General features: G+C 72.0%; 108 protein-coding genes and 3 pseudogenes (1 of these 111 cut by a window edge). 64 read left to right on the top strand and 47 right to left on the bottom strand.

From position 1 onward, the window contains the following. From ACIRVK_RS21670 to ACIRVK_RS21695, 6 genes and pseudogenes are all read right to left on the bottom strand, one after another. Positions 1-96: pseudogene (locus ACIRVK_RS21670) on the bottom strand (electron transfer flavoprotein subunit beta); the annotation flags it as partial. Positions 97-125: 29 nt separating this feature from the next. Next, on the bottom strand, positions 126-872 hold the full coding sequence (locus ACIRVK_RS21675; RefSeq protein WP_404249377.1) for a GntR family transcriptional regulator: 747 nt from the start codon (positions 870-872) through the stop codon (positions 126-128). Further along, on the bottom strand, positions 865-2,031 hold the full coding sequence (locus ACIRVK_RS21680) for an acyl-CoA dehydrogenase family protein (RefSeq protein ID WP_404249379.1): 1,167 nt from the start codon (positions 2,029-2,031) through the stop codon (positions 865-867). Before ACIRVK_RS21680 ends, ACIRVK_RS21675 begins: the two co-directional genes overlap by 8 nt. Positions 2,032-2,051: 20 nt before the next feature. Continuing rightward, on the bottom strand, positions 2,052-3,242 hold the full coding sequence (locus ACIRVK_RS21685; protein ID WP_404249381.1) for a CaiB/BaiF CoA transferase family protein: 1,191 nt from the start codon (positions 3,240-3,242) through the stop codon (positions 2,052-2,054). Further along, positions 3,239-4,438, bottom strand: a complete 1,200-nt coding sequence (locus ACIRVK_RS21690; protein WP_404249383.1) for an MmgE/PrpD family protein — start codon at positions 4,436-4,438, stop codon at positions 3,239-3,241. Before ACIRVK_RS21690 ends, ACIRVK_RS21685 begins: the two co-directional genes overlap by 4 nt. 231 nt (positions 4,439-4,669) lie before the next feature. Next, positions 4,670-5,911, bottom strand: coding sequence for an MFS transporter (locus tag ACIRVK_RS21695; protein WP_404249385.1), 1,242 nt, complete (start codon positions 5,909-5,911; stop codon positions 4,670-4,672). A 153-nt stretch (positions 5,912-6,064) separates the two neighbouring features. Between ACIRVK_RS21695 and ACIRVK_RS21700 the strand changes: the two genes are divergently transcribed. From ACIRVK_RS21700 to ACIRVK_RS21710, 3 genes are all read left to right on the top strand, one after another. Beyond that, positions 6,065-6,985, top strand: a complete 921-nt coding sequence (locus ACIRVK_RS21700; protein ID WP_404249387.1) for a LysR family transcriptional regulator — start codon at positions 6,065-6,067, stop codon at positions 6,983-6,985. A 355-nt stretch (positions 6,986-7,340) separates the two neighbouring features. Next, the gene (locus ACIRVK_RS21705) at positions 7,341-7,880 is read left to right on the top strand and encodes a DoxX family protein (protein WP_404249389.1); all 540 of its coding nucleotides are present in this window, start codon (positions 7,341-7,343) and stop codon (positions 7,878-7,880) included. 291 nt (positions 7,881-8,171) lie between these two features. Continuing rightward, positions 8,172-8,723 (top strand): 2'-5' RNA ligase family protein, encoded by a 552-nt coding sequence (locus ACIRVK_RS21710; protein ID WP_404249391.1) that lies wholly within the window; start codon positions 8,172-8,174, stop codon positions 8,721-8,723. A gap of 169 nt (positions 8,724-8,892) precedes the next feature. Here ACIRVK_RS21710 and ACIRVK_RS21715 read toward each other — a convergent pair whose 3' ends face one another. The 3 genes from ACIRVK_RS21715 to ACIRVK_RS21725 form a co-directional block, all read right to left on the bottom strand. Then, positions 8,893-9,915: a helix-turn-helix domain-containing protein gene (locus tag ACIRVK_RS21715; RefSeq protein ID WP_404249393.1), complete on the bottom strand. Its 1,023-nt coding sequence runs from the start codon at positions 9,913-9,915 to the stop codon at positions 8,893-8,895. A gap of 328 nt (positions 9,916-10,243) precedes the next feature. Continuing rightward, positions 10,244-11,215: an alpha/beta hydrolase gene (locus tag ACIRVK_RS21720; RefSeq protein WP_404249395.1), complete on the bottom strand. Its 972-nt coding sequence runs from the start codon at positions 11,213-11,215 to the stop codon at positions 10,244-10,246. A 115-nt stretch (positions 11,216-11,330) separates the two neighbouring features. Next, entirely contained in the window at positions 11,331-12,992 is a 1,662-nt protein-coding gene (locus ACIRVK_RS21725) for an LCP family protein (protein ID WP_404249397.1), read from the bottom strand. A gap of 279 nt (positions 12,993-13,271) precedes the next feature. Between ACIRVK_RS21725 and ACIRVK_RS21730 the strand changes: the two genes are divergently transcribed. Further along, entirely contained in the window at positions 13,272-14,135 is an 864-nt protein-coding gene (locus ACIRVK_RS21730; RefSeq protein WP_404249399.1) for a polysaccharide deacetylase family protein, read from the top strand. Positions 14,136-14,150: 15 nt separating this feature from the next. Here ACIRVK_RS21730 and ACIRVK_RS21735 read toward each other — a convergent pair whose 3' ends face one another. Together ACIRVK_RS21735 and ACIRVK_RS21740 are read right to left on the bottom strand one after the other, a co-directional pair. Further along, on the bottom strand, positions 14,151-14,915 hold the full coding sequence (locus tag ACIRVK_RS21735) for an FkbM family methyltransferase (RefSeq protein WP_404249401.1): 765 nt from the start codon (positions 14,913-14,915) through the stop codon (positions 14,151-14,153). A 52-nt stretch (positions 14,916-14,967) separates the two neighbouring features. Next, positions 14,968-15,159 carry a hypothetical protein gene (locus ACIRVK_RS21740; RefSeq protein ID WP_404249403.1) on the bottom strand — a complete coding sequence of 64 codons (192 nt, stop codon included), beginning with the start codon at positions 15,157-15,159 and terminating at the stop codon, positions 14,968-14,970. 118 nt (positions 15,160-15,277) lie between these two features. Between ACIRVK_RS21740 and ACIRVK_RS21745 the strand changes: the two genes are divergently transcribed. After that, a complete protein-coding gene (locus ACIRVK_RS21745) occupies positions 15,278-16,192 on the top strand; it encodes a LysR family transcriptional regulator (protein WP_404249405.1) in 915 nt (304 codons plus the stop codon). A 57-nt stretch (positions 16,193-16,249) separates the two neighbouring features. Here ACIRVK_RS21745 and ACIRVK_RS21750 read toward each other — a convergent pair whose 3' ends face one another. Next, positions 16,250-16,813 carry an NAD(P)H-dependent oxidoreductase gene (locus ACIRVK_RS21750; protein WP_404249407.1) on the bottom strand — a complete coding sequence of 188 codons (564 nt, stop codon included), beginning with the start codon at positions 16,811-16,813 and terminating at the stop codon, positions 16,250-16,252. 99 nt (positions 16,814-16,912) lie between these two features. Here ACIRVK_RS21750 and ACIRVK_RS21755 point away from each other — a divergent pair, with 99 nt between their 5' ends. The 4 genes from ACIRVK_RS21755 to ACIRVK_RS21770 all read left to right on the top strand — a co-directional run bounded on the left by ACIRVK_RS21755 (position 16,913) and on the right by ACIRVK_RS21770 (position 21,373). Next, entirely contained in the window at positions 16,913-17,593 is a 681-nt protein-coding gene (locus ACIRVK_RS21755) for a TetR/AcrR family transcriptional regulator (protein ID WP_404249409.1), read from the top strand. 71 nt (positions 17,594-17,664) lie between these two features. Beyond that, positions 17,665-18,711 (top strand): LacI family DNA-binding transcriptional regulator, encoded by a 1,047-nt coding sequence (locus ACIRVK_RS21760; RefSeq protein WP_404249411.1) that lies wholly within the window; start codon positions 17,665-17,667, stop codon positions 18,709-18,711. A 17-nt stretch (positions 18,712-18,728) separates the two neighbouring features. Then, entirely contained in the window at positions 18,729-19,907 is a 1,179-nt protein-coding gene (locus tag ACIRVK_RS21765; RefSeq protein WP_404249413.1) for a 4-hydroxybenzoate 3-monooxygenase, read from the top strand. A gap of 29 nt (positions 19,908-19,936) precedes the next feature. Further along, positions 19,937-21,373, top strand: coding sequence for an aldehyde dehydrogenase family protein (locus tag ACIRVK_RS21770; RefSeq protein ID WP_404249415.1), 1,437 nt, complete (start codon positions 19,937-19,939; stop codon positions 21,371-21,373). An 18-nt stretch (positions 21,374-21,391) separates the two neighbouring features. Here ACIRVK_RS21770 and trxA read toward each other — a convergent pair whose 3' ends face one another. Next, positions 21,392-21,778 (bottom strand): thioredoxin, encoded by a 387-nt coding sequence (gene trxA / locus ACIRVK_RS21775; RefSeq protein WP_404249417.1) that lies wholly within the window; start codon positions 21,776-21,778, stop codon positions 21,392-21,394. Positions 21,779-21,898: 120 nt separating this feature from the next. Here trxA and ACIRVK_RS21780 point away from each other — a divergent pair, with 120 nt between their 5' ends. After that, a complete protein-coding gene (locus ACIRVK_RS21780) occupies positions 21,899-23,332 on the top strand; it encodes a dihydrolipoyl dehydrogenase family protein (RefSeq protein WP_404249419.1) in 1,434 nt (477 codons plus the stop codon). Positions 23,333-23,342: 10 nt separating this feature from the next. Here the strand turns inward: ACIRVK_RS21780 and ACIRVK_RS21785 are convergent, their stop codons facing one another. Next, on the bottom strand, positions 23,343-23,987 hold the full coding sequence (locus ACIRVK_RS21785; protein ID WP_404249421.1) for a peptide deformylase: 645 nt from the start codon (positions 23,985-23,987) through the stop codon (positions 23,343-23,345). Positions 23,988-24,134: 147 nt separating this feature from the next. Here ACIRVK_RS21785 and ACIRVK_RS21790 point away from each other — a divergent pair, with 147 nt between their 5' ends. Next, positions 24,135-25,529 (top strand): PepSY-associated TM helix domain-containing protein, encoded by a 1,395-nt coding sequence (locus ACIRVK_RS21790; protein WP_404249423.1) that lies wholly within the window; start codon positions 24,135-24,137, stop codon positions 25,527-25,529. 10 nt (positions 25,530-25,539) lie between these two features. Here the strand turns inward: ACIRVK_RS21790 and ACIRVK_RS21795 are convergent, their stop codons facing one another. Together ACIRVK_RS21795 and ACIRVK_RS21800 are read right to left on the bottom strand one after the other, a co-directional pair. Then, positions 25,540-25,983, bottom strand: a complete 444-nt coding sequence (locus ACIRVK_RS21795; RefSeq protein WP_404249425.1) for a MarR family transcriptional regulator — start codon at positions 25,981-25,983, stop codon at positions 25,540-25,542. Continuing rightward, positions 25,980-26,486, bottom strand: coding sequence for a MarR family winged helix-turn-helix transcriptional regulator (locus tag ACIRVK_RS21800; protein WP_404249427.1), 507 nt, complete (start codon positions 26,484-26,486; stop codon positions 25,980-25,982). The genes ACIRVK_RS21795 and ACIRVK_RS21800 overlap by 4 nt, the downstream gene beginning before the upstream one ends. A gap of 124 nt (positions 26,487-26,610) precedes the next feature. On the opposite strand from ACIRVK_RS21800, the gene ACIRVK_RS21805 reads away from it, so the two are divergent. Further along, the gene (locus ACIRVK_RS21805; protein ID WP_404249429.1) at positions 26,611-27,312 is read left to right on the top strand and encodes an SDR family oxidoreductase; all 702 of its coding nucleotides are present in this window, start codon (positions 26,611-26,613) and stop codon (positions 27,310-27,312) included. 34 nt (positions 27,313-27,346) lie between these two features. Continuing rightward, positions 27,347-28,216 (top strand): alpha/beta fold hydrolase, encoded by an 870-nt coding sequence (locus ACIRVK_RS21810; RefSeq protein ID WP_404249431.1) that lies wholly within the window; start codon positions 27,347-27,349, stop codon positions 28,214-28,216. A gap of 28 nt (positions 28,217-28,244) precedes the next feature. Here ACIRVK_RS21810 and ACIRVK_RS21815 read toward each other — a convergent pair whose 3' ends face one another. Next, a complete protein-coding gene (locus ACIRVK_RS21815; protein ID WP_404249433.1) occupies positions 28,245-29,654 on the bottom strand; it encodes an MFS transporter in 1,410 nt (469 codons plus the stop codon). Positions 29,655-29,668: 14 nt separating this feature from the next. On the opposite strand from ACIRVK_RS21815, the gene ACIRVK_RS21820 reads away from it, so the two are divergent. After that, entirely contained in the window at positions 29,669-30,667 is a 999-nt protein-coding gene (locus tag ACIRVK_RS21820) for an aldo/keto reductase family protein (RefSeq protein ID WP_404249435.1), read from the top strand. 46 nt (positions 30,668-30,713) lie between these two features. Here the strand turns inward: ACIRVK_RS21820 and ACIRVK_RS21825 are convergent, their stop codons facing one another. Next, positions 30,714-31,952 (bottom strand): PP2C family protein-serine/threonine phosphatase, encoded by a 1,239-nt coding sequence (locus tag ACIRVK_RS21825; protein ID WP_404249437.1) that lies wholly within the window; start codon positions 31,950-31,952, stop codon positions 30,714-30,716. 361 nt (positions 31,953-32,313) lie between these two features. Between ACIRVK_RS21825 and ACIRVK_RS21830 the strand changes: the two genes are divergently transcribed. The 3 genes from ACIRVK_RS21830 to ACIRVK_RS21840 are packed head-to-tail and all read left to right on the top strand — an operon-like array spanning position 32,314 to position 35,337. Continuing rightward, positions 32,314-33,663 carry a hypothetical protein gene (locus ACIRVK_RS21830; RefSeq protein WP_404249439.1) on the top strand — a complete coding sequence of 450 codons (1,350 nt, stop codon included), beginning with the start codon at positions 32,314-32,316 and terminating at the stop codon, positions 33,661-33,663. Between the two features lie 7 nt (positions 33,664-33,670). After that, positions 33,671-34,357: a transcriptional regulator gene (locus tag ACIRVK_RS21835; protein ID WP_404249653.1), complete on the top strand. Its 687-nt coding sequence runs from the start codon at positions 33,671-33,673 to the stop codon at positions 34,355-34,357. Continuing rightward, positions 34,354-35,337 carry a threo-3-hydroxy-L-aspartate ammonia-lyase gene (locus ACIRVK_RS21840; RefSeq protein ID WP_404249441.1) on the top strand — a complete coding sequence of 328 codons (984 nt, stop codon included), beginning with the start codon at positions 34,354-34,356 and terminating at the stop codon, positions 35,335-35,337. The genes ACIRVK_RS21835 and ACIRVK_RS21840 overlap by 4 nt, the downstream gene beginning before the upstream one ends. Here ACIRVK_RS21840 and ACIRVK_RS21845 read toward each other — a convergent pair. After that, entirely contained in the window at positions 35,332-35,727 is a 396-nt protein-coding gene (locus ACIRVK_RS21845; protein WP_404249443.1) for a nuclear transport factor 2 family protein, read from the bottom strand. The two genes, ACIRVK_RS21840 and ACIRVK_RS21845, sit on opposite strands and share 6 nt — an antisense overlap. 133 nt (positions 35,728-35,860) lie before the next feature. Here ACIRVK_RS21845 and ACIRVK_RS21850 point away from each other — a divergent pair, with 133 nt between their 5' ends. Continuing rightward, positions 35,861-36,223 carry a cupin domain-containing protein gene (locus ACIRVK_RS21850; protein WP_404249445.1) on the top strand — a complete coding sequence of 121 codons (363 nt, stop codon included), beginning with the start codon at positions 35,861-35,863 and terminating at the stop codon, positions 36,221-36,223. Between the two features lie 14 nt (positions 36,224-36,237). Here the strand turns inward: ACIRVK_RS21850 and ACIRVK_RS21855 are convergent, their stop codons facing one another. Continuing rightward, entirely contained in the window at positions 36,238-37,530 is a 1,293-nt protein-coding gene (locus ACIRVK_RS21855) for a VWA domain-containing protein (protein ID WP_404249655.1), read from the bottom strand. 59 nt (positions 37,531-37,589) lie between these two features. Next, positions 37,590-38,447 (bottom strand): AAA family ATPase, encoded by an 858-nt coding sequence (locus tag ACIRVK_RS21860; RefSeq protein ID WP_404249657.1) that lies wholly within the window; start codon positions 38,445-38,447, stop codon positions 37,590-37,592. A gap of 135 nt (positions 38,448-38,582) precedes the next feature. Here ACIRVK_RS21860 and ACIRVK_RS21865 point away from each other — a divergent pair, with 135 nt between their 5' ends. Then, a complete protein-coding gene (locus ACIRVK_RS21865) occupies positions 38,583-39,167 on the top strand; it encodes a hypothetical protein (RefSeq protein WP_404249447.1) in 585 nt (194 codons plus the stop codon). Here ACIRVK_RS21865 and ACIRVK_RS21870 read toward each other — a convergent pair. From ACIRVK_RS21870 to rhaI, 6 genes are all read right to left on the bottom strand, one after another. After that, on the bottom strand, positions 39,158-39,826 hold the full coding sequence (locus tag ACIRVK_RS21870) for a lactate utilization protein C (RefSeq protein WP_404249449.1): 669 nt from the start codon (positions 39,824-39,826) through the stop codon (positions 39,158-39,160). The two genes, ACIRVK_RS21865 and ACIRVK_RS21870, sit on opposite strands and share 10 nt — an antisense overlap. Continuing rightward, the gene (locus ACIRVK_RS21875) at positions 39,823-41,301 is read right to left on the bottom strand and encodes a LutB/LldF family L-lactate oxidation iron-sulfur protein (RefSeq protein WP_404249451.1); all 1,479 of its coding nucleotides are present in this window, start codon (positions 41,299-41,301) and stop codon (positions 39,823-39,825) included. The genes ACIRVK_RS21870 and ACIRVK_RS21875 overlap by 4 nt, the downstream gene beginning before the upstream one ends. Continuing rightward, the gene (locus ACIRVK_RS21880; protein ID WP_404249453.1) at positions 41,298-42,053 is read right to left on the bottom strand and encodes a (Fe-S)-binding protein; all 756 of its coding nucleotides are present in this window, start codon (positions 42,051-42,053) and stop codon (positions 41,298-41,300) included. Before ACIRVK_RS21880 ends, ACIRVK_RS21875 begins: the two co-directional genes overlap by 4 nt. A gap of 72 nt (positions 42,054-42,125) precedes the next feature. After that, positions 42,126-43,574, bottom strand: a complete 1,449-nt coding sequence (locus ACIRVK_RS21885) for a rhamnulokinase family protein (protein ID WP_404249455.1) — start codon at positions 43,572-43,574, stop codon at positions 42,126-42,128. Further along, a complete protein-coding gene (locus ACIRVK_RS21890; protein WP_404249457.1) occupies positions 43,571-45,610 on the bottom strand; it encodes a bifunctional aldolase/short-chain dehydrogenase in 2,040 nt (679 codons plus the stop codon). The genes ACIRVK_RS21885 and ACIRVK_RS21890 overlap by 4 nt, the downstream gene beginning before the upstream one ends. A 96-nt stretch (positions 45,611-45,706) precedes the next feature. Then, the gene (gene rhaI / locus ACIRVK_RS21895) at positions 45,707-46,867 is read right to left on the bottom strand and encodes an L-rhamnose isomerase (protein WP_404249459.1); all 1,161 of its coding nucleotides are present in this window, start codon (positions 46,865-46,867) and stop codon (positions 45,707-45,709) included. A gap of 283 nt (positions 46,868-47,150) precedes the next feature. Between rhaI and ACIRVK_RS21900 the strand changes: the two genes are divergently transcribed. From ACIRVK_RS21900 to ACIRVK_RS21955, 12 genes are all read left to right on the top strand, one after another. After that, complete coding sequence (locus ACIRVK_RS21900) at positions 47,151-48,668, top strand: sugar ABC transporter ATP-binding protein (protein ID WP_404249461.1); 1,518 nt, start codon at positions 47,151-47,153, stop codon at positions 48,666-48,668. Then, a complete protein-coding gene (locus ACIRVK_RS21905; protein ID WP_404249463.1) occupies positions 48,665-49,732 on the top strand; it encodes an ABC transporter permease in 1,068 nt (355 codons plus the stop codon). Before ACIRVK_RS21900 ends, ACIRVK_RS21905 begins: the two co-directional genes overlap by 4 nt. Continuing rightward, on the top strand, positions 49,725-50,699 hold the full coding sequence (locus ACIRVK_RS21910) for an ABC transporter permease (RefSeq protein WP_404249465.1): 975 nt from the start codon (positions 49,725-49,727) through the stop codon (positions 50,697-50,699). Before ACIRVK_RS21905 ends, ACIRVK_RS21910 begins: the two co-directional genes overlap by 8 nt. A 125-nt stretch (positions 50,700-50,824) precedes the next feature. Then, a complete protein-coding gene (gene rhaS, locus ACIRVK_RS21915) occupies positions 50,825-51,904 on the top strand; it encodes a rhamnose ABC transporter substrate-binding protein (protein WP_404249467.1) in 1,080 nt (359 codons plus the stop codon). A 17-nt stretch (positions 51,905-51,921) separates the two neighbouring features. After that, positions 51,922-52,242 (top strand): L-rhamnose mutarotase, encoded by a 321-nt coding sequence (locus tag ACIRVK_RS21920; RefSeq protein ID WP_358599061.1) that lies wholly within the window; start codon positions 51,922-51,924, stop codon positions 52,240-52,242. Between the two features lie 43 nt (positions 52,243-52,285). Then, a complete protein-coding gene (locus tag ACIRVK_RS21925) occupies positions 52,286-53,698 on the top strand; it encodes a BNR repeat-containing protein (RefSeq protein ID WP_404249469.1) in 1,413 nt (470 codons plus the stop codon). Between the two features lie 82 nt (positions 53,699-53,780). Next, positions 53,781-54,809 carry a LacI family DNA-binding transcriptional regulator gene (locus ACIRVK_RS21930; RefSeq protein WP_404249470.1) on the top strand — a complete coding sequence of 343 codons (1,029 nt, stop codon included), beginning with the start codon at positions 53,781-53,783 and terminating at the stop codon, positions 54,807-54,809. Between the two features lie 101 nt (positions 54,810-54,910). Continuing rightward, positions 54,911-56,212: an alpha/beta fold hydrolase gene (locus ACIRVK_RS21935; RefSeq protein WP_404249472.1), complete on the top strand. Its 1,302-nt coding sequence runs from the start codon at positions 54,911-54,913 to the stop codon at positions 56,210-56,212. Positions 56,213-56,314: 102 nt separating this feature from the next. Further along, positions 56,315-56,950, top strand: coding sequence for an FxLYD domain-containing protein (locus tag ACIRVK_RS21940; protein WP_404249474.1), 636 nt, complete (start codon positions 56,315-56,317; stop codon positions 56,948-56,950). A 95-nt stretch (positions 56,951-57,045) separates the two neighbouring features. After that, positions 57,046-57,936, top strand: coding sequence for an RNA polymerase sigma factor SigJ (gene sigJ, locus ACIRVK_RS21945; protein WP_404249475.1), 891 nt, complete (start codon positions 57,046-57,048; stop codon positions 57,934-57,936). Positions 57,937-58,017: 81 nt separating this feature from the next. After that, the gene (locus ACIRVK_RS21950) at positions 58,018-58,497 is read left to right on the top strand and encodes a GIY-YIG nuclease family protein (protein WP_404249477.1); all 480 of its coding nucleotides are present in this window, start codon (positions 58,018-58,020) and stop codon (positions 58,495-58,497) included. A gap of 10 nt (positions 58,498-58,507) precedes the next feature. Next, a complete protein-coding gene (locus ACIRVK_RS21955; RefSeq protein ID WP_404249479.1) occupies positions 58,508-59,338 on the top strand; it encodes a pentapeptide repeat-containing protein in 831 nt (276 codons plus the stop codon). Here ACIRVK_RS21955 and ACIRVK_RS21960 read toward each other — a convergent pair. After that, on the bottom strand, positions 59,300-60,805 hold the full coding sequence (locus ACIRVK_RS21960) for a cytochrome P450 (protein ID WP_404249481.1): 1,506 nt from the start codon (positions 60,803-60,805) through the stop codon (positions 59,300-59,302). The genes ACIRVK_RS21955 and ACIRVK_RS21960 overlap by 39 nt on opposite strands. A 107-nt stretch (positions 60,806-60,912) precedes the next feature. On the opposite strand from ACIRVK_RS21960, the gene ACIRVK_RS21965 reads away from it, so the two are divergent. Both ACIRVK_RS21965 and ACIRVK_RS21970 read left to right on the top strand, forming a co-directional pair. Beyond that, entirely contained in the window at positions 60,913-61,521 is a 609-nt protein-coding gene (locus ACIRVK_RS21965) for a TetR/AcrR family transcriptional regulator (RefSeq protein ID WP_404249483.1), read from the top strand. 24 nt (positions 61,522-61,545) lie between these two features. Beyond that, positions 61,546-62,161: pseudogene (locus ACIRVK_RS21970) on the top strand (DUF2470 domain-containing protein). Here the strand turns inward: ACIRVK_RS21970 and ACIRVK_RS21975 are convergent. Continuing rightward, positions 62,129-63,358 (bottom strand): lactonase family protein, encoded by a 1,230-nt coding sequence (locus tag ACIRVK_RS21975; protein ID WP_404249485.1) that lies wholly within the window; start codon positions 63,356-63,358, stop codon positions 62,129-62,131. The pseudogene ACIRVK_RS21970 and the gene ACIRVK_RS21975 overlap by 33 nt on opposite strands. Before the next feature lie 106 nt (positions 63,359-63,464). After that, positions 63,465-64,712 carry an aromatic acid exporter family protein gene (locus ACIRVK_RS21980; protein WP_404249487.1) on the bottom strand — a complete coding sequence of 416 codons (1,248 nt, stop codon included), beginning with the start codon at positions 64,710-64,712 and terminating at the stop codon, positions 63,465-63,467. A gap of 111 nt (positions 64,713-64,823) precedes the next feature. Between ACIRVK_RS21980 and ACIRVK_RS21985 the strand changes: the two genes are divergently transcribed. Further along, positions 64,824-65,417 carry a TIGR03086 family metal-binding protein gene (locus ACIRVK_RS21985; RefSeq protein WP_404249489.1) on the top strand — a complete coding sequence of 198 codons (594 nt, stop codon included), beginning with the start codon at positions 64,824-64,826 and terminating at the stop codon, positions 65,415-65,417. Between the two features lie 56 nt (positions 65,418-65,473). Next, positions 65,474-66,493, top strand: coding sequence for a DUF3626 domain-containing protein (locus ACIRVK_RS21990; RefSeq protein WP_404249491.1), 1,020 nt, complete (start codon positions 65,474-65,476; stop codon positions 66,491-66,493). On the opposite strand, the pseudogene ACIRVK_RS21995 reads toward ACIRVK_RS21990, so the two are convergent. Beyond that, positions 66,403-68,034: pseudogene (locus tag ACIRVK_RS21995) on the bottom strand (glycoside hydrolase family 13 protein); the annotation flags it as partial. The gene ACIRVK_RS21990 and the pseudogene ACIRVK_RS21995 sit on opposite strands and share 91 nt — an antisense overlap. A 134-nt stretch (positions 68,035-68,168) precedes the next feature. On the opposite strand from ACIRVK_RS21995, the gene ACIRVK_RS22000 reads away from it, so the two are divergent. The 7 genes from ACIRVK_RS22000 (at position 68,169) to nrfD (ending at position 76,907) form a co-directional block, all read left to right on the top strand. After that, positions 68,169-69,209 carry a LacI family DNA-binding transcriptional regulator gene (locus ACIRVK_RS22000; protein WP_404249493.1) on the top strand — a complete coding sequence of 347 codons (1,041 nt, stop codon included), beginning with the start codon at positions 68,169-68,171 and terminating at the stop codon, positions 69,207-69,209. Between the two features lie 135 nt (positions 69,210-69,344). Beyond that, positions 69,345-70,364, top strand: coding sequence for a phosphotransferase family protein (locus tag ACIRVK_RS22005; RefSeq protein WP_404249659.1), 1,020 nt, complete (start codon positions 69,345-69,347; stop codon positions 70,362-70,364). Further along, positions 70,328-71,611, top strand: a complete 1,284-nt coding sequence (locus tag ACIRVK_RS22010; RefSeq protein WP_404249495.1) for an ROK family protein — start codon at positions 70,328-70,330, stop codon at positions 71,609-71,611. The genes ACIRVK_RS22005 and ACIRVK_RS22010 overlap by 37 nt, the downstream gene beginning before the upstream one ends. A gap of 12 nt (positions 71,612-71,623) precedes the next feature. After that, positions 71,624-71,851 carry a hypothetical protein gene (locus ACIRVK_RS22015; protein ID WP_404249497.1) on the top strand — a complete coding sequence of 76 codons (228 nt, stop codon included), beginning with the start codon at positions 71,624-71,626 and terminating at the stop codon, positions 71,849-71,851. Between the two features lie 18 nt (positions 71,852-71,869). Then, positions 71,870-75,115 carry a formate dehydrogenase gene (fdh, locus tag ACIRVK_RS22020; protein ID WP_404249499.1) on the top strand — a complete coding sequence of 1,082 codons (3,246 nt, stop codon included), beginning with the start codon at positions 71,870-71,872 and terminating at the stop codon, positions 75,113-75,115. Beyond that, positions 75,112-75,963, top strand: coding sequence for a 4Fe-4S dicluster domain-containing protein (locus tag ACIRVK_RS22025; protein ID WP_404249501.1), 852 nt, complete (start codon positions 75,112-75,114; stop codon positions 75,961-75,963). Before fdh ends, ACIRVK_RS22025 begins: the two co-directional genes overlap by 4 nt. Beyond that, entirely contained in the window at positions 75,960-76,907 is a 948-nt protein-coding gene (gene nrfD / locus ACIRVK_RS22030; RefSeq protein ID WP_404249503.1) for an NrfD/PsrC family molybdoenzyme membrane anchor subunit, read from the top strand. Before ACIRVK_RS22025 ends, nrfD begins: the two co-directional genes overlap by 4 nt. Positions 76,908-76,940: 33 nt before the next feature. Here nrfD and ACIRVK_RS22035 read toward each other — a convergent pair whose 3' ends face one another. Then, positions 76,941-77,969, bottom strand: coding sequence for an SDR family oxidoreductase (locus ACIRVK_RS22035; RefSeq protein WP_404249505.1), 1,029 nt, complete (start codon positions 77,967-77,969; stop codon positions 76,941-76,943). A 72-nt stretch (positions 77,970-78,041) separates the two neighbouring features. Here ACIRVK_RS22035 and ACIRVK_RS22040 point away from each other — a divergent pair, with 72 nt between their 5' ends. Further along, on the top strand, positions 78,042-78,698 hold the full coding sequence (locus ACIRVK_RS22040; protein WP_404249507.1) for a M15 family metallopeptidase: 657 nt from the start codon (positions 78,042-78,044) through the stop codon (positions 78,696-78,698). Here ACIRVK_RS22040 and ACIRVK_RS22045 read toward each other — a convergent pair. The 4 genes from ACIRVK_RS22045 to ACIRVK_RS22060 form a co-directional block, all read right to left on the bottom strand. Then, a complete protein-coding gene (locus tag ACIRVK_RS22045) occupies positions 78,695-79,657 on the bottom strand; it encodes an SDR family NAD(P)-dependent oxidoreductase (RefSeq protein WP_404249509.1) in 963 nt (320 codons plus the stop codon). The genes ACIRVK_RS22040 and ACIRVK_RS22045 overlap by 4 nt on opposite strands. A gap of 294 nt (positions 79,658-79,951) precedes the next feature. After that, positions 79,952-81,115, bottom strand: a complete 1,164-nt coding sequence (locus ACIRVK_RS22050; RefSeq protein WP_404249661.1) for an aromatic acid exporter family protein — start codon at positions 81,113-81,115, stop codon at positions 79,952-79,954. Between the two features lie 60 nt (positions 81,116-81,175). Next, positions 81,176-81,832, bottom strand: coding sequence for an HAD family hydrolase (locus tag ACIRVK_RS22055; protein WP_404249511.1), 657 nt, complete (start codon positions 81,830-81,832; stop codon positions 81,176-81,178). Between the two features lie 44 nt (positions 81,833-81,876). Continuing rightward, positions 81,877-82,920, bottom strand: coding sequence for a PHP domain-containing protein (locus ACIRVK_RS22060; RefSeq protein WP_404249513.1), 1,044 nt, complete (start codon positions 82,918-82,920; stop codon positions 81,877-81,879). 97 nt (positions 82,921-83,017) lie between these two features. Between ACIRVK_RS22060 and ACIRVK_RS22065 the strand changes: the two genes are divergently transcribed. Together ACIRVK_RS22065 and ACIRVK_RS22070 are read left to right on the top strand one after the other, a co-directional pair. Then, on the top strand, positions 83,018-83,833 hold the full coding sequence (locus ACIRVK_RS22065) for an SDR family oxidoreductase (RefSeq protein WP_404249514.1): 816 nt from the start codon (positions 83,018-83,020) through the stop codon (positions 83,831-83,833). Positions 83,834-83,845: 12 nt separating this feature from the next. Then, positions 83,846-84,865 carry a DNA topoisomerase IB gene (locus ACIRVK_RS22070; protein ID WP_404249515.1) on the top strand — a complete coding sequence of 340 codons (1,020 nt, stop codon included), beginning with the start codon at positions 83,846-83,848 and terminating at the stop codon, positions 84,863-84,865. On the opposite strand, the gene ACIRVK_RS22075 is transcribed toward ACIRVK_RS22070, so the two are convergent. Next, on the bottom strand, positions 84,862-85,563 hold the full coding sequence (locus ACIRVK_RS22075) for a VanZ family protein (RefSeq protein ID WP_404249516.1): 702 nt from the start codon (positions 85,561-85,563) through the stop codon (positions 84,862-84,864). The genes ACIRVK_RS22070 and ACIRVK_RS22075 overlap by 4 nt on opposite strands. 240 nt (positions 85,564-85,803) lie before the next feature. Here ACIRVK_RS22075 and ACIRVK_RS22080 point away from each other — a divergent pair, with 240 nt between their 5' ends. Genes ACIRVK_RS22080 through ACIRVK_RS22105 form a run of 6 tightly spaced genes read left to right on the top strand, consistent with a single transcriptional unit; the run spans position 85,804 to position 89,541 of the window. After that, complete coding sequence (locus ACIRVK_RS22080; protein ID WP_404249517.1) at positions 85,804-85,986, top strand: hypothetical protein; 183 nt, start codon at positions 85,804-85,806, stop codon at positions 85,984-85,986. Beyond that, positions 85,983-86,435: a monovalent cation/H+ antiporter complex subunit F gene (locus tag ACIRVK_RS22085; protein WP_404249518.1), complete on the top strand. Its 453-nt coding sequence runs from the start codon at positions 85,983-85,985 to the stop codon at positions 86,433-86,435. The genes ACIRVK_RS22080 and ACIRVK_RS22085 overlap by 4 nt, the downstream gene beginning before the upstream one ends. Continuing rightward, positions 86,428-86,688: a Na(+)/H(+) antiporter subunit B gene (locus tag ACIRVK_RS22090; RefSeq protein ID WP_404249519.1), complete on the top strand. Its 261-nt coding sequence runs from the start codon at positions 86,428-86,430 to the stop codon at positions 86,686-86,688. The genes ACIRVK_RS22085 and ACIRVK_RS22090 overlap by 8 nt, the downstream gene beginning before the upstream one ends. After that, complete coding sequence (locus ACIRVK_RS22095) at positions 86,685-87,425, top strand: MnhB domain-containing protein (RefSeq protein ID WP_404249520.1); 741 nt, start codon at positions 86,685-86,687, stop codon at positions 87,423-87,425. The genes ACIRVK_RS22090 and ACIRVK_RS22095 overlap by 4 nt, the downstream gene beginning before the upstream one ends. Further along, on the top strand, positions 87,422-87,781 hold the full coding sequence (locus tag ACIRVK_RS22100) for a sodium:proton antiporter (protein ID WP_404249521.1): 360 nt from the start codon (positions 87,422-87,424) through the stop codon (positions 87,779-87,781). The genes ACIRVK_RS22095 and ACIRVK_RS22100 overlap by 4 nt, the downstream gene beginning before the upstream one ends. Next, positions 87,781-89,541: a complex I subunit 5 family protein gene (locus ACIRVK_RS22105; RefSeq protein WP_404249522.1), complete on the top strand. Its 1,761-nt coding sequence runs from the start codon at positions 87,781-87,783 to the stop codon at positions 89,539-89,541. Before ACIRVK_RS22100 ends, ACIRVK_RS22105 begins: the two co-directional genes overlap by 1 nt. On the opposite strand, the gene ACIRVK_RS22110 is transcribed toward ACIRVK_RS22105, so the two are convergent. Beyond that, entirely contained in the window at positions 89,542-90,204 is a 663-nt protein-coding gene (locus tag ACIRVK_RS22110) for a DUF4230 domain-containing protein (RefSeq protein WP_404249523.1), read from the bottom strand. It lies immediately after the preceding gene. A 149-nt stretch (positions 90,205-90,353) separates the two neighbouring features. On the opposite strand from ACIRVK_RS22110, the gene ACIRVK_RS22115 reads away from it, so the two are divergent. Further along, positions 90,354-91,544 carry a cytochrome P450 gene (locus tag ACIRVK_RS22115; protein WP_404249524.1) on the top strand — a complete coding sequence of 397 codons (1,191 nt, stop codon included), beginning with the start codon at positions 90,354-90,356 and terminating at the stop codon, positions 91,542-91,544. 17 nt (positions 91,545-91,561) lie between these two features. Here the strand turns inward: ACIRVK_RS22115 and otr(A) are convergent, their stop codons facing one another. Continuing rightward, positions 91,562-93,424 (bottom strand): tetracycline resistance ribosomal protection protein Otr(A), encoded by a 1,863-nt coding sequence (otr(A), locus tag ACIRVK_RS22120; protein WP_404249525.1) that lies wholly within the window; start codon positions 93,422-93,424, stop codon positions 91,562-91,564. A gap of 207 nt (positions 93,425-93,631) precedes the next feature. Here otr(A) and ACIRVK_RS22125 point away from each other — a divergent pair, with 207 nt between their 5' ends. Beyond that, complete coding sequence (locus ACIRVK_RS22125) at positions 93,632-94,585, top strand: ribose-phosphate diphosphokinase (protein ID WP_404249526.1); 954 nt, start codon at positions 93,632-93,634, stop codon at positions 94,583-94,585. A gap of 6 nt (positions 94,586-94,591) precedes the next feature. On the opposite strand, the gene ACIRVK_RS22130 is transcribed toward ACIRVK_RS22125, so the two are convergent. Both ACIRVK_RS22130 and ACIRVK_RS22135 read right to left on the bottom strand, forming a co-directional pair. Continuing rightward, positions 94,592-94,972, bottom strand: a complete 381-nt coding sequence (locus ACIRVK_RS22130) for an anti-sigma factor antagonist (protein WP_404249663.1) — start codon at positions 94,970-94,972, stop codon at positions 94,592-94,594. Positions 94,973-95,139: 167 nt separating this feature from the next. After that, positions 95,140-95,577, bottom strand: a complete 438-nt coding sequence (locus ACIRVK_RS22135; protein ID WP_404249528.1) for a MarR family winged helix-turn-helix transcriptional regulator — start codon at positions 95,575-95,577, stop codon at positions 95,140-95,142. 114 nt (positions 95,578-95,691) lie between these two features. On the opposite strand from ACIRVK_RS22135, the gene ACIRVK_RS22140 reads away from it, so the two are divergent. Both ACIRVK_RS22140 and ACIRVK_RS22145 read left to right on the top strand, forming a co-directional pair. Next, positions 95,692-97,146 carry an aldehyde dehydrogenase family protein gene (locus ACIRVK_RS22140; RefSeq protein WP_404249530.1) on the top strand — a complete coding sequence of 485 codons (1,455 nt, stop codon included), beginning with the start codon at positions 95,692-95,694 and terminating at the stop codon, positions 97,144-97,146. A 38-nt stretch (positions 97,147-97,184) separates the two neighbouring features. Further along, positions 97,185-98,291, top strand: coding sequence for an NAD(P)-dependent alcohol dehydrogenase (locus tag ACIRVK_RS22145; RefSeq protein ID WP_404249532.1), 1,107 nt, complete (start codon positions 97,185-97,187; stop codon positions 98,289-98,291). Between the two features lie 18 nt (positions 98,292-98,309). On the opposite strand, the gene ACIRVK_RS22150 is transcribed toward ACIRVK_RS22145, so the two are convergent. Continuing rightward, the gene (locus ACIRVK_RS22150) at positions 98,310-99,260 is read right to left on the bottom strand and encodes an NADP-dependent oxidoreductase (protein ID WP_404249534.1); all 951 of its coding nucleotides are present in this window, start codon (positions 99,258-99,260) and stop codon (positions 98,310-98,312) included. A gap of 71 nt (positions 99,261-99,331) precedes the next feature. On the opposite strand from ACIRVK_RS22150, the gene ACIRVK_RS22155 reads away from it, so the two are divergent. Next, positions 99,332-100,300 (top strand): GlxA family transcriptional regulator, encoded by a 969-nt coding sequence (locus tag ACIRVK_RS22155; RefSeq protein ID WP_404249536.1) that lies wholly within the window; start codon positions 99,332-99,334, stop codon positions 100,298-100,300. A gap of 227 nt (positions 100,301-100,527) precedes the next feature. On the opposite strand, the gene ACIRVK_RS22160 is transcribed toward ACIRVK_RS22155, so the two are convergent. Next, a complete protein-coding gene (locus ACIRVK_RS22160; RefSeq protein ID WP_404249538.1) occupies positions 100,528-101,091 on the bottom strand; it encodes a TetR/AcrR family transcriptional regulator in 564 nt (187 codons plus the stop codon). Then, positions 101,088-101,450, bottom strand: a complete 363-nt coding sequence (locus tag ACIRVK_RS22165; protein WP_404249540.1) for a DUF1304 domain-containing protein — start codon at positions 101,448-101,450, stop codon at positions 101,088-101,090. Before ACIRVK_RS22165 ends, ACIRVK_RS22160 begins: the two co-directional genes overlap by 4 nt. Positions 101,451-101,704: 254 nt before the next feature. Here ACIRVK_RS22165 and ACIRVK_RS22170 point away from each other — a divergent pair, with 254 nt between their 5' ends. Genes ACIRVK_RS22170 through ACIRVK_RS22190 form a run of 5 tightly spaced genes read left to right on the top strand, consistent with a single transcriptional unit; the run spans position 101,705 to position 106,070 of the window. Next, positions 101,705-103,456: an ATP-binding protein gene (locus ACIRVK_RS22170; protein WP_404249542.1), complete on the top strand. Its 1,752-nt coding sequence runs from the start codon at positions 101,705-101,707 to the stop codon at positions 103,454-103,456. A gap of 5 nt (positions 103,457-103,461) precedes the next feature. Then, positions 103,462-103,872, top strand: coding sequence for a roadblock/LC7 domain-containing protein (locus ACIRVK_RS22175; protein WP_030043913.1), 411 nt, complete (start codon positions 103,462-103,464; stop codon positions 103,870-103,872). Next, positions 103,869-104,240: a DUF742 domain-containing protein gene (locus ACIRVK_RS22180; protein ID WP_404249544.1), complete on the top strand. Its 372-nt coding sequence runs from the start codon at positions 103,869-103,871 to the stop codon at positions 104,238-104,240. The genes ACIRVK_RS22175 and ACIRVK_RS22180 overlap by 4 nt, the downstream gene beginning before the upstream one ends. Next, positions 104,221-104,826: a GTP-binding protein gene (locus tag ACIRVK_RS22185; protein ID WP_404249546.1), complete on the top strand. Its 606-nt coding sequence runs from the start codon at positions 104,221-104,223 to the stop codon at positions 104,824-104,826. Before ACIRVK_RS22180 ends, ACIRVK_RS22185 begins: the two co-directional genes overlap by 20 nt. After that, on the top strand, positions 104,823-106,070 hold the full coding sequence (locus tag ACIRVK_RS22190; RefSeq protein WP_404249548.1) for a cytochrome P450: 1,248 nt from the start codon (positions 104,823-104,825) through the stop codon (positions 106,068-106,070). The genes ACIRVK_RS22185 and ACIRVK_RS22190 overlap by 4 nt, the downstream gene beginning before the upstream one ends. Positions 106,071-106,112: 42 nt before the next feature. On the opposite strand, the gene ACIRVK_RS22195 is transcribed toward ACIRVK_RS22190, so the two are convergent. Beyond that, positions 106,113-107,843: a hypothetical protein gene (locus tag ACIRVK_RS22195; RefSeq protein WP_404249550.1), complete on the bottom strand. Its 1,731-nt coding sequence runs from the start codon at positions 107,841-107,843 to the stop codon at positions 106,113-106,115. Between the two features lie 426 nt (positions 107,844-108,269). Here ACIRVK_RS22195 and ACIRVK_RS22200 point away from each other — a divergent pair, with 426 nt between their 5' ends. Beyond that, positions 108,270-108,557: a hypothetical protein gene (locus tag ACIRVK_RS22200; RefSeq protein WP_404249552.1), complete on the top strand. Its 288-nt coding sequence runs from the start codon at positions 108,270-108,272 to the stop codon at positions 108,555-108,557. A 79-nt stretch (positions 108,558-108,636) separates the two neighbouring features. After that, entirely contained in the window at positions 108,637-109,029 is a 393-nt protein-coding gene (locus ACIRVK_RS22205; protein WP_404249554.1) for a VOC family protein, read from the top strand. A 50-nt stretch (positions 109,030-109,079) separates the two neighbouring features. On the opposite strand, the gene ACIRVK_RS22210 is transcribed toward ACIRVK_RS22205, so the two are convergent. Both ACIRVK_RS22210 and ACIRVK_RS22215 read right to left on the bottom strand, forming a co-directional pair. Continuing rightward, complete coding sequence (locus ACIRVK_RS22210; RefSeq protein WP_404249556.1) at positions 109,080-109,379, bottom strand: DUF4235 domain-containing protein; 300 nt, start codon at positions 109,377-109,379, stop codon at positions 109,080-109,082. A 17-nt stretch (positions 109,380-109,396) separates the two neighbouring features. Beyond that, entirely contained in the window at positions 109,397-110,440 is a 1,044-nt protein-coding gene (locus tag ACIRVK_RS22215) for a glutathione S-transferase family protein (RefSeq protein WP_404249558.1), read from the bottom strand. A 40-nt stretch (positions 110,441-110,480) separates the two neighbouring features. Between ACIRVK_RS22215 and ACIRVK_RS22220 the strand changes: the two genes are divergently transcribed. Next, a protein-coding gene (locus ACIRVK_RS22220) for a cation diffusion facilitator family transporter (protein WP_404249665.1) crosses the window boundary here: on the top strand, positions 110,481-110,968 show its 5' portion. The gene runs 505 nt beyond the window's last position; only the first 488 of its 993 coding nucleotides appear in the window; it begins with the start codon at positions 110,481-110,483; its stop codon lies off the right edge, out of view.

A 110,968-nucleotide genomic window follows, 5' to 3' on the forward strand; every position in this document is an offset into this window, starting at 1 on the left:
CACGTCGTCCCGGTCGACGGTCAGGTCATCGGCGAAGTGCCGGTCGCCGGTGGCGTCGGGCACGTACTTCACAGTGACAACGATCCTCAAGCTCAAGGTTCCTTCTCCTCAACGGGTTGTGCGCGTCATTGGCCGCTGCGACGCAGCCGTACGCGGTACGAGTAGTGCTCGGGCAGGAAGTGACTGATGGCCAGCTCGACGAGCTGACCGGTGACCGTCTGGTACACGCGGTCGATGCGCAGCAGAGCCCGGCCCGGTTCGCAGCCCAGGTGTTCGGCGATCTCCGCCGTGGCCTCGGCGACCGTGATGCTCTGCTCGGCCTCCGCGATCGGTTCGGGCAGCCGTTGGTCGAGCAGCCCGATGACGGTGAAGGCGTTGGGTGTGCCGGGCAGCGTCAACTCCTCGACGTCGTCCAGCAGTCGGCCGATGGCGGGTGGCAGCCACACCGAGGTGTGGCAGAACGCCACGTCGTCGTGCCGTCGCAGGAAGGACAGCTTGTGCACGCCGTCGGTGTGCAGACCGAGCCGGCCCGCCGCGTCGACGTCGACCCGCCGGTGCAGCGGCGTGACGACGTCCATGCGGGTGTCGATGGACAACCCCATCAGATCGTCCACGGAGCCGAACTGCCGCAGATACTGTTCCTCGCGGGGGGTGGCGAACGTCCCGCGCCCCGGCACCCGGTAGACGAGCCCCTCGGCGACGAGATCCTGGAACGCCCGGCGCACCGTCTGCCGGCTCACGCCGTAGGTCTCGGCCAGCTCGGCCTCCGTGGGAAGCCGTACACCGTCCGGGTAGTCGTGCCGCAGGATCGCCGCCCGCAGTTCGCGCGCGAGCCGCAGGTAGGTGCTCTCCCGCTGGGGCTGTTCAGCCATCGAGACCGCCCCTCGCCACCAACTGCGCCGCGATCACGTTCCGTTGAATCTCGTTCGTGCCCTCGCCGACGATCATCAACGGCGCGTCCCGGAAGTAGCGTTCGACGTCGAACTCGGTCGAGTAGCCGTAACCGCCGTGGATCCGCACCGCGTTGAGTGCGATCTCCATGGCCGTCTCGGACGCGAACAGCTTGGCCATGCCCGCCTCCATGTCCACCCGCCGTCCGGCGTCGGCCTCCCGGGCGGCGTGCAGCACGAGGTGGCGGGCCGCGGTGAGCTTGGTCGCCATGTCGGCCAGGTAGTTGCCGATCGACTGGTGCCGCCAGATCGGCCTGCCGAAGCTCTCCCGCTGCTGGGCGTATCGCAGCGAGTCCTCCAGTGCCGCCCGGCCCACGCCCAGCGCTCGGGCGGCGACCTGGAGCCGGCCGGTCTCCAGCCCCTTCATCATCTGGCCGAAGCCCCGGCCCTCCTGGCCGCCCAGCAGCGCCTCGACCGGCACCCGGTAGCCCTCGAAGGACAACTCGCAGCTCTCCACGCCCTTGTAGCCGAGCTTGGGCAGGTCCCGGGAGACGACCAGGCCGGGCCCGTGCTCGGCGAGGAGGACAGAGATGCCCCGGTGGCGTGGCTCGGCGGCCGGGTCGGTCTTGCACAGCAGCGCGATCAGGCCGGCGCGGCGGGAGTTGGTGATCCAGGTCTTCGCCCCGTCGACGACGTACTCGCCGCCCTCACGGCGTGCGACGGTCGTCATCGCCTGCAGGTCGGAACCTCCGCCCGGTTCGGTCAGCGCCATCGTCGCGCGGACCTCCCCGGTGGCCAGCCGTGGCAGATGGCGCCGCTTCTGCTCCTCGGTGCCGTACAGCAGGAGCAGCTTCGCCACGACCGTGTGGCCGCCCACCGCCCCGGCCAGGCTCATCCAGCCGCGCGCGAGTTCCTCGGTGACCAGCACGAAGCAGGACGTGGAGACGGGGTTGCCGCCGTACTCCTCGGGGATCGCCAGGCCGTACACGCCCAGTTCCTTCATCCGCTGGATGAGGTGCTCGGGGTAGGTGTCGGAGTGCTCGAGCTCCTTGACGACGGGCTTGACGTCCTTGTCGGCGAATTCGCGCACGGTCCGCACGACGAGCCGCTCGTCGTCGGGCAGAAGGTCCAGGACGCTCATGGGGTGCTCTCCACAGGTCGTCAGATGACGGCGTCGGCGCGCAGGGCGGCGATGTCGTCGCGGGTACGGCCGAGTTCGGTGAGGATCGCGTCGGTGTGCTCACCCACGTCCGGTACGGGGTCCATGCGCGCGGGCACCCCCGCGAGGTCGGCGGGCGGGAGCAGCGCCTGGACCGTCGCACCGGGCACCGCCACCTCCTGCCAGCGCCCCCGGGCGGCCAGCACGGGGTGGTCGAGGAACGCGGCGACGTCGTTGACCCCGGCGCAGGCGATGCCGATCCGCTCGAGTTCCTCGAGGTTCTCCTCGGCGTCGCAGCGGACGATGCGCGCGGCGACGATCGCGTTCAGCTCCGCGCGGTGGGCCACGCGCCGGGAACCGGTGGCGAAACGCGGGTCGTCGGTCAGCTCGGGCCGCCCCAGGAACTCCGCGCACAGCACGGCCCATTCGCGCTCGTTCTGGATGGAGAACAGCACCTGTCCGCCGTCGGCGGTCGGGAAGGCGCCGTAGGGGGCGATGGTCGCGTGCTGGGTGCCGAGGCGGGCGGGCTGGGTTCCGCCGTAGCGTGTGTAGTAGGCGGGCTGGCCCATCCACTCCGCCAGCGCCTCGAACAACGACACCTCGACGGGATGCGTCCGGCCGGTCGTGGCCCGCGTGTACAGGGCGGTCAGGACCCCGCTGTAGGCGTACATCCCGGCGGCGATGTCGGCGACCGAGATCCCGACCCGCGCCGTCTCCTCGGGCGTTCCGGTCAGGGAGACCAGGCCGGTCTGGCACTGCACCAGCAGGTCGTACGACTTGCGGTCGGTCCACGGCCCGCTCGTGCCGTACCCGGAGATCGTGCACGGCACCAGCCGCGGGTAGCGCTCGGTGAGCGCCGCCGTACCGAGTCCCAGCCGGCCGGCCGCGCCCGGCGCGAGGTTCTGCACGAACACGTCGGCGCCGTCGAGGAGTTGGTGCAGGATCTCCAGGCCTCGTGGGTCCTTCAGGTCCAGCGTGACGGATTCCTTGGAGCGGTTGAGCCAGACGAAATAGCTGGAGTGCCCGTGCACGGTCGTGTCGTAGCGGCGCGCGAAGTCGCCCTCTCCCGGCCGTTCCACCTTGATGACGCGGGCGCCGAGATCGGCGAGTTGCCGGGTCGCGTAGGGTGCGGCGACCGCCTGCTCGACACTGACCACGGTGATGCCGGAGAGGGGGAGTCGGGGCACGGTCATGCCTCCTCGTGAGGGAAGTGCTCACGCAGTACCGCCCGTGCGCCGGCCCAGGTCAGCCCGTCCAGCAGCCCCGGTACGTCCGGACCGCAGAGAGTGGCCTTCGCGCGCAGGTCGGCGTCCGACAACGGTCGTGGCGGTGAGCCGGGCGGCAGTGCCAGTTCGGTGGACAGCTCCTGACCGTCGGCGAGAGCGACGCGCAGGGCCACACAGCCGTCCAGCAGGCTGCTCGTCTCCCCGGGCAGCACCTCGACCCGTACGAGGCCGAGGAGTTTCTGTGCCGCGGGCCGCCCCACGGCCGCGTCCGTGAAGCTGTCGAATCCGGGCCAGTCGTCCAGCAGTACGGTCGCCACCGCGTACGGCAGCGAGAACTTGCCTTCCAGGCCGGTCGCCGGACGGTCGTGGATGAGCGGCTGAACGGTCCCCGCCGGCGTGGTGACCGTGACCCCCGTGATCTCACCGCGGATCCGGCCGCGTAGCTCGCGCAGCGCGGCGATGGGCCGCTGCATCGCGTAGCAGCAGGGGAACAGCTTGACCGCGAGACCGCCGGGGACGGCGGGGGCAGCGGGGAAGCCGACGGCCGGCGTGCCGCCGACCTGTCCGAGCCAGGCGTCCAGGGCGCGCGGGTCGGCGGTGGCCCCCGCCCGAGCCAGCCGTGCCGCCCGTACGCCCGCCTCGGCCGCGAAGCCGACCTGCAACGACTTGCCGTGCGTCCCGAAGGCCTCCTGTACCCCACCGGCGGCGGGCACGGCGAGCGCCATCGCGGTGGCGAGCCCGTCCACGTCCAGGCCCAGGGCGATCCCGGCCGCGACGGCGGCGGCCGGGGCACCGGCCGTGCAGGTCGCGTGCCAGCCGGCCGCGTAGTGCTCCCAGCCCAGCATGGCGCCGAGCCGGGCCATGACCCCTGCGCCCGCCAGATAGGCGCGGGCGTCGCCACCCGCGGCGAGCACGGCCGGGACGGTGACCACGGAGATGTGCGTGGTGGTGTCGGTGTGCAGGTCGTCGAAGTCCAGGACGTGGGCCATCGCCGCCCAGCGGGCCGCGTCGGGCAGGGACGCGGTGATCGGCCGCAGCGGATGCGACCGGGCGGCCAGCGCCACCGCGACGGTGTCCGCGAGAGCCCGCTCCGCCAGCGCCAGGTCGTCCGGCGCCGGGCGGAGCTCGTGGGCCCACCGGGCCAGCGCTCGCGCTACGGTCATGAGCAGATTTGTACGGCCAAATCCTGAGCGCTGTCAACGCTGAGTGACGCGACCTGACATGTGGCTTTCCGCACCCTCCGGATGTGGCGAAGCAGACATCCGCGCCAGGGGAACGCCTTTGTACGCCCCAAGAGCGGCCGAAGCGTGCAGTGAGACCGACCAGGCCGCCTCCGCGTTCAGGTCGAGCAGTCGGAAGTCGCCTTCTTGTTCAGCGAGAATGACGTTTCCGAGTCAGAGTGCTCCATCGGCGGGCAGCGGCGCCATCTGCGGGGCGGGCTCGATGCTGCGGGGGAGCAGCAGCGGTGTGGCGAGGGCGAGGACGCCTGCGATCGCGATGGCCGTGCGGGTGTCGGTCACCCCGGCCAGCACACCCCACAGGGCGGTCAGCCCGGCGGTCGTCGCCTTGCCGGTGACCGACCATGCGGAGAGCACGCGGGCCGCCCGGTCCGCCGCCGTCCGCCGCAGTCGCAGGGTGGCGTACACCGGGTTGAAGACGGCGCAGGACGTGATCACCCCCAGCTCCACGGCCATGACGAGCACCAGCCCCGCCGTGCCGGGCCCGACGAAGGCCAGGCCGATGGGCCAGCACGCGCGCAGCCACCCCGACGTGAGCAGCACCCGCCGCTCTCCGAAGCGGGGCACCAGGACGCGGGCCAGCCGTGAGCCGATGAGGCCGCCGATGCTGGGCACGGAGAAGGCCAGACCGTACTGCCAGGCCGTGAACCCGAGATCGCCGACCATCAGCACGGCGAGCAGCGGTAGCGACACCATGATCATCGCGTTGTAGAGCACGGTGTTGAGGAACAGTGGCCGCAGCACCGGATGGGCCACGACGTACCGCCAGCCCTCGAGGAGACCGCCGGCCCGCGCAGGGTCCGTCCGCACGGGATGCGTCTCCGTCCCGCCGATCGCACGGACCCCGACGGCCGACAGCAGGAAGCTGACCGCGTTGACCAGGGTGGTGGTCACCGGCCCGAACAACCCCATGGCGGCCCCGCCGAGCGGCGGCCCCAGGATCGTCGCGGTCCACTGCGTCGCCTCGAACCGCGCGTTGGCGGCCAGCAGGTCCTCCGGCGGCAGCAGCGACTTCAGGAAGGCCCCACTGGCCGCCGTGAAGCTGATGTCCGCGGCGCCGACGACGATCGACACAACCAGGAGTTGTACGAAGGTGAGGGCGTCGAGCGCGTAAGCCGCCGGAACGCTCAGCAGCACCCCACAGCGGACCAGGTCCATGGTCATCATCACGGGCCGCTTGTGCCGGAACTCCATCCACGGCCCAAGCGGCGTCGCCACGGCCGCCCCCACCGCGAGCCCGGCGGCCGACAGCACCGCCACCTCAGTGGCCCCGGCGTGCAGCACCATGACCGCGATCAGCGAGAACGCGTCATAGGCGAGCCACGTTCCGAGCGCGCTGACGGCGTACGCCCCCCACAGCCAGCCGAACCGCCGCCCCAGCGATCGCCCGCCCCGCATGCACGCCTCCCCGTCCCGCCCGAACACCGACCGGCGACATCAAAGCCGCTCACGGGCCGTGGGGGCAAACAACCGACACGCTCGACCAGAGACAACCGGGCGTTGTGGGCGAGCGTTCGCTACAGCATCACCGGACGCTGTAGAAAGGGGGCCGTGGATCTCGACGCAGTACGCACCTTCGTGGCCGTCGCGGACGCCGGACGGTTCCGGGAAGCGGCCCTCACCCTCTCCGTCACCCAGCAGGCGGTCTCCAAGCGCGTCGCCGCGCTGGAGCGGGACCTCGGCGCGCGCCTGTTCACCCGCACGGCACGCGGAGCGCGGCTCACCATCGACGGGCAGGTCTTCCTGCCGCACGCCCGCGAGCTGCTGCGGGCCGAGGAACAGGCGGCCGCCTCCGTCAGCCCCGGCCGCCGTGCCCTGCGCGTCGACGTCATCGGCCGCCGGCTCGCACCGGCCGACCTGGTACGCGACTTCCACCGCACGCACCCCGACTCCGCCCTCGACGTCGTGACCCTCTTCGACGCCGAAGCGGCGATCGCCGCGGTCCGCTCCGGCACCATCGACGCGTCCTTCCGCGCCCTCACCCTCCCCGCCCGGCACCTGCCCGAGGGCGTCGAGGCGGCCCGCGTGCACGACGAGCCCCTCCAGCTCCTCACCGGTCCCGGGCACGCGCTCGCCGCCGCCCGCGCCGTCACCCCGGCCCAACTGGCCGGGCACCGCATCTGGATGCCCGGCAACGTCGCCGGCACCGAGTGGGCCGCCTTCTACGACGACCTCGCCGCAGCCTTCGGCTTCACCATCGAGGTCACCGGACCGGACTTCGGCACCGAACCGCTCCTCGACACGATCGCCGACTCCCCGCACCTGGCGACCTTCGTCGGGGTCCAGACCCGTATGGTCTGGCCGGCCGGCCACGACCTGCGCCGCATCCCGCTGCGCGACCCCACGCCCGTCTACCCGCACTCGCTGATCTGGCGCGCCGACAACCCGCACCCGACACTGGCCGCACTGCGCGCCCACCTCGGCACCGCCCGGCGGGACGCGGACAGCTGGACCCCGAAATGGGCCCGCTGACGCATCACGTCACCGCGCCCGCCGCCTTCAGCGTCAGGATCCGCTCCCTGCGCCCCACCGACGTCGACGTGGCCGAACTGGACCGACTCACCGATCCCGCACGGCGGGTGGACCTGGTCCGCTCCCGGCTGCGGGCTCCGCTCCAGGGGTGGGCCACCTGTACCCGCCCGCGAACGGCGGCACGACTTCCCGGAGTTGGCCGCGCACGCTCATTAACGAACAGCCCTCCAGCGGGCACAATCTGAGCCTCGGGTATTCGGCCCGGGCCTATCACCTGAAGGTGCTGTCGTTCGCCGAGGTGCGCGGTGACCCAAGAGGCCGACATCGCCGCGCCCCCACGACAAGGGAGAGCGGGATGAACCAAGCCGATGTGGTCGCACTGCTGTTGCGCCTGGTCCTGGGCGTCGTCATGATCGCGCATGGCCTCAACCACTGGCGCGGGGGCGGCCGCATCGCCGGCACCGCCCGCTGGTTCACCGGCCTCGGCCTGCGCCACGGCGTGCTGCAGGCCTGGATGAGCGTGGTCACGGAGATCGGCGCGGGCGTCCTCCTGCTGGCCGGTCTGCTCACCCCGCTGGCCTGCGCGGCCGTCATCTCGGTGATGCTGGTCGCGGGCCTGCTCGCGCACCGCCCGAACGGGTTCTTCGTGTTCAAGGAGGGCTACGAGTACGTCCTCACCCTCGCCGTCGTCTCCCTGGCGCTGGCCGTGCTGGGCCCGGGCGACACCTCGCTCGACGAGGCCGCCGGCATCCAGCTGACCGGATGGGCGGGCTTCGGCGTCGCGCTCGGCGTGGCCGTCGTGGCGACCGCCGGCCTCCTCGCCACCTTCTGGCGCCCGCAGCCGGCACCGGCGGCGACGCCGAGTCCCGAATCCCTTGAGCAGGAGGCCAGTTGACGCGTGGCGGATTCATCGGCCTGGGCGGCCAGGGCGCCCTCATGGTCCTCCGCCCCGCCGCCCTCGTGCCGTTCGCCGGCACCGCGGCCGCCCAAGCAGGTCCGGCCGACCTGGCCGCGGCCAGCGACCTGGTCTGCGTGTGCGCCGTCAACGACGCGGATGTCGAGGAGGTGTGGTCGTCACCGGCGCGAACGGCATCCTTGCGCCGCGCTCGCCCTGATGAACAGGCGACGTCCGGCGGTCGGTCGAGGCCCCGCACCCCGCATCCCTCCCGCCTGCTATACACGTGCCGTGGCGGACGATCCCAGTGGTTTCCAGACAGCACAGTCGGCGCTCGTGGTACGTGTGCCCGAAGCCGAACCCGCGGTGGGGACCTGGCGCCGGCGCCTCGACCCCGCGGCCCGGGCGGGCGTCCCGGCCCATGTCACCGTGCTCTTCCCGTTCCTGCACGCCGACCACATCGACGACGGCGTCTGTGCCGCGCTCGACGAGCTGATCGGCGGGCAGCGGCCATTCGACGTACGGTTCGCGACCTGCGGACGGTTTCCCGGCGTCCTCTACCTCGCCCCCGATCCCGACACCCCCTTCCGTCGGCTCACCAAGGCGGTCGTCGAGCGGTGGCCCGAGGCACAGCCGTACGGCGGCAAGTACGAGCCGGTCCCCCACCTGACCGTCGCCCAGACTCAGGACGAGACCCTTCTCGTCGAGGCGGAGACCGATCTCGGCGCGGGCCTGCCCATCGCGGCCCGCGTGTCGACGGTGGACCTCGTGGTCTTCAACGGCGAGCGCTGGGAGGGCCGGGCCTCCTTCGCCCTCCGCCGGCAGGGGGCCCGCGACCGCTAGGGGGTGTTTTGAAAGCCCCGCACAGCACCCACGGCGCCCGGCACGCCCTCTCGCCGCACCGGCCGAAACCCCAAGTACGTCCGGTCCATCAACGGCGTCTTCCGTCCGGCACGCCGAGAGGACGCCCCGGACCCCGCTCCTTACCGGGCAAACGTTGCCTGCCGCGGCACTAGGACCGGGCCAAGTGCCGCATGGTCAGGGCAAGTTGCAGTCGCAGTCGGCCCTGCGGCGTGCGCAACGGCCAGCCCAGCAGGTGCTCGGCCTGGGTCAGGCGGTCCTGGAGGGTGGAGTGGTGCACGTTGATCTCGGCGGCGGCCGCCCGCTGACTCGCCGTGGCGGCCACGGCGTTGAGGGTGGCCAACAGCCCGGGCACCGCGGCCGCCGCGGCCTCCAGGGCGCGCACGTCGGCCGGCGGTTCGGCGCCCGGCACGACCAGATCCGCGAGCAGCGCGATGCCGCCCAGTTCGTCGGCGCACACCACGCGCGGTCCGGGGTCCTGCGCGGTGCCGTCGGCCGTGAACCGCAACGCCGTGCGGGCGGCCGCCCAGGAGCCCGGCAGGTCGAGCACGGGCACGGCGGGGCCGATGCCCAGGCGGCCGACGGGCAGTTCGGTGTCGGAGGGCCGACCGCCCGCCCGGGCCACCAGGACGCGGGGCCGGCCGTCGCCCGGGGCGAGGGCGCGCAGTCGTACGGCCGGGTCGGCGGGGGCGACGCCGAGGCGCCGTGCCGCGTGCAGCCGGTCCGGCTCGGGCACCGTGGCGTCCAGCAGCGTCTCGACCAGCGCGGGGTCGTCGGCGGGGGAGGCGGGGGCGCGGCCCCGGGTACGGTCCAGGACCAACCGGAGGGCGCCTGCGGCCCGCTCCAGGATCACCGCGTCCACCACGCTCGGCGCGCTGCCGGCCCGTTCCAGCCACAGGGCCGGGGCCCCGCCGGGCTCCAGCGCGGCGCACGGCCAGTCCGCCTCCGGCGGGGCCTCGCTGTCCTTGCGGACCCCGTCGGGCTCGACCCGGACCCGCACGTGCCGTCCCGCGTCGACCAGCCGCGCCGGACACCCGGCCAGCACCGCGGCCCCGCGCACCAGAGCCTCCAGACCGGCCTTGGTCTCGGCCAGCCGGTCGAAGTAGGAAATGACCTGCACCGCGGCCCCGGCGTCCGGATCCAGCGCGGTCAACCGTCCAGCCAGCTCTTTCATACGCACATGGTGCGCCATCCACCCGCCGAGAGGGACCCCACGCGAACCACCTCCCCCGCAACCGGTGACGTGCCGCGTCCGGCTGCGGGGGAGGGGGCTCGCACAGGTCACGGCTCAGCTGGTGGGCGTCGCCTGGTGGCGCATTGGCGCCGGTGGCTCTCGCGCCCGCGTGCGATCACCGGATGAGCGGGCGCTGGGGTGTCGGACTGTGTCCGGTGCGTCGGCGCGGGCGATCCGGCTGCTTGGTGGGAGGTCGCGGCGGTCACTGGCCCGCCGGTGGCCGGCGCGCGGTGGGCTCATCGGCCGCGGCCACCGCGCGGCCGTGCCGTCACCCGATCAGTCGGCGCAGCCAGTTCAGGTGTGCTGCTCGGGACGCCTGGGACAGGGCCGCCTGGGGGGCGAAGCCGTCGAAGCCGTGGAAGCCGCCGGGCCAGACGTGCAGTTCGGCGATTCCGCCGGCCTGCCAGATGCGGGAGGCGTAGGCGACGACCTCGTCCCGGAAGGTCTCCGCCGAGCCGACGTCCAGGAAGGCCGGCGGGAGGCCGGTGAGATCCTCGGCGCGGGCCGGCGCGGCGTACGGGGAGACGTCCGGGCCGCCGCGCGCGGCGCCGAGCAGCGCCGTCCAGCCGGTCTCGTTGGCCGTGCGGTCCCACACGCCCAGGCCGGCCATCTGGTGCGTGGACGGCGAGTCGTTGCGGTCGTCCAGCATCGGGCACATCAGCACCTGCCCGAGGGGCCGGGGCCCCTCGCGGTCCCGGGTGAGCAGGGCCAGCGCCGCGCTCAGCCCGCCGCCCGCGCTCGCCCCCGCGATCACGATCCGCTCGGGATCGCCGCCCAGTTCCTCGGCGTGCTCGGCCGTCCACACCAGCCCGGCGTACACGTCCTCGATCGGCGCCGGGTGCGGATGCTCCGGTGCGAGCCGGTACTCCACGGACACCACCACCGCGTCCAGCTCCTTCGCCCACGCCAACGGCACGTCCACCCCGACGCGGTTGTTGCCGATGATCATGCCGCCGCCGTGCACGTGGTAGAAGACGGGACGCGGTCCGGCGCTCGCCGGGGCGGCCGGACGGCAGATGAGCAGCGAGATGTCGGGCGCGTTCTCCGGCCCCGGCACGGCACGGTCCTCGACCTCGAAGAAGCCGCCCGCCGTCAGGTCGAGCTGAGCCAGCAGCTCGATGCCCGGACCCTGGCGGACCACGTCGATCTCGTCCAGGGTGAGACCGGGCGAGATCATGTCCTTGATCAGCTCCAGTGCTCCGGAGAGTTCCGGGTCGAACGGCGGGGGAACGAGGGTCATGGCTGTCTCCTCACACGGGGGTGCGGCGGCTCGTGCCGACATGATCCGGGCACCGGCCGCCGTCCGGACCGCCGCCGTACGGCGGAACCTGCCCGCCGAACGGCGGGTGTCCCTCTCACGCGTCGGAGTCGGGCTCGTTGCGTGCCGCCGCGTACGCCTGGGCCGGGGTCATCGCGACCCCGTTGAGGGAGACCGTCCTGTACGGGCTGACCTTGGCGCAGGTCCGGGAGTCGTCGGCGGTGGAGGCGCGCGCGTTGGCGGTCGCGGTCTTCGCGGTGGCGGCGGTGTCGGGATACGTCGTACCACTGGACCAGTCGCTGCCGATCACCAGGACCAGGCCGGCGGTCGAGCCCTGCTTCAGCGCGGAGCCCGGCAGATTGAGGGCGTCGGCGACCGTGTGGGCCTCCGCCTTCCGTCCGGGACCGTAGGTCAGCGTCGTGGACGTCGCCGGGTACGGCGCGTTGGCGGTCTTCGTGCCGGGACCGAAACCGCCCCCGGTCAGGGCGGTCGCGACGGCCAGGGCGCGGCCCTTGATGCCGGCGCCGTTCTCGACCGTGACGTCGATCGCGGACCTGGAGACGGGGGACGCGCTCGCCGTGGCCTTCGCGGTGGCGGACGCCGCCGGCGTCTTCTCACCCGAACCGGTGGTCAGCGACTGGTCGTTGGCGATCGTGGCGAACAACGACCTGGCGCCGGCGCCCACCACGACACGGTCGCGGTTGGTGGGGTCGGGGGCGGTCTGCATGGTCGTGAACGTCATCCGCTTCGTGGGGACCTTGTTCACGTCGGCCGCGAGCGCGACCAGTCTGCCGACGCTGCCGAGGCCGTCGTCCACGGTGAGCGCCTTGGTGGCCGCGTCCGCGAGGTCGTACACGGCGACGGGGTCGGTGAGGGTGCCCGCGCTCTTGAACTTGCGGATCATCGCGCTGAGGAAGAGGTGCTGGGAGACCGTACGGCCCAGGTCGCTGCCGTCACCGAAGCCGTGCCGGGAGCGGACGAACTCCAGCGCACCCTCGCCCTTGAGGGTGTGGGTGCCCTTGGACAGCTTCAGGTGCGAGTAGGTGTCGTACACGTTGTCGCTGACGCACACCGAGACGCCGCCGACCGCGTCCGACATCTTGACCACACCCGAGAAGTCCAGCTTCACGAAGTGGTCGATGGGGATGCCGGTGAGCTGGTGGATGGTGGCGACCTGGCAGGCGGGGCCGTACGTGAGGGCGCTGTTTATCTGCCCGTAGTAGCCGTTGGTGGCCTGGCCACTGGAACTGTCCTTGCAGGCCGGGATGTTCGTCATGGTGTCGCGGGGGATGCTCATGACGGTGGCGTTGGAGCGGTCGGCCGATATGTGGACGACCATCTCCACGTCCGCGTTGCCGTAGCCGCTCTGCACCCCGGTCTTCGAACAGCCGCCGCCGAGCCTGCAGTCCGCGGCGCTGGTCCGGCCGTCCGAGCCGATCACCAGGATGTTGATCGGCGTCCGGCCGAAGGCGTCGGCCTTCTCCGCGCCGCCCTTGCCGTCCAGTGAGACGCTGTTGATGTTGCCGTTGAGGTGCTGGTAGAACCACCAGCCGACCCCGGCGGTGCCCAGCACGAGGACAGCGAGGCACAGGACGACGGCTTTCAGGAGCCGCCTGCCGCGCCCGGGCCGCCTCGCTTTCCCCGCTGCCCGGCCGGTCGTTGGACGCTCCGCGCCGGTTGTCCGCGTCCGTGGTTCGGGTACGCGGGAGGCGCGGCGTCGCGTGGCCTGAGAACTCCGTCCGTGCCAGGGGTCGCTCATCTCCCACTCCCATGAACGGTCGGGCCCGGTCAGGCACGTTGGTTGCGTGATTGCGCAATCTAGCAAACGAATGGAGGATGGAAGCCCGATCTCGGCGGGACGGCGGCCCGACCGCGTCGGTCAGGCGGCCTGCGGTGGGCCCGGCGTAACGGAATTACACCTGATCAATGACCATTTCTTGCACATGGTCGGGTTATCTTTTCAGCGGATCGACGGCCACCGACCAGGCCACACGTTTTTCGACCAGGCCACATGTTTCGACCATGGGGGAACAGCGCGATGAAGCGGCACGGGAAGCGGTGCAGGTACGCCGGGGTGGCGGGGGCCGTCGCGGCGGCCCTGGCGGTCGGCGGCTGCGGCGGCGGGAGCGGAAGCGGTCATGCCGCTGGCGCCTCACAGTCCGCCGCGACGGGTGGAACCACCACCCCCGCGCCTGGTGCCGCCCAGGCCGCGGCCTGGCACAAGTGGGGCCTGACGCCGCTGCCCACCGCCCCCGAACCCCCGGCCGACAAGCCGGTGAAGCTGTCCGCCACCGGAGCGGTGCCGGTCTTCACCCACATACCGACCTCCCAGAAGGTCGTCTTCATCACCGTCGACGACGGGCTGGAGAAGGACCCCAGGTTCATCACGATGATGCGGGACCTGAAGGTCCCGATCACGATGTTCCTGATGAACGACGCCATCAAGTCCGACTACGGGTACTTCCGGCAGTTGCAGGCACTGGGTGACCGCATCCAGAACCACACCCTGCACCACCCCGTGATGAGCGCCGTCCCGCTGGCCCGCCAGAAGGCCGAGGTGTGCGGCGACCAGAAGATCCTCACCGAGGAGTACGGCAGCGCGCCGTTCCTGTTCCGCCCGCCCTACGGTGCCTACAACGCCAACACGAGGATCGCGGTCGGGGAGTGCGGGCCCCGCGCGATCGTGTGGTGGCGGGAGTCCATGCAGATCCGCCAGATGCAGTACCAGAATCCCGCCAAGAAGCTGCGGCCCGGCGACATCATCCTCGCCCACTTCCGCGGGCCCGCGGAACTCAAGGGCACCACGATGACGCAGATGTTCGCCAACCTGCTCAAGCGCATCCGGGAGCAGGGGTTCGCCGTCGCACGCCTGGAGGACTACATCCAGCCGCCGGGCAAGTAGATCCGGGGCTATCGCTCAAGGTGTCCTCGCGCGCATCATCACGCAGTCGAACTCGACGACCCTGCCGGTGGCGGGGTCGCGCGAGACCGAGTACAGGCCGGTGATCTCGAAGCCGGCGGCCTCGTAGGCGGCCACGGACTCGCTCATCCGGGGGCTGCCCTCGTACAGCCGTAGCAGGGCGACCTCGGAGAGCAGGCCCACGAACTCCCCGATCCGGTCTCCGGCGCCGGTGAACACCTCCAGGTCGTAGCCCTGGGTGTCCATCTTCAGGAACGGGCGGGGCTCGTCCAGGCCGGCCAGTGCCTCGTCGATGACGCCGTCGAGGCGGCGGACCCGGACCTTCTCGGTGCGGGTCTCGGTGAACCGTTCGTAGCGGTCGCGGCCGTAGTCGCTGGGCGGCAGGAGCGAGTTCATGGTGTCCCATCCGGTGTGGATGGTGGTGACCGTGTCCTCACGGCCCAGGGCGAGCCGGTGCACCCGCCACTCCGGGTCGCCGGCCGCCGCCTCCGAGAGCTCCTCGAAGGCGGCCGAGGCGGGCTCGAACGACACGATCCGGCCGGTGTAGCCCAGCTCACGCAGTTCCCTGCCGTACTGCCCGGTGTTGGCCCCGACGTCGAACACGCAGTTGACGTCGTACAACTCCAGCATCTCGCCGACGTGCTGGTGGCACAGGAACTCGGAGGCCAGCGACTGCAGATCGCGTCCGGTCTCGTCCGTCGCCCTCGCCCGTACGCCCGACTCGGGCATCAGGTCTCGCAGTCGTTCGTAGAGGGTGCGCATTCGATCATCCTTCCAGAGGGGCCGGATGCGCGGTGCCGCGCCGGGCGCCGGCTCAGGCGGGCCTGCTGCGGGAGACGACGCGGGTGCCGCAGCCGTCGGTCATCCGGACCTGCAGCGAGCCGCAGGCGCAACGCGTCCACAGGGTGCTCCCGGCCGCCGTGGCGTGCCGGGACACCACCTGGAAGGGCTCGGCTCCGTCGGGCCAGCCGCAGTGCGGGCAGGCGGTGCCGGTGGTGCTGGACATGGCGGGGAACTCCTCGGACGTGGTGGCTGGTCGACCGTCGCGACACACCAAGGGTGCAGCGTGGGAATCGTGCACGTCCAGGTTGACTTTCCGGACCTCACCTTGAAGCGTGGGCTTCATGATTGATCTGCGCCGGCTCCACGTCCTGCGGGCGGTCAGCCACTACGGCACGGTCACCGCCGCCGCCCAGGCCCTGCACTTCACACCGTCCGCCGCCTCCCAGCAGATCCGTCAGCTCGCCCGCGACCTCGGTGTCGACCTGCTCGAGCCGCAGGGGCGGGGGGTACGGCTCACCCCGGCCGCCGAGAGCCTGCTGGCGCACGCCGACGCCATCGAGGCGCGCTGGGAGCAGGCGGAGCTCGATCTGCGGGCCGACCACCGCGATCCGGCGGGGCCGCTGCGGGTGGGCGGCCTGTCGGTGGCCGTGTCGGTGCTGCTCGCACCGATGGCGGCCCGGCTGCGGGAGCGTCACCCGCGGCTGTCCGTGCGGGTTCAGGAGACGGGCGTGCCGGAGAGCTTCGACCTGCTCTTCGAGGGCGAGATCGACCTGGCGATCGTCGAGGCCACCCCGCACAGCCCGCCGCTGAGCGACGCTCGCTTCGACCAACGGCCGCTGCTGGACGACCCGTTCGACCTCGTCGTACCGCAGGGCCATCCGCTGGCCCGCCGCGAGCCGGGCGAGCCGGTCGACCTGGCCGAGGCGGCGCGCGAGGCATGGATCGCGCCGGTGCCCGACAGTCCGTGCCGTGCGCATGTGATGTCCGCGTGCGGCGAGGCCGGGTTCAGTCCGGACGTGGTCCATCACGCGGTGGACTGGAACGTCACGGCCCACCTGGTCGCCAACGGGCTCGGCGTGGCCCTGGTCCCCCGGCTGGCCCACCACACCCCGCACCTGCCGATCGCCCGCGTCCGCTGCGCGGGCAACCCGCACCGCAAACTCCTCACCTGCACCCGCCGCGGCGCGGGACAGAGGCCTGCGGTGGCGGCCGCCCTGGAGGAGCTGCGGGAACTGGCGCCGACCGCGGTGGCCTGAGACGACGAAGGGCCGGAACCCGCAGGCTCCGGCCCCTGTCCGTACGTGTCGCCAGGGTCAGGCGGCGACGGTCTCGCCCGCGTGGCCGTGCAGACGGGCGACCACCTCGGTCAGCTGGGCGGCGACCTCGGCGTCGTCGGCCGGGTGGGTTTCGGCGAAGCGGGTCAGGGAGCCGGGGATGGACAGCTTGAGGTCCTCGATGACCTTGCCGCCGGCGATGCCCACGGCCTTGCGGGCCTCGTCCTGCGCCCACACGCCGCCGTACTGGCCGAACGCCGTGCCGACCACCGCGACCGGCTTGCCGCCGAAGGCGCCGGCGCCGTAGGGGCGGGACAGCCAGTCGATGGCGTTCTTCAGGACGGCCGGGATGGTGCCGTTGTACTCGGGGGAGAAGAGCAGGAACGCGTCGGCGGACTGGGCGGCGGCGCGCAGCTTGGCGGCGGCGGCCGGGACGTTGCCCTCGACGTCGATGTCCTCGTTGTAGAAGGGGACCTCGGACAGGCCCTCGAAGATCTCGACGTCCGCGCCCTCGGGCGCGAACTTGACGGCCGCCTCGGCGAGCTGGCGGTTGGTCGAACCGGCGCGAAGGCTGCCGACGAGCGCGAGGATGCGAACAGACATGTGAACTCCAAGAAGCTGAAACATTGCCGTGACAATCCGGACCGGGGTCCGCTTATTGTTGTAGCACCCTAAGCGGACCGCGGTCCAGTTTTCTTCCCGATGCTTTACGCTGGCGACATGTCTGCCACACTGCCGCCCCTCCCGACGCCGCAGGAGCCCGTCGGCGAGCCCGAGTTGCTGCAGGTCAGCACCGCTGACGAGCACCCCTGCCTGCGTGCGGACGCAGCGCGCAACCGGGCCCGGCTGCTGGAGGCCGCCGCCCGGCTGATCGCGGAGCACGGTGTGGCCGGAGTCACGATGGAAGCGGTGGCGACGGCGGCCGACGTCGGCAAGGGCACCGTCTTCCGCCGCTTCGGCGACCGCACCGGACTCCTGACGGCGCTGCTGGACCATTCGTCGAGGAAGCTGCAGGAGGACTTCCTGGGCGGACCGCCGCCGCTCGGGCCCGGGGCACCGCCCCTGGAGCGGCTGCGGGCGTTCGGCGTGGCGGTGCTCTACCGCTCCGCGGAGCAGCTGGAGCTGCAGCTGGCGGCGCAGTCGGAGCCGACGCGGCGCTACAGCCATCCCTCGGCCCGCGCCCTGACCATGCACGTGACCATGCTGCTCCGGCAGATCGTGCCCGACGCCGACTGCGAGCTGCTGGGCCAGACGCTGATGAGCTACCTCGACCCCGCGCTGGTCCACCACCGCACCCAGCAGTGCGGCATGCCGCTGGAGCGCCTGGAGATCGGCTGGGTGGACCTGGTGGCCAGGGTGACGGGCACGGAGTGCCCGCACTAGCGGCCGGCCCTGTATGGCGGTCCTGTTTCCGTCTTCCCCCGGCCCGGGCCTCCGGCCCCGCTTCTGCGAAGATGCCGTACGTCATGGTGCAGATACCGAACCCGCCCGGGCACTCGTTGCCCACCACACGTTCCGTGCCCACGAGCGCCGACGTGGCCCGCCTGGCCGGCGTCTCGCGCGCGACCGTGTCCTACGTCCTGAACAACACCGGCGCCGTACGGATCAGCGAACCGACCCGGCGCCGTGTCCACGATGCCGCGAGGGAACTCGGGTACGTGCCGCACGCGGCCGCCCGCAGTCTGCGCGCCGGACACAGCCGGATGGTCCTGATGCCGGCACCGGCCATCCCGGTCGGGCCGCTCTACAGCCAGTTCATCAACGAACTCCACTGGGCGCTCGGCCGCCTGGACTACACCGTCGTGCAGCACGGCAGCGTGGGCCTGCACGGCGACGAGGCCGCCCGCGCCTGGGCCGAACTGCGTCCCGTCGCCGTCCTGGTGCCCGGCGCCGGCCTGGGCGCGCAGGGCGTGACGTTGCTCAAGCGCTCCGGCGCGCGGGCCGTCGTCACCCTCGGCCCCGAGGCCGTGGAGGGCGCCCACGCCCTGCTCATGGACCACGAGGCCGTCGGCCACTGCGCAGGCGCCCATCTCCTCGACCGCGGCCGGCGCCGCGTCGGCGTCGTCGTGCCCGAGGAGGGCGGCCTGGAGGCCTTCTCCCAGCCCCGCCTCGCAGGCGTGCGGCGGGCCCTGGGCGGCACCGGCGCCACGGTCACGGAGCTGGCGCTGGCCTACACCGAGGAGTCCGCCGCGCGGCTCGCCGCCCGCTGGCGTGAACTCGACCTGGACGCCGTGTTCGCGTACAACGACGAGTACGCGATGCTGCTGATGCGGGCCCTGCAGGACGAGGGCGTGCGCATCCCCGAGGAGGTGGCCGTGATCGGTGCCGACGACCTGATGCTCGGCCGGCTGCTCAGGCCCCGGCTGAGCACGGTCCATCTCGAGCTGCCGTCCGGCCGCGACCTCGCCGAACTGGTCGATCGCGCGGTGCGCAACCCCGGCGCCGCGCCCGAGACGCACAAGGTGCTCGGAGCCACGGTGGTCCACCGCGACTCCAGCTGATCCCCAGGGAGGCGCCCATGCGCACCACGGTCGGCATCGTCGGCGGCGGCCCCGCCGGGCTGCTGCTGGCCCGGCTGCTGCACCGCACCGGCATCGACTGCGTCCTCCTGGAGGCCAGGACCCGTGCGTACGTCGAGCACCGTCAGCGCGCCGGCATGCTGGAGCAGGGCACGGTCGACGCCCTGCGCGAGGCCGGCGCCGACGAGCGGCTGGACGCCGAGGGCCTGGTGCACCGGGGCATCGAGCTGCGCTTCGCCCGGGAACGCCACCACATCGACTTCCCCGCCCTCACCGGCGGCCGCACGGTCACCATCTACGCCCAGACCGAGATCGTGAAGGACCTGGTCGCCCTCCAACTCGCCGAGGGCCCACCGCTGTTGTTCGAGGCGGAGGCGGTGGCGATCGAGAAGCCGGACAGCGACGCGCCCCTCGTGCGGTTCCTGCACCAGGGCCGCGAGCAGACGCTGGCCTGCGACTGGGTGGTCGGCGCCGACGGCTTCCACGGCATCTCCCGCGACACCTTCCCGGCCGCGAGCAGCCGCACGTACCAGCGTGAGTACCCGTACTCCTGGCTCGGCATCCTCGCCGACGTGGCCCCCTCCTGCGAGGAGCTGATCTACGCGCGCGGGGAGAACGGCTTCGCCCTGCACAGCATGCGCTCCCCGCACGTCTCCCGCCTCTATCTGCAGGTGCCCGACGACACCGACCCGGACGACTGGCCCGACGAACGCATCTGGGACGAACTCGCCGCCCGCTTCGCCGTCGACGCCGACTGGACGCTCGAACGCGGGCCCATCACCGCCAAGTCCGTGACGCCGATGCGCAGTTACGTCCACGAACCCATGCGCCACGGCCGGCTGCTGCTGGCGGGCGACGCCGCCCACATCGTCCCGCCGACCGGAGCCAAGGGCCTCAACCTCGCCGTCTCCGACGTCCGCGTCCTCGCGCGCGCCTTCGCCGAACTGCACCGCACGGGATCCGAGCGACTCCTCGACGCCTACTCGCCGACCTGCCTCGCCCGTGTGTGGCAGGCCACACGCTTCTCGTACGACATGACTAAGATGTTGCATGCTCAACCAGATGGGGACGCGTTCGAGGACCGGATGCAGCTCACACGGCTGCGCCGGATCATCGCATCCCGCCACGCGGCGGCCGAACTGGCCGCGAACTACACGGGACTTCCGCTCCTGACCTGAGTCCCGCGGTGACGAAACGGAGAGCCGTCATGCCGTTGCTCGACCCGAAGACCTGGCAGTCCGGCCCTTTGTCGGGCCCCGAGTACGCCGTCACGGAACCCGCCACCGGGGACGCCCTCGCCACCGTCACCCTCGCCTCGGCCGAGGACGTCGAGGCGGCCGCCCAGGCGGCGCGGGCCGCCCAGGCCGAGTGGGCCCGCCTCCCGCACTTCGTCCGCGCCGGCGTCCTGCGCAAGGCCGGTGACCTGTTCTCCGCGCACGCCGACGAACTGCGCGAGTGGATCGTGCGCGAGTCCGGCTCCATCCCGGGCAAGGCCGACTTCGAACTGCACGTCGCCGCCCAGGAGTGCTACGAGGCCGCCGCCCTCGCCTCCCGCCCCGCCGGCCAGGTCCTGCCCACCGAGGTGCCCCGGCTCTCGTACACCCGCCGCGTCCCGGTCGGCGTGGTCGGCGTGATCTCCCCGTTCAACGCGCCGCTGATCCTGTCCATCCGCTCGGTGGCCCCGGCCCTCGCGCTCGGCAACGCGGTCGTCCTCAAGCCGGACCCGCGCACGGCCGTCTGCGGCGGGCTGTCCCTCGCCGCGGTCTTCGCGGAGGCGGGTCTGCCCGAGAACCTCTTCCACGTGCTGCCGGGCGGCCCGGACGTCGGCCAGGCGCTGGTCGCCGACCCGCGCGTCCCGGTCATCTCCTTCACCGGCTCCACCGCGGCCGGCCGCGCGGTCGGTGAGGCGGGCGGACGTCACCTCAAGCGCGTCCACCTGGAACTCGGCGGCAACTCCGCCATGGTCGTCCTCGAGGACGCCGACCTCGACGCCGTGATCTCAACGGCCGCCTGGGGCTCGTTCTTCCACCAGGGGCAGATCTGCATGACCACCGGCCGCCACCTGGTCCACCAGTCCCTGTACGCGGAGTACGTCGAGCGGCTCGCCGCCAAGGCCGACTCGCTCGCCGTCGGCGACCCGCACCGCGAGCAGGTCCACCTCGGGCCGATCATCGACGACGCCCAGCTCGCCAAGGTGCGCGGCCTGGTCGAGGCCAGCACCTCCCACGGTGCGAAACTGGCCGCGGGCGGCACCCACGACCGCCTCTTCTACCGGCCGACGGTCCTCGCGGGCGTCGACGACCAGAGCCCGGCCTACACCGAGGAGGTCTTCGGCCCGGTCGCGCCGGTACGGTCCTTCGCCACCGTCGACGAGGCCGCCGCCCTGGCCTCGGCCGGCGAGTACGGCCTCTCCCTGGGCATCGTCACCCGCGACGCCGCGCGCGGCCTCGCCCTGGCCGAGCGCATCCCGACCGGCATCGTCCACATCAACGACCAGACGGTCAACGACGAGGCCGTGGCGCCCTTCGGCGGCATCGCCGCGTCCGGCACCGGCGCCCGCTTCGGCGGCGAGGCCAACATCGAGGCCTTCACCGACGTGCGCTGGACGACGGTGCGCGGGGACGTGGCGACGTACCCCTTCTGACCGCGGTCTCCCAGGGGGCTACTGCCCGTTCTGCTCGGCCTGGGCCTGCTGCTCGGCGACCGCCTTGCGGACCTCGTCCATGTCCAGCTTGCGTGCCTGCCCGATGACGTCCGCCAGGGCGGCCTCGGGCAGGGCGCCCGGCTGCGCGAACACGGCGACCTGGTCGCGCACGATCATCAGTGTCGGGATCGACTGGATGCCGAAGGCCGCGGCCAGCTCGGGCTGCGCCTCGGTGTCGATCTTGCCGAACACCAGGTCGGGGTTGTCCTCCGCCGCCTTCTCGTACACCGGCGCGAACTGACGGCACGGCCCGCACCAGGACGCCCAGAAGTCGATCAGGACGAACTCGTTGTCCGTGACCGTCTGGTCGAAGTTCTCCTTGGTGAGCTCCACGGTGCTGCTCATGGCCAAAATCCCTCTTCCTGGTGTCGGGGCGAAACCGTCCGCACAACACGACCGGCCCATCACGTATTCCGCGCCCCTACCCGTGTGGCCACGGGGCACACCACCCACCAGACTGACCCCATGACGGAAACGGAAACCTTCGCGTACGACGTCGTGGTGCTCGGGGCCGGGCCCGTGGGGGAGAACGTCGCCGACCGCACCCGCGCGGCCGGCCTCTCCACCGCGGTCGTGGAGAGCGAGCTGGTCGGCGGCGAGTGCTCGTACTGGGCCTGCATCCCCAGCAAGGCCCTGCTGCGCCCCGCCATCGCCCGCGCCGACGCCCGACGCGTGCCCGGCCTGCGCCAGTCGGTGCAGGGACCCCTCGACGCCGAGGCGGTCCTCGCCCATCGCACCTACTACACCTCCGACTGGCACGACGACGGCGCCGCGCAGTGGCTCGACGGCATCGGCGCCGACCTCCACCGCGGCCACGGCCGGCTGACCGGTCCCCGCACGGTGACCGTGACCGGCTCGGACGGCGGCCGGCGCGTGCTCACGGCCCGGCACGCCGTCGCCGTCTGCACCGGCACCGACGCTGTGCTGCCCGACCTGCCGGGCCTTGCCGACGTCCGGCCGTGGACCAGCCGCGACGCGACCAGCGCGCGGGAGGTGCCCGGTCGCCTGGTGGTGGTCGGCGGGGGAGTGGTGGCCACCGAGATGGCCACCGCCTGGCAGGCACTCGGCTCGCAGGTGAGCGTCCTCGTCCGTGGCAAGGGGCTGTTGCCGCGCATGGAACCCTTCGCCGGGGAACTGGTGGCCGAGGCCCTCGCCGAGGCCGGCGCCGACATCCGCACCGGCACCTCCGTCGAGTCGGTCACCCGTGAGAACGGCACCGTCGTGGTGGTGACCGACCAGGGAGACCGCATCGAGGCCGACGAGATCCTCTTCGCCACCGGCCGCAGGCCCCGCACCGGCGACATCGGCCTGGACACCATCGGCATGGAACCCGGCGGCTGGCTTCCGGTCGACGACAGCCTGCGCGTGACCGGCAGCGACTGGCTCTACGCGGTCGGCGACGTCAACCACCGCGCACTCCTCACCCACCAGGGCAAGTACCAGGCCCGCATCGCCGGAGCCGCCATCGCCGCCCGCGCCTTGGGCGTACCGATCCTGGAGTCCGACCCGTGGGGCGCCCACGCCGCCACCGCCGACCATCACGCCGTCCCGCAGGTCGTCTTCACCGACCCGGAGGCGGCGGCCGTCGGTCTCTCCCTCGCGGAGGCGGAACAGGCCGGGTACCGGGTGCGGGCCGTGGACGTCGAGATGACCTCCGCGGCCGGCGCGGGCCTGTACGCCGACGGCTACCGCGGCCGCGCCCGCATGGTCGTCGACGTCCACGAGGAGATCCTGCGCGGAGTGACCTTCGTCGGCCCCGGTGTCGGCGAACTCATCCACTCGGCGACGGTCGCGGTGGTCGGCCAGGTCCCGATCAGCCGCCTGTGGCACGCGGTGCCCTCGTTCCCGACGATCAGCGAGGTGTGGCTGCGCCTGCTGGAGGCGTACCGGGACAACTGACGCCGACGTCCTACGGCAGCTCGAAGCCCAGCGCCTCCGCGGCCTCCCGCGGTGTCGGCCGCGTCCACCGCTGGGCCATCGCCTCGTTCGAGGACAGCGACCGCAGCTCCGCCCGGTCGAGGTAGAGCGTGCCGTCCAGGTGGTCCGTCTCGTGCTGGACGATCCGGGCGGGCCACCCGGTGAACACCTCGTCCACCGGCCGCCCGTGCTCATCCGCACCCGTGAGCCGTACTTCCGCGGCCCGCGCCACCACGGCCTGCCAGCCCGGCACGCTCAGACAGCCCTCGAAGAAGGCGGCCCGGGTGTCGCCGACCGGCTCGTACGACGGATTGACCAGCACCCGGAACGGCTGCGGCACCCGCCCCCGCGCCACCCGCACCTCCTCCGGCACCGGCGCCGGATCCTCGATCACCGCGATCCGCAGTGCCACGCCGACCTGCGGAGCGGCCAGACCCACGCCCGGCGCCGCGTGCATGGTCACGCGCAGTGCCTCGACGAAGCGGGCGAGCAGGGCGGAGTCCAGCTGTCCGTCGAAGCGCTCGGTGCCGCGCCGCAGCACCGGGTCACCGGCCGTGACGATCGGCAGCGGGCCTTCGACGGCGAGGAGTTCCTCGACCTGCTCGGCAAGTGACGGGTGATTACGGGGAGTTGCCATGAGGCCAGCATGCCACGGACCGTCCGCGGCGGACGTATCACTGGGTGACACAGACCACTTGAGCCTCAGGGAACTCGGCGTCCGCTTCCCCCGACTACTGGACCGCCACAGCACCACACCCTCCCCGTCCCCCGGAGAAGCCCGCCGATGTCCACCGCTCCCTCGCCGACCAAGGACGAGGCCCCGAAAGCCGAACCGACCCCCACTGCGTCCCCCGGCCCCTGGGCCTCCCTCCGCCCCCTCGTCCTGCGGCTTCACTTCTACGCCGGAGTGCTCGTCGCGCCCTTCCTGCTCGTCGCCGCCGTCACCGGCTTCCTGTACGCCGGCTCCCTCCAGGCCGAGAAGCTCGTGTACGCCCGCGAGATGACCGTCACCAAGGTCGCCGGCGCCAAGCTGCCGCTCTCCCAGCAGGTGGCAGCCGCCCGCAAGGCGCATCCCGAGGGCACCGTCTCGGCCGTACGGCCCTCCCCGCAGGCCGACGCCACCACCAGGGTGCTGCTGTCCGGCGTGCACGGCGTCGACCCCGACCACACGCTGGCCGTCTTCGTCGACCCGTACACGGCCAAGGTGCGCGGCGCCCTCGAACAGTACGGTTCGACCGGCGCGCTGCCCCTGCGGACCTGGATCGACGAGTTCCACCGCGACCTGCACCTCGGCGACACCGGCCGGCTGTACAGCGAGTTCGCCGCTAGCTGGCTGTGGGTGATCGCGGGCGGCGGTCTGGTGCTGTGGTTCTCCCGCCGCCGGGCCCGGCGAAGGTTCCGCGGCACCAGCGGCCGCCGGCGCACACTCGGCCTGCACGGCACGCTCGGGGTCTGGACGGCCGCCGGGTTCGTTTTCCTCTCGGCGACGGGACTGACCTGGTCGACCTACGCCGGCGCCAACGTCGACCAACTGCGCACCTCGCTCGGCCAGGCCACCCCGTCCGTCTCGGCGACGGCGAGCGGCGACCACGCGGGCCACGGCGCCTCGGTCTCCGCGGGCGGCGCCCAGCACGGCGTCGGGCTCGACAAGGTCCTGTCGGCGGCCCGCGCCGAGGGCCTGACCGACCCCGTGGAGATCGTGCCGCCCGCCGACGCGGACGCCGCCTACGTCGTACGGCAGATCCAGCGCAGTTGGCCCGAGAAGCAGGACTCCGCCGCGGTCGACCCGGCCACCGGCGAGGTCACCGACGTGCTGCGCTTCGCCGACTACCCGCTGCTCGCCAAACTGACGCGCTGGGGCATCGACCTGCACACCGGCACCCTGTTCGGCCTGGCCAACCAGACAGCCCTGATGCTCCTCGCACTCTCCCTGATCCTGCTGATCCTCTGGGGCTACCGCATGTGGTGGCAGCGCGGCCGCGGCTCCACCCTCGGCCGTCCCGTTCCCCGCGGTGCCTGGCAGCAAGTTTCCCCACAGATCCTGGTCCCGTGCGTCGCCGTCATCGCGGTGCTGGGCTACTTCGTCCCGCTGCTCGGCGTCCCGCTGGCGGCCTTCGTCGTCGCGGACGTGGTCCACGGCGAGATCGCGCACCGGCGCACCCGCTCCCCGGCGCGCTGAACACCTGGTCTCAGGCGGACAGCGCGGCCAGCTCCGCGTTGGCCCGCTCGGTGACCGTCGCCAGGACGCGACCGGCCGCCGCGAGGTCCTGCGCCGGGATGTCGCCCCAGATCCGGGCGCTCACGCGCCCGGTCTCGGCGGTCACGGCGGCGTAGAGGTCACGGCCTGCGTCAGTGATGCGGACCTGGGACCCGTCGACGGTCACCAGCCCCTTGGTACCCAGTTCCTCGACAACGTGGTGCGCGTCGGCCGCATCGACCTTGAGCGCGTCGACGACCTGCGTCACGAGGGCCTCCCGTTCGACCGGCTGCTCGGCGACGGCGACGAGCCGCAAGGTGATCTGCTGCTGGAACGTCGCACCATGCCGACCCAGGACACTCTCCAGGACGGCGCGGGCGGCGTAGTGCGCCAGCCCCAGGGCGCGGGAGTCGGCGACGGGTGCGGTGGTGGTCATGACCGCTCCTTCTCGTTCTGGTCGTCCTCGTTGTGGTCGTTGTGACGGAACGGATCAAGAGGTGCGTCGAGCAGGGTCACGAGGTCGCGGGTGAACTCCTGTGCGCGCGGGCCGTCGAGGCCGCCGAGCGGCGCCAGGAACTGCCGCAGCAGGCCCTGGACGACCGTGATGGCACGCCCGGTGACCTCGCGCCCCTGGTCGGTGAGGGCCAACTGCACGGCACGCGGGTCACGGGGGTCACGGGCGCGTTCGACGAGGCCTGCCGACTCCAGGCCGCGGGCCAGCTTGGACACGTACAGCGGCTCCAGACCGGTGTGGTCGGCCAGCCGACGCTGGCTGGGGCGCTCGCCGCCGCGCTGCATGCCGTACAACGAGGCCACCAGCGAGTACTGCGCGTGGGTGAGCCCCAGCGGCGCCGTCGCCCGGCCGACGGCCACCCGCCACTTCATCGACAGACGCCACACGAGGAAGCCCGGCGTCGCGTTCTCGTAACCGCTGCTCACGAGAGATACAGTACATGGACACTATAGCCATGGCTACTGTTTCTCACCGGGCGGCTTGCGCGTGGAAACTGATCGGTTTACTGTGACTGAAACCGATCGGTTTCCCAGCTGTGGAGGCACAGTCATGACCGCACTGAAGGGCGCCAACGTCTTCGTCACCGGCGGCAGCCGTGGCATAGGGAAGGCGCTGGTGGAGGAGCTGTACGCACGCGGCGCCGCGAAGGTGTACGCCACCGCCCGCGACCCGCGCACGGTGACGCACCCCGACGCCGTCCCGGTCGCGCTGGAGGTCACCGACCCGGCCTCCGTGGCCGCGGCCGCCGCCCAGGCCCAGGACGTCACCGTGCTCATCAACAACGCCGGCGCCTCGGTCGCCGCCTCCTTCCTCGACTCCCCGCTGGACGACGTACGCCGGGAGTTCGAGACCAACTTCTACGGCCCGCTGCTGCTCACCCGGGCCTTCGTGCCGGTCATCGAGCTCAACGGCGGCGGCCACATCCTCAACGTGCACTCCGTGCTCTCCTGGATCGCCCTCGGCGGCTCCTACAGCGCCTCCAAGGCCGCCCTGTGGTCGCAGACCAACTCCCTGCGGCTGGAACTCCAGCCCCGCAACATCGCTGTCACCGGACTGCACGTCGGCTACGTCGACACCGACCTGACCGCCGGCGTCGACGATCCCAAGTCCGACCCCCGCGACGTGGCCCGGCTCGCCCTCGACGGCATCGAGACCGGCGCACACGAAGTGCTCGCCGACGACATCTCCCGCCAGGTCAAAGCGGGCCTCGCCCACGACCTGACCGCCCTGTACCCGCAGATCGCCCAGTAGGGCACCGCGGACCAGCCGGCAAGGAGACGACGACATGCCCGACCGCGAGCCCCGACCCACGATCCACATCCCGGGGACCACCAGCCACGCCCTCGCCCCACGTGACCGCCGAGAAGGACAGCTGCGCTACCTCAAGGCGGGCACCGGCGCCCCCGTCGTCCTGCTGCACACCGTGCGCACCCAGGCCGAGCACTTCCGCCTCCTCATCCCCCTGATCGCCGACCACTACACGATCTACGCCCTCGATCTGCCCGGGATGGGCTACTCCGAGATCGTGCCGGGCGCGTCGTACGACGAGCCCGCCATGCGCGCCGGCGTCAAGCGACTCCTGACGGAACTCGACCTCCACGACGTGACCCTGCTCGGCGAATCCATGGGGGCGGTCCTCGCCCTGACCACCGCGGCCGACCTCCCGGAACGCGTCCGGCGCGTCGTCGCGGTCAACGCCTACGACTTCCGTGGCGGGATCGCCCGCTCCGGTCTGCTCGCCCGCGTGGTGGTCAGCGGCGTCCTCGCCCCGGGCGTGGGCCCGGTGATCGCCGGCGTGGAACCCAAGCCCGCCCTCCGCGCGATCCTCCGTGGCGGCCTCGGCGACAGGCGCGCCCTGCGGGACGACTACGTGGACGAACTCCTCCAGGTGGGCGGCCGGCCCGGCTACCCGACCGTCGCCCGGGCCGTCTACCAGGCCTTGCCCAGCCTCATCGCGGCCCGCTCCCTGTATCCCCGGGTCAAGGCCCCTGTCCATCTCCTCTACGGAGAGAAGGACTGGTCCCGCCCCTCGGACCGGGAGGCCGACAAGAAGCTGCTTCCGGCCGCCGACTTCACGCAGGTGCCGGGAGCGGGCCACTTCATCGCGCTCGAGCGGCCCGACGTGCTGGCCGACCTGTTGAACGCCGCGACATGAGCCGTGAGCGGTTGCCCGCGGCTGCGCATCATCCGGCGCGCGGGACGATGAGCGGGCCCCGGCTGCCGAGCGCCCAGATCACGAGCGCGAAGCAGCTCAGGGCCGTGCCCGCGACGGTCACCGCCGTCCAGCCGTCCGCCGCCCACAGCATCGAGGCGGCGGCCGAGCCGATCGCGCCGCCGAGGAGGTTGCCGGTGACGAAGGCGGTGTTGAGCCTGCTGCGCGCCGTGTCGGACACGGCGAACACCCGCGCCTGGTTGAGCAGGTTGACGGCCTGGACGGCTATGTCGAGCAGGACGATCACGATCACGACCAGTACCACCGAGTGCCCCGCGAACGCCGCCAGGACGGACGACGTCAGGACCAGGGCCCACGCGACGCCCGTCGCGGGCAGCGACAGCCCGCGGTCGTGCAGGCGGCCGGCCCGTCGGGCGGCGAGGGCACCCGCCACGCCGAGAAGCCCGAACAGCCCGATCCCGGTGCCGGGGAAACGGAAGGGCGGGCCGCTGAGCAGGAACGTCAGCTCCGTCCAGAACATCGTGAACGCGCCGAAGGAGGTGGCTTTGAGCACCAGGGTCCAGCGCACGCTGTGTTCCCGTCGTACGACCGTCCACACGGAGGCGATGAGCGTCGAGTAGGGCAGGGGGGTCTTCACGGGAAGCGACGGGATGGCCCGGTACAGCAGCGCCGCGAACACGATCGCGGCGGCGGCCGCAACGACGTAGATGGTGCGCCAGCCCGCGGCACCGGCGATCAGACCGCTCACCGTCCGGGACACCAGGATGCCCGTGAGCATGCCCGACACGACCGTCCCGACCACGCTGCCGCGGTCGCCGTCGCCCGCCAGGTCGCCGGCGAGCGGCGCGAGGAGCTGCCCGGAGACGGTCGTCACGCCCACGAGTGTGATGGCGACCAGCAGCATGCCGAAGGACGGCGCCAGCGCGCACAACAGCAGTGCCACCGCTGAACACAGCAGCATCAGGGGAATGAGCTTGCGCCGGTCACGCACGTCGCCGAGCGGGACGAGCAGCAGCACGCCCGCTGCGTAGCCGACCTGAGTGGCCGTCACCAGCCATCCGGCGGAGCCGGCCGAGGCGTGCAGGTCCCGCGCGATGAAGTCGAGCAGCGGCTGTGCCCAGTACGGGTTCCCGACGGCGGCACCGGAGGCCACCGCGAACAGGAAGGTCAGCCCGCGCGTCATGAGCGCACCGGGCGCGGCGGACGGCGACGGGGCCCCGGACGAGGCGGAGGTGTGCGACGCCGTCGACGGGTCCTGTGCGGGCGTGTCCTTCTCCTCGGGGCAGACAGGATACGGAAGACGGCCGGAGCGGCCTTCCCGCCCGGCGACCGGTCTTGGCGGTGAGGGATTCGTGACCGCGCCTGTTGCGGTGTTGCCGAGGGTGCTCGCGAGGGCCAGGGTGAGCAGTCGTACCCGCACCGGGAGGAGCAGACATGCGCTACCGCAAGCTCGGCAGTTCGGACCTGGAGGTCTCCGAGATCTCCCTGGGGTCCTGGCTCACCTACTCCGGCGGCGTGGAGGCGGACGCGACGCGCGCCTGCACCGAGGCCGCGTTCGACGCGGGCATCAACTTCTTCGACACCGCCAACGTCTACGGGCGCGGCGCCGCGGAGACGGCGTGGGGGGAGATCCTCTCCGCCCACCCGCGCGACTCGTACATCCTGGCCACCAAGGTCTGCGGCCAGATGTCGGACGACCCGGCCGACAGGGGACTGTCCCCGGCGCACATCGCCCAGCAGATCGACGCCTCCCTCACCCGTCTGCGGACCGACTACGTCGACCTCTACCAGGCACACCGCTTCGACCCCTCCGTGCCGATCGAGGACACCGTCGAGGCGTTCCAGAAGGTCGTCGAACAGGGCAAGGCACGTTATCTCGGCTTCAGCGAGTGGACGCCTGAACAGATCCAGGCGGCCGTCGACATCGGTGGGCCCGATCTGTTCGTCTCCTCCCAGCCGCAGTACTCCCTGCTGTGGCAGGCTCCCGAGGCCGAGGTCTTCGGCCTCTGCTCCGGCAACGGCATCTCCCAGATCGTCTGGTCACCGCTGGCGCAGGGCATTCTCACCGGCAAGTACAAGCCCGGGCAGCCGGTGCCGGAGGGAAGCCGGTTCGCCAGTGACACGATGGCGGCGGCGAAGGACCTGGTCTACAGCGACGAGATCCTCGCGGCGGTGCAGCGCCTGGTCCCCATCGCGGAGCAGGCCGGGATGAGCATGCCGACGCTTGCCCTGGCCTGGGTCCTGCGCCGCAGCGAAGTCGCCTCCGCGATCACCGGCGCCTCCCGACCCGAGCAGGTCCACAGCAACGCCGCCGCCTCCGGCGTGGAGCTCTCCGCCGACCTGCTGGCCGCCGTCGACCAGGCCCTGGGCGACGTCCCCGTCACCGAACCGACCCTCGCCCCGATGGCCCAGGCGGGCGTCAAACACCGGTGACGAAGGCGACCTTCGTGAGGTGGCTCGCCTGCGGCCCTTCGCGGCGTCACAGGCGCAGCACCACCAGAGCCGTGTCGTCGGTGCTGCCGGTCGTCGGCAGCAGGTCGGTCAGCAGGGCGTCGGCCAGGGTCTCGGGGTCGGCGCGCCGGTGGCGGGTGAGGGAGTCGGTGAGGCGGGCCAGGCCGGTGTCGATGTCCTCGTCGCGGCGCTCGATCAGCCCGTCCGTGTACAGGACCAGCGTGCCGCCCTCGGTGAAGGTCACGGACTCCTGGGGGCGGGGGAGGTGCTCCGGGCGGGCGCCGAGCGGCGGGTCGGTGGCCCGGTCGAGGAAGACCACGGTGCCGTCGGGATGCACCAGCGCGGGCGGGGGATGGCCGGCGCTGCTGTAGGTGATGGTGTGGCTGTCCCAGTCGACGAAGGTCTTCACCGCGGTCGTCGACTCGGCGCCCTCCACGAACCGGGCGTACAGCCCCAGGGCGTCCAGCGCCTGCGCGGGGCCGTCGGCGACCCGGGCGGCCGCGCTCAGCGCGCTGCGCAACTGCCCCATCACGCACGCGGCCGCGAGACCGTGCCCGACGACGTCACCCACGGCCAGGGCGAAGCGGTCGCCGTCCGTGGGCAGGTCGACCAGGTCGTACCAGTCGCCGCACACGTTCAGCGCGTCGATGGCCGGCCGGTAGCGCACGGCCACCCGGTGCTCCCCGAGCGGCCGTGGAGCGGGCAGCAGCGCCGCCTGCAGGGTCAGCGCCACCTCACGCTCGCGGGCGTGCGCTTGGCGCAGACGATCGTTGACCTCCTGGAGCTCGTGCGCGCGGGTGTAGAGCTCGGCCTCCAGCACGCGTGCCTGGCGGTCGCTGCTGCCGGTGCCGCCGCGGGCCCGGATCAGCTCGGTGACCTCCTCGACCCGGTGCGCGATGAGCGCCACCTTCCCGTCTGGGCCGAGAACGGGCGCGTTGACCGGGCTCCAGTAGTGCTCGTGCCAGTGCCCGGGGCGCTGGGGGTCCTCGATGTCGTAGCGCTGCAAGGCCATGGTGTCGCGCTCGCCGGTGGCGACCGCGCGCATCATCGACGCCTTCACGTCCCGCATGCCGGCGGCCGCCGGGTCGTTCGGGTTCTCCGGGAAGACGTCGAAGATGTAGTGGCCCACCAACTGCTCCCGGGTGCGCCCGGAAAGCCGCTGGAAGTCCTCGTTGGCGTCCGCGTACACCAGGTCGGGGGTCAGCAGAGCCACCATGCCGGGCAGGGCGCGGAAGACCGCCTCGTAGTCGATCTGCGGTTTCCTCATGGACAGCCTGCCTCGCCACGAGCCGTTGTCGGAGTGAATTTCCACGATAGAGGGGAAAGCGTCACGAAGGTGCGGAAGTGCTCCGTCCGGGGTCGGGCGACAGCCGGCAGCGGACCACGCCGTCCGCCCGGACCACCGCTTCCCTCGGCCCTCCGCTCTACGACGCCGACCTCCTCGCCCGCGCCCTCCGCGACTTCGTCCACGACCAGGACGACACGGGCCTGCGCCACTACTCGCGCAACTGCGGGCCTCGAGCCGCAGGCCGATTCCGGCACTTCCTGAAATCGCCGGCCGTGCATTCCACGGCCTTTTTCGATCTTGCCCGAAGCCCATTGTCAGTGCCGCGTCCTACTCTCGCCATATGACCTACAGCGTCTGGCACAGGGGCCTCGGTATCACGCTCGATCTGACCGAGACCGATCTCGGGCACCCCGAATATCCCCGGCTGCTCGACGAGATCTACGGAAATTACCAACCGGATCTTCTGTACTGCCTCGAAGCCCACGAGGACGAGGGCTTCATCTGCCCGGGTTTCATGACCATCCGCAAGGTCAACGGCCGTCCGCACGCGATGCATGTGGCAAAAGGGGAACGCCCCGAGACGAAGGCGGAAAGCGATCTCCACAAGGCACTGGGGGAATACACCGCCAAGGTCGCCACGGGCGAGGGATTCCGGGTGACCCGGCCCGAGGGGGACGCACGCGGCAAGACCCGTGTGGACGTCACGGTCGAGGGCGACGGCAGTCATCGGCTGGCCTACGAAATCCAGCTCGCCGCGATAGCGGGCGGTTCCGTCGACGACCGCACGCGGGCGGCGCACCGGGCGGGACTGACCCCGCTGTGGCTGGTGAACAACGAGAACGCGATCCCCATCGACCGCGCCCCCTGGGCCCGGTTGAACGTGCAGAGCTGGCGGGACGTCACCGACCGCGCGGCCCTCCCGGTGCGCGGCGGGATCAAGCAGCTGCACATGTCCCGCTGCGACTGGAGCAACCCCGTGCCCTGCCCGCAGCAGGGCGCCGGCCGTTGTGGCGGCCGGCACGCACTGTGGGAACCGGTACGGGGTCTGTACTACGACGACGTCATCCGGCGTACCGCCACCGGCGAACTGGTCTCTCTCTACCTGCCCCACCCGGCGGGCCGCCGCGGCTGGCACATGTGGGTCACCCCGACCGACAAGGCGGAGTTCCTCGAAGGCCGGCCCGAACCCGTCCCCGGCACGGCCGTGCCGACCGCCCGCCGCGCGAACGGGACGGGCCCGCACCCGCAGGAACCGGCCGCGGGCGTACGCGCCGAACTGGCCCGCGCGCGGGACGACGAGCGGCCCGTCGACGGCTCGCTGTGGCACACCGAGCCGGGACCGTCGGAGTTCTCGCGGCCGTTCACGGTGGGCGAGTTCGTCATACCCGGCGACCTGGTGGCCGCCCGGCGCACCTTCACCCGTGCCGTGGAGCACGCCGCGGACATCGCCGGGCACCTGCCGAGCGGCGCCGACATCGCGGCCGGTCGCGCCGAGATCACCGGCGATCAGCGCGAGCGCCTGGCCGACGCACGCGAGCGGTGCCGGCGCCTCGCCGAGGAGATGCACACCCACCCCTGGTGGGAGACGGTCGGCGACCGCCATGCCGCCCGGGACGCGCTGACGTACGCGGCCACCCACGACAGTCCTCCGTCCTGGACTGTTCGTCCAGGAGGTGGACCGGTAGTCTGAGCGTGTGGTGGACGAACATGCCCTCGATGCCGAGCGGGACGCGATCCTCGGCGCGCTGCGTTGCGTGGCCGACGGCATCGCGGCGACGTTCGGGCCCGTGTGCGAAGCGGTGCTGCACGACTACCGGCACCCGGAGAACTCCGTGGTCGCCGTGGCCGGCTCGGTGACCGGACGGGCCCCGGGAAGCGCCATGAGCGAGATCGGGATGCGCGTCCTCGCCCGAGGCGACCAGGCGGAGGACGAACTGAACTACGTCACCCGCACCCGGTCCGGCAAGCTGGTCAAGGCGTCCACCATGGTCCTGCGGGACTCAGGCGGCGCGGTCTTCGGTGCCCTGTGCCTCAACCTCGACGTCGGCGCCGTGCACGAGGCCCACACGCTGCTCGGAGCCCTGGCCGGGCTCGGCACCGGCGCGTCCGACGCCCCGGTCACCACCTTCGGCAACGACATCGACGCCGTGGTCGACGCCGTCCTCGACACCCACCGGATCGGCCGGAGCCGACCCTGGGCCGCCCTCGACCGCACCGAGCGCCTCGACCTGTTCCGCGGCCTCGACGCCCACGGCGTCTTCGCCGTGCGCCGCGCCGTCGAGCAGGTCGCCGGCCGGCTCGGCATCTCCCGTGCCTCCGCCTACAGCTACCTCGCCCAGGCCCGCGCCGCCACCGACCCGACCACCGCTGGAGAACCCGCGTGACGACCACCACCCCACCGGTCACCCTCGACACCGTCCGCGAAGCGGCGGCCCGCCTCAAGGGCGTCGCCCACCGCACCCCCGTGCTGCGCTCCCGCACCCTGGACGCCCTCGTCGGCGCCGAGGTCCACCTCAAGTGCGAGAACCACCAGCGCGTCGGCGCCTTCAAGTTCCGCGGCGCCTACAACGCCGCCTCCCGCCTCACCCCCGAGCAACTGGCCCGGGGCATCGCCGCCTACTCCTCCGGCAACCACGCCCAGGCCGTGGCGCTGGCCGCCCGCGAGCTGGGCTCCTTCGCCGTCATCGTCATGCCCGAGGACGCCCCGGCCTCCAAGCGGGCGGCCACCGAGGGCTATGGCGCCGAGATCGTCACCTACGATCGCTACACCGAGGACCGCGCCGCCGTCACCGAAGCCCTCGCAGCCGAGCGGGGCCTCGCGCTCATCCCGCCCTACGACCATCCCGACGTCATGGCGGGGCAGGGCACCGCGACCCTCGAACTCCTGGAGGAAACAGGGGAGTTGGACGCACTCCTGGTGCCCGTCGGCGGTGGCGGACTGATCGCCGGGAGCGCCACGGCGGCCAAGGGCCTGCATCCGGGGATCCGGGTGATCGGCGTCGAACCGGAGGCCGGGGACGACACCAGGCGGTCCCTGGAGGCGGGGCGGCGCGTCAGCATTCCCGTGCCGCGCACCATCGCCGACGGACAGGCGCTGGAGACGCCCGGCGAGCTGACCTTCTCCGTCAGCCGGCGACTCGTGGACGGGATCGTCCTGGTGTCCGACGACGAGATCCGCGAGGCGATGCGGTTCGCCTTCGAACGACTGAAGACCGTCGTCGAGCCGAGCGGGGCCAGCGCGCTGGCCGCGCTGCTCGCCGGGCGGGTGGACCCGCTGCCGCGCCGGATCGGGGTCATCGTCTCCGGCGGCAACGTGGACGCCGACCGTTTCGCCCGGCTCTGCGGCCGGGCGACGGCGTCATGACCAGAACTCGTCGACCCGGTCGATGTCCTGCACGCACTCGTCCAGGTCGGTGATCTTGTCCCCGACGACCCGGAAGACGATGCCTCCGTCCTCGTCGACGCTCTTGTCGCCGCGCCGGGCGGTGAAGTGGTGCACGGACACCGCGTGGCCGCGGCCGTCGACGAGGACGTTGCGCAGTTCGACCTTGAAGGTGCCGCCGGTCTCCTCGTAGAGCCGGCGGTAGTAGTCGAGGACCGCGTCGATCCCCTTGCAGTCACCGGACAGCTGGTGGCTTCCGGGAACGTGGTGCGTGGCGTCGTTCGTCATCAGCGAGCGCAGGGTGTCCATGTCGCCGCGCGAGAAGGCTTCGTAGCCCGTGCGGACGAGTTGTGCGTGGGGGTGTTCAGCCACGGTGATCGCCACCTTTCTGGTGGTTCGGCGAATGCGGCCTCCAGGCGCCATTCTGCGCTCACCCGAATGGCGGTGTCGACCGGACAGGCGGACGATGGTGGCGTGGGCAGGGCTCGCAATGGAGGGAGCCGACATGATTGAGATCAAGGCCATCGAGAAGCCCGACGAGCGGCGCGACTTCCCGCGCGGACACCTCGAAGCGGTACACATGAGCGGGCTGGACTTCGCCATCGGGACCTTCGAACCGGGCTGGCGCTGGTCGGAGTCCGTCGCACCCATCGCGGGGACGAAGAGCTGCCAGGTCCACCACAACGGGTACTGCGTCTCGGGGCGCATGCGGCTGCGCATGGACGACGGCGCCGAGCAGGAGGTCGGACCGGGTGACGTGTTCGTGGTGACACCGGGCCATGACGCCTGGGTGGTCAGCGACGAACCGTGCGTGGTCTACGACTTCGCGGGTCAGATGGCGACGGAATACGCGAAGGCCAAGGGTTAGCGAAGGGTCAGGGGTCACACCGGCAGTAGCCGGGCGATCAACGCGCCGAGTTGGCGGGCGTTGCGGCACTCGTGCATCTCCACCAGCTCGGCGTACTCGGGTGCCGCCGAGTCGCCCGTGCCCCACTGGGCGCGCGGCTCCGGGTTCAACCAGTACACGCGCCGTGCCCGGCCGGCGATCTCCCGGACCGCCGGGAGGTTCGGGTCGCTCATGTTCGTCCGCGCGTCACCGAGGACGAACACCGTCGTCCGCGGGCCGACCGCGTCGCCGTAGCGCTCCGCGAACTCGCCCAGCGCCATGCCGTAGTCACTGCTGCCGTGCCAGCCCGTGAGTGTCGCCTCGGCCCTGATACGGGCGCTCAGCCCCTCCGCGTCGGCCGCGCCGCGCACCAGGAGCCCGGTCACCTCGTCGATCCGGTTGACGAAGGCGAACACCCGGACCTTGCTGAACTGGTCGTGCAGCGCCTGCACCAGCAGCATCGTGAAGTCAGAGAACCCGGCCACCGACCCCGACACGTCGCACAGCAGCACCAACTCGGGCCGCACCGGACGCCGTCTGCGCAGCACCGGCTTCATCGGCACACCGCCCGTGGACAGTGATCCGCGCAGCGTGCGCCGCAGGTCGATGCTGCCCCGCGCGGCACGGCGCCGGCGTGCCGCGAGCCGGGTGGCGAGCTTGCGCGCGAGCGGCTGAACCGTCCTGCGCAACTCGGCGAGCTGGAGCTTCCCCGCGTACAGGAAGTCGAGCCGGTCGGGCGTCGTGGCCACCGCGCGCCGCGCCAGCTCGTCCCGGTTCCGGCGCTCGGCGACACGCCGCCGCGCCTCCGCCGCCACCAGCCCCCGGAACGCCTCGACACGCCGCCGGATCTCGTCCTCCAGCAGCCGGTCGGTGAACCCCGAACCACCGCTGCCGGCCCGGACGTCGTCCCGTACCCGGGCGAACAGCGTCTGCGGACGCAGCCGTTCGAGCGTCTGGTACGACGACCAGCCCTCCGACTCCGGGGAGGAGCCGTAGCCGCCGAACCCGTCGACCGCCTCCGCCGCCAACCGACCCATCAGGGCGCGGTCGTCGGAGGCCAGGGCGGCGGCGAGACGCTCGCGCAGGTCGTCCCGGTCCGCCGGTCCCGTCCCTGGGCCGCCGACCCCGCGCGGGAAGTACAGGTCGAAGACCGGGTCGAACACCTGCCGCTGGGCCGGACCGTGCAGCAGCGTCGCCGCCAGCCCCTCCCGCAGCAACTCCCGGTCCGCCAGCCCGAGTTCGGCGACGGCCTGGGCCGCGTCCACGGTCTCGCCGGTACCGATCCGCATGCCGTGCGCCCGCAGGGCCCCGACCAGCGAGGTCAGCCGCTCCGCGACGCCGGGCGCGCTCACACGGCGTCCAGGTCGAGCTTGGCCGCCGCCTTGAGGATGTCGTCCTGGTGCTTGAGGAGAACGCCCAGGCTGTCCCGTACGACGGTCTCGTCGAGTGTGTCGGCGCCGAGCGCGAGCAGCGTGCGCGCCCAGTCGATGGTCTCGGCGACCGACGGGACCTTCCGCAGGTCCATCGCCCGCAGCGCGCCCACCACCCGCACCACGGAGGCGGCCAGCGCCTCGTCGAGACCCGGCACCTTCAGCCGTACGATCCGGCGCTCCAACTCCTCGTCGGGGAAGCCGATGTGCAGGAAGAGGCAGCGGCGGCGCAGGGCCTCGGACAGCTCGCGGCTGGCGTTGGAGGTGAGGACGACGAAGGGGCGGCGGGTCGCGGCGATCGTACCCAGCTCGGGCACCGTCACCTGGAAATCGGAGAGCACCTCGAGCAGTAGCCCCTCCACTTCGACGTCGGCCTTGTCGGTCTCGTCGATCAGCAGCACCTTGGGGTCGTCGCCGCGGATCGCGGTCAGCAGGGGGCGGGTGAGCAGGAACTCCTCGCTGAAGATGTCGGTGCGCGTCTCGTCCCAGGTCTCGTCGCGCCCCGCGCTGATGCGCAGCAACTGCTTGGCGTGGTTCCACTCGTACAGCGCCCGGGACTCGTCGACGCCCTCGTAGCACTGCAACCGGACCAGCCGCGCCCCGGCCACCTCGGCCACCGCCTTGGCCAGCTCCGTCTTGCCCACCCCCGCCGGCCCCTCGACCAAGAGGGGCTTGCCGAGCCGGTCGGCGAGGAAGACGGTCGTGGCCACCGCGGCTGAGGCGAGGTAGCCGGTGGCGGCCAGACGCGCGGAGACGTCGTCGACGGACGTGAACAACGGGGCCTCCAGGTGGACGGCGGTACCGGGCCTACTATCTAAGCGCTTGTTCACCCCGATGTCACGGCCGGACCAGGCCTCGATCCCGTCCACGGCCCACACGGCGTTGTCAGTGGCGGGCGCTACCTTCCGGACATGGGTATCTATCTGGTCAGCGTCGGTGCACGGGAATGGCTCGACGGCGACGAGGCCGAGGACGAGGGCGGCCGCGGAGCCGTCGCCTCGGCGCTCAACGAGGAGTTGGAGCGGCGGGGGCTCCCGCGCTACGAGCCCGTCGCGGAGGAGGAACCGGGCGGCTGGTTCGAGGAGAAGCTCAGCCCTCCCATGGACGGGTTCGCCGAGCTGTGCCGCACCCACCTGACACCGCCGGAGCAGGAGACGCTCGGTGAGTGGTCGGTACTGGTACCGGTGTCGCTGGACGAGGAGATACACCTGCCCATCGGCTCCGCCTACACCGACACCACCGTGATCGCGGGGGCGCCGCAGGTCCTCGCCCTGGCCCGGCGGCTGGCGGACGTCATCGGGCTGCCGTCGGAGGTGCCGCAGGAGCCCGGCAACCTCGGCCTGACCTTCTGGTTCCTCGAAGGCGAGGCGAAGGAACTGGCCGCGGTCAGTCCAGGTCCGTGGAGCGAGGACCTGGACACCGCGTTCTACGTCGCCGTCCACCTGCGTGCCGCCGAGCACTCACTGCGCCGGGGCTGCCCGATGACCTACAGCTGACGCTGTCCATCGGCCTCCGCGCTCACCAGCACGACCTCCAGGGTGCGCGGTCCGTGTACCCCCTCGACCCGGTCCAGCTCGATGTCACTGGTGGCCGACGGGCCGGAGATCCACGTCAACGGACGCGCCGCATCCAGGCGTTCGAGGGCCTGCGGCACGGAGGAGACGACCTGCTCCGGCACCCGTACGACGCAGATGTGGTGATCGGGGATCAGGGTGATACGGCGACGACCCTGGTCGGGGGAGCCGTCGAGGACGATGGTGCCGGTCTCGGCGACGGCGAGCGCGCAGCCGGTGACCACGCTCTCGACCTTGTCCAGCTCATGCGGGGTGCTCACGGCACGGTCCTGAACGCGCGTGGGGTCGGCGGCCGACATCCACTCAGGCGGGAGTCCCGGGGGCACGAGCACGGACTGGGACCCACGCTGGGCGAGCAGCCGCATGATCAGGTACGGCAACTCCTCCTGGTCCGTGCGGTGCACGATCGCCCTGTAGTCCGCCAGATTCTCCGCCAGCAGATCCACCGTCTGCTCGACACCGCGCTCACCGTGCTCGCGCAGATAGTCCCGGGCGACCGCCTCCCCGTACGGCGTCTCGTCCTGCCCCACGTCCGCCAGTGCGCGCCGCACCCGGCCCAGGATCCTGTCCCTGCTGCTCACTTGGCGCCGTCCTTTCCACCGTTGGTGCGCTGCCACCAGTCCCGGAACGGTTCCGCCGGTACCGTCGGCAGATCCCGGCTGCCGCTCCACGCCTTGCCCGGTCCGGGAAGGGTCCGCGGATGCAGCCGGCGAGTACGGGAGGCGAGGCGCTGGCCGCCGCGCAGGGCGCCGGGGTGGCTGAACGCCCAGCGGGCCGCCCGCATCGCCGCCCGCTCGGCGGCGTGCCCCTTCGCCGGCTTGAGCACCACCTTGTTGCCCTCCCGCGTCACCGGCCCGCCCTCGACGACCCGCTCCCGCAGATGCACCAGCACCTCCGGGATGTCGATCGCGACCGGGCACACCTCGTAGCAGGCGCCGCACAGCGACGACGCGTACGGCAGGGAGGCGTCGATCTCGCTCGCCGTACCCCGGAGTTGGGGGCTGAGGATGGCGCCGATCGGGCCCGGGTAGACCGAGCCGTAGGCGTGGCCGCCGGCCCGCTCGTACACCGGGCAGACGTTGAGGCAGGCCGAGCAGCGGATGCAGCGCAGCGCCTGGCGGCCGACCTCGTCGGCGAGGGTGTCGGTGCGGCCGTTGTCGAGAAGGACCAGGTGGAAGTTCCGCGGCCCGTCCTCGTCCGTCGTACCGGTCCACATGCTCGTGTACGGGTTCATGCGCTCGGCCGTCGAGGAGCGCGGGAGGGTCTGCAGGAACACCTCCAGGTCCTGCCAGGTGGGCAGGATCTTCTCGATGCCGACGACCGAGATCAGCGTCTCGGGCAGGGTCACGCACATCCGCCCGTTGCCCTCGGACTCGACGACCACCAGAGTGCCGGTCTCGGCGATCATGAAGTTGGCGCCGGAGATGCCGACCTTGGCGCGCAGGAACTTCTCCCGCAGGTGGAGCCGGGCGGCCTCGGCGAGTTCGGCGGGCGTGTCGGTCAGGCCATCCGGGGCCGGTCGGCCCCACTCGCTCATCTCGCTCGCGAAGATGTCCCGGATCTCACCCCGGTTGCGGTGGATGGCGGGGACCAGGATGTGCGACGGCCGGTCCTTGCCCAACTGGACGATCAGCTCGGCGAGATCGGTCTCGTAGGCCCGGATGCCCTCGGCCTCCAGGGCTTCGTTGAGCCCGATCTCCTGCGTGGCCATCGACTTGACCTTGACGACCTCCGACTCGCCGGTCTCCTTGACCAGCCGGGCCACGATCCGGTTGGCCTCCTCGGCGTCGGCGGCCCAGTGCACCGTGCCGCCCGCCGCCGTGACCGACCCCTCCAACTGCACCAGATAGCGGTCCAGATGCCGCAGCGTATGGTCCTTGATCCGCTTCCCGGCCTCCCGCAGGAGCGCCCAGTCGGAGACCTCCGCGACCGCCTTCGCCCGCTTGGCGCGGATGGTGTGGGTGGCGTGGCGCAGATTCCCGCGCAGGGTCTGGTTGCCGACGGCTTCGTGCGCGGCCTTGGGAAAGGCCGGCATTCCCACGAACGTCCCGCTCATACGGCCGGCTCCCCTTCCGTGCTCGCCAGGATCTCCGCGATGTGCACCGGCCGCATCCCCACCTCGAGCCGCGCCATCGTGCCCCCGATGTGCATCAGACAGGAGTTGTCGGCCGCGCACAGCACCTCCGCGCCGGTCGACTCGGCGTTACGCACCTTGTCCGTGCCCATTGCCGCCGAGACGTCGGAGTTCTTCAGCGCGAAGGTCCCGCCGAAACCGCAGCACTCCTCGGCACCCGGCAGTTCGACGAGCTCCAGCCCCTTCACCGCCTGGAGCAGCCGCCGGGGCCGGTCGCCCAGCCCCAGGCCGCGCAGCCCGTGACAGGTCGGGTGGTAGGTCACCTTGTGCGGGTAGTACGCCCCGACGTCCGTCACCCCCAACACGTCCACCAGGAACTCCGTCAGCTCGTACGTCTTCGGCACAACAGGTGCCAGCGTGGCGGCGAGAGAGTCGCCGCGCCCCTCGGCCCGCGCCCGCTCACCCATCCGCGGATACAGCTCCCGCACCATCGCCCCGCACGACCCGGACGGCGTGACGATCGCCTCGTACTCCCCGAAGACATCGGAGAAATGTCGGGCGAGGGGCTCGGCCTCGTGCCGGTATCCGGTGTTGTAGTGCGCCTGCCCGCAGCAGGTCTGGGCCATCGGGAAGTCGACGTGGACGCCCAGCCTGGTCAGCAGTTTCACCACGGCGCGCCCGGTGTCCGGATACAGCGTGTCGTTGACGCAGGTCAGGAACAGGGCGACACGCATCGCGGCTCCTTGTGAATCGATCATCGGATGAGTGCAGGGTAGTCGGCCACGGGGTCCGAGGGGAGACCCCTTTCACCGTCCGGCGAGCCGGGCCTGCGCCTCCCGCCACGGCGCCGTGTCACCCCGCGGCTCGTACCGGGTCAAGGGCTGGGTACGGGCGAGCAGCCGCCGTCCGCTCGCGAGATCGCCGACGAGCCCGTGGGCCCGGGCCTGGACCAGCACGTTCCCCAGCGCCGCCGCCTCCGTCGGACCCGCCAGCACGGGCAGTCCGCACGAGTCGGCGGTCAGCTGGCACAACAGCTCGTTCCGGGTGCCGCCCCCCACTACGTGCACGACGTCGACGGGGTGCCCCGCCAGCCGCTGCGCGTCCTCGACGGCCCTGCGGTGGGCGAGGGCGAGCGAGTCGAGGATGCACCGCGTGATCTCGGCGGGCGTCCCGGGAACCGGCTGCCCCGAGCCACGGCACGCCTCAGCGATCCGCTCCGGCATCCGGCCCGGCGCCAGGAACGCCGGGTCCCCCGCGTCCACCACCGACCGCAGCGCCGGCACCTTGGCCGCCTCCGGCAGCAGCCCGCCCAGCTCCGGGTCACCCCAGGCTCGTACGCACTCCTGCAGCAGCCACAACCCCATGATGTTGCGCAGATACCGGACCGTGCCGTCCAGGCCCAGCTCGTTGGTGAAGTTGGCGACCCGGCTCTCCTCGCTCAGCACGGGCGCGTCCAGCTCCAGGCCGGCCAGCGACCAGGTCCCGGTGCAGATGTACGCGAACCTCGCGCCGTCGGCCGGCACGGCGGCGACCGCGGACGCCGTGTCGTGCGAGCCGACCGTCGTCACCGGTACCGGACCCGTGAGCCCGGTCTCCTCCAGTACCTCCGCCCGCAGCACGCCCGCAGCCTCCCCGGGCTGCCGCAGCGGCGCGAACAGACCGAGGTCGATACCCAACCGGGAAGCGACGTCGTACGACCACTCTCGCGTCCGGGGATCGATCAGCTGGGTCGTCGAGGCGTTGGTCAGCTCGGTGCCCTGCTCGCCGGTCAGCCAGTACGACAGCAGATCCGGGATCAGCAACAGCCGCCGGGCAGCCGCCAGTTGGGCGGTATCCCGAGCAGCGACCAATTGGTACAGCGTGTTGAAGGGCGCGTACTGCAACCCGGTCGCCGCGTACAGCTGCTCGGCGGGCACGGTCGCCCACACCTTCTCCGCGATGCCCTCGGTACGAGCGTCCCGGTAGTGCACGGGGTTGCCGAGCAGCGCACCGTCGGCGTCCAGCAGCCCGTGGTCCACGGCCCAGCTGTCGATGCCGACCGAGTCGACCTGCCCTGCCGCCCGCAGCCCGTCCAGCACACCCCCGTACAGCGCGAGGATGTCCCAGCGCAGCCCCTCCGGAACGCGCACCGGCCGGTTCACGAACCGGTGCGCCTCGGACAGCTCCAGGCTGTCGGGGCCGACGCGGCCGACCATGACGCGCCCGCTGGACGCGCCGAGGTCGACCGCGGCGTACGACTTCACGGCGGTGCTCATCGCAGGAAGGCGGCGGCGACGCCGGCGTCGACGGGGACGTGGAGCCCGGTGGTGTGGGTCAACTCCCCGCCGGTCAGCGCGAACACGGCGTTCGCGACGTGCTCGGGCAGCACCTCACGCTTGAGGATGGTCCGCTGCGCGTAGAACTCGCCCAGCTTCTCCTCCGGCACCCCGTACACGGCCGCCCGCTGCGCACCCCAGCCGCCCGCGAAGATCCCCGAGCCGCGCACCACACCGTCCGGGTTGACCCCGTTCACCCGGATGCCGTGCTCACCCAACTCGGCGGCGAGCAACCGTACTTGATGCGCCTGGTCGGCCTTGGTGGCGGAGTAGGCGATGTTGTTGGGCCCGGCGAAGACGGCGTTCTTGGAGGCGATGTAGACGATGTCACCGCCCAGCTCCTGCGCGATCATCACCCGGGCCGCCTCCCGCGACACGAGGAAGGAACCGCGGGCCATGATGTCGTGCTGCAGGTCCCAGTCCTTCGCCGAGGTCTCCAGCAGCGGCTTGGAGATCGAGATCCCGGCGTTGTTGACGACCAGATCGACCCCGCCGAAGGCGAGCACGGCGGCCCGGAACGCCTCCGCGATCTGTTCCTCCGACGTCACGTCGACGGTCACGGCGACGGCCTTGTCGGGGCCGCCCAGCTCCTCGGCGACCTGAGCGGCGTTGTCCGCGTCGAGATCCGCGACCACCACACAGGCACCCTCAGCGACCAGCCGCTCGGCGATCGCCTTCCCGATGCCGCTGCCGGCGCCCGTCACCAGCGCCACCCGGGTCGCCAGCGGCTTCGGCCTCGGCATCCGCTGGAGCTTGGCCTCCTCCAGCGCCCAGTACTCGATGCGGAACTTCTCCGACTCCTCGATCGGCGCGTACGTCGACACCGCCTCGGCCCCGCGCATCACGTTGATGGCGTTGACGTAGAACTCGCCCGCCACCCGCGCGGTCTGCTTGTCCTTGCCGAAGGAGAACATGCCGACACCCGGCACCAGCACGATCGCCGGGTCCGCGCCCCGCATCGCGGGGGAGTCGGGCAGCGCGTGCCGCTGGTAGTAGGCGGCGTACTCCTCGCGGTACCCGGCGTGCAGTTCCTTCAGCCGCGCCACGGCCAACTCCAACGGAGCGGTCGGCGGCAGGTCGAGGACGAGCGGCCGCACCTTCGTACGGAGGAAGTGGTCCGGGCACGAGGTGCCGAGCGCCGCGAGCCGCGGGTGCTCGGCCCGCGCCAGGAACTCCAGCACCACGCCGGAGTCGTCGAAGTGCCCGACCTGCGGCTTGTCCTGGGAGGCGATGGCCCGGACGTACGGCGCGAGGGCCGCCGCGCGTTCTCGACGCACCGAGGGCTCCAGCGCCGCGTACCCGTCGATGAGCGGCCCGAAGGGCTCCGCCTTCCCGCGCTCCGCGAGGAACGCCTCGGCGGTCCGGATGATGTGCAGCGAGTTGCGCTCGCACTCCTCGGAGGTGTCACCCCAGGCGGTGATCCCGTGCCCGCCCAGAACGCACCCGACGGCCTGCGGGTTGGCCTCCTTCACGGCCGCGATGTCCAGCCCCAGCTGGAACCCGGGCCGCCGCCACGGCACCCACACCACACTGTCCCCGAAACACTCGGCGGTCAGCTTCTCCCCGTCCGCGGCACAGGCCAGCGCGATCCCGGAGTCCGGGTGCAGATGGTCGACGTGCGCCGCCTCGACGAGCCCGTGCATGGCCGTGTCGATCGACGGAGCAGCCCCGCCCTTGCCGTGCAGGCAGTAGTCGAAGGCGGCGACCATCTCGTCCTCACGCTCGACGCCGGGGGACACCCCTTTGAGCGCCCGCAACCGATCCAGCCGCAACACGGCGAGCCCGGCCTCGGTGAGCGTCCCGAGGTCACCACCGGACCCCTTGACCCACATCAACTCGACCTCACCACCGGTCACGGGATCGGTGTCGGTCCCCTTGGCCGACGCGTTGCCACCGGCGTAGTTCGTGTTACGGGGATCAGAGCCAAGCCGATGGGACCGCCCCAGCAGAGCGGCGGCTTCGGGATGGGTTGCCATGTGAATCCAGTCCTTCAAAAGATGCGGATGTATGGCGCCCTTTAGGGGCGCGGGGCTGAGTCGATGTGCGGCTCCGCCGCGCGGGCGCGGCCGGCTTTACGCTCCCCAGCCTGCTTGCTGTCCTCCGACCCGCTCCTCGATGATCTTCTGGACCCATCCGGAGCGGCGGTAGGCGGCGATGGGGTCGGGGTCGAGGCCCATGTCGGCACGGACTTCGGCGAGCAGGGGGCGGACGTCGGTGTTGTAGGCGTCCATGAGCACGGCGTTGGCTTCGAGGACGTCTCCCGAGCGTTGGGCGGCCGCCAGCGTGTCCCGGTCGACGAGCAGTGCCTTGGCGGTGGCTTCCTGGACGTTCATGACGGAGCGGATGATCGCGGGGATCTTGGCCTCGATGTTGTGGCACTGGTCCAGCATGAACGCCACATCGGGGGAGAAGCCGCCGCCGCGGATCACCTCGTACATGATCCGGAACAGCTGGAAGGGGTCCGCGGCGCCGACCATGAGGTCGTCGTCGGCGTAGAACCGCGAGTTGAAGTCGAACCCGCCGAGCTTGTTCTCGCGCAGCAGTGTGGCGACGATGAACTCGATGTTGGTCCCGGGTGCGTGGTGCCCGGTGTCGACCACGACCTGCGCCTTCTCGCCCAGCTTCAGGCAGTGGGCGTAGGCGGTGCCCCAGTCGGGGACGTCGGTGGAGTAGAAGGCGGGCTCGAAGAACTTGTACTCCAGCAGCATCCGCTGCCCCGCGCCCAGCCGCCCGTACACCTCGGCGAGTCCTTCGGCGAGCCGGTCCTGCCGCGCACGGATGTCGTCCTGCCCGGGATAGTTCGTGCCGTCGGCGAACCACAGCTTCAGATCCGAGGACCCCGTCGCGTCCATGATGTCGACGCACTCCAGCAGATGGTCCAGCGCCTTGCGCCGCACCTGCGCGTCGGGGTGGCAGATGCTGCCGAGCTTGTAGTCGTCGTCCTGGAACGTGTTCGAGTTGATCGCACCAGGCGAGACACCCAACTCCCGGGCGAACGCGGCGAGTTTCGCGTAGTCCTCCACCTTGTCCCAAGGAATGTGCAGCGCGACCGTCGGCGCGACTCCGGTGAACTCGTGCACTTTGGCCGCGTCCCGCAGTTTCTCCCAGGGATCCCGCGGCACACCGGCCTGGGCGAACACCTTGAACCGGGTCCCCGAGTTCCCGTACGCCCACGACGGCGTCTCGACTGCCTGGGTCTTGAGCGCGGACTTCACCGCGGCGAGCTCGGTCACTTCAGGGCTCCTGTGACGTCGGGTCGGAAAGGCTTCGGTATGAATCGATTCAGCAGGCGAAGCTTAGGCCCGTTGCTCGGGGTGTCAAGCGTTCGCGCACGCCCTGTTTCTCGTGGCCTGACCGTGACCTTTGGCTCTCGAAGGGTTCTCGAAATTTTTTCGGAGCCCACCCATTGACGTGACAAGCTCGCCGCGCCTAACGTCCCGGCAACCAAGTTGAAACCTTTCACGACGCCCGGAAGACCTCCCGAGGACCTCCTGGGGCGTCGTCGAGGAGCCACTCATGACCCACCCGTCCGACCCGGGTCCGGCCCCGGTGCTGGCGCTCGAGGACATCTCGAAGTCCTTCGGCGCCGTGCGTGCCCTGCGGGACGTGTCCCTGGAGTTGTTCCCCGGCGAGGTACACGCCCTCGCCGGCGAGAACGGCGCGGGCAAGTCCACCCTGATCAAGACCCTCGCCGGGGTGCACCGTCCGGACGCCGGCCGGGTGCTGCTCGACGGCGAGCCCGTCGTCTTCCACGGACCCGGCGACGCCCGCGACGCCGGCATCGCCGTCATCTACCAGGAGCCGACGCTCTTTCCCGACCTTTCGATCGCCGAGAACATCTTCATGGGCCGCCAGCCCCGGCGTGCGCTGGGCCGGATCGACCACAAGGCCACGCACACCGCGACACTCGCCCTGATGAAGCGGCTCGGTGTCGAACTCGACCCCGACCGCCCCGCCCGCGGCCTGTCCATCGCGGACCAGCAGATCGTCGAGATCGCCAAGGCGCTCTCCTTCGACGCCCGTGTCCTGATCATGGACGAGCCGACCGCCGCCCTGACCGGGAGCGAGGTCGCCCGGCTCTTCGGTGTCGTGCGCACCCTGCGCGAGCAGGGCGCCGCGGTACTGTTCATCTCGCACCGGCTGGAGGAGATCTTCGAGATCTGCCAGCGGGTCACCACCCTGCGCGACGGCGCCTGGATCTCCAGCGAGCCGATCGCGGGCATGACCGAGGACGACCTGGTCCGCCGCATGGTCGGCCGCGACCTCGACGAGCTGTATCCCAAGCAGGATGTCCAGCCGGGCGAGGTCGCCCTGAGCGTACGACGGCTGACCCGCGAGGGCGTGTTCACCGACGTCTCCTTCGAGGTACGGCACGGCGAGATCGTCGGCCTCGCCGGTCTGGTCGGCGCCGGCCGCACCGAGGTGGCCCGAGCCGTCTTCGGCATCGACCGCTGGGACGCCGGCGAGGTCGAGGTGCAGGGGCGCAGGCTCACCAACGGCGCTCCCTCCACGGCCATGGCCGCGGGCCTCGCCCTGGTCCCCGAGGACCGGCGCGCCCAGGGCCTGGTGATGGACATGTCCATCGAGCGCAACATCGGCCTCACCGGCCTTCGCACCACCGTCAGAGCGGGCCTGGTCGACCGGGGCGCCGAGCGCAGCCGGTCCCTCGACTGGGCGGTCAAGCTCCAGGTGAAGTACGCCCGGATCGCCGATACCGTCAACACCCTGTCCGGCGGCAACCAGCAGAAGGTGGTCCTCGCCAAGTGGCTCGCCACCGGCCCCAGGGTGCTGATCGTCGACGAGCCCACCCGGGGCATCGACGTCGGCACCAAGGCCGAGGTGCACCGGCTGCTCAGCCAGCTGGCCGCCGACGGTGTGGCCGTCCTGATGATCTCCTCCGACCTGCCCGAGATCCTCGGCATGGCCGACCGCGTGCTCGTCATGCACGAGGGCCGCCTGACCGCCGAGATCCCACGCGCCGAAGCCACCGAGGAAACCGTGATGGCCGCAGCCACCGGGAGGGCCGCCGCATGACGGTGACCACTCCCGACGAAACCCCCGTCGCCGAGGTGCCCAGGTCCAGCGGCACCCGGCTCGTCGACCGCGTCTTCAAGATGCGTGAACTCGCCATCCTGGTCGTCTTCCTGGTGATGATCGCCGTCACTCAGCTCGGCAACAGCGACTTTCTGTCCGAGCAGGGCATCAAGGACCTGCTGCTGAACGCGACCATCCTGGTGCTGGTGGCCACCGGCCAGTCCCTGGTGGTGATCACGAGGAACGTCGACCTCTCCGTCGGCTCCACCCTCGGCATCGCCGCCTTCGCCGCCGGCGACTACCTGCACGGCGGCGGGAACGCGCTCGTCGCCATCCTGCTGGCGGTGCTGCTGGGCGTCGGCTTCGGCCTGCTGAACGGCCTGCTCGTGAGCCTCGGCCAGGTGCCCGCGCTGGTGGTGACCCTCGGCACGCTGTACATCATCCGCGGCATCGACTCGATCTGGGTGGGCTCCCGCCAGATCACGGCGGCCGACCTGCCGGGCGGCTTCGTGGACTTCGGTTCCGGCGGCGTCTCCGCGGTGCCGTACCTGGCGCTGATCGCGCTCGCGGTGCTGGTGGCGACGGCGTACTACCTGAAGAACTTCGGCGGCGGGCGCGAGTCGTACGCGCTCGGCTCCAACCCGGAGGCAGCGCGGCTGGCCGGCATCCCGGTCCGCAAGCGGATCCTCGCCGCGTACACCTTCTGCGGCGGTCTCGCCGGACTCGCCGGCGCGATGTACCTGGCCCGGTTCGGCAACGTCGACTCCGGGACCGGCAACGGCTACGAACTCACCGTCGTCAGCGCGGTCGTGGTCGGCGGCGTCGTCTTCACCGGCGGCTCCGGAAGCGTGTACGGGGCCGCGCTGGGCGCCCTGTTGCTGACCTCCATCAACAGTGTGCTGCCCGCCCTCGGCGTCAGCTCCGTGTGGGTGCTCGCCATCAACGGCGTCCTGCTCATCCTCGCCATCTCGGTCGACCGGATCGTCGCGCTGCGCGTGGCCTTTGCACTCAAGAAGACGGCCGCGAAGAAGACGGCCCTGCAGAAGGGGAACGCCCATGCCTGAGTCCCTGACGCGAGCGGTCCGCTGGGACACGGTCGTCGGCGCGCTCCTGGTCGTCCTGTTGCTGCTGTCGTTCGGCACGGTCGACGGTTTCGGGAACGCCCTGAACCTGTCCTTCCTCATCGGCAACACCCTGCCGATCGCACTGATCGCCCTGCCGATGACCCTGCTGGTCGTCTCCGGTGAGATCGACCTGTCCGTCGCCTCCACGGCCGGTCTGTCCGGCGCGGTGATGGGCAAGCTGTGGAACGACGGCATGGCGATCGAGACGATCATCCCGCTCTGCCTGCTGCTCGGCGTGGTCTGCGGGCTGGTCAACGGCCTGCTGGTGACCCGGCTCGGGCTGCCCTCCCTCGCCGTCACCATCGGCACCCTCGCCGCCTACCGGGGCATCGCACAGATCGTGCTCGGCTCCGACGCGGTCACCGACTTCCCCTCCCAGTACCTGACCTTCGCGGCCGGCCGGGTCGGAAACTCGTTCCTCCCGCAGGCCTTCCTGCCCTTCCTGGTGCTGCTCGCCATCGCCGTGGTCGTCCTGCACGCCACGCCGTTCGGGCGGTCGCTGTTCGCCATCGGCGCGAGCGAGGAGGCGGCACGGTTCGCCGGGATCCGGGTCAAGCGGCACAAGCTGATCCTGTTCACGGTGACGGGCCTGATGGCGTCCCTGACCGGGATCTTCTGGGCGCTGCACTACGCCAGTGCGCGCTACGACAACGCCACGGGTCTCGAACTGTCCGTCGTCGCCGCGGTGTTGCTCGGTGGCATCGACTTCGACGGCGGCAAGGGGACGCTGGGCGGTGCGATCGCCGGGGTGTTCCTGCTCGGGGCTCTGCAGAACGTGATGAGCCTGCTCAACGTCTCGGCGCAGTCGCAGATCGTCGTCACCGGTGTGCTGCTGGTGATCTCCGTACTCGGCCCTCGTGTCGCACGGCAGATCTCCGTCGCGAGGGCGGCACGTTCCGCTGGTTAGGCCGGTTGTCAGCTGCGCGCCCGTTGTGGCTGGTCGCGCCCACGCGGCGGAGCCGCACCATGTCTCGCCCCGCGCCCCTGACGGGGCGCGTATCGCTCACCCTCTCATTCAAAGGACTCCAAGCCATGCGCAAGTCATCCCTTCGTCGTGCCTGTGCGGCGCTCGCCGCTGGAACCTCGCTCGCCCTGGCGCTCACCGCCTGTGGTGGGACCACCAAGAACAACTCCAAGAGTGACAGCGCGGCGGCCACCTCGACCGCCAAGGCGGACCCCAACGCCGCGCTGAAGAAGGGGCTGACCGTCGGGTTCCTGCCCAAGCAGGTCAACAACCCGTACTTCACCTCCGCCGACAAGGGCGGCGAGCAGGCGCTGACCGAGCTGGGCGGCAAGTACAAGGAGGTCGGCCCCTCCAGCGCCACGGACACCGCCGGACAGGTCTCCTACGTCAACACGCTCACCCAGCAGCAGGTGAACGCGATGGCCGTCTCCGCGCAGGACCCGGGCGCCCTGTGCACCGCGCTGAAGCAGGCCATGAGCAACGGCATCAAGGTCGTCACCTACGACTCCGACACCAAGCCCGACTGCCGCAACGCCTTCGTCTCGCAGGCCTCCGCCGAGGACCTCGGCCGCACCGAGGTGCAGCTGCTGGCCCAGCAGATCGGCTACAAGGGCGACATCGCGATCCTCTCGGCCGCGCAGACCGCGACCAACCAGAACGTGTGGATCGACTACATGAAGAAGGAGCTGGCGGACCCGAAGTACAAGAACGTCAAGCTGGTCAAGGTCGCCTACGGCAACGACGACGCCCAGCAGTCCTTCCAGCAGACCCAGGGCCTGCTGCAGCAGTACCCGAACCTGAAGGGGATCATCTCCCCGACGACCGTCGGCATCAAGGCCGCCGCTCAGTACCTGTCCGGCTCCAAGTACAAGGGCAAGGTCAAGCTGACCGGGCTCGGCACCCCCAACGACATGCGCAAGTACGTCAAGAACGGCACCGTCGACGCCTTCGAGCTGTGGGACCCGGCGAAGCTCGGCGACCTGGCCGCCCGTACCGCCGTCGCGCTGGCCTCCGGCCAGATCACCGGCAAGGAGGGCGAGACCTTCAAGGCCGGCTCGACCACGTACACCATCGGCAAGGACGGCGTGATCTCCCTCGGCAAGCCGACCGTGTTCGACGCGAAGAACATCGACCAGTTCAACTTCTAGTCCGGGAGCGGTACTTCATGCAGCGCGTCTGTTTCCTCCTCAAGGTCCGCGAGGACCGGCTCGCCGAGTACCGCGAACGCCACGCCGCCGTGTGGCCGGAGATGCTCGAGGCGCTCTCCGCCACCGGCTGGCACAACTACTCCCTCTTCCTGCGCGACGACGGCCTGCTCGTGGGCTACCTGGAGACCGAGGACTTCGCCGCCGCGCAGGCCGGCATGGAGGCCACCGAGGTCAACGCGCGCTGGCAGGCCGAGATGGCACCGTTCTTCGAGTCGCTGGACGGCGCCCGGCCCGACGAGGCCATGAAACCGCTCACCGAAGTGTTCCACCTCGCCTGACCTCCCCCTAGGGGGTCTTTTGAAAGCCCCGCTGGAGCCGCTCATGAAAAGACGCGCCGTGCTGACGACCGCCATACTGGCGGCCGTGGCAACCCCGGGCATCGCACGGGCCGCGGACCCCGGCCCCTCCATCAGCAGGAAGAGCACCACCCAACTCGACTCCCAGGCCGTCTTCTTCGTCTCCTACGACGGGCTGGTCAACAACAACTCGTTCCAGAAGAACGGCCTGCTCACCTACAACGGCTACCAGTACGCCGTCTGGTACACCTCGACCGGCGACGCCATGGTCGGTCGGCGCGCCCTGACCGCGAGCAGTTGGTCGACCGTCACCCTCTCCCACGTCCTGAAGACGAGTGACTCCCACAACGTCATCTCCATGGGTGTGTCCAAGGTCGACGGCCGTCTCCACCTCAACATGGACTCGCACAGCGACGGCTACTTCTACGTGAAGTCGGTCGCCGGGCTGCTGGACGACCCCGGCACCACCGGCTGGACCACGTCGGTCTTCGGCGCCGTCCAGACCTCCCTGGACGGCCTCGCCCTCACCTCGCAGTTCACCTACCCGCAGTTCGTCTCGACCCCCGAGGGCAAGCTGCAGCTCAGCTACCGGACCGGCATCTCCGGCAACGGCCGCAACGCCCTCGCGGAGTACGACGGTTCGAGCTGGACGGCGCTGGGGGAGTGGTCGAGCTCCACGGGCACGTACACCAGCTCCCACGGCTCCTCCACGGCCCGCAACATGTACCTGCACGGCATCGACTACGACGTGAACGGCCGGCTGCACTCCTTCTTCACCTGGCGCGAGCAGAACGCCGCCGTGATGTGCAACAGCGGCGGCATCACCAACCACGACACCGGTTACGTCTACTCGACCGACCGCGGCCGCACCTGGCGCAACGACGCGGGCGCCCTGGTCGCCACGACCGGCACCGCGGACACGGTGGCCGTCACCGACTCCGGCCTGGTCGTCGACTCCCTCAACCCGGACCACTCCCTGATGAACCAGGAGAGCCAGTGGACGGACTCCACCGGCCTCCCGCACGCGATCATCAGCTACGTCCCCGGCCGCTTCGGCCAGTGCACCACGAACTACGTCGCCGACCGCACCGCGGGCGGCCGCGCGTTCCACGTCCGCAAGAACTCCTCCGGCACGTGGACCAAGACCGAGATCCCCGTCGCCCTGAACTCCAGCCAGCGCACCAAGCTGGTCCTGGACAGGTACGACAACGCCTACGCCGTCTTCCCGTTCGGCCGGATCGCCGCCGCGTCGAAGGCGTCCGGGTACACCGACTGGACACTGCTGTACGACGGCGGTGACCTGAACGCCTTCGGCGAGGTCGTCATCGACGAGCTGCGGGTGAAGTACGACAACGTCCTGTCGTTCATGTACCAGGAGAAGTCGAGCGGCACGACCCCGTCGGCGCTGCATGTCGTCGACTTCGCCCTGCCCACGTGACCGGCGCCGATGTGTGGGGCGATGACGGTAATGTGAAGGCCTTCTTCCCGCCGCCCCGCGTTCCTCTGGAGGTCCCTGCCTGATGGCTCAGTCGGTGGGTATCAAGGACGTCGCCCGTGCCGCCGGAGTCTCCGTCGGCACGGTGTCCAACGTCATCAACCGTCCGGACACGGTCGCGACGGAGACCCGGGCACGGGTGCAGTCGGCGATAGACCGGCTCGGTTACGTCCGCAGCGAGTCGGCGCGCCAGCTGCGCGCGGGCCGCAGCCGGATCATGGGGCTGCTCGTCCTCGACATGGGCAACCCGTTCTTCGTGGACGTGGCGCGCGGTGCCGAGCGCGCCGCGCGCGACGCCGGGCTCGGCGTGATGGTCTGCAACAGCGCCCAGAGCGCCGGCGAGGAGGCGGAGTACCTCTCGCTCTTCGCCGAGCAGCGCGTGCGGGGCGTGCTGCTCACCCCCGCCGACGCGACCGGCCGCAACATCGAGACGTTCCGCCGGCACAACATCCCCTTCGTCCTCGTCGACCGGGTGGCCGAGGGCACCACCGAGTGTTCGGTCTCCGTCGACGACGTGGCGGGCGGCGCGCTCGCGGTACGGCATCTGGTCGACGCCGGACACCGTTCGATCGCGTACGTCAGCGGCCCGCCCGGCCTCAACCAGGTCCGCGACCGGCGCACCGGTGCCCTGAACGCCCTCGCCGAGGCGGGTCTCGGCCCGGAGTGCCTGCGCGAGCTGCCCACCGAACGGCTGGACGTGGCCGCGGGCCGCGACGCGGGGGCCCGGCTGCTCGGCCTCGCCGACCGTCCCACCGCCGTCTTCTGCGCCAACGACCTGCTCGCCCTCGGCGTGCTGCAGGCCATGTACGCGGCCGGCATAACGGTCCCCGACGACCTCGCCATCGTCGGCTACGACGACATCGAGTTCGCGGCCGCCGCGGCCGTCCCGCTCACCTCCGTACGGCAGCCCGCCGTCACCATGGGCGCCCTGGCCGCGGAACTGCTGCTGGAGGAGACCGAGGAGCTGGAAGGCGGCGCGAAACGGCACGAGCACCGGCGTGTCGTCCTCCAGCCGGAGCTGGTCGTACGGCGCTCCAGTCTGCCCGCCCGCTGATCGGGCGTTCAGTAGGATTTCATGATCCCAGGGGTCGGCCGGCGGACGAACATGTGGTGAAGTGGGAGGCGACCGGAAGTCCGTCCGTCCCGGGAGACCTGTTGACCGCCACGTACCGCCAGCCCGGCGTCGTCCTCACCGACCGCCACTTCACGGTGCCCCTCGACCACGACTGCCCGGCCGGGGAGAGCATCGAGCTCTACGCCCGTGAGGTCGTCGCCAGCGAGAAGGCACGACAGGAGCTGCCCTGGCTGGTCTACCTCCAAGGCGGTCCCGGCTTCGGGGCGAATCGTTTCGTCGGTAAGCCGGCCTGGCTCGGGCGTGCCCTGAAGGAGTACCGCGTCCTGCTGCTCGACCAGCGCGGCACCGGGCACTCCACGCCCGCCAACCGCCAGACGCTCCCGCTGCGCGGCGGTCCCGCCGAACAGGCCGACTACCTCGCCCACTTCCGCGCGGACGCGATCGTCCGCGACTGCGAGGCCATCCGTCCGCTGGTCACCGGTGGCGCCCCCTGGACCGTCCTCGGCCAGAGCTTCGGCGGCTTCTGCGCGGTCACCTACCTCTCCAGCGCCCCGGAGGGCCTGGCCACCGCCCTGATCACCGGCGGTCTGCCCTCCCTCGACGCCCACGCCGACGACGTCTACCGGGCGGCCTTTCCGCGGATCGAGCGCAAGGTCGCCGCGCACTACGCCCGCTACCCGCAGGACGTCGAGCGCGCCCGTCGCATCGCCGACCACCTGCTCACCCACGACGTGACCCTGCCGAACGGCTACCGCCTCACCGTCGAGGCCTTCCAGTCCCTCGGCATCATCCTCGGCGGCGGCGAGGGCAGCCACCGCCTCCATCACCTCCTCGAACAGGCCTTCGTCCGCACGCCGCTGGGCGCGGCCCTGTCCGACGCCTTCCAGGAGGACGTCCAGGGCCTGCTCTCGTACGCGAGCCACCCCCTCTACGCCCTCGTCCACGAGCCGGTCTACGGACAGGGCGAGCGCCCCACCGCATGGTCGGCCGAACGGGTGCGCGCCGAGTTCCCGCAGTTCGACGCCGCCAAGGCCCTCGCGGGCGACGGCCCGCTGCTGTTCACGGGCGAGTCCGTCCACCCCTGGATGTTCGACTGCGACCCCGCCCTGCGCCCGCTGCGCGAGACGGCCGAACTCCTCGCCGCCCGCACCGACTGGCCGTCCCTCTACGACCCCGCCCGCCTCGCCGCCAACCAGGTCCCGGTCGCGGCGGCCGTCTACCACGACGACATGTACGTCGATACCGGGCACGCGCTGCAGACGGCTCGCGCCGTCCAGGGCCTGCGTACCTGGGTCACCGACGAGTTCGAACACGACGGCGTGCGGGCCGGCGGGCCGCGTGTCCTCGACCGGCTGCTCGCTCTCGCCCGCGACGAGGTGTGACGCCACCGGCGGCAGCTCGGTCACCCGCCTCGTGACGACATGCTCCCTGGATGATTCCGGCATAAGGTCCATTTCGTCGAAGCGTGCGAGAGGGCATCGTTCATGAGGGCAGGGACATTCCGCCCGGTGCGAGGAGCCGGCCGGTACCGGCCGGGCGCCGTCGCGGTGGGCCTGGTCGCGGCGAGCACGATCACCCTGGTGTCGTGCGGCTCCGGCGACAGCGGTTCTGGCCCACCGTCCACCGGACGGCCCACGGCCCCCGACACGGCTTCCTTCTCGGGAACGCCGCCGCCCGCGATGCGGTCCGCGGCGGCGTCGGCCGTGGCCTCGGCCAGGGACTCCGCCTCGGCCGCCGCATCGTCGGCCTCCGCCGCCGCGGCGTCCTTCGAGGCCTCCGTGTCGGCACAGGTCGAGCGCGCCAACATGGACGCGGAGCGGGAACTGAAGGGCGTCAAGGGCCGGGGCAACGCGATCTCCGAAGTCGCGATGACCGGCAAGCCGCGCGCGCAGACCAGTGGACTGCTCGCCGTCGTGGTCACCATCACCAACAGGACCGACAAGAAGGCGTCCTACGCCGTCCAGATCGACTTCCTCGACTCCGCCGGCAAGGTCGTGGAGACCCGCTACGTCGGCGCGGAGAACCTCGCTCCCGGCGAGAAGGCCCAGCCGATCGCCATCAGCCGCAAGCCGCCCCAGCCGGTGCTGACCCCCGAGCTGGCCAAGGCGCAACGCTACTGACCGCTGGAAACGGTGCTGAAAGCGGCCCGGGGGCGTGGTTTGATCGTCGGGCTGTCAGGGTGGCCGGACGGCACGGCGTGCGACGGGGGAGTGGCATGGACGAGAGGCAACTGCTGGCCGACCGGTTCGAGGAGCACCGGGGTCACCTGAAGGCGGTCGCCTACCGCATGCTCGGCTCGCTCGCCGAGGCGGAGGACGCGGTCCAGGAGACCTGGCTCAAGCTGAGCCGCAGCGACGCGGACGGGATCCAGAACCTGGGCGGCTGGCTGACCACCGTGGTCGGGCGGGTCTGCCTCGACATGCTGCGCTCGCGCACCTCGCGCCGAGAGGACCCGATGGACGACACGTTCGTGCCGGATCCGGTGCTCAGGCCGCTGTCGGTGGTCGACCCGGAGCAGGAGGTGCTGCAGGCCGACTCGGTGGGGCTGGCGCTGCTCGTGGTCCTCGAGACGCTGGAGCCGGCCGAGCGGCTGGCCTTCGTCCTGCACGACCTGTTCGCCGTGCCCTTCGACGACATCGCCCCGATCGTGGAGCGGAGTTCGGCGGCCACCCGACAGCTCGCCAGCCGGGCCCGGCGACGCGTCCGGGGCGCCACGCCGTCGGCGGAACCCGACCTGGCGGTGCAGCGGCGGGTCGTCGAGGCGTTCATGGCCGCCGCCCGGGCGGGGGACTTCGAGGCGCTGGTCGCGGTCCTGGACCCCGACGTGGTGCTGCGGGCCGACTCCGGGGCTCTCATCGGGGGCGCCGCCGCGTCGAAGGTGGTGCGCGGTGCCCGGACGGTGGCCGAACAGGCCCTGTTCTTCCGCCAGTTCGCGCCCGCCATGCGGATGGTGCTGGTCAACGGCGAGATCGGGATCCTCAACGCCCCCGAGGGGCGACCGCGCGCGGTCATGGGGGTCACCGTCAGCGAGGGCCGGATCGTCGCCGTGTACATCCTCGCCGACCCCGAGCGGCTCGCCCGGCTCGACCTCGGCGCCCTCGACTGAGCGTCGGGCGACAAACCGCCGGGCCGACTGTCGGACCCCTGTGGGAGCGTGGAGGGCGCGGACGCGAAGGGGGGCCGTGCCATGGGCGACGTCGACGCGCAGTTCCTGCGGGGCCTGTTCGACGAGGAGGGCAGTCTGTACGCCGGAGGCCGTACCGCGCTGTACCGGCTGTACGGCCTCGAGGGGCTGCTGTATGTGGGCATATCCGTCGCGCCCCTGACCCGGGTGCGCACGCACCTGCGCGAGCAGCCCTGGGGGCCGCAGGTCATCGGGATACAGATCCATTACCCGGACGACGCGGAGGCGGCCGAGCGAGAGGTGGTGTGGGCCGAACACCCCAGGTACAACGTGATCTTCAACGGACTGCTCCCGCCCCCGCGCCCGGACCCCGCGTCCCGCCTGAGGACCGAACTCGCCGTCGAGCGGCGCCGGTTGCGGGAGTTCGAGGCCGCCGTACCGGAGTCGTCGACGCATCTGCGGCTCCTCGCGCGCGGGATCACCGCGAAGAGGGCCAGGATCGCGAAGCTGCTCGAACAGATCGATACCCTCGAAGCTCGATAAGATGTGCGATATGCCAGATCAGACCGTGCGCCCCGCCGACCTCCGTGGAGACTGCGAGCGGTGCTTCGGGCTCTGCTGTGTCGCCCTGCCCTTCGCCGCGTCCGCCGACTTCGCGATCGACAAGCGGGCCGGCAAGCCCTGTCCGAACCTCCAGGGAGACCACCGCTGCGGGATCCACGCCACGCTGCGGCAGAAGGGCTTCACCGGGTGCACGGTCTACGACTGCTTCGGCGCCGGACAGAAGGTCTCGCAGGTCACCTTCGGCGGACAGGACTGGCGGACCGGCTCGCGCGAGCACGCCCGGCGGATGTTCGACGTGTTCCCGGTGGTACGGCAGCTGCACGAGCTGCTCTGGTACCTCACCGAGGCGCTCACCCTGCCCGCCGCCCGCCCGCTGCGGGCCGAACTGCGCCAGGTTCTGGAACAGACCGAGGATCTCACCCGGCAAACCCCGGACCAGCTCGCCGCGTTGGACGTCGGCGCGCATCGGCAGGCGGTGAACGTGCTCCTGCTGAAGGCCAGTGAACTGGCGAGGTCAGGGTTCCCGGGCCGTAAGAAGGACCGCCGCGGGGCCGATCTGATGGGCGCCCGCCTCAAGGGAGCCGACCTGCGCGGCGCGAACCTCCGCGGCGCCTACCTCATAGCCGCCGACCTGACCGGCGCCGACCTGCGCGGCGCGGACCTGATCGGCGCCGACCTGCGCGACACCGACCTCACCGACGCCGATCTGACCGGCGCGTTCTTCCTGACCCAGCCCCAGCTCAACGCGGCCCGGGGGAGTGCCGGGACCCGGCTGCCCGACTCAGTCATCCGCCCGGTGCACTGGGCAGCGCGGCGCTGACGGCGCCTCCTCCACGGCCTCCGGCGCGCCGGAGGTGACCGTGCGGCGTTCCAGCCGCAGCCGCAGCCCCTCCGGCATCAGCGTGAGCCGCTCGGTCACCCGCAGCCGGTAGTCGGGGTCGGCCACGAACTCGTAGCGGCGCAGCAGCAGACCGAGGACCAGGGTCGCCTCGTGCAGCGCGAACTGCCGGCCGATGCACGCCCGGGCGCCGGTGCCGAACGGCTTGAAGGTGTGGGGGGGCCGGGACCGTACCGCCTGGGGGTCGAAGCGGTCCGGGTCGAACCGTTCGGCGTCGGCGCCCCAGGCGGCCGGATCGCGGTGGAGCATCGGTGTGAGGACCAGCGCCCAGGCGCCGCGGCGCATCGGGTGCTCCCCGGCCAGCTCGGTGTCCCGGACGGCCTCCCGGGAGAACGCCGGCGCCGTCGGCCACAGCCGCAGCGACTCGTCCAGCACGCGGCGCACATACCGGAGCTTGGCCACCTGGTCGTAGCCGGGCGCCGTTGTCCCGCTCCAGACACGGTCCACCTCCGCGCGGGCGCGGGCGGCGACGTCGGGGTGCCGGGAGAGGTAGTGCAGGGCGAAGGAGAGCGCGCCCGAGGTGGTCTCGTGGCCCGCGACCAGGAAGGTGATCACCTGGCGGCGGACGTTCTCGGGTGACAGACGCTCGCCGGTCTCCGGGTGGGCCGTCTCCAGCATCCGGTCCAGCAGGTCACCGTTCCCGCTCGCCGTGCGCCGGGCGCGGACCAGGTCGTCGACCGTGCGGTTGAGGAGGGCGATGTCCGCCTCGTTGCGCTGCGCGGCACGCCGTATGAGCGCCGGGAAGGGCACCGCGTTGAGCCGTTGGGCGTAGGTGAGCGTGCCCACCATCGCGCTGATGAAGGGGTGCGGCCGGGAGCGCTCGAAGGAACCGAAGTCGTGCCCGAACCCGGTCCGCGCGATGGTCTCCAGGGTCAGCTTGGTCATGTCCCCGGCCACGTCCACTTCCCGGCCCGCCGCCTGCGCGCGGTCCCAGTGGTCCGTCAGCCTCCCGGCCACGTCCAGCATCATCGGGTGGTAGGCCGCCATGGCCTCCCGGTTGAATCCCGGGGCCAGCACGTCGTGCGCCAACTGCCAGTTCGGTTCGTGGTTGTACGCCGTGAACAGCCCGTCCCCGGCGACGGGTCGCAGATTGGCGACCCCGAGGCCGACATGCTTGGCGAACCGCGACTCGTCCGCGAGGTCGGCCACGAGATCGGCGCCCCAGACGAACACGAACTCCCCGTTGAAGGCCTTGCGCCGATAGATCGGCCCCAGCATCCGGGCGTAGCGCATGGAGTCCTGGACCGGCTTGGTCCGGTTGGCGCCGATCACGTCCCCGAGCAGGGGCAGCCGGCGCGGCGGATGCGGGATGCGGTGCAGCTGTGGCCAGCCCTGCTCGGCACTGCGGAATCCGCCGGGCGACGCCTCCCTGGTCGTGGTCCCCGCCATGACGTGATCTCCCTCGATCCAGCGGCAGTGGTGCTCGTTGTACGTGGGTTCAATAGCGCGGCCCAGTCTGATCCGGTTGTTGAACCGGCGTCAAGTAAAGTGCGGGCATGGCCGCGAACCAGGGTGGGCGCGCGCGTCGCCGGCTCAGCACCGGGGAGCGCCGGGAGCAGTTGCTGTCGGTGGGGGCGCGACTGTTCTCGGAGAGCCCGTACGACGACGTCTGGATCGAACAGGTCGCCGAGATCGCCGGGGTCTCGCGCGGTCTGCTCTACCACTACTTCCCGACCAAGCGGGACTTCTTCGCCGCGGTCGTCGAGCGGGAGAGCGAGCGCATGCTGCGGATGACGGCCGCCGTGCCCGGCGTCCCGGTGCGCGAGCAACTGGCCGCCGGCCTCGACACCTATCTCGAGTACGTCGACGCCCACGCGCACGGTTTCCGGGCCTTCCATCGTGCCGACGCCGCCGGGGACCAGGCCGTGCGCCGCGTCTACCAGCGCGCCCTGGCCGCGCAGGAGCGGCAGATCCTTGCGGCGCTCGCGGCCGACCCGGAGTTCGGACCCGTCGCCGCGAGGCGCCCGGACCTCGGGCTCGCGGTCCGCGGCTGGCTCGCCTTCACGACGGCTGTCTGCCTGGAGTGGCTGCGCGGCTCGGACTTGAGCCGCGCGCAGGTGCGTGACCTGTGCGCGCGGGCGCTGCTGGGCGTTCTCTCGGACTGACCCCCACCCGACCTCGGACGTCCCGTGGAACGGGCCTGCTCGGTGCTCGCCACCGCGTGGTCGTGCGCCGTGACCGCCGAGGGCGGATGCGAGGAGTTCGTCGGCGCGCACACCGCCACCGAGGACGGCCGGGTGCTGCTGAGCGTGCCCGAGGACAGCGCACTGCGCACAGCCGCGCTCTGCTCACCCCGCGGCGAGCCGTCCGCCGTGCTGGAGTTCGCCGACGTGGCACCCGTTCCGGTGCCAAGCCGTGTCCGCGCCCGGTTCTGACTCGCCGGGTCCCTCGCACCCGAGGGCGGCCACCTGGACTTCCGTCCCACGCGGATCGTGCTGCGCCGGTCCTCCGGCGGTCGTCGTCGGCCCCGAGGAGTTCGCGGCGGCCGCGCCCGATCCCCTCGCCCTCGCCGAGGCACGCCAATCTGCACGGCGCGGTGCGGGTCCGGCCGCTCGCCGTCGACCGGCACGGACTGACCCTGCGCATCGAGCGCCCCGCGCCCACGGCGACGTACGCCTGCCCTTCCACACACCCGCCGACGACCTCGGCCAGCTCACCGAACGCATGCGCGCCCTGCTCTCCCGGGCGAGCGCCGCCTCCTGCCCGCGCGCCCTACAGCGGCAGCGCACAGACGGCGACCGGTGAGGCGAACGGCGGGCCGGCGAGCCGCAGTTCACCGCTCCTGTCGTCCACGTGGAAGACGCTGACGGTGCTCGACCTCTGGTTCGCCGCGAACAACAGACCGCCGTCCGGCGAGAAGGCGATCTGGCGGGGGAAGTCACCCGACACCGGCACCGTGCCGAGCAGGCGCAGGCGGGCGCCGTCCGCCTCGACCGCGTACCTGGCCAGGCTGTTGTCACCACGGTTGGCGAGGAAGGCGTAGGAGCCGTTCGAGGTCACCAGGATCTGCGCCGGGTGGTTGGTGCCCGGACCGGAACCCGTGGACTGCGGGTCGCCGATGGTCAGCCGGCCGCCCGCGGGATCGTAGGAGCAGACGGCGACCGTGTCGTCGACCTCGTTCGCCAGGTAGGCGTAGCGGCCCCCGGGGTGGAAGGTGAGGTGGCGCGGCCCGGCGCCCGGGCGGGTGTGCGCCTGCGCGACCTCGGTGAGCCGTCCCGAGCTTTCGTCGAGGCGGTAGGTGTAGACGGTGTCCGTGCCCAGGTCGACGGCCAGCACATGCCCGCCGTCGGGACTCGTGACGAACTGGTGGGCGTGCGGCCCCTGTTGACCGGGGCCGGGGACCGGGCTCGCGTGCACGACCAGATCGCTGCGCTCGCCCAGCGCGCCCGAACCGTCGACGGGGTGCACCGCCACGCTGCCCGAGCCGTAGTTGGCGCTCAGCAGCCAGCGGCCGCTCGGATGCACGGAGAGATGGCAGGGCCCGGCCCCGCCGGTGGCGCGGCTGCCCAGGATCCTGCGGTCGGCCAGGCGTACGGCTGTGACGGCACCGTCGTCCCGCTCGTCCACGGCGTACAGCGTGCGGCGGTCCGGATGCAGGGCGAGGTACGACGGGTCGGCCACGCCTGTCAGGGTCCCGGTACCGGTGATACGGCCGGTCACGGGGTCGTAGGTGGCGAGTCCGATGCCCTTGCCGCCGCCCTCGACGGAGGTGTAGGTGCCGAGGAACAGGGGGCGGGGCCCGGACGGCCGGGGTGTCGCTCGCGGTGCGGACGGCTCGGACGACGGGCGCCGAAGGGGGGCGGCGACCGGTTCCTCGGCTCCTGGGGTGCCCCTGGGCGTCGCGGGTGCCGGCAGGGCGGTCACCGCGGCCGCGCCCGCGAGCGCGCCGACCAGACGGCGCCTGCTCCAGCCGCCGCCCGCCGCTCCTGTCCCACTGCCCATGCCCGCACCCCAGGTGATCGCTCGTCGGGTCCCGACAAGCCACCATGACGCGAACCGCCCGGGGACTGCAACAACGGCACCAGGCGTTGCGCAGGCCGCAATGGTGCTACCGGCTCCGGCGCAGTACCTCCGGTACCCGCAGCCGGCCGGAGTCGCGCAGGCTCTCCCGCAGCCGGGTCAGGCGCGGCATCCGCTCGCGCTGCTCCCGCGAGGTGCGGTCCAGTTCCTCCAGCAGCCGGCGCGAGCGGTGCTCGGTGTCCATCTCGTCGAGGATGCGGTTGACCTCGGTCAGCACGGCCCCGTACAGCTGCCAGGTGCGGGCGTCGCGCTGCACCTCCTCGAGCAGCAGCTGGGCGAGCTTGTCGCGGGTGGCCGCCGCCTGGCGCAGCTCGGCGGCCAGCCGGGCCTCGGCGGACTCCGCGCTGACGCTGACGCTGGTGGTGACCAGCACGGCGAAACTGACCACCGCGTCCGCGATCTCCGACAGCAGCCGCTCCACCGCCGCGCCCGTCTCCGGGGCGAACAACGGCTCAGGATCGCGTTCCTTCGCGAGGTCGGTGAAGGTGCGCGCGAGCACCCGCAGGACCACCGTGCAGATCTCCAGGGTGTCCAGACCGGTCCGCAGCACCACCCGGTGCAGCAGGCCCTCACTCACTCGCGGATTGAGCCGCAGACTGTCCTCGGCCTGCCGCAGGGCCGCGTCCACCTCCACGATGTCGTGGTCGAGCCGGCGTGCCTCGTGCAGCCGCTCGGTCGCGTGCTCGACCGGGGTGCGGCCCGCTGCCTCCTCGCCCATGCGCAGCATCAGCCGCCGCACCCGGCGGGCCAGCCCCTCGATCGACTCGCCCGCCTCGTCCACCCACACCGGCGGCGCCAGCAGCAGATTGCAGGCCATGCCGACGACAGCGCCGATCAGTGTCTCCACCACCCGCGCCCACGCGGTGTCCCCGACGGTGGTGACCCCGAGCACCAGCATCGCGCTGATCGCCACCTCGGGCACGTACTCGTCGACCCGCACCAGCCGCCCCACCGCCAGCGAGGCGACGATCAGCAGCGCGAGGCTCCACCAGGTCAGGCCGACCAGCAGGCTGAAGGCGATGGCGACCAGGACGCCCGCCACCACCGCGTTCACCCGGCGGATGCCGTTGGTCAGCGTGGCGTAGAGGGTGACCTGGACGACCAGCAGCGCGGTGAGCGGCGCCGTCAGCGGGGCGGCCTCGGGGCTCAGACGCAGGGCGACGACGTAGGCGACCGTCGCCGCGACCGCCGACCGCAGCGTCTGCACCACCACGGGGTCCCGGCGCCGCTTCACGAAGGTGACGAGCGGCGCCGTCCACTCACGTACATCTGGCACCTCGGCCTGATCCCCTTTCCTGACGCTCGTGTTTGTTGCGGACCGTAACTGTCCGCAAGGACACCTAGATTGTTGGCAACGGCCGAAGGCCGGCAAGAGGGGAGAACGGTGATGGCGGACACCCGAGGTTTCGAGGTTCTCACACACGCGCACGCCTATCTCGCCGAGGTGGTCGCCTCGGTCGGGCAGTCCGCGTGGGGCGCGCCGACGCCGTGCAGCGAGTGGACGGTCCGCCAGGTCCTCAACCACGCGCGCGTCGACCAGCAGGCCTACGGCCTGGCGATCACCGGCGGCAGGCCCGACTCGGACCCCTTCCACCCGGCCGACACCCTCGACGCGGACCCGGCGGCAGAACTCGACAAGGTGCTGCGCCAGGTCGCCGACGCCTACGCCGGCCTGCCGGCCGACTCCGACCAGGTACCCACACCCCTCGGGCCGCTTCCCCCGTGGATCGCCGCCGGGGCGGCCGCCATGGACGCGGCCGTGCACGCCTGGGACATCGCGGTCGCCACCGGCCAGGACCGGCCGCTGAGCCCGGAACGGGCCGAGGGGATCCGGCCGGCGGCCGACCACCTCGTCGACCGGCTCCGCGACGCCTACCGGGTGTTCGCCCCGGCCGTCGAGGGCTCCCGGGACCACGACCGGGCCGAGGCGCTGCCGGCCTTCCTCGGCCGGGACCCGCACTGGCGGCCGGCTTCCTCCTGAAGCGGCGGGAGGGCCGTGGCATGATCGTGCCGGCCGTGCCGTCAGGCAGGGGAGACGTGGACTTCACGAACGTCCCGTCGCCGCGGGCGCGGCAGGCGTTACGCCATGTCGCCGCACGCTCGACGGGCCCGGCCCTCGGTCCGGACGTGCGGATCACGCTGAACTTCCACCCGGACCGGCTGATCGGCGGGCGGCCCATCCTCCGGGCACTCGCCCAGGACGGCGTCTACCACTCGCAGTTCGTCACCGGCACCAGCAACGGCGGCCTGACCGCGCACCCCGGCGGCGACCGCCGGCGCTGGGAGAGCCGGATCTTCGGCGGCGCCTATGACGAGGCCGACCCGCACGAGCGACCCGTCTACGGCGCCCTGAACTTCCGCCGCCAGGTGGTCGGCGCCGCCCCCCGGTTCGGCTCCTCGCACTTCCGCCTCACCGCCGACGCCCTGGCGCGTGCCACCTTCTGCTACCCCGACAGCGCGGCCGAGCCGACCCACTTCGGGGTGGCAGCCGGCATGACCCTCGTCGCGCTCGCCGAGGCCGACGAGCAGGACGCCCTGAACGACTACATCGAGGCCCAGGTCCATGGCCGTGTCCTGCTCGCCGGACACGTGGAGGCGCTGGTCCTGGACGCCGGCTACCGCGGCAGGCACGTCGAGGCCGCGGCCCGCCTGCTGCCCTGCCCCGTCGAGTGGCACCCGGGCTACCGGCTCACCGTGGCCGAGTTGCGCGAGCACGCGGACTACCGCGGGCAGGAGTACGTGGAACTGGGCGCCCGGATCGCCCAGGACGGCGTCGTCGACCCGCGGATCATCGGGGACGCCGCCCGCACCGGCCGCCACGAACTCCAGGACCTGAAGATGGTGTGGCACACCCTGGCCCGCTTCGGCGCCCCGGAGGGCGCGGGCACCGCCCGGCACCCGGCGCACAGAGCGCACCCGCCGGTACTACGCGATCACGCGGTGGAACCCGGGGCGAAGGCGTCGGTCGCGAGCCACGCCGCCTGGTCCGGTGCCAGCCTGCCGTCCTCCACCGGCCCGCCGGCCAGCAGCACCGACGTGTGCTCGGGCAGCGGGTAGGGCTCGGTCGAGAGGTTGACCGCGCACACGAATCCCGGTTCCCGGCGGAAGGCCAGCACTCCGGCGGGGGCGTCGAGCCAGGTCAGGTCGCCGTCGCCGAGCGCGGGATGCTCGTGCCGCAGCCGCAGAGCCGCGCGGTACAGCGTCAGCATGGAGCGCTCGTCCCCCTTCTGCGCCTCGACGCTCAGCCCGGCCCACGCCTCCGGCTGCGGCAGCCACGGCTCGCCGCGCGCACCGTCCGGACTGAAGCCGTACGGCGCACTCCGCCCGGACCACGGAATCGGCACCCGGCAGCCGTCGCGGCCCCGGTCGGTGTGCCCGGAGCGCTCCCAGACGGGGTCCTGCAGCACCGACTCCGGCAGGTCCTCCACCTCCGGCAGTCCCAGTTCCTCGCCCTGGTAGACGTAGGCGCCGCCGGGCAGCGCCAGCATCAGCAGGGCCGCCGCACGGGCCCGGCGGGTGCCGAGCTCCAGGTCAAGGGGGCCCTCGGGCCGGTAGGGCTCGTTCACCGTCCAGCGCCGCACGACCTTGCGGCCGTAGCGGCTGGGGTGGCGTACGACGTCGTGGTTGGAGAGCACCCAGGTGGCGGGCGCGCCCACCGCGCCGAGCATGGCGAGCGAGTCGTCGATGACGGAGCGCAGGTCCTTCGCGTCCCAACTGGACATCAGGAAGTCGAAGTTGAACGCGGTGTGCAGGCCGTCCCGGCGGACGTAGGCGGCCAGCCGCTCCGGGGTGTCCGCCCACGCCTCCGCGACGAAGCAACGGTCGCCGGGGAACTCGTCGGCCACCCGGCGCCAGGCACGGTAGATGTCGTGCACCTCGTCGCGGTCCCAGTGCGGATGGTCGACGTGCTGTCGCGGCCCGTCGTCCGCCTTGCGGGGCGGCAGGTCGGGCAGCTCCGGATGCTTGATCAGACCGTGGGCGACGTCGATGCGGAAACCGTCCACGCTCCGGCCGAACCAGAAGCGCAGGATCGACTCGAACTCGGCGCGCACCTCGGGGTGCTGCCAGTTGAGGTCCGGCTGCTCGGGGGCGAAGAGGTGCAGGTACCACTCGCCGTCGGGCAGCCGGGTCCAGGCCGGCCCGCCGAAGGCGGACTCCCAGTCGTTGGGCGGCTCGGCGCCGTCCGGTCCGCCGCCCGGCCGGAAGACGTAGCGCTCCCGCTCCGGGCTGCCCGGTCCCGCCGCCAGCGCCGCCTTGAACCAGACGTGCTGGTCCGAGGTGTGGTTGGGCACGATGTCCGGGATGACGCGGATCCCGTGCCGGTGCGCCTCCTCGATGAGCTGCTCCGCCTCCGCGACCGTGCCGAACAACGGGTCGATCTCGCGGAAGTCCGCCACGTCGTAGCCGTGGTCCGCCATCGGCGACCTGTACCACGGGTTGATCCAGATCGCGTCGACGCCGAGCCACCTCAGATACGGCAGCCGGGAGCGGATGCCGGCGATGTCGCCGACACCGTCGCCGTTCCCGTCGGCGAAGCTGCGGATGTAGACCTGGTAGATGACGGCGTCGCGCCACCAAGGTGCCGTGCTGGTGGACATAGGGGTGCGCACTCCTCGCCTGTGACAACGCTTGCAAGCTTGGGGGTTCCAGGGCGGGGTCGTCAATGCGCTACGTGCCGGTAACGCCGTGACAGCGCTGCCAAGGTTCCGTACGCGTGTGCTAGCGTCCGCGCATGCCAGCCGATCGACGGCACCCCACGATGGCCGATGTCGCCGAACGGGCCGGGGTCTCCGTCTCCACCGTCTCCCGCACCCTACGGGGCCTGTCGAACGTGTCGCCGCAGGTTCGCATACGCGTCGAAGAGGCCGCGCGCGAGCTGGCGTTCTCCGTCTCCCGGCAGGCGTCCAGCCTGGTGACCGGCAGGACCGGAGTGGTGGCGGTCCTGGTGCCCACGCTGAACTCGTGGTTCATGGGCTCGGCCCTGTCCAGCCTGGGCCCGCTGCTGCGCGCGGCGGACATGGAACTGACCGTCTACGTCATTCCCGACCTCGCTGAGCGGGCCGCGTTCTTCGAGCGGTTGCCGGCCCGCCGCAACGCGGACGCGCTGCTGGTGTTCTCCTTCGACCTCACCGACGAGGAGAGCGCCCGCCTGGACGACCTCGGAATGCCCGTGATCTACGTCAGCCAGCATGCCGAGGGACGCCCGAGCGTGTACGTGGACGACGTGGCCGGCGCCCGGCGCGGCACCCGGCACCTGCTGAACCTGGGCCATCGCCGGATCGCCTTCATGCAGACCATCGGCGCCACGGGCTTCGCCTTCAGCTCGCACGAGCGGCTGCTCGGCCACCAGCAGGCGCTCACCGAGGCGGGCGTCCCGCTGGACGACTCGCTCGTGGTGGCCGCCCGGGTCGCCGACGGACACGGAGTCGCGGCGGCGCTCGGCGAACTGCTCAGCCTGCGCGAGCCGCCCACCGCCGTCTTCGCCGAGCAGGACGAACTCGCCGCCGCCCTGATCGCGACCCTGCGCCGGGCCCGGATCGCGGTGCCGGAGCGGATGTCCGTCCTCGGCTTCGACGACCAGCCGGTGGCCGACTGGCTCGACCTGACCACGGTCGCCCAGTCCCCGGCGGAGATGGGCCGCCTGGCCGGCGAACTCGCCCTGGAACTGATCGGCGAGGCCGGCACCGACCACCGGCGGCACGTCGTCCTGCCGACCCACCTCATTCCACGTGCCACCACGGCAGCGCCACCCGCCCCCGAGAACACGCCCTGACCGGTTCCGTGAGCCCGACGCCGGCCGTTCGAAAAAGGGCGCCCGGCGTGCGGGCGGCGTTCCGTACCCTGTTCCGTGATCGCACGCCGGGCGCGGACCCGGCGGGCCGACCGGCAGGGGAGAGGTGGGCGCAAGGTGGTGGACTCCTGGGAACGGGCCCGACGCGTCCTGGGGGACTCGGGCATCCCGCCCGGCCGTCTCGCCCACGTACGCCCGCTGACCGGCGGCACCTACAACGCCGTCGAGGAGCTGCGGCTCACCGACGGCAGCCGCTATGTGCTCAAGGTCGCGCCCGACGCCCCGGGGCTGCGCCACGAGAACGGGCTGCTCGTCGCCGAGGCGGAGTTCTACCGGGGCGCCGAGCGGGCCGGAGTGCCCGCGCCGCGGCTCGTGCGACTCGACGCCGGCAGTGACCTGCTGCTGATGACCGCGTGCCCCGGCGACCCCTGGGACGACTCCACGACGGAAGCCGAACGGGGGCCCCTGCGCACCGAGTTGGGGCGCTCCGTGGCCCGGCTGCACCGGGTGACCGGGCCGGCGTTCGGGTATCCGTCCGGGGCGCTCGGCCCGCTCGCCGCCGACTGGCGGACGGCGTTCGCCGGAATGCTGGACGCGGTCCTGGACGACGCCCGCGCATACCGGGCCCGCCTGCCCCGCACCGTCGACGAGGTGGCCCGTACCGTCCGTGCCGCCTACGGCGCCCTCGACGAGGTCACCGTCCCGAGCCTCGTCCACTTCGACCTGTGGCAGGGCAACATCCTGCTGGACCGCTCGTCGGGAGAGCCCCGCATCGGCGGCCTGATCGACGGCGAGCGCATGTTCTGGGGCGACCCGCTGGCCGAGTTCGTCTCGCTGGCGCTGCTCGGGGACATCAGGAAGGACGAAGCCCTGCTGGCCGGGTACCGCGAGGCCGGCGGACAGGCCGAGTTCGACACCGCGGCCCTCGTACGGCTCGCTCTCTACCGCGCCTACCTCTACCTGATCATGCTCACGGAGGTCGTGCCGCGCGGGCTGGAGCACGAGGAGTGGCGCCAGGAGAAGGTCGCCCCCGAACTCGTCGCCGCCCTGGACGAGATCGAGGATCTCGTCTCCTGGGCCGGTCTCTCGGAAGGAGCCACATGGCGGCGCGGAACGGGCCCACGGTACGGGACCTGAGGCGGGCCAACCGCACTGCCGTGCTGCGGCGGCTCTACTTCGACGGACCCCTGAGCCGCTTCGAACTCGGCCCGGCGACCGGCCTGAGCTCCGGCTCGGTCAGCAACGTCGTCGCCGACCTGGTCGCCGACGGGCTCGTCGAGGAGGCCGGCAGCGTCGGCTCCGACGGCGGCCGGCCCCGCACCCTCCTCCGCGTGGCACCCGGCGCCGGGCACATGATCGGCGTCGACGTCGGCGAGACCCGCGTCCGCGTCGGGCTCTTCGACCTCACCCTCACCGAACTCGCCCGCGCCGAGCGGCCGTTGGAACCGCAGCGGTACGAGGTGGAGGTCATCGTCGACCACATCCGCGAGGGCGCCGCCGAGGTGCTCACCGGTACCGGCACCGGCGCCGACGCCGGCCCGCTCCTGGGCGTCGGTGTCGGTGTCCCCGGCATCGTCGAGCACACCCCGGACCACGGCGCCGTCGTCCACGGCCAGACCATCGGCTGGGACGCGGTGCCGCTGGAGGCGCTGCTCCGCTCCACCTCCCACCTCCCGGACGGCGCCCGGTACTTCATCGACAACGGCGCCAGGACCCTGGGCCAGGCCGAGATGTGGTTCGGCGCCGGGCGCGGCGCCCACAGTGCGATCGTCGTGCTGTTCGGCTCCGGAGTCGGCGCCTGTCTCGTCACCCCCGAGGTGGAGCACGGCCGGGCGGTCGAGTGGGGGCATCTGACGGTACGGGTCAGGGGGCGCCGCTGCCGGTGCGGTGCGCTCGGCTGCCTGGAGGCCTACGCGGGCGCCGAGTCGCTGCTGCAGCGGTGGCGCGAGGAGGGTGGCCGGCCGCCCGAGGGCACGGACGAGGAGACGGCGCTGACGGCGATGCTCGCCGCCGCCCACCCGGCCGACGTGGGCGAGGCCGACCCGGTCGCTCTCGCCGTGCTGGAGGAGGCGGCCGAGTACCTGGGCGCCGGGCTGTCCGACCTGATCAACCTCTTCCAGCCCGAGCGGATCCTGATCGGCGGCTGGGCGGGGCTCCGGCTGGGCCCGCGGTTCCTGCCCGCGGTACGCCGGCACGCGGCGTCGTACGCGCTGCGGCACCCGGCCCAGAAGGTCACGATCGACCTCGGGCGGCTCGGCCCCGACGCGGTCACCGTCGGCGCGGCGATCCTGCCGCTCGCCGACTTCTTCGCCCGGGGCGGCCGACGGAACCCGACGTTTCACATGTCACCGCCGGAGGTACTCGCGTCTCGCTCGACGACGTGAAGGGAGGACGCCGTGGCCGATCGGCGTGACACTGGCCAGGGCGCCGAGCCCGTGCCGAGGGACCTGTCGGACCAGCAGGTCCGCGAGGGCGAGGATCCGCTGGACATCCCGCTTCCGGCCGTCGCCGAGGACGAGTCGGAGATGCCCGACACCGACGAGGCCGGCACCGGCCGCCGCAACGGCCCCCGCTCGGCCACCGTCCACCCCGAACACCCCGATCCGGACGAGTCCTCCGCCTGACCGCCACAGGGAGCCACCATGGGTATGGGCGACCGCGTCCGCTCCTGGCCCGTCTACCGGCAGCTCGCCGGCACCGACCGAACAGGCCGGGGCGCCGCCGCGAAATCGCCGTACACCGAGGGCCTCCGCCCGCGCACCGACAGCGCCGACCGGGTCGTGCAGTCCGTCTGTCCGTACTGCGCGGTCGGTTGTGGTCAGCAGGTGTACGTGAAGGACCAGAAGGTCGTCCAGATCGAGGGCGACCCCGACTCGCCCGTCAGCCGCGGCCGCCTGTGCCCCAAGGGTTCGGCGACGCTCCAGCTGACCACCGGACCGGCCCGTGAGCACCAGGTCCTGTACCGGCGCCCGCACGCCTCCGACTGGGAGACCCTCGACCTGGACACGGCGATGGACATGGTCGCCGAGCGGGTGATCCGCACCCGGCGCGAGACCTGGGAGTGGGAGCGGGACGGGATGCGCACCGCCCGCACCCTGGGCATCGCCAGCCTGGGCGGCGCGACCCTGGACAACGAGGAGAACTACCTCATCAAGAAGCTGCTGACGGGCCTCGGGGTGGTCCAGGTGGAGAACCAGGCCCGGGTCTGTCACTCGTCGACAGTGGCCGGACTCGGCACCACCTTCGGCCGGGGCGGCGCCACCACCTTCATGCAGGACCTGCAGCACGCCGACTGCATCGTCATCGAGGGCTCCAACTTCGCCGAGTGCCACCCGGTCGGCTTCCAGTGGGTGATGGAGGCCAAGAAGCGCGGCGCCCGCATCATCGACGTCGACCCCCGCTACAACCGCACCAGCGCCCTCGCGGACCTCTACGTCCCGATCCGGGCCGGTACCGACATCGCCTTCCTCGGCGGGATCATCAACCACGTCCTGACCGAGGGGAAGGACTTCCGCGAGTACGTCCTCAGGTACACCAACGCGGCCACCCTGGTGAGCGAGGACTTCCAGGACACCGAGGACCTCGACGGCGTGTTCTCCGGGCTCGACGAGGAGAAGGCGCACTACGACGTCACCAGCTGGCAGTACGAGGGCGTGGAGATCCAGCAGCCCGCGGGCGAGGCCGACGAGCTGTACGAGGACCGGACCCGCAAGGCCGCGGGCGCCGAGGCCCACGGCTCCGGCGGCGCCCGCACCGGGCACCGCGCCCCCACCGACGAGACCCTCCAGCACCCGCGCTGCGTCTACCAGGTCCTCAAGCGCCACTACGCCCGCTACACCCCCGAGATGGTCGAGGACGTCTGCGGCATCCCCCGCGAGACCTTCCTGCGCGTGTGCGACGAACTGACCCGCAACTCAGGGCCCGAGCGCACCAGCGCCTTCTGCTACGCCGTCGGCTGGACCCAGCACACCACCGGCGCCCAGTTCATCCGGGCCGCCAGCGTCCTGCAGCTGCTGCTCGGCAACATCGGCCGACCCGGCGGCGGCATCCAGGCCCTGCGCGGCCACGCCTCCATCCAGGGCTCCAGCGACATCCCGACCCTCTTCAACCTCCTGCCCGGCTACATCCCGATGCCGCACGCGCACGAGGACATGAACCTCGACAACTTCATCGAGACGACCCGCACGGTGAAGGGCTTCTGGTCCGAGATCCGCGCCTACCTCGTCAGCCTCCTCAAGGCCTACTACGGGGACGCGGCCACCCCGGACAACGACTTCTGCTTCGACCACCTGCCGCGCCTGACCGGCTCGCACTCCACCTACGACACGGTCATGACCCAGCTCGACGGGGACTGCAAGGGCTACTTCCTGCTCGGCGAGAACCCGGCCGTCGGCTCCGCCAACACCCGCCTGCAGCGCCTGGGCATGGCCAACCTGGAGTGGCTGGTCGTCCGCGACTTCTCCCTCATCGAGTCGGCGACCTGGTGGAAGGACGGCCCGGAGATCGAGAGCGGCGAACTGCGTACCGAGGACATCGGCACCGAGGTGTTCTTCTTCCCCGCCGCCTCCCACACCGAGAAGTCCGGCTCCTTCACCAACACCAACCGCTGGGTGCAGTGGCACTACGCGGCCGTGGAACCGGAGGGCGACGCGCGCAGCGACCTGTGGTTCATGTACCACCTGGGCCGGCGCATCAAGGAGCGGCTGGCCGGTTCCACCGACCCGATGGACCGGCCGATCCAGGACCTCGCCTGGGACTACCCCGTCACCGGCGAACTCCAGGAGCCGGTCGCCGACGCCGTCCTCGCCGAGATCAGCGGCCACGGCCCCGACAACAGCCCGCTCAGCGCCTACACCGAGCTGAAGGACGACGGCTCCACCCGCTGCGGCTGCTGGATCTACTGCGGTGTCTACGCCGACGGCGTCAACCAGGCCGCCCGCAAGAAGCCCGGCTCCGAGCAGGACTGGGTGGCCGCCGAATGGGCCTGGGCCTGGCCCGCCAACCGCCGCATCCTCTACAACCGCGCCTCCGCCGCCCCCGACGGCACCCCGTGGAGCGAGCGCAAGAAATACGTCTGGTGGGACGCGGAGGCCGGGAAGTGGACCGGCCGTGACGTCCCGGACTTCGTGCCCGACCGCGCCCCCGACCACGTACCCGACGAGGACGCCGAAGGCCCCGACGCGCTGCGCGGCGACGACCCGTTCATCATGCAGGCGGACGGCAAGGGCTGGCTCTACACCCCGGCGGGCCTGGAGGACGGCCCACTGCCCACGCACTATGAGCCCCAGGACTCGCCCTTCCCCAACGCCCTCTACCCCTCGACCCCACGCAGCCCCGTGCGCCAGCTGATGCCCCGCGAGGGCAACCGCTACCACCCCAGCGGCGACGAGAAGGGCGCCGACGTCTTCCCGTACGTCGTCACCACGCACCGGCTGACCGAGCACTTCACGGCGGGCGGAATGAGCCGCTGGTCGGAGTACCTGTCCGAACTGCAGCCGGAGTTCTTCTGCGAGGTCTCGCCCGAACTGGCCCGCGAGGTCGGCCTGGAGAACGGCGGCTGGGCCACCGTCGTCACCGCCCGCAACGCCGTCGAGGCCCGGGTCCTGGTGACGGAACGGATGCGCCCACTGCGGGTGCAGGGCCGCACGGTCCACCAGATCGGCCTGCCCTTCCACTGGGGGCCCAACGGCGTCGCGCAGGGCGACGCGGCCAACGAGCTGACCGCCATCGCCCTGGACCCGAACGCCCACATCCAGGAGGACAAGGCGCTGACGGCCGACATCCGCCCGGGCCGCCGCCCGCGCGGCGCGGACCTGCCGAAGCTGGTCGCCGAGTACCGCCGGCGGGCCGGCATCACCTCGACCACCGGAACGGAGGTGCACAAGTGAGCGAGGAACGCGTCGGTTTCTTCACCGACACCTCCGTCTGCATCGGGTGCAAGGCCTGCGAGGTGGCCTGCAAGGAGTGGAACGCCATCCCCGAGGACGGTCTCTCCCTCACCGGCATGTCCTACGACAACACCCAGGCGCTCGGCGCCTCCACCTGGCGGCACGTCGCCTTCATCGAACAGCCGCGCCCCGACGGCCGTACCGAGCTCCCCCTGGTCGAGGGCGGGGCGACCGCCCAGGAGACGGCCGTCGACGGCTCCGGCGAGCTGCGCTGGCTGATGTCCTCCGACGTGTGCAAGCACTGCACCCACGCCGCGTGCCTCGACGTGTGCCCCACCGGCTCGCTGTTCCGCACCGAGTTCGGCACCGTCGTCGTCCAGGAGGACATCTGCAACGGCTGCGGCTACTGCGTGCCCGCCTGCCCGTACGGCGTCATCGAGCAACGCCCGCACGACGGACGGGCGTTCAAGTGCACGCTGTGCTACGACCGCCTCGGCGCGGGACAGGAACCGGCCTGTGCCAAGGCCTGCCCCACCGAGTCCATCCAGTTCGGCCCGCTGGACGAACTGCGCGAGCGGGCCGCCCTGCGGGTCGACCAGCTGCACGAGGCCGGGGTCACCGAGGCCAGGCTCTACGGCGAGGACCCCGGCAACGGCGTGGGCGGCGACGGAGCCTTCTTCCTGCTGCTGGACCAGCCCGAGGTGTACGGGCTGCCGCCGGACCCGGTCGTGACCACTCGCGACCTGCCGACGATGTGGAAGCACGCGGGCGCGGCCGCCCTGTCCCTGCTGGGCGGCGTCGCGGCCTGCTTCGCGGTGACCGCCGGGGCGGGAAGGGGAGGACGATGAGTGTGACGGAGCGGGTCGGACGCCGGCGCCGGCGTGGTGAACAGGCCATGGTGCCGAAGGCCGAGTTCCAGTCGTACTACGGCCGGCCCGTCATCAAGGCGCCGTCCTGGGCCGCCCCCGACATCGCCGGGTACTTCTTCCTCGGCGGGCTGGCGGGCGCCGGGTCCGTCCTCGCGGCGGGCGCGCACCTGACCGGCCGTGCCACCACCGCCACGGCGCTGAAGGTGTCCTCGCTCGGCGCGGTCTCCCTGTCGGCCGCCGCGCTGATCCACGACCTGGGCAGGCCGGGCCGGTTCGCCAACATGCTGCGCGTGTTCAAGCCGACCTCGCCGATGAGCATGGGGTCCTGGCTGCTGTCCGTGTACGGGCCGGCGGCGGGTGTGGCTGCCGCGAGCGCGGTCACCGGCCGGTTGCCGCGTCTCGGGGGCGCGGCAACCGGTGCCGCCGCGCTGCTGGGCCCCGCGGTCGCCACCTACACCGGGGTCCTGGCGGCCGACACCGCCGTACCGGCCTGGCACGACGCCCACCGCGAACTGCCGTACCTGTTCGGCGCCTCGGCGACGGCTGCCGCGGCGGGAATGGCCCTGGCGGTCGGTCCCACCGGCGAGAACGCGCCCGCACGCTGCGCCGCGGGGCTTGCGGCGGTGGCCGACGCGGCGCTGGAGAAGGCGGCGGAGCGGCGGCTCGGCATGGTCGCGGAGACCTGGAAGGAGGGCCGGCCCGGGAACCTGCTGCGGGTGGCCCGGGTGCTGACCGCGGCAGGTGGGCTGGGCGCGGTGGCCCTCGGCGGCCGCCGCGGGCCGGCGATGGCCTCGGGCCTGGCCCTCCTCGCCGGGTCTGCCTGCACCCGCTTCGGCGTCTTCGCTGCGGGCGTGGCCTCGGCCGAGGACCCGAAGTACACGGTGGTGCCCCAGCGGGAGAGGCTGGACGAGGAAGGGGCGTGAGCGCTCGGCTCACCGCCCCCTCGGGCCTCATCCTCATCCGACCTTACGCCCGCGCATCGGCTCCGTGTCGGCTCCGGCGCCGTGCTGCAGCCCGTGCAGGAACTCCTCCAGGACCTCGCTCGCCGTGTGCTCGGGCTGCCACCCCAGCTCCCTGTGGGCGCGGGTGCAGTCCATCAACGGCAGGCGCAGGACCGCGTCGAAGAGGTGGGGCGAGGCGGGAAGCAGGTGCAGCCCCCAGGCGGCGGCGATCGCCCTGCGGGCGGCCGCGCGGGGGAGCCGTACCGGACGGGTGCCCAGCATCTCGCCCAGCAGTTCCGCGTCCACCGGGGGCTCGGCGGCCAGGTTGAAGGCACCGCGGGCCTCGCCGGCCAGCGCGAGGACGTACGCCTTGGCAGCGTCGTCCGTGTGCAGCGCCTGGACGCGCAGGCCGGGGATGTCGGGCAGGAACGGCAGCAGCTCCGGACGGGCCAGCGGGCCGGGCAGGAACCGCCCGCCGAAGATCCGGCGCTGCTCGCTCGCCGACTCCCGCTTGAACAGGAACGCCGGCCGCATCCGCACCACCCGCACCTCGGGATGCTCGCGCTCGAACGTGTCCAGGGCGCGCTCCAGATAGGCCTTCTCACGGCAGTACGCAGCGTCCGGCCAGCCGTGCGTCGGCCACGACTCGTCCACCGCGCGCCCCTTCGGCCCCGGCGAGTACGCGCCCACCGACGAGGCGTGCACCAGCGTCGGCACCCCGGCCTTCGCCACCGCCTCGAACACCCGCATGCTGCCCAGGACGTTGGTCCGCCAGGTCACCGCCGGGTCGTGCGTGGGCTGGAACGCCCACGCCAGATGCACCACCGCGTCGGCGTCCGCGAACACCTTGGTCAGATCGGTCCGCTCCGACGCCAGGTCGACCGGGGACCAGTCGGTCCGCGGCGGTGACCAGTCGGGAATCCGCCGGGCCAGCCCCAGCACGGTGCCGACGTCCGACTCCTCGGCGAGGGCGCGCACCACGCTGGTCCCCACGTTGCCGGTGGCGCCCGTGACCACGATCCTGCTGCCCGTCGTGCCGCTCACGATCGACTCCCTTCGGAGGGGAGTCACCGGGTACCCGGCCCGGGCGGGATTCATGACGACGATGATCAGGGGATGAGCGAAATCATCCTGATGTCCGACGCCCGGGTCGCCGCCGTCCCCGTCGAGGAGAACGACGAACCCCTCGTCGACGTACGCGACACGCTCCTGGTCGACGCCCGCAAGCAAGAGGACGCACACGGCGCACAGATCTACCTGCGCCGCGGCGTCCTCACCCGCCTCCGCACCGCCCAGGCCCTCCTCCCCGGCGGCCTGCAACTCCTCTTCGTGGAGGGCTACCGGCCGCCGGCCCTGCAGCGCCGCTACGTCGATCGGTACGCCGACGAACTGCGGACCGCTCACCCGGACTGGCCTGCCGACAGCGTGCGCACGGCCGCCAGCCGCTACGTCTCCCCACCCGAGATCGCCCCGCACAGTGCCGGAGCGGCCGTCGACCTGACCCTCGCCGACGCCGACGGCCGTGAACTCGACCTGGGGACGGCGATGAACGCCAGTCCTGAGGAGAGCGAGGGCGCCTGCTACACGGCAGCCGGCAACATCGGCGCAGAGGCGCGGGCCAACCGGGCGGTACTGGGGGCCGCGCTCAGCGGGGCCGGACTGGTCAACTACCCGACCGAGTGGTGGCACTGGTCGTACGGCGACCGCTACTGGGCCCTGGCGACGGGCGCCCCCGCCGCCGTCTACGGGCCCAGGGAGGCTGTCGGCGGCTAGGCGGAGAACGCGTTCACGCCTGTCAGTTCCGCCGACACGTCCCACAGACGGGACGCCTGTCCGGGGTCGACGGCCCACTCCTTGACGCCGGTGGTGCCGGTGTCGTCCGGCGCCGCGATCTCGGCGACCTCGCAGTCCTCCAGGTAGACCCCGCCGAGCCCGGCCAGCTGGGGCGAGGTCGCCGCCCACACCTGGGTGGCCGCGCCCTGCTGCGGGGTCTTGAAGCCCTGTGGGTTCAGTACGTTGCCGTCCTCGTCGATCCAGCCGCGCTCGATCATCTCCTCCTTGGGGATGTGCCGCTGGAGGGGGGTGAGGATCCCGCCGGGGTGCAGGGCGAAGGCACGGACGCCGCGGTCCCGGGCGAGCGCGTCGAGGTGGACGGCGAACAGGACGTTCGCGGTCTTGGCCTGGCCGTAGGCCTGCCACTTGTCGTAGCCGCTCGTCCACTGGACGTCGTCCCAGCGCATGCCGGAGAAGTGGTGGGCGCGGGAGGAGACGGACACCACCCGGGCGCCGGGCGCGATCACCGGCCACAGCCGGTTGACCAGGGCGAAGTGACCGAGGTGGTTGGTGGCGAACTGCGCCTCCCAGCCCGGTCCGACCCGGGTCTCGGGGCAGGCCATGATGCCGGCGCTGTCGATGACGATGTCGAGGGCGCGCCCCGAGGCCAGGAACCGCTCGGCGAAGGAGCGGACGCTCCCCAGGTCGCCGAGGTCCATCTCGTCCACCTCGGCTCCGGCGACACCCGCCAGCGCCTCCTCGGCGGTGGCCCGGCGCCGGGCCGGAACCACCACGTGGGCGCCCGCCCTGGTGAGCGCCCGGGTGGTCTCCAGACCGAGACCCGAGTAGCCGCCGGTGACGAGGGCGAGCTTCCCGGAGAGGTCGATGCCCTGCAGGACGTCGTCGGCGGTGCTCGTGGCGCCGAAACCGGATCCGATCTTGTGCTGTGCAGTGGTCATGCCGGGAACGCTACGAATTGGAGTGCGCTCGAAGTCAAGCCGGAACCGAGCCGGAAGGAGCAGGGCGGAGAAGAGCCCCGACCGGACGGGGGAATCTCGGTCGGGGCCGTCGAGCGGTGGGCACGGATGGCGGTCGCCTCCCGGCGAAAGACTCCACAGGACTTCAGCCGAACGATCGTCCCTGTGGGCGAATGGTGAGGCCCGGGGACACTGTCCCATCCGCACCCACGGTCTGTTCAACGGCGAACTACCTTCTGGTGTTCCGCTGGTGGACGTCTTCGGCGGTGATCTGTGTCACCCGCGTGCGGCGCGGGGAGAGGTCTCTGCCCACAGGTTCTCCGCCTGCAGCACCAGGGAGCCGAGGACGGTGGTGCGGTCCGCTCCCTGCCCGGCCTGCTCCCGCAGTCCCTCCTGCAACTGTCGGTGCAGTGCGCGCCGGGCCTCCTCGCCCCGGTCGTCCGCCTCCTCGACGCCGCCCCCGGCGAGCAGGCGGCACCCCTGTGCGTGGCACGCCCGCGCGATCAGGTCCAGCAGCCGGGCGTACGTGTCCAGCACCCGGGCGTCGGGCGGCGTCGGCGTGCGTTCCTCCTCGGCGGCCACCGCGAGGGTCCTGGTGAGGGCGGTGACGTGCCCGGTGACCCGGCTCCAGCGTTCGTCCTCGGCCTCGGGCGGTACGTCCGAGGGCAGCCGGCGCAGGGTGCGCAGCGGTCGGCTGGTCAGCCGCAGGCTCTCCGTGCGCCAGCGTCGGGCCGAGCGCACCGCCTCCAGCCGGTGTTCGAGCCGGGCGGCGCCGTGGGACCAGCCGGCCACGGTCCCCGCGTCCCAGCGCTCGTGCCGCATGTCGTCGGCGACCGTGTGCAGCACGTCCCCCACCTCCTCGGCGAGGGCCGCCAGGTTCTCCCGGACGTCCCGCAGATGGATCGGCGGCAGGATGAGCGCGTTCACGGCCACCCCGATCACCGCGCCGAGCGCCGCCTGCCCCACCCGGTGTCCGACCGTTGCCGCCGTGACGCTCCCGGCGGCCAGCGTGAACACCGCGGTGGTGGCGCCGTAGATCCCCTGGTCGCCGAAGCGCGACCAGTTCGACAGCAGCATCAGCACCGGCAGGCACAGCGCGAGCGCGCCGAGCGTGTTGCCGGTGACCGCCTGTGCCACCGAGGCGCACACCGTCCCGGTGCAGATCGCCCCGAACTGCTGCGCCGCCCGCCGCAACGAGCTGTACACGGTGGCCTGCACCAGGACCACCGCCACCCAGGGCGCCATCAGGGCCATCGGGTCGTCCATGCCGTCGCTCGCCACGAACCACGCCAGCACCGCCGCCCCGGCGGCCTTGAGCGACTGCACGACCAGGTCCCGCTCCCGGCCGGGTGAGCGCCAGGCCGCCCGCACCTTGTGCCCCACACCGGTCCACTTCCCGGCCCACGCCGGCCGCCCTGTCGCTCGCCTCACTCGCGTCATCCGCTCCGGGTAACCGAAGATCGCCGGGTCACTGCCGGACTGGTCGCGCATGTGCGGTGGTCAGGCCAGGGGGCTGTCGTCAAGGCCGGCCAGCAGGTGTGCGGGATCGTCGTACACGGCCCGGGCACCCGCCTCCTCCAGGTCCGCCCGGGGAATGCCGCCGCACAGTACGCCCACGCAGCGCACGCCCGCCCGGGTGCCGGCCCGCATGTCCCACACGGTGTCGCCAACGAAGACCGCCCGCTCGGCGGGGACACCGGCGAGTTCCAGGGCGTGCTCGACCGGCTCGGGGGCCGGCTTGCCCTCGTCCACGTCCTCGGCGCTCGCCGTGGCGTGGATCGCCTCGTCGGCGTCGAGCGCACGCCGCAGCGCGGCCAGCTCCGGGCCGCTCGCGGAGGTGGCCAGCACCACCCGCCAGCCCGCCCGGTCCAGGTGCCGCAGCAGCCGGCCGGCGTCCCGCAGCGCCGGCAGCCGGTCGAAGTACTGCGCGTACAGCGTCTTGTGCGCCGCGCTCAGCTCGCCGTCGCGGTCCTTGTCCCGCTCGTCGCCGAGCACCCGGGCGACCAGATCCTCCGAGGGCAGGCCGACGGACCGGTGGATGGCGTGCATGGGCACCTGGTGGCCCGCCTGCCGGAAGGCCTCCCACCAGGTCGCCACATGCAGGTGGTTGGTGTCGACGAGGGTCCCGTCGACGTCGAAAACGGCCGCACGTTCCATGCGCTCTCCCTAGTTCCCGGCTCGCTCGTACCCCGAGTACCACCTCACCGGCCCGCCACGCCCGCGGGCGTGCGCCGCTCCCGGGTCCACGCCAGCAGGTCCTCCCTCGCCCAGGTGTTCACCACGCGCTCGGCCGGCACCCCGCACTCCTCGGCCCGCGCGCAGCCGAGGATCTGCCAGTCCAACTGGCCGGGCGCGTGCGCGTCCGTGTCGATGGAGAACAGCACGCCCGCCTCCACCGCGCGGCGCAGCAACCGCCGTGGCGGATCCAGCCGTTCGGGCCGACTGTTGATCTCCAGGGCGGTGCCCGTCTCGGCGCACGCGGCGAACACCTCGTCCGCGTCGAACTCCGACTCGGGCCGCCCCCGCCCCGTCACCAGCCGGCCGGTGCAGTGCCCGAGCACGTCGGAGTGCTCGTCGCGCACGGCCGTCACCATGCGGCGCGTCATCGCGCGGGCGTCCATGCGCAGCTTGGAGTGCACCGACACCACGACCACGTCCAGCCGCTCGAGCAGTTCCGGTTCCTGATCCAGCGAGCCGTCCTCGAGGATGTCGCACTCGATGCCGGTCAGCAGCCGGAACGGCGCCCAGGTCTCGTTCAGCCGCGCCACCACGTCCAGTTGCTCCCTGAGCCGTTCGGGCGACAGGCCGCGCGCGACCGTCAGCCGCGGCGAATGGTCGGTGAGCACCGCCCAGTCGTGCCCGAGCGAAGCGGCCGCCCGACCCATCTCCTCGATCGGGCTGCCGCCGTCCGACCAGTCCGAGTGCAGGTGGCAGTCCCCGCGCAGGCGCGCCCGCAGCGCCGCGCCCGCCCGGTCCTCGTCCGGCGCCCCGGCCTCCTCCTCCAGCTTGCGAAGATAGCCGGGGACCTGTCCGGCCAGTGCCTCCCGGACGACCTGGGCCGTCTTCGGACCGACGCCCTTCAGCGACTCCAGCGACCCGGCGGTGGCCGCACGCTCGCGTACCTCGTCCGCGGGGAGGGACGACAGCACCCGGGACGCCGTACGGAAGGCGCGCACGCGGTAGGTCGGCGCGAGGGACCGCTCCAGCAGGAAGGCGATCCGCTCCAGTGCCTCGACGGGATCCATGGCTCCAGGGTTCCCCGGGCGGACGGATCCCGCACGGTTTGTGCCCCCTGCTGCGGGGTACTGCGATGCCCCGGCAACGGCCATGAGGAGGTCGGTGATGTCCCCATCAACTTCCGGACCAGCTTCCGGCAAGGTGGCCGTGGTCACCGGCTCCGACTCCGGGATCGGCCGCGCCACCGCCGTCCGCCTGGCCGGGGCGGGCATGGACATCGGCATCACCTGGAACAGCGACCGCAAGGGCGCCGAGGAGACGGCCGACGAGGTCCGCTCCCTCGGGCGGCGGGCCGAGGTGGCCCACCTGGACCTGACCGCGCTGCCCGCCGCCGCCGACACGGTCGACGAACTGTGCGACCGGCTAGGCCGGATCGACGTCCTGGTCAACAACGCCGGTACGGGCACCATGACGCCGTTCCTCGACCTGGAACTCGACACCGTGCGCGAGGTCCTCGACGTCGACCTGATCGGCCCGTTCCTGTGCGGGCAGCGGGCGGCGCGGCGGATGATCCAGCAGGGCGACGGCGGCCGGATCGTCAACGTGACCTCCGTCCACGAGCACCAGCCGAGGGTCGGCGCCGCGCCGTACTGCGCGGCGAAGGGCGGCCTCGGACTGCTCACGCAGGTCATGGCGCTGGAACTCGCCGAGTACGGCATCACCGTCAACGCCGTCGCACCGGGCGAGATCGCCACGCCGATGACCGGTCAGGAGGACGGCGACGTGCACAGCGAGCCCCGCCCCGGCATCCCGGCCGGGCGGCCCGGGGACGCCCGCGAGGTGGCCGCCGTGATCGCCTTCCTCGCGAGCCCGGACGCCGGATACGTCACCGGTGCCTCCTGGACCGTGGACGGCGGCATGCTGCGGATGGGCCCGCAGGCCGGTTCGCATCTGCGCAGCGACGACTGGCGGCGTCCCTGAGCGGGCCGCACCGTGAGACTGCGCACCAGTTCCTGCGACCGCCCCGGCTTCAGCCGCGTCCGCTGCGGCCGCGGCTTCCGCTACCGGGACGAGAGGGGCGCGCCCCTGAAGGACCCTGACCAACTCGCCCGTATCCGCGGCCTGGTGATCCCGCCCGCCTGGCGTGACGTGTGGATCTGCCCCTGGCCGAACGGGCATCTCCAGGCGGTCGGCACCGACGACGCCGGTCGCCGCCAGTACCTCTACCACGAGCGGTTCCGCGCCCAGCAGGAGCAGGCCAAACACGAACACGTCCGCCAGGTCGCCCGTGCCCTGCCCGAGCTGCGCGCCAAGGCCGCCCTCGACCTCGCCGGCCGCGGCCTGAGCCGTCCCCGGGTCACCGCCTGCGCCGTGCGCCTGCTGGACCTGGGCTTCTTCCGCATCGGCAGCGACCGGCACACCGGCCAGAGCGAGACCTACGGCCTCACGACCATGCTGCGCGAGCACGTCACCTGCCACCGCGAGGAGATCACCTTCAGCTACCCGGCCAAGGGCGGCACCGAGATGATCCGCGCTCTCGTCGACGAACAGGCCCACGCCGTCGTACGGGCCCTGCTGCGCCGTCGGCGGGGCGGCGAGCGGCTGCTCGTGTTCTGGGAGCGGGGCGCCTGGCGCGACCTGCACGGCGACGACCTGAACGAGGCGCTGCGCCGGCTGTCCGGGACGGAGGTCACCGCCAAGGACTTCCGCACCTGGCACGCCACGGTCCTCGCCGCCGTCGCCCTGTCCGTCCCCACCGCGGAGGCCACCGCCACCCCCGCGGCCCGGCGGCGGCAGATCAGCCGCGCGGTCCGCGAGGTCAGCCACTACCTGGGCAACACGCCCGCCGTGTGCCGGGCCTCCTACATCGACCCCAAGGTGTTCGAGCTGTTCGAGCAGGACGTGACGATCGCCGACGCGCTCACCCGGCTGGGCGAGCACGGCGACTTCGGCCGTCCGGCCACACAGGGGGCCGTCGAGGCGGCGGCGCTGGAGCTGCTGGAGGGCGGTTAGGCGCTCTTCGCTCGTTCGGGTTCTCGGCGCGGGGTCCGCTCCCGGGCGTGCACCCTGCCCATCCGCCGCCCCAGCAGGACCCAGCCGATCAGCGCGCCGCTCGTGTTGAGGATGACGTCGTCGATGTCGAAGGCGCGCCCGTCGATCAACGCGCCCTGCGCGAACTCCACGAGCAGCATCACCATGGCGGTCAGCAGCAGGACGCGCAGCAGTCCGCGTGCCCGGGGCGCCACGACCGGGACGAGGACCCCGAACGGCACGCCGAGCACTATGTTGCCGCCGATCTGCTTCACGGCGTCCTTGGCCGCAGGCTGATCCAGGTAGGCCCGGATGGAGCGGCCCGGATGCAGGTTCGTGTGCACCAGCGAGGCCGAGGCGGGGGACGGCTCCAGGGTCAACTTGGCCAGGACGGCTGCGAACGCCACCATGAACACGAAGGCGACCAGCATCGCGAGGAGTCGGATCGGCAGGGGCAGCACATGCCGTTCGCGCGGCTCCGGGGTGGGGCCGCGCCCGGACTTCGGCTGCTTCGCGGACTTCGCCGACTTCGCGTTCTTCTCCGGCTCGCTCTTCTTCTCGGGCTTGCGGTTCTTCCCGAACTTCGCGACCGTCTCCGGTTTGCCGTTCTTGGCGGCCTTGTCCGCTGGGGCGGTACGCAGGCGCCACGCCGTGAGGGGGCGCGAGGCTGCACGGGCCATCCGGTCCTCCAGTCTTCAACTTACCTGCGTTGAAAGGCGGTTACCCCGTCGCCGCCCGAGGATGCCGCCGCAGCCGGGGTTGTGGCCGTACACCCGCGCGGTTTTCCTTCCTGCTGTCGGGGCACTCCGGGCGGTGACCCGAGCGCGCCGCCACCCGCGGCGCCCGCCGCGATGCTTGGATGCCGCGAAGGACGGACCGGACATCTCGCCAGAAGGCGTACGAGCCCGAGGAGGTGGCGCATGCCCCCGCGTACGGCGCTCCTCGCCACCGCCGAACTGCTGGCCTGGTGGCTCGCCCTCGCTCTGCTGTGGCTGGTCCTCATCAGCACGGTCGACACCCTCGAACGAGCGGTCGGCGCGGGCGCCGCCTTCGTGGGCGCCCTCGCCGCGCGGGCCGCGCGCCGGGCGGTGACCGGCTCGTGAACGGCTGGCTGATCGCCGCGACCGTCGGACTCGCCGGCGGCCTGGGCACCGCCCTGTGGGGCGTGGCCACCGGTCCGCTGCGCCGCCGGGTCGTGGCGCAGAACCTGTCCACCGCCCTCGCCTGCCCGGGCCTGCTGCTCCTGTCCCAGGCCTACAACCGGCCGTCGTACGTGGACCTCGGCCTCGTCCTCGCCCTGCTCGGCCCGGTCGGCACCCTCGTCTTCGCGCGGCTGCTCGCCGACGAACTGGCGAAGGACCCGCCCCGCGCCTGGGGACCGACCTGGACGGTCGCCGGTCTCGGCGCCGCCGCCGTGATCGCGCTGTGCGTGGCCACCGGACCGAGCCGGGCCATGGTCAAACTGCTGGTGATCGGGGTGCTGCTGATCAGCGGGAACATCCTCGCCTCGCGCGCCCTGTCCGGCGGGTTCAGGGGGGTCCGCGGTGGCTGACGCGATGATCGTCGTCGCGCTGGTACTGGTCGCGGTCTCCGCGACCGCGGCCGTGCTGACCCGCGACCCCACGCGCCAGGCCCTCGTGCTGTCCGTCCTCGGCGTCGTCCTCGCCGTCCTGTTCACCGTCCTGCAGGCACCCGACGTCGGCCTGTCCCAACTCGCCGTGGGCTCCGCCCTGACCCCGCTGCTGCTGATGCTCACCGTCCGCAAGGTCAGGCGGCGCGGCCAGGAGAAGGAGGACCAGCGGTGACCCGGCGCGCCCGGCTGTGGGTCCTGATGACCGGTGGCGCGGGGCTGGCCGTCCTGCTGGTCGCCGCCTGTCTGAAACTGCCGCACTTCGGCGGGGACCGGCACCCGTACGGCGACCGGGCGGTGCGCGCCTCCCTCGCCCGGCACACCGCCAACACCATCTCCTCCGTCAACTTCGACCAGCGCGCCTTCGACACCCTCGGCGAGATGACCATCCTGTTCTCCGCCGTGCTCGGCTGCGTGGTCCTGCTGCGGCAGACCCGCGACGAACGCCGCGCCCGTCCGCAACCCGCCGAGGTGGCCCGGCCGGTGCGCCGCTATGCCCTCGTCGTCCTGCCCGTCGCCCTGCTCAGCGGCCTGTACATCGTCGCCCACGGGCAGCTCAGCCCCGGCGGCGGCTTCCAGGGCGGCGTCGTCGCGGCCACCGCCCTGCACCTGCTCTACCTCGGCGCCGACTACACCGCCCTGGAACGCGTGCGCCCGGTCGGCATGTACGAGGTCGGCGACGCGCTGGCCTCCTCCGCCTACCTCGTCACCGGCATCGCCGGCCTCATCGGCGGCACGGCCTTCCTTGCCAACACGCTGCTGCCGTACGGCACCTTCAACACCCTGTCCTCCGGCGGCACCGTGCCGCTGCTGAACGCGGCCATCGGCATGGAGGTCGCCTGCGCGGTCGTCGTCCTGCTCGCCCGTTTCCTGGACCAGGCCGTCGAGATCGAGGAGGAGAGCGGGACATGAGCTCCGTGCTGCACGTGCTGCCGTACCTGGTGGCCGCGTGGGTCTTCCTGACCGGCTGTTACGGCCTGGCCACCAGCCGCAACCTCATCCACGCCATCGGCTGCCTGTCCGTCTGCCAGGCCGGCACCTACGTGCTGCTGCTGGCCGTCGGCTACCGGGACAAGGCCACCGCGCCGGTCTTCTCCGACCTCAAGCCCGGCTCCCGCCCGGTGGTGGACCCGGTCGTCCAGGCGCTCACCCTCACCGACGTCGTCGTGGGCGCCACCGTCACCGCCCTGCTGCTCGCACTCGTCATGCAGATCGCCAAGCGCCACGGCACCGTCGACCCCGACGAACTCTCCGAGCTGCGCGGCTGATGAACGACCTGCTGCCCCTCCTCGCCGCCATGCCTCTGCTGGGGGCCGCCCTGCTGGTCGCGGTCGGCCGCCGCCTGCCCCGGGTCGTCGCGGAGTCCGTCGCCTGCGCGGTCTGCGCCGGCACGGCGTCACTCGCGATCGTGCTGCTGCTCAACTCCTCGCCGCCGATGACGGAATGGGTGGGCGGCTGGACGCCGGTGAACGGCGAGAGCGTCGGCATCGTCCTGGTCGGGGACGGCCCGGGGCTCGGCATGGCCGCGCTCGCCTCGCTGCTGACCCTGGCGGCGCTGGCGTACTCCTGGCACTACTTCGACGAGCCGCCCCGCCGCCATGCGGGCTCCTTCCCGGCGCTGATGCTGCTGTTCCAGGGCGGCATGAGCGGGTTCGCGATCGCCGGCGACCTGTTCAACCTGTTCGTCTGGTTCGAGCTGATGAGCGTGGTCGCCTACGCCCTGACCGGCACCCGGGTCGAGGAGGCCAAGGCCGTGCAGGGCGCGTTGGCCTTCGCGGTGGTCAACTCGCTCGGCGCCTACGCCATGCTGATGGGCATCGGACTGCTGTACGCCCGCACCGGCCAGCTGGCCATGACGCAGATCGGCCGCGGTCTCGACGCGCACGGCGGCCCGGACGCGCTGACCCTCGCCGGCTTCGTCCTGGTCATGACCGCGCTGCTGGTCAAGGCCGCCGCCACGCCCTTCCACTTCTGGCTCCCGGACGCGCACGCGGTAGCCCCCACGCCCGTGTGCATGCTGCTGTCCGGCGTCATGGTCGAACTCGGCACCTACGGCGTCTGGCGCGTGTACGGCACGGTGTTCGCCGGACCCGGCGGCGTCCCGCCCCACGACCTTGAGCGAGCCCTGGTGGTGCTCGGCGCGCTCACGGTCGTGGTCGGTGCCGTCCTGTGCTGGCACCAGCGGCACCTCAAACGGCTGCTCGCCTTCTCGACGGTCGCCCACACCGGGCTCTTCCTCATCGGCATCGGCGTGCTGAAGCCCGAGGCCGACGACGGGGTCGCGCTGTACGTCCTCGGACACGCCGGCGTGAAGGCCGCCCTGTTCGCCCTCACCGGCATCCTCCTCGACCGGTACGGCTCCGTCGACGAACACGCGCTGCACGGACGCGCCCGCAAGCTGCGCGCCGTCGGCGTGCTGTACGCACTCGGCGGGCTCGGCCTCGCCGGGCTGCCGCCCTTCGGCACCGCGCTCGGCAAAGCCGTCACGGAGGAGGCCGTGGGCGGCCCGCTCACCGCCCTGTACGTCGCGGCGAGCGCGGTGACCGGCGCGGCGGTGCTGCGGGTCGCCGCCCGGGTCTTCCTCGGTCTGGGACCCACCCCGTCGGACCAGAGCGAGTTCGAGACGACCGGCTCCGGGGAGGAGCCGGAGACCGGGCACCGCATCACCCGCGTCCCGGACACCATGACGACGGTCGCCGCCGTACTGGTCGCCGCGGCCCTCGCTGTGGGGGTGGCCCCCGGCTTCGCCGACGTGGTGGCGCGCTCCGTCAACGAGGCGGGGGCGGGCGGCGTAGTCAACTCCGTGGACTGGACCGGGTCCGGGGTGCTGCTCGGCCTGCTCTCCGCCCTGCTCGCCGTGGCCCTGGCCGCCTTCGCCGTCGCCCGCCCCAGGCTGCTCGCCGTCCCGGACTGGGCGCTGCCACTGCGGCGCCTGCAGTCCGGGCACGTGGGGGACTACGTGGCATGGGTGCTGGTCGGGGCCGCACTGCTCGGCGCGCTGGCGCTGCCGGGAGTGCTGGGCGCCTGATCAGCTCCGGTAGGAGACGTGCACCTCCTTGAAGCCGAGGGAGCGCAGCAGGCCCTGGAGCATGTCGACGGTGTTGGTCTCGGCACGCCGGGTCAGCCCACTGTCCTTGGCGGCCGCGCCGATGTGCTGGACCGCCAGTTTCTGCACGGCCTGTTCGCTGTCGGGGTTGCCCGAGAAGAAGTCGCCGATCCGGTCGAGCAGTCCGCGCTGCTTGGACACGGCGTAGGAGCGGTCCGGGTCGAGGGCCGGCTTGCCGAGCGCCGCGTGCGGCAGCCGGATCGTGGCCGACGTGCGGTCGCCGTTGACCGTCACGTCGCCCTTGCCGACCTTCCCGAGGTCGACGTACGCGTCGACGGTGCCCGCCCCGACGTACAGGGTGCGGGTGCCGCGGATCGCGTCGGGCAGGTACTTGGAGTCCTTCTCCAGGTCCACCACGACCTGGAAGTTGCCGGACGCGGCGTCGTAACGGCTCATGTCCTGGATGGACTGCAGCAGGGCCGGACCGGAGCGGTCGTGCGTCTGGGTCCCGAACAGGTCCTTGAGACCGGGCAGCACGCTCAGCCTGATCCCGGCGAAGAACACCACGAGCACCAGCACGACGGCGCTCACCGCCTTCGCCCAGCCGGGCATCCGCCTGGACACGCGCCTGATGGGAGTCGTCATGGCGACGGCCCTCCTTCCTCACTCCCTCCACGCATGCCCGCCAAATCCCTTGGCAGACCGTGTCGTTGGCCGATCGATACCTCTGGTGGAGGCGGACCGGGCGCACTAGCGTGGGAGAACTGTCCGTACCGGCGCCCCTGGAGTCCCGGATGAGTACAGACAGCACGTCGCGCTCCCGCTGCCCCATGCACCGCATCGACCTGCCCGAGCCCGGACCGCCCCGTCCCACCGCCCTCGCCACCGGCACCCCGGTGTGGCTCGTGACCCGCTACGCCGATGTCCGCCAGGTGCTCATGGACCACCGCTTCAACAGGAGCTCCCTGCATGCCCAGGACGCTCCGCCGCTGCTCGTCGTGCCGAACCTGCTGGACGATCCGAACGGCATGGTCAACCTCGACGGCGAGGCACACCAGCGGCTGCGCGGAACCGTGCAGCGGGCGTTCACGCCCCGCGCGATCGCCCGGTGGCGGCCCTGGGTGGCCTCGGTGGTCGACGGCCTCCTGGACGACTTCGCCGCTCGGGAGCGACCGGCCGACATCATCGAGGGGTTCACCCGACCGCTGCCCGTGGCGGTGATCTGCCGGCTGATGGGCCTCGACCACCTCGACCGCGAACGCATCCGCCACTGGGCCGACCACGCCCTGTCGGGCGGCGCGCACCCGCGGGAGGAAGTCCTCGCCGCCATGGCCGAGTTCCGGAGCTTCGGCGCCGATCTGGTCGCGGAGCGGCGCAAGGCTCCCGACGACGACCTGGTCAGCGGCCTGGTGACGGCGGGCGACAGCCTCGGCATCGACGAGCGGCAACTGGTGCGCCTGGTGTGCGGCCTCGTCGTCGCCGGGCACGAGACCACCATGACGGCGCTCGGCAACCTCGTCGTCTACCTCCTCACCGACCGCCGGGACGTCTACCCCGGCCTCGCCGTGGACGAGGAGACGGCCGCCACGGCCGCCGAGCAGTTGCTGCGGGCCGTCCCGCTCAGCGAGGGACGCGTCCTGCCCGGTCTGCTCCGCCGCGCCGTCGAGGACACCGAGGTCGGCGGCGTCACCATCCCGGCGGGCAGCGTGGTCGCCGTGCAGACCAATTCCGCCAGCCGCGACCCCGACGTCTTCCCGCCCGGCCCGCCGGACCCGTTCACCCCGCTGGCCGCGCCGACGGTCGTCTTCGGGGCCGGGCCCCACCACTGCCTGGGCGCCTGGCTCGCCCGCCTGGAACTCGGCCTGGCCCTCAACCGCCTCGCCTCCCGCTTCCCCGCTCTGCGCGCCGAGTTCACCCCGGACGCGATCGACTGGCGGGAGGGCCAGATGACGCGGAGCCCCCGCACCCTGCCGGTGTCGTGGTGAACCGGTTCCGTCCGGACCTACTGCGGCCGCAGTTCCCGGTCGCCCGACGGGCGGGACCACCACACCCCCTCGCCGTGGGTGAGGCCCGGCAGCCGTAGCTCGACCTCGCGCACCCGGCGGGCCGGCAGCTCGCCGGTGATCAGCCAGGAGGACGGCCCGGCGGTGGTGCCGGTGAACTCCGCGCCACGGGCGGCGAGTTCACCGGTCACCGGGGCGAGCGCATCGAGCGGCACCTCCGTCTCGAACGCGTGGTACGGCTCGTACAGCCGCGTCCGGGCCTCCTCCAGCGCGCGGCGCAGCACGAGGGGGGTGAGGCCGCGGAAGTCGGCCGCCGTGCTGATCGGCGCGCAGTAGCCGGAGCGGGTCAGCGTCACCCGGTAGTCCGTCACCGGTGCGCCGGTCAGCCCGGTCAGCATGCTCGTGTGCACCGTGTCCTCGATCGCCTGGTGGAAAGCGCGGGGCAGCGCGCCGAGTTCCGTCTCGTACGTGAACACCCCGCCGGAGTCCCGCGGTCCCGGTTCCACGCGCAGTCCGATGGTCGCCCAGCGGCGGGTGCCCAGGTGCCACGGCATGTCGGCGCCGGCCTCGCCGACACCCCGCGGGCGCTCCAGGAAGCGCACCCGGCCCGGCTCGAAGTCCGCCTCGACGCCGAAGTCATCGGCGAGCGTCGCCGCGATCACCTCCATCTGGACCTCGCCGTACAGGAGCAGCGCGGTGGCCCCGGCGGGCGCCGGGCGGGCGTGGATCAGCGGGTCCTGGTCGGCGAGGGCGAGCAAGGCCCTGCGCAGGGGCGCCGCCTGCCCGGGACGGCGGGCCCGGACCACGGTCTGCAGCGTCGGCGGCGCGAACTGCGGGGTGCGGTCGGTGAGTTCACCGAGCCGGTCGCCGACCCGCACGCCAACCAGGCCGCCGACTGCCGCGATGTTGCCCGCGGTGAGGGGGCCTTCGCGGCCGATCACCTCCAGGCCGTTCACGCGTCCGGCGACCTCGGTGGTCCGGCCGTCGGCCTCCCGCCGCAGAAACGTCAGCCGCTGACGCTCCGTCACCTCACCGTCGTGCAACCGCAGATACGCCGTCCGCCCGCCGCCCGCTGCGGGCCGTACGGCGAACACCGTGCCGCGCGGCTCGGTGCCCTCCGGAGTGGGCGCCGGCGGAATCAGGCGGACGACAGTCTCCACGAGCCCGGCGACGCCCTGCCCGCCGAGGGCCGAGCCGAAGAGCACCGGGTGGAAGGAGCCGTCGGCGGTGCGCGCGGCCAGGGCCTCGCGCAGGTCGTCCGGCGTGGGCTCCGGGCCGTCGACGAGCGCCGCGAGGATGTCCGGGTCGACCTCGGCGAGCGCCTCGGCCAGCTCGGGGTCCGCCGCCGGGCGGAGCGTCACCCGGGCGTCGGCGGTGCCGATGCCCGACACCTCCGTGAGCGGGGCGACGCACGGTGTGAGCTTGCGCCCGATGTCGGCGAGCAGGCCCTCGGCGCGGGCGCCCGCCCGGTCGATCTTGTTGACGAAGACCAGCGTGGGCAGCCGCAGCCGCCGCAGCGTCCTCATCAGCACCCGCGTCTGCGCCTGCACGCCCTCCACGGCGGACAGCAGAAGCACCGCGCCGTCGAGCACCTCGAGGGCGCGCTCCACCTCGGCGATGAAGTCGGAGTGGCCGGGGGTGTCGATCAGGTTGACCTGGGTGTCGCCGACGGTGAAGGCGGCGACGGCGGAGCGGATGGTGATGCCGCGCTGCCGCTCGATCCGCCCGTCGTCCGTCCGGGTGTCACCGGCGTCGACGCTGCCGAGCCGGTCGATCGCGCCGTGGTCGAACAGCAGCCGCTCGGTGAGGCTGGTCTTACCGGCGTCGACGTGGGCCAGAATGCCGATGTTCAGGGTGTGCATGCGGGGTCGAGTCCTCGAGAACCGTGGGCCGGTGGGGGCGCTGGTTGATTCCGAGGAGTCGGCGCATGCGAGGAATCCTGACGTGAGGGAACACGGACGGCGACATGATGGCGCGCGGCCGGGGGTGGGCCGCAACCGGATTTCCGGCCCGTACCCGGGCCCGTAGCATGAGGCCGACCCCGGCCGTGATCATCCGAGGAGTGGATCGTGCGAGACATCTCCGTGTTCAGCGGCAGCGCCCACCCCGAACTCGCCGCCGAGGTCTGCGCGCATCTGGGTGTGCCGCTGAGCCCGACTCGCGTCAGCCGCTTCGCCAACGACTGCCTGGAGGTGCAGTTGCAGGCCAACTGCCGCGAGCGGGACGTCTTCCTCATCCAGCCGCTGGTCAGGCCGGTCCAGGAGAACCTGGTGGAGCTGCTGCTGATGTGCGACGCGGCCCGCGGCGCCTCGGCCGCCCGCATCAGCGTCGTGATGCCGCACTATTCCTACGCCCGCTCCGACAAGAAGGACGCGCCGCGCATCTCCCTCGGCGGCCGGCTCGTCGCCGACCTGATGGTGGCGGCGGGCGCGAGCCGCGTGCTGACCATGACCCTGCACTCACCGCAGGTGCACGGCTTCTTCTCGGTGCCGGTCGACCACCTGCACGCCCGGCGGGAGCTGGCCGCGCACTTCCGGCACTACGACCTGAGCCGCACCACGGTCGTCTCGCCCGACCTCGGCAACGCCAAGGAGGCGGCCGCCTTCGCCCGGATGATCGGCGCCCAGGTGGCGGCGGGCGCCAAGCAGCGGTACGCCGACGACCGGGTGTCCATCAGCTCGGTGATCGGCGAGGTCACCGGCCGGGACGTCATCGTCCTGGACGACGAGATCGCCAAGGGCAGCACCGTGCTCGAACTCCTGGACCGTCTGCGGGAGTTGGAGCCCCGCTCGATCCGGGTCGCCTGCACGCACGGACTGTTCGCGGCGGGTGCGCTGAAACGTATCGGCGAGCAGCCGGACGTCCTGGAGATCGTGTGCACCAACACCGTGCCGGTCCCCGTGGAGGAGCGCACCGAGAAGCTGCGGATCCTGACCGTCGCCCCCGCGCTGGCCGAGGCCGTGCGCCGCATCCACAACGGCGAGTCCGTCAGCGCTCTGTTCGATGCTCCGCGCAGCGAATAGAGAGCCTCATAAGGTCCCGGAGGTGGCCTCCGGCTGGCCCAGAGCCGCGTCCAGGGTCGGATGGGCGGGCAGTAGCCGGGACAGCCCGGTGACCCGCATGATCCGCAGGGCGAGCGGGTGGGTGCACACGAGCCGCAGCTCGCCGTCCTGGTCGAGGGTGCGACTGCGGGCCCGGTACAGCAGGCGCAGCCCGGAGCAGTCGAAGAACTCGATGTGACCCAGGTCGATCACCAGCCGCACCTCGGGGCGCGCCGTCACCCGGTCCAGATACGGAGCGATCTCCACGGCGGCCGCGATGTCGATCTCGCCCCGGAACTCCAGCACCGTGTGGCCCCGGTCCTGGTGGACGCGCAGATGCCGGGTGAGCGGCGCAGGATCCTGCTGCACGACGACATCGCCTCCGACCTGCTCCTGGTTGTGCGCCCGGGTACCAGGCGGGCGCACTTCCGTTCCCCGCCCTGCAAGTTACCCTCGAACGAGTGAATTTGAGCATGTTCGATTGACATATGTCTTCGAATTGCGAGAAGGATTGCGCCGGCGTACGCCCGAGCCGGCTAGGACAGGGCGTGCCAGGCTCTGGACAGCGCCTCGCGGAACTGCTCGGTCTGGTGCGCCGTGAGGTCCCGGACCATCCGCTCCTCCAACTCCCTTACCTGGCATGCGTGTTGGGCGAGCAGCTCACGGCCCGTGTCGGTCAGCAGGATGAGCAGTTCCCGGCGGCTGTTCGGGTTGCGCTCCCGGCGCACGAGGCCGCGGTTCTCCAGTGACCGTACGAGGTCGGCGATGGACTGGGCGGTGACGAAGGAGTCCCGGGCAAGCTGCGCGGCCGACAGTCCGTCGTGCCGCTCCAGGACGGTCAGCGCGGTGTACTGCAGTGCGGTGATCCCGGACGGCTTGACCAGCTCGTCCAGGTGGGAGCGCACCACGAGCTCCACCTGCTTGACCATGTAGAGCAGGGACGGAGGAGTCTTCGTAGCCTGGGAGTCGAGCATGAGTTCAGCCTAGAGCATTGACAGGAAACCTGTCTGTAATGAAACTGCGAACCAACAGGAATCCTGTTGGTTGAAATCTTGGCGAAGAAGCTGAGAAGAGGCTGAGGAGTGGCGATGACCACCTTCGAGATCGAACCCGGACGGCTGTTCATCGGCGGACAGTGGCGCGACGCCGCCGACGGAGCGCGCACCGAGGTGGTCGACCCGTCCCGGGGCGCGGTCGTCACCACCGTCGCCGAGGCGGGCGCCGCCGACGTGGACGCGGCGGTGCGGGCCGCCCGCGAGGCCTTCGACAGCGGGACCTGGTCCGGGCTGAGCGGTCGCGAGCGCGGCAGGATCCTCCACCGGATCGCCGAGCTGATCCGCGAGAACGCCGACGAACTGGCACGGCTGGAGAGTCTGGACGTCGGCAAGCCCATCTCGCTGTGCCACGCCGTGGACATCACGAACGCGGCCAACGACTACGAGCACTTCGCCGCCCTCGCCCACTCCCTGGACGGCTCCGTACGCGACACTCCGATGAACGCCCTCGCGTACACCAGGCGCGAGGCGCTCGGCGTGGTCGCCGCGATCACCCCGTTCAACTTCCCGCTGATCCTGGCCGGCTCCAAGATCGGCCCCGCGCTCGCGGCCGGCAACACCGTCGTGCACAAGCCGGCCGACGAGACCCCGCTCAGCGCCCTGTACATGGCCCGGCTGTTCCAGAAGGCCGGCGTCCCCGACGGCGTGCTCAACGTGGTCACCGGCACCGGCCCGGTGGCCGGCGAGGCGCTGCTGCGCCACCGCGGGATCGACAAGGTCGCCTTCACCGGCTCCACCGCCATCGGCCGCCATGTGGCGAGCGTGGCCGGCGAGGCCCTCAAGCCCGTCACCATGGAGCTGGGCGGCAACGCGGCCCACATCGTCTTCGAGGACGCCGACCTGGAGAAGGCCGTCGGCGCGATCATCAAGGCGTTCGTCTTCAACACCGGCCAGTTCTGCATGGGCGGCCCGCGGCTGCTCGTCGCCCGCCCGGTCTACGCCACCGTGCTCGGCATCCTCGCCGACGCGGTGCCCGGCGTCCCGGTCGGGGACCCGCGGCAGCCCGAGACCGTCGTCGGACCGATGGCGGGGGAGAAGCACCTGAAGAAGGTCGAGGAGTACGTCGACCTGGCCCGCAAGGAGGGCGGCCGCGTCGTCTGCGGCGGCGAACGCCTCGACCTCGACGGCGGCTACTACTACAAGCCGACCGTCATCGCCGACCTAGCCAACGACTCCCGGGTCGTCCAGGAGGAGATCTTCGGTCCCGTCCTGACCGTGCAGCCCTTCGACACCGAGGACGAGGCGATCCAGCTCGCCAACTCCACGCCCTACGGCCTCGCATCCGGCGTCCAGACCCAGAACCTCGCCCGCGCCCACCGCATCGCCGACCGCCTCCAGGCCGGCATCGTCTGGGTCAACGACTGGGCCATGCTCGACCCCGCGGTGCCCTTCGGCGGCGTCAAGGACTCCGGCTTCGGCCGCGAGTACGGGCACGAGGCACTCGCCGCCTACACCAAGGTCAAGTCCGTCGTCGTCTCGCTCGACTGAACCGCCGAACGCGCACACCAGCAAAGGGAGTTCCCGCGATGTCCATCTCCACCCGTGCCGCGGTAGTCGAGTCCGGCGGGGCGCCGTTCACTCTCGCCGAGGTCGAGCTCGACGAGCCCGGACCCCACGAGGCGCTGGTCCGCCTGGTGGCGACCGGCCTGTGCCACACCGACCTCGGCGTGGCGAGCGGCGGGCTGCCCTTCCCGCTGCCCGGCGTGCTCGGCCACGAGGGCGCCGGCGTCGTCGAGGCCGTGGGTTCCGCGGTCACCGGCGTGGCCCCCGGTGACCACGTCGTGCTGTCCTTCACCTCCTGCGGCGAGTGCCGCAACTGCAACGGCGGCCACCCCGCGTACTGCGCGACCTGGCTGCCGCTGAACCTGATCGGCGGCCGCCGCGCCGACGGCAGCAGCACCATCAGCCGGGACGGGCAGCCGCTCGGCGGCCACTTCTTCGGCCAGTCCTCCTTCGCCGAGCGGGCGCTGGTGGACGAGCGCAGCCTGGTGAAGGTCGACGCGGACGTCCCGCTGGAGTCGATCGCCCCGCTGGGCTGCGGTGTGCAGACCGGTGTGGGTGCCGTCTGGAACGTGCTGAAGCCGGTGACGGGCAGCACGGTCGTCGTCCTGGGCGCCGGCGCCGTCGGCCTGTCCGCCGTCATGGCCGCCGCCCTCACCCCCGCGACCCGGATCGTCGCCGTCGACCGGGTGGGCGAAAGGCTCTCGCTGGCCCGGGAGCTCGGCGCCACCCACACCGTCAACGCCGCCGAGACGGATCTCGGCGACGCGCTCGTGGAGATCACCGGCGGCCAGGGCGCCGACGGCATCGTCGAGACCACCGGCAACGTCGGCGTCCTGCGTCAGGGTGTCGACGCGCTCGCCGCCCGCGGCACCCTGGTCGTCGTAGGAGCCCCGCCCTTCGGTACCGAGGTCGCCCTGGACGTCAACGGGCTGCTGGGCGGCAAGCAGGTCGTCGGCCTCACCCTGGGTGACGCCGAGACCCAGTCCTTCATCCCGTCCCTGGTGCGCCTGGTGAAGGAGGGGCGGCTGCCCCTGCACCGCCTGATCAGCACGTATCCGTTCGCGGAGATCGACCAGGCGGTGCGGGACATGGGCGCGGGCAAGGCGATCAAGCCCGTGCTGACGTTCTGACCGTGCCGACGTTCTGAATCAGTCGACCGTCAGGACCAGCTTCCCCGTGGTCCGGCCGGTGCCGCCGAGCCTGTGTGCCTCGGCGGCGTCGGTCAGCGGGAAGGTGCCGGCGATCGTGGGGCGCAGCTTCCCCGCCTCCACCAGCTCCGCGATCGCCGCCATGCCGCTGTGCGAGGCGTCCACCAGCATCCGCAACGCCCGGACGCCGAGCCGCTCGGCCTCCTCGGGGAAGTCGTCCGAGCCCACCGGGATGATCGACACCACCAGCCCGCCCGGGCGCAGCACCCGCAGCGAGCGCGTCGAGGTGTCGCCGCCGATCGTGTCCAGGACGAGGTCGACGTCCTTCACGACCTCGGCGAAGTCCGTCTGCCGGTAGTCGATCGGCTCGTCGACGCCGATCGCGCGCAGGAAGTCGTGCTTGCCCGCGCTCGCCGTGCCGATCACGTACGCGCCGCGCGCCTTCGCGATCTGCGCCGCCACGTGCCCGACCCCGCCGGCCGCCGCGTGGATCAGCACCCGCTGCCCCGGCCGCACGTTCCCGTACTCCACCAGCGCCTGCCAGGCGGTCAGCGAGACCAGCGGCAGCGCACCCGCCTGGACGTGGTCGACCGAGGCCGGCTTGTGCGCGAACCAGCGCGCCGGCCCGGTGACGTACTCGGCGTGCGAGCCGTGGCCGAACGGGTAGGACAGCATGCCGAAGACCTCGTCGCCGGGCTGGAAGCGGGCCACGCCCACGCCGACCGCCTCCACCACGCCGGACACGTCCCAGCCCAGTACGAAGGGCGGCTCGCCGAGGAAACCGCCGGTCGCGCGGTGCTTCCAGTCGGTCGGGTTGACGCCGGCCGCGCGCACCCGCACCAGCACCTCGTTCGTCCGCGGCTCGGGCCGCTCCAGCTCCACTGCCTTCAGCACCTCGGGACCGCCGAGGACGTCCTGGCTGATGGCTCGCATCGTGTTCACATGGCTCATGGTGAACCAGCCTGCCGGGCTCCGCCTGCCAGGGAAATGGCATGATTGCCAACGTTCGATAGAATCATGCCATGCGTGGTGAACAACGGGTGGAACGGGTGGTGGTGCTCGCCCTGGACGGCGTGTACCCCTTCGAGCTGGGTATCCCCAGCCGGATCTTCGGCGCGGCCGACGGCCGGTACGAGGTCCTGACGTGCAGCGTCGACGGCCGGCCGGTGCGCACCTGCGCCGACTTCACGATCGGCGTCGAGCACGGCCCCGAGATCCTGGAGACGGCGGACACGGTCGTGGTCGCCTCCATGGCGCCCGCGGACATCCCGGCCGAACTGCCCGCGCAGGTCGCCGCCGCGCTCGACCGCATCCGCCCGGACGCGCGGATCGTCTCCATCTGCACGGCCGCGTTCGTCCTCGCGGCGGCGGGTCTGCTCGACGGGCGGAGGGCGACGACGCACTGGCAGGTGACCGACGCGTTCCGGCGCCGCCACCCGCAGGTCGACCTCGACCCCGACGTCCTCTTCGTGGACGACGGCCGGATCCTCACCTCCGCCGGCGCCGCCTCCGGTGTCGACGTGTGCCTGCACATCGTGCGCACCGACCACGGCAGCGAACTGGCGAACGCGGTGGCCCGCCGCTGTGTCGTCCCCCCGTTCCGCGACGGCGGCCAGGCCCAGTACATCGAGCAGCCCGTGCCGGAGAGCGGCGCCGCGAGTACGGCCGCCACGCGCGCGTGGGCCCTGGAGCGCCTCGAGGAACCGCTCGGCCTCGCCGACCTCGCCGCGCACGCCCGGATGAGCCTGCGCACCTTCGCCCGCCGCTTCAACGAGGAGGTGGGGATGAGCCCCGGCCGCTGGATCGTGCAGCAGCGCGTGGCCCGCGCCCGGCACCTGCTGGAGTCCAGCGGCCTGTCCGTCGACCAGATCGCCGGCCGGGTCGGCTTCGCCACCGGTGCCTCCCTGCGCCAGCACCTGCACGCCACGATCGGGGTGTCGCCGCAGGCCTACCGGCGCACGTTCCAGGCGACGGCCCACCAGGCGCGTTGATCCAGTGCCGCGGCAGGCGACGTTCGCCCCGTCGCGACGCCCGGCACGCCCTCGCGCCGCACCGGCCGAAACCCCGAGTACGTCCGGTCCATCACCGGGGCATTCCGCCCGGCACGCCGAGAGGACGCTCCCCCACTCTCGACTTCGCTCGAGCGGGAGGGGCCCCCACGACGCCGCTCCTTACCGGCAAACGTTGCCTGCCGCGGCACTGGCGACACTCGTCGGTCTCAGCGGCTGGCGTGCAGGGCGACCAGCAACTGCCAGACCTCGTCGGCGATCTGGGCGGCCCCGGCCTCCAGAAGTCCGTGCAGCCAGTCCGCCAGCACCCCGGCGAAGGTGGCCGCCACCGCCGAGGCGACCAGGGGCGCGTCCGCCGCGCCCGCCCGCACCCGCTCACGGAGGCTGTAGGCGCGCAGGTCCCGGTGGAGGACGCGGCCCAGGGGACCGCCGCCGCCCGGCGTCAGCAACTCCCGGTACAGACCCGCGTGCGGGGTCAGCGAGGCGAAGAACTCCGCGAGCGCGGGCGGCGCGTGGACCGGGTCCGGGCGGCCCGTCCAGGAGTGCAGGGCCTCGACGGCCTCCCGTACGACGTCCGCGCACGCGTCGACCGCCAGGGCCTCCAGGTCGGCGTAGTGCACGTAGAAGGTGGCCCGGCCGACCCCGGCCCGGCGCACCAGGGCCGCCACGCCCACCTCGGCGAGCGGGCGTTCGGCGCACTCCACGAGCAGGGCCTCCCGCAAACGCTGCCGGGTGCGCGCGGCGCGGGGGTCCTCCGGGGCGGGGCGGGTCACCGCGCGATCAGGACGGCGGCCAGGGCGAGCGCGCCGGGCAGTGCCTGCGCGAACAGGATGCGGCGGTTGGCGGTGGCGGCCCCGTAGACGCCCGCGACGACCACGCAGGACAGGAAGAACACCTGGGCGCGGTAACCCGTCGGGTCCGCGGCGATCAGGCCCCACACCAGGCCCGCCGCGAGAAAGCCGTTGTAGAGGCCCTGGTTGGCGGCCATCGGCGCCGTCGCCCGCGCCATCTCCCGGTCGAAACCGTGCAGCGCACGGCCCGGCGGCTTCTGCCACAGGAACATCTCCATCACCAGGATGTACGCGTGCAGCAGCGCCACGGCGCCGACCAGCACGTTCGCGACGGTCTCCATCCGAACTCCATTTCATAGACAGGTGTCCACTATAGCTGGACAGGTGTCCATGAACTACGCTCCTGGCGGATCGTGACGGAACCCTCACTTCCGTCGAACGGCCGAGGTTGATCCTTTCGGGTTCAAACCCGATAAGCTCCCGTTCGGCGCTGCGAGTTGACGCGATCGTGTCCGGTCCTCTCGTGGTGCGTAGTCATCCGTGCGGTCCCCTTGCACACTCCCTCCGTTCGATCGTGTTGCTTGTAAGGATGCAGATGGAACTCGCCACTCCGCCGCCGGCGGCGCGGGCCCCTGTCGCCTGGTACAGCTGGTGGCTGATGCCGCTGGCCTTAGGGGGCGGGACGGTTGCCGCCACCTTCATGAGCTCGGAGCGCATAGCCGCCGGTGTCGCGGGCGTCGCCGCGACCGCCGCGAGCGCCGTGTGCGTACGACTGCTCATCCGCACCCGCACCCAGCTGGGCCGGGCCGAGAGCTCGTTCAGGACCACGCAGGCCGAGCACTCCCAGCAGTGGCAGCAGCATGTGGCCGGGCTGGAGCGGAAGTTCAGCTCCGACCGCGCGGCCCTGGAGGCCCAGCTCACCGACCGCTCCGGTGCCTACGAGGCGCAGCTGGCAGAACAGGGCTCGACGTACAAGGCGCAACTCGCCGAGCAGGCCCGCGCCTTCGAGGCCCGCATCGCCGAGCAGGCCGCCTCGTACGAGACCCGGCTGGCCGAGCAGACCGAGGTCTGGCAGGAGCAGCTCGCGCACCAGCAGGCCGCGGTCGCCCGGCTCGCCGACGAACAACTGCCGGAAGCGCTCGCCCAGTTGCGTGCCGGTGAGGCCGTCGACGACCTGCTGCCCGCCGCCACGCAGTGCGCCAAGGTCAGCGCCGATCTGCAGGCCGAGCTGCGCAAGGTGCTGCGAACGGCCCTGATCGGTGTGGAGGAGGAGTTCAACCGCTCCACCTCGGCCGAACAGGCCGTGATCAGCCTCGGCAACCGCATCCACGTACTGACCAGCAAGCTGCGCGGCCGACTGCACGAGATGCAGGGCGAGCACGGCAGGCTGCCGGCCGTCGCCCGGGGTCTGATGCAGCTCGACCAGGAGCTCGGCCCCGCCGACTCCCTCGCCGCGAGCATCGGCGTGCTCGGCGGCTCGGACCGGCCCGGACGCCAGTGGCAGGAACCGCAGCGGCTGCTCAGCGTGGTGCGCGGCGGCATCGGCCGGATCAAGGACTTCCACCGGGTGGAGGTACGGCATCTGCCCGAACTCGGCGTCGACGGCGGCCTGGTGGACCACCTCACGCTGATCTTCGCGCACCTGCTGGACAACGCGGCCCGCTACTCGCCGCCCACCGAACCGGTGCTCGTCTCCGGCAAGGAGGTGCCCAACGGCGTCGGCATCGAGATCCAGGACTCCGGCAAGGGGCTGAGCGAGGAGAAGAAGCGCGAGGCCGAGGAGGCCCTGACGGGCACCGCGGCAGGCCCCGGCATCGGCGGCATCTCGGAGGACGCCAGCATCGGCCTGCGCGTGGTCGGTATCCTCGCCCGCCGCTACGGCATCCGCGTCACCTTCGCGGACTCGCCCTGGCTCGGTACCTCGGTGGTGCTGGTGGTCCCGCACAAGTACTTCAGCCCGCTGCCCGCGACCGGCACGACCGGTACGGCCGCCGCGGTCACCGCCACCGCCCCGGCGGTGCGGACGGCCGCCGCCGCGGTGTCCACGGACACGACCGTCGAGCCGGTGGAGGAGCCGGCCGAGGCGGTGGACACCACGCCCGGCGGACTGCCCCGGCGCCGCAGCAAGCGGAACGAGACGGTGCGGCACGAGCCGGCCGAACGCCTGGAGCGGACCGAGGAGACCGCCGTTCCGGCCGTACCCCCGGACGCCTCGTTCGCCGGCCTGGCCGCCTTCGCCACCGCCGGACGCGAGGCCGCGGAGGAGTCCGGCACGGAGACCGCCCCGGAGGTAGCCGCGCCCGCCGACCGCGAGCCCTTCGAGCACCGCACTGAAGAGAGCGACTAGTCCACATGACGCAACAGGGAACCGACGTGAGCTGGGCGCTGCGCGATCTCGTGGAGTCCATCCCGGAGATCCGCTTCGCCCTCGTGGCCTCCAGTGACGGCAAGGCCATCACCTCCTTTGGTGCCGAAGACCCCGACGACGTGGACCGGTTCGCCGCCGTGGTGGCGGGACTGCAGGCGCTGGCCCAGCCGGTCGCCGAGCAGTTCCCCAAGTACGCGGGGCAGCTGCGGCTGGCGATGATCGAGGTCGACGGCGGCCATCTGTTCGTCGTGCGGGCCGGGGTGGAGACGTATCTCGGCGTGCTCGCCCGCGAGGGCCTCGACCAGGGCCTGCTGGGCCATCAGATGAGGGATCTGGCCCGCAGGATGGGTGAGCTCCTCGGCACCACTCCGCGCCTGGAGGAGCACTCTGGATGAGTGCTCCCCGCCGGCCGACGGACCCGTCCGGTCTCGAGCGTTACTACGTCCTCACGGGGGGACGCAGCGGACCGGGCGGTTCGGCGTCGAGCCTCGACGTGGCGACCCTCATCGTCGCCCTGACCGCCCCCGTACCGGGCATGCAGCACGAACACGAGGACATCCTCCGGCGCTGCCGCGATCCGCTGTCGGTCGCCGAACTCGGCGCCCACCTCGGACTGCCCTTCAACATTCTCGCGGTGCTGCTGGCGGATCTGCTCGAGGCAGGCCGTGTCGAAGCCCGTGACCCCATCCCGGCGCACGACGCCGGTCGCGGGCCCGACCTCGCGCTCCTTGAGGAGGTACTCAGTGGACTTGAACGGCTTTGACCACCCCGGCCGCCCCGCCGACGGGGCCGCCCGCTCGGTGAAGGTGATGATCGCCGGCGGCTTCGGCACCGGGAAGACCACCATGGTCCGCTCGGTCAGCGACATCAAGCCGCTGACCACCGAGGAGACGCTCACCCAGGCCAGTGCCGACGTCGACCACCTCATCGGCGTCGCCGACAAGACGCAGACCACCGTCAGCCTGGACTTCGGCAAGATCAGCCTCAACGACAGCCTGACCCTCTACCTGTTCGGCACGCCCGGCCAGGAGCGGTTCTGGTTCCTGTGGAACGGCCTGTTCAAGGGCGCGCTCGGAGCGGTCGTCCTCGTCGACACCCGGCGCCTGGCCTCCAGCTTCCGCGCGATCGAGGAGATGGAGCGGCAGAACGTCCCCTTCGTCGTCGCCCTGAACGTCTTCCCCGACTCCAGGAACTACCCGGTCGAGGAGATCCGCGACGCCCTCGACATCTCCGAGCACATCCCGGTCGTGGCATGCGACGCCCGCGACCGTGCCTCCAGCCGTGACGTGCTCGTCGCGCTGATCCGCCACCTGAAGGACCGCTCCGCCGTCGCACTGGAGTCCCGATGAACGCCCAGCCCTTAAACGGACCCGACGCCCCGCGCGGCTGCCCCGTCGCCCACGGCGGCGAGCTCACCCGGCTGTTCGGGCCGGAGGCGTCGACCGACCCGTACGGCATCTACGACCGGCTGCGCAAGGAGCACGGGTCCGTGGCCCCGGTGCTGCTCGAGGGCGACGTGCCCGCCTGGCTGGTCCTCGGCTACCGCGACAACCGGCGGGTGCTGGACAACCCGCGCCAGTTCAGCCGGGACGCGCGGATCTGGCGGGACTGGCGGGAGGGGCGGGTCTCCGACACGCATCCGCTGATCCCGATGGTGGGCTGGCGGCCCGACTGCGTCTCCCAGGACGGCGAACCGCACCGCCGGCTGCGCGGCGCGGTCACCGATGGTCTGCTCGCAGCCTCCAGCCGGGGCGTTCGGCGCCACGCCACGTTCTTCGCGAACAAGCAGATCGACGCGTTCGCCGATGCCGGGCGCGCCGACCTGGTGGCCGACTACGCCGAGTTCCTGCCGATGCTCGTGCTCACCCGGATCCTCGGCCTGCCCACGGCGGACGCGCTGCGCCTGGTCGAGTCGTGCGCCCAGGTCTTCAAGGGCGGCGAGGACGCCCTGGAGCACAACGGCCGGATCATCCAGATCCTCTCGGACCTCGCCGAGCGCAAGCGGACCGAGCCGGGCTCCGACTTCGCCACCGCTCTGCTGGAGCACCCGGCCGGCCTCGACCACGACGAGGTCGTCAGCCATCTGCGGCTGGTGCTGATCGCCGCGCACACCACCACCAGCAACCTGCTGGCCCGGGTCCTGCAGCTGGTCCTCACCGACGCCGCCCGGCTGTCCGGCCTGGTCAGCGGGCAGCTGAACATCTCCTCGGTGGTGGAAGAGGTCATGTGGGACACCCCGCCGCTGGCCGTGCTGCCGGGCCGGTTCGCGGCCGCCGACCTGGAACTCGGGGGGCATCACATCCAGGAGGGCGAACTGCTCATCCTGGGCCTGGCCGCCGGCAACCTCGACCCGGAGGTACGGCCCGACTCGGCCGTCGCCGTCCAGGGCAACCAGTCGCATCTGGCGTTCAGTGCCGGACCGCACGAGTGCCCGGGGCAGAACATCGGCCAGTCCATCATCGAGATCGGTGTGGACGTCCTGCTGCACCGGCTGCCGGGCCTGCGCCTGGCCGTTCCGTCGGAGGAGCTCTCCTCGACCGCCTCCACCTGGGAGTTCCGGCTCGACAGCCTGCCGGTCGAGTTCCCCGTCTGACACCGTCCCTGGTGCCCGGCCGGGCACCAGGGATCGGGCGCCTCAGCCGTCGAGCCAGTCGCCCGCGACGCTCGTGGGCCGGTACCCCGTGGCGTTCCAGAGGAAATGCGGATGGGCACCGCCGAACATGTAGGCGAGCAGCGCGGTGTCCTCCCTCCCGGTCCGGGGGTCGTGCAGGGAGTGGAACCTCTCCGATCCCACCACCCCGGCGTCCTGCTGGACCTGCCGGGCCCGGGCCGTCGACGGCGTGCCGCTGGAGGCCTCGACGGCGGCCACGTAGGTGCGGCGCAGGATCTCCCACGCGCTGTCGACGTCGCCGTGCCAGGGGCCGTGCAGGGCTTCGAAGGCGTGGAGTTCGGCGTCGAAGAGGGGCCATGTCCGCGGGTACTCGTCCCGGCAGCGCGCGGACAGCTCTGCGGTCCGGGCGCTCAGCGCGGGCACAGCGGGGCGCGGCGCGAGGGTGAGGGTCGTGCCGTGGGTGAGGATGCCGGTGCAGGGGTTGGGCTGCAGGTCGCACAGCGCACAGTCCTCGGCCGGAGGCAGGCCCTGGGTGATGCCGTCGAACCACAGGGCGTGGCGGCCGGTGAGCCCCATCCAGACGACGGTCGTGGTCATCAGCCACGTGTTCCACATCGGGGAGTGCGCTTCGGGCATGCAGCCGTACTTGACGATGGCGATGGCGCAGGCGGCGTAGAGCGCCTTGGTGTGGGTGGGCATGTCGGCGAGCCAGAAGTTGCTGATCTCGCCGGTGAGGGCGTCGGCCCGTACGTCGGCCATGTCGTCGATGACCCGGCACAGCAGCAGGGAGGCGAGGTTCTCCTCCTGCCAGAGTTCGGTGTCGGGTGCCACGTGCCAGAACAGGCAGTCCAGCATCTGCAGGATCGAGTAGGTGCTCTGGTCGAGGGGGTTGGTCTGGGGGAGCGTGACGCTGCCCGCCGCGTGCTGCTGGAGCCAGTACTCGTCGACGGACCGTTTGTGGGCCGCGAAGAGTCCGGAGACCAGCGCCCGTGCGCTGTTGGTGCTGAAGTTCTCGGCGAGGCGGTCTTCGACGTGCTGGGTCAGGCGCTCCGTGTCGATGGTGTCGATCACGCGTTTGTACTCGTGGAAGACGAGGATGTCGTCCTCGAAGCGGTGGCGGTGGCCGAGGTCCCGCTCCAGGTCGTTCATCTGCCGGGTCCAGGACCAGCCACCGGTGAGCACGCTGTCGAGTTCGCGCCGGTGCGGCCAGTTCTTGACGGCGAGGGGACGACCGGCGCTCTGTCGCCAGTGGTAGTCCTCCAGCGTGCGCTCGGGGGGAGTGGGCAGCCGACGGCACAGGGCGCAGGAGCAGGCGGTCGTCTGCTCCTCCTCGCGCGGTGGAGTCGACGCCCGGCTCCGCCAGGCCCCTTCCAGCATCACGCAGGTCAGTCTGCAGAGCTCGATGTCGGTGGCGACCTGCGGGAACGCCGCCCCTATCAGACGCAGGCCGGTGTCGAGGTGCCTCAGCCTGGCGAAGCCCTCCTCATCGGGCGGGAGGAACGCGGGCCGCGCCAGATGGAGGGCTCCCTCCACCCGCACCGTGGTGCCGGAGCGGGGGGTGCCGAGGGCGTCCAGCCGCTGCCGGGCGGCGTCCTGGTGACTCCGGTACAGCTCGGTGCTGTCCTTGACGCGTTCGGTCAGGAGGCGGGCCAGGGCGTCCGCCGCCTGTGGGGGCTGGGGTTCGGCGCTCGGCTGCGCCGGGAGCAGGCTGTCGGCGGACGCCTTCGGAACAGCACCTACGACTCGGGATTTCACACCGGTCTCCCATCAAAGCTGTGGGCATGGCAAGGGAATCGATCGCCCGTGGTTGTCGGCCCGCGGTGGACGACTGCTGCGTCACCGCGGCGAAACAGGGTCCCCCCGCCCTGCGAACGGGTGGCTGAAAGGGCCTCCCGCGCATTCGAACTCAGCTTCTATGGCCGAAAGTTGAACCGAGAAGCGGTATGAGGCTGCCCAGAGCGTAAATGATCTACGCGTGACCTCACCGTGACGTCCGTTACTGCTCACGCATCGTGAGCTGCGTACACTGCCTCCCCTCCCACATACGTCAGGGCCTCCCCCGTCTGCGCGACGGCCTCGACGCCGAGGCCGCCCGGCTCGCGGAAATCACGACGTCGGAGTCGGCCAACGGCGAGCCTGGCCAGGTCAGTTGACCAGGACCGCCGAGGAGGGCCGTACCTCGTGCCGCTCTCCTACCGCTGGGACGGCGAGACCCTGCTGCTCGCGCCACCCGCCGCCAGCCCCACCGGGCGCAACCTGCGGGCCACCGGCACCGCTCGCGGCGGCATCGGCCTGACGCGGGAGGAGGGCGACCTCTTCGCCGCCAGGACGGGCTTCGACCCGCGTGAACTCTCCACGCCTTACCTGTACTTCCGCATCACGCCGAGCCGTGTCCAGGCCTGGCGGGAGGCCGACGAGCTCAAGGGACGGGTGCTGATGCGCGACGGGAAGTGGCTGGTCGCCGACTGAACCGGCCCGGGCGGGATATCCGGAGGAGGAGGGCGGCGGGACACGACCTGCCCCGCGCCCGGGACCCTTCGGAGGAGACATGCCACTGGTGGAAGCGGGCTACGTGGTGCTCGACTGCGCCGAGCCCGAGAAGCTCGCCGTGTTCTACAGGGAACTGCTGGAGGCCGAGGAGACGGACGCGACCGCCAACCGAGTGGAGATCAGGAGCGCCGACGGCACCCGGATGGCGTTCCGCCGCGATGTGAACGCGACCCCGCCGAGCTGGCCGCGCCCCGAGAACTCCCTCCAGGCCCACCTGGACTTCGTGGTGACGGACCTGGACGCGGCCGAGCGCAAGGTGGTGGAGCTCGGCGGGCGCCCGCTGGAGACCAAGGACGCCGCCGGGCCGTACGAGGAACGCGGGTACGCCGACCCGGCCGGCCACTCCTTCACCCTGCGCCGCACCACCCCGACAGCCCCCAAACAGGGCTGACTCGCGCAGCCGGTGCCAGGGGGTGTTGTGAAAGCCCCGCTCAACACCCCCTAGTCCCGGCCGCTCTTGTCGGTGGCCGGCCAGACGCCGGTCGAGCGTTCGATGGCCTTGGCGCCGCCGCGGTCCACCGCGCTGCGCACGACCGCGAAGATCGCGCCCTGTACCGCGGCGGCCAGCAGGATCTCTCCCCAGCCGCGGTCCTTGTCCAGCGCGTCGGGCGCGTCCTCCTCGTGCCGGATGGCCATCCACGTCTTGCGGAAGGCGAGCCCCGCGAGGGATCCGCTGACCCAGCCCAGGGCAAAGCCGAGCGGCTTGTAGGCGAGCGGGAGTTTCAGCTTCTTCTTGGCCATGTGCCTCTCCTTCGTCGTCAGGGGCGTCCCGGCACCGGAACCTCCTCGCCCGCCGGCACGGGTCCCGGCGGTGTCCCGTCGCCGAACGGCCGGCCGCGCAGCTCCTCGCGGTGATGGGCCGTCAGCCAGCCGGACAGGTCAGGGCCCAGGGGCACGATACGGGTCGGGTTGATACCGGTGTGGACCTGGTAGTAGTGCCGTTTGATGTGGTCGAAGTCGACGGTGTCACCGAAGCCGGGCGTCTGGAACAGGTCACGGGCGTACGCCCACAGCACCGGACTCTCCGTCAGCTTCCAGCGGTTGCACTTGAAGTGGCCGTGATAGACGGCGTCGAACCGCACCAGCGTGGTGAACAGCCGGATGTCCGCCTCGGTGATCGTGTCCCCGACCAGGTACCGCTGCCGCTCCAGCCGCGGCACGAGCAGCTCCAGCCGCCGGAAGACACCCGCGCACGCCGCCTCGTACTCCTCCTGCCCGGTCGCGAAACCCGCCCGGTACACACCGTTGTTGACGTCCTCGTAGACGTCCGCCATCACCGTGTCGATCTCGTCGCGCAGCTTCGGCGGGTACAGCTCGGGCGCGCCGGGGCGGTGCAGCGCCGTCCACTCGGTGGCGAGGTCGAGCGTGATCTGCTGGTAGTCGTTGGTGACCAGCTTGCCGCTCGGCACGTCGACGACTGCCGGGACGCTGACCCCGCCCGGATGGCCGGCCTCCCGCCGGTCGTAGGCCTCGCTGAGGAAGCGGATGCCGAGTACCGGGTCGCGGCCGTCCGGGTCGAGGGTGAAGCGCCAGCTGCGGTCGTCCTGGACGGGATCGGCGATCGCCATCGACAGCGCGCCCTCCAGGCCCAGCAGCCGCCGGGAGATCACCGCGCGGCTCGCCCACGGACAGGCGCGGCTGACCACCAGCCGGTACCGGCCGGCCTCCACCGGCCAGCCGTCCCGCCCGTCCGCGGTGATCCGGTCCCTGAAGTGGCTCCTGGACCGCTTGAAGGCCTTCTTGCCGTACGCCTCGTTGCCCCCGCCCATCGCTTCCTCCTCGCGTCTGCGGTGCTCCGACATCCACGTTCCCCGAATTCCGCCGCCCGCACGGTGTGATCCCATCCGTCAGGGGCAGTCGGCGAAGGTGAGTGGGACATCCTCGGACACGAAAGCGGATCGCAGGACACGCGTCACCGTACTGGTGGCGCTCGCGGCAAATCTGCTGATCGCGGCGGCCAAGGCGGTGGGCGGGCTGATCGCCGGGTCACCGGCCCTGCTGTCGGAGGCCGCGCACTCGGTGGCGGACAGCCTCAACGAGGTCTTCCTGCTGGCCGCGCTGCGCCGCAGCAGAAGGCCGGCCGACCGGCGCCACCCCTTCGGCTACGGCAAGGAGCGCTTCTTCTGGTCCCTGCTCGCGGCCGTCGGCATCTTCGTGATGGGCGGCTGCTTCTCCTTCTTTCAGGGCTTCGAGGCCTTCCGTGACGGTGCCCGGGAGACGACGGACGGCTATGTGGCCGGCCTGATCGTGCTCGGCGTCTCCTTCCTCGCCGAGGGCGCCTCCCTGATGCGGGCGCTGCACCAGGTGCGCCGGCAGGGCGGCAGGGGCGG

Source organism: Streptomyces sp. NPDC101152, from assembly GCF_044768275.1.
Classification (GTDB): Bacteria; Actinomycetota; Actinomycetes; order Streptomycetales; family Streptomycetaceae; genus Streptomyces.

Coding starts and splice junctions, on each gene's coding strand:
- ACIRVK_RS22080 (WP_404249517.1), top strand. CDS start 85,804: ATGCCCCCGCGTACGGCGCTCCTCGCCACCGCCGAACTGCTGGCCTGG.
- ACIRVK_RS21760 (WP_404249411.1), top strand. CDS start 17,665: ATGCCGTACGTCATGGTGCAGATACCGAACCCGCCCGGGCACTCGTTG.
- ACIRVK_RS21875 (WP_404249451.1), bottom strand. CDS start 41,301: ATGAGCGGGACGTTCGTGGGAATGCCGGCCTTTCCCAAGGCCGCGCAC.
- ACIRVK_RS22145 (WP_404249532.1), top strand. CDS start 97,185: ATGTCCATCTCCACCCGTGCCGCGGTAGTCGAGTCCGGCGGGGCGCCG.
- ACIRVK_RS21930 (WP_404249470.1), top strand. CDS start 53,781: ATGGCTCAGTCGGTGGGTATCAAGGACGTCGCCCGTGCCGCCGGAGTC.
- trxA (WP_404249417.1), bottom strand. CDS start 21,778: ATGAGCAGCACCGTGGAGCTCACCAAGGAGAACTTCGACCAGACGGTC.
- ACIRVK_RS22040 (WP_404249507.1), top strand. CDS start 78,042: ATGAGCGAAATCATCCTGATGTCCGACGCCCGGGTCGCCGCCGTCCCC.
- ACIRVK_RS21820 (WP_404249435.1), top strand. CDS start 29,669: ATGCGCTACCGCAAGCTCGGCAGTTCGGACCTGGAGGTCTCCGAGATC.
- ACIRVK_RS21950 (WP_404249477.1), top strand. CDS start 58,018: ATGGGCGACGTCGACGCGCAGTTCCTGCGGGGCCTGTTCGACGAGGAG.
- ACIRVK_RS21825 (WP_404249437.1), bottom strand. CDS start 31,952: ATGAGGAAACCGCAGATCGACTACGAGGCGGTCTTCCGCGCCCTGCCC.
- ACIRVK_RS22165 (WP_404249540.1), bottom strand. CDS start 101,450: ATGGAGACCGTCGCGAACGTGCTGGTCGGCGCCGTGGCGCTGCTGCAC.
- ACIRVK_RS21765 (WP_404249413.1), top strand. CDS start 18,729: ATGCGCACCACGGTCGGCATCGTCGGCGGCGGCCCCGCCGGGCTGCTG.
- ACIRVK_RS21890 (WP_404249457.1), bottom strand. CDS start 45,610: ATGGCAACCCATCCCGAAGCCGCCGCTCTGCTGGGGCGGTCCCATCGG.
- ACIRVK_RS22060 (WP_404249513.1), bottom strand. CDS start 82,920: ATGGATCCCGTCGAGGCACTGGAGCGGATCGCCTTCCTGCTGGAGCGG.
- ACIRVK_RS21830 (WP_404249439.1), top strand. CDS start 32,314: ATGACCTACAGCGTCTGGCACAGGGGCCTCGGTATCACGCTCGATCTG.
- ACIRVK_RS22050 (WP_404249661.1), bottom strand. CDS start 81,115: ATGACGCGAGTGAGGCGAGCGACAGGGCGGCCGGCGTGGGCCGGGAAG.
- ACIRVK_RS21730 (WP_404249399.1), top strand. CDS start 13,272: ATGAAGCGGCACGGGAAGCGGTGCAGGTACGCCGGGGTGGCGGGGGCC.
- ACIRVK_RS21905 (WP_404249463.1), top strand. CDS start 48,665: ATGACGGTGACCACTCCCGACGAAACCCCCGTCGCCGAGGTGCCCAGG.
- ACIRVK_RS22115 (WP_404249524.1), top strand. CDS start 90,354: ATGAGTACAGACAGCACGTCGCGCTCCCGCTGCCCCATGCACCGCATC.
- nrfD (WP_404249503.1), top strand. CDS start 75,960: ATGAGTGTGACGGAGCGGGTCGGACGCCGGCGCCGGCGTGGTGAACAG.
- ACIRVK_RS22150 (WP_404249534.1), bottom strand. CDS start 99,260: ATGAGCCATGTGAACACGATGCGAGCCATCAGCCAGGACGTCCTCGGC.
- ACIRVK_RS21755 (WP_404249409.1), top strand. CDS start 16,913: ATGCTTTACGCTGGCGACATGTCTGCCACACTGCCGCCCCTCCCGACG.
- ACIRVK_RS22105 (WP_404249522.1), top strand. CDS start 87,781: ATGAACGACCTGCTGCCCCTCCTCGCCGCCATGCCTCTGCTGGGGGCC.
- ACIRVK_RS21920 (WP_358599061.1), top strand. CDS start 51,922: ATGCAGCGCGTCTGTTTCCTCCTCAAGGTCCGCGAGGACCGGCTCGCC.
- ACIRVK_RS21675 (WP_404249377.1), bottom strand. CDS start 872: ATGGCTGAACAGCCCCAGCGGGAGAGCACCTACCTGCGGCTCGCGCGC.
- ACIRVK_RS21900 (WP_404249461.1), top strand. CDS start 47,151: ATGACCCACCCGTCCGACCCGGGTCCGGCCCCGGTGCTGGCGCTCGAG.
- ACIRVK_RS21785 (WP_404249421.1), bottom strand. CDS start 23,987: ATGGCAACTCCCCGTAATCACCCGTCACTTGCCGAGCAGGTCGAGGAA.
- sigJ (WP_404249475.1), top strand. CDS start 57,046: ATGGACGAGAGGCAACTGCTGGCCGACCGGTTCGAGGAGCACCGGGGT.
- ACIRVK_RS22110 (WP_404249523.1), bottom strand. CDS start 90,204: ATGACGACTCCCATCAGGCGCGTGTCCAGGCGGATGCCCGGCTGGGCG.
- ACIRVK_RS22140 (WP_404249530.1), top strand. CDS start 95,692: ATGACCACCTTCGAGATCGAACCCGGACGGCTGTTCATCGGCGGACAG.
- ACIRVK_RS21925 (WP_404249469.1), top strand. CDS start 52,286: ATGAAAAGACGCGCCGTGCTGACGACCGCCATACTGGCGGCCGTGGCA.
- ACIRVK_RS22075 (WP_404249516.1), bottom strand. CDS start 85,563: ATGGCCCGTGCAGCCTCGCGCCCCCTCACGGCGTGGCGCCTGCGTACC.
- fdh (WP_404249499.1), top strand. CDS start 71,870: ATGGGTATGGGCGACCGCGTCCGCTCCTGGCCCGTCTACCGGCAGCTC.
- rhaS (WP_404249467.1), top strand. CDS start 50,825: ATGCGCAAGTCATCCCTTCGTCGTGCCTGTGCGGCGCTCGCCGCTGGA.
- ACIRVK_RS21955 (WP_404249479.1), top strand. CDS start 58,508: ATGCCAGATCAGACCGTGCGCCCCGCCGACCTCCGTGGAGACTGCGAG.
- ACIRVK_RS22065 (WP_404249514.1), top strand. CDS start 83,018: ATGTCCCCATCAACTTCCGGACCAGCTTCCGGCAAGGTGGCCGTGGTC.
- ACIRVK_RS21695 (WP_404249385.1), bottom strand. CDS start 5,911: ATGCGGGGCGGGCGATCGCTGGGGCGGCGGTTCGGCTGGCTGTGGGGG.
- ACIRVK_RS22100 (WP_404249521.1), top strand. CDS start 87,422: ATGAGCTCCGTGCTGCACGTGCTGCCGTACCTGGTGGCCGCGTGGGTC.
- ACIRVK_RS21940 (WP_404249474.1), top strand. CDS start 56,315: ATGAGGGCAGGGACATTCCGCCCGGTGCGAGGAGCCGGCCGGTACCGG.
- ACIRVK_RS21735 (WP_404249401.1), bottom strand. CDS start 14,915: ATGCGCACCCTCTACGAACGACTGCGAGACCTGATGCCCGAGTCGGGC.
- ACIRVK_RS21865 (WP_404249447.1), top strand. CDS start 38,583: ATGGGTATCTATCTGGTCAGCGTCGGTGCACGGGAATGGCTCGACGGC.
- ACIRVK_RS21790 (WP_404249423.1), top strand. CDS start 24,135: ATGTCCACCGCTCCCTCGCCGACCAAGGACGAGGCCCCGAAAGCCGAA.
- ACIRVK_RS22045 (WP_404249509.1), bottom strand. CDS start 79,657: ATGACCACTGCACAGCACAAGATCGGATCCGGTTTCGGCGCCACGAGC.
- ACIRVK_RS22135 (WP_404249528.1), bottom strand. CDS start 95,577: ATGCTCGACTCCCAGGCTACGAAGACTCCTCCGTCCCTGCTCTACATG.
- ACIRVK_RS22190 (WP_404249548.1), top strand. CDS start 104,823: ATGAACGCCCAGCCCTTAAACGGACCCGACGCCCCGCGCGGCTGCCCC.
- ACIRVK_RS21745 (WP_404249405.1), top strand. CDS start 15,278: ATGATTGATCTGCGCCGGCTCCACGTCCTGCGGGCGGTCAGCCACTAC.
- ACIRVK_RS21680 (WP_404249379.1), bottom strand. CDS start 2,031: ATGAGCGTCCTGGACCTTCTGCCCGACGACGAGCGGCTCGTCGTGCGG.
- ACIRVK_RS21770 (WP_404249415.1), top strand. CDS start 19,937: ATGCCGTTGCTCGACCCGAAGACCTGGCAGTCCGGCCCTTTGTCGGGC.
- ACIRVK_RS21885 (WP_404249455.1), bottom strand. CDS start 43,574: ATGAGCACCGCCGTGAAGTCGTACGCCGCGGTCGACCTCGGCGCGTCC.
- ACIRVK_RS21810 (WP_404249431.1), top strand. CDS start 27,347: ATGCCCGACCGCGAGCCCCGACCCACGATCCACATCCCGGGGACCACC.
- ACIRVK_RS21965 (WP_404249483.1), top strand. CDS start 60,913: ATGGCCGCGAACCAGGGTGGGCGCGCGCGTCGCCGGCTCAGCACCGGG.
- ACIRVK_RS22000 (WP_404249493.1), top strand. CDS start 68,169: ATGCCAGCCGATCGACGGCACCCCACGATGGCCGATGTCGCCGAACGG.
- ACIRVK_RS21715 (WP_404249393.1), bottom strand. CDS start 9,915: ATGAAAGAGCTGGCTGGACGGTTGACCGCGCTGGATCCGGACGCCGGG.
- ACIRVK_RS22170 (WP_404249542.1), top strand. CDS start 101,705: ATGGAACTCGCCACTCCGCCGCCGGCGGCGCGGGCCCCTGTCGCCTGG.
- ACIRVK_RS22155 (WP_404249536.1), top strand. CDS start 99,332: ATGCGTGGTGAACAACGGGTGGAACGGGTGGTGGTGCTCGCCCTGGAC.
- ACIRVK_RS21985 (WP_404249489.1), top strand. CDS start 64,824: ATGGCGGACACCCGAGGTTTCGAGGTTCTCACACACGCGCACGCCTAT.
- ACIRVK_RS21705 (WP_404249389.1), top strand. CDS start 7,341: ATGAACCAAGCCGATGTGGTCGCACTGCTGTTGCGCCTGGTCCTGGGC.
- ACIRVK_RS22205 (WP_404249554.1), top strand. CDS start 108,637: ATGCCACTGGTGGAAGCGGGCTACGTGGTGCTCGACTGCGCCGAGCCC.
- ACIRVK_RS21880 (WP_404249453.1), bottom strand. CDS start 42,053: ATGCGTGTCGCCCTGTTCCTGACCTGCGTCAACGACACGCTGTATCCG.
- ACIRVK_RS21725 (WP_404249397.1), bottom strand. CDS start 12,992: ATGAGCGACCCCTGGCACGGACGGAGTTCTCAGGCCACGCGACGCCGC.
- ACIRVK_RS21720 (WP_404249395.1), bottom strand. CDS start 11,215: ATGACCCTCGTTCCCCCGCCGTTCGACCCGGAACTCTCCGGAGCACTG.
- ACIRVK_RS21795 (WP_404249425.1), bottom strand. CDS start 25,983: ATGACCACCACCGCACCCGTCGCCGACTCCCGCGCCCTGGGGCTGGCG.
- ACIRVK_RS21805 (WP_404249429.1), top strand. CDS start 26,611: ATGACCGCACTGAAGGGCGCCAACGTCTTCGTCACCGGCGGCAGCCGT.
- ACIRVK_RS21910 (WP_404249465.1), top strand. CDS start 49,725: ATGCCTGAGTCCCTGACGCGAGCGGTCCGCTGGGACACGGTCGTCGGC.
- ACIRVK_RS22175 (WP_030043913.1), top strand. CDS start 103,462: ATGACGCAACAGGGAACCGACGTGAGCTGGGCGCTGCGCGATCTCGTG.
- ACIRVK_RS22210 (WP_404249556.1), bottom strand. CDS start 109,379: ATGGCCAAGAAGAAGCTGAAACTCCCGCTCGCCTACAAGCCGCTCGGC.
- ACIRVK_RS21850 (WP_404249445.1), top strand. CDS start 35,861: ATGATTGAGATCAAGGCCATCGAGAAGCCCGACGAGCGGCGCGACTTC.
- ACIRVK_RS22010 (WP_404249495.1), top strand. CDS start 70,328: ATGGCGGCGCGGAACGGGCCCACGGTACGGGACCTGAGGCGGGCCAAC.
- ACIRVK_RS21975 (WP_404249485.1), bottom strand. CDS start 63,358: ATGGGCAGTGGGACAGGAGCGGCGGGCGGCGGCTGGAGCAGGCGCCGT.
- ACIRVK_RS21855 (WP_404249655.1), bottom strand. CDS start 37,530: ATGCGGATCGGTACCGGCGAGACCGTGGACGCGGCCCAGGCCGTCGCC.
- ACIRVK_RS21960 (WP_404249481.1), bottom strand. CDS start 60,805: ATGGCGGGGACCACGACCAGGGAGGCGTCGCCCGGCGGATTCCGCAGT.
- ACIRVK_RS22215 (WP_404249558.1), bottom strand. CDS start 110,440: ATGTCGGAGCACCGCAGACGCGAGGAGGAAGCGATGGGCGGGGGCAAC.
- ACIRVK_RS21740 (WP_404249403.1), bottom strand. CDS start 15,159: ATGTCCAGCACCACCGGCACCGCCTGCCCGCACTGCGGCTGGCCCGAC.
- ACIRVK_RS21685 (WP_404249381.1), bottom strand. CDS start 3,242: ATGACCGTGCCCCGACTCCCCCTCTCCGGCATCACCGTGGTCAGTGTC.
- ACIRVK_RS21780 (WP_404249419.1), top strand. CDS start 21,899: ATGACGGAAACGGAAACCTTCGCGTACGACGTCGTGGTGCTCGGGGCC.
- ACIRVK_RS21750 (WP_404249407.1), bottom strand. CDS start 16,813: ATGTCTGTTCGCATCCTCGCGCTCGTCGGCAGCCTTCGCGCCGGTTCG.
- ACIRVK_RS21690 (WP_404249383.1), bottom strand. CDS start 4,438: ATGACCGTAGCGCGAGCGCTGGCCCGGTGGGCCCACGAGCTCCGCCCG.
- ACIRVK_RS22180 (WP_404249544.1), top strand. CDS start 103,869: ATGAGTGCTCCCCGCCGGCCGACGGACCCGTCCGGTCTCGAGCGTTAC.
- ACIRVK_RS22055 (WP_404249511.1), bottom strand. CDS start 81,832: ATGGAACGTGCGGCCGTTTTCGACGTCGACGGGACCCTCGTCGACACC.